Annotated in this window: 99 protein-coding genes, 3 rRNA genes and 1 pseudogene (1 of these 103 only partly in view); 45 read left to right on the forward strand and 58 right to left on the reverse strand. The window is 74.2% G+C overall.

The window, feature by feature from the left end:
- Window positions 1–141: 141 nt before the first annotated feature.
- Window positions 142–800: pseudogene (locus FHX36_RS23170) on the forward strand (GMC family oxidoreductase); the annotation flags it as partial.
- 85 nt (window positions 801–885) lie between these two features.
- A complete protein-coding gene (locus FHX36_RS24065) occupies window positions 886–1,749 on the forward strand; it encodes a GMC family oxidoreductase (protein WP_343056688.1) in 864 nt (287 codons plus the stop codon).
- Window positions 1,750–1,831: 82 nt separating this feature from the next.
- On the opposite strand, the gene FHX36_RS20055 is transcribed toward FHX36_RS24065, so the two are convergent.
- Complete coding sequence (locus FHX36_RS20055; RefSeq protein WP_110552631.1) at window positions 1,832–3,151, reverse strand: MFS transporter; 1,320 nt, start codon at window positions 3,149–3,151, stop codon at window positions 1,832–1,834.
- 72 nt (window positions 3,152–3,223) lie between these two features.
- Between FHX36_RS20055 and FHX36_RS20060 the strand changes: the two genes are divergently transcribed.
- From FHX36_RS20060 to FHX36_RS20075, 4 genes are all read left to right on the forward strand, one after another.
- Window positions 3,224–4,225, forward strand: coding sequence for a GlxA family transcriptional regulator (locus FHX36_RS20060; RefSeq protein WP_246405367.1), 1,002 nt, complete (start codon window positions 3,224–3,226; stop codon window positions 4,223–4,225).
- Window positions 4,226–4,456: 231 nt separating this feature from the next.
- Window positions 4,457–6,160, forward strand: coding sequence for a DEAD/DEAH box helicase (locus FHX36_RS20065; RefSeq protein ID WP_343056531.1), 1,704 nt, complete (start codon window positions 4,457–4,459; stop codon window positions 6,158–6,160).
- A 190-nt stretch (window positions 6,161–6,350) separates the two neighbouring features.
- The gene (locus tag FHX36_RS20070; protein WP_110554194.1) at window positions 6,351–6,623 is read left to right on the forward strand and encodes a hypothetical protein; all 273 of its coding nucleotides are present in this window, start codon (window positions 6,351–6,353) and stop codon (window positions 6,621–6,623) included.
- Window positions 6,624–6,765: 142 nt separating this feature from the next.
- Complete coding sequence (locus FHX36_RS20075; protein WP_110554193.1) at window positions 6,766–7,245, forward strand: hypothetical protein; 480 nt, start codon at window positions 6,766–6,768, stop codon at window positions 7,243–7,245.
- A gap of 12 nt (window positions 7,246–7,257) precedes the next feature.
- On the opposite strand, the gene FHX36_RS20080 is transcribed toward FHX36_RS20075, so the two are convergent.
- The gene (locus tag FHX36_RS20080; protein ID WP_181428952.1) at window positions 7,258–7,938 is read right to left on the reverse strand and encodes an alpha/beta fold hydrolase; all 681 of its coding nucleotides are present in this window, start codon (window positions 7,936–7,938) and stop codon (window positions 7,258–7,260) included.
- A gap of 83 nt (window positions 7,939–8,021) precedes the next feature.
- On the opposite strand from FHX36_RS20080, the gene FHX36_RS20085 reads away from it, so the two are divergent.
- Complete coding sequence (locus FHX36_RS20085) at window positions 8,022–9,425, forward strand: NAD(P)/FAD-dependent oxidoreductase (protein WP_110554191.1); 1,404 nt, start codon at window positions 8,022–8,024, stop codon at window positions 9,423–9,425.
- A 66-nt stretch (window positions 9,426–9,491) separates the two neighbouring features.
- On the opposite strand, the gene FHX36_RS20090 is transcribed toward FHX36_RS20085, so the two are convergent.
- Entirely contained in the window at window positions 9,492–10,952 is a 1,461-nt protein-coding gene (locus FHX36_RS20090; protein ID WP_110552432.1) for a benzaldehyde dehydrogenase, read from the reverse strand.
- Window positions 10,953–11,167: 215 nt separating this feature from the next.
- Between FHX36_RS20090 and FHX36_RS20095 the strand changes: the two genes are divergently transcribed.
- Window positions 11,168–12,118 carry a GGDEF domain-containing protein gene (locus FHX36_RS20095; RefSeq protein ID WP_110552431.1) on the forward strand — a complete coding sequence of 317 codons (951 nt, stop codon included), beginning with the start codon at window positions 11,168–11,170 and terminating at the stop codon, window positions 12,116–12,118.
- A 4-nt stretch (window positions 12,119–12,122) separates the two neighbouring features.
- Here FHX36_RS20095 and FHX36_RS20100 read toward each other — a convergent pair whose 3' ends face one another.
- Window positions 12,123–13,040: a hypothetical protein gene (locus FHX36_RS20100; protein ID WP_110552430.1), complete on the reverse strand. Its 918-nt coding sequence runs from the start codon at window positions 13,038–13,040 to the stop codon at window positions 12,123–12,125.
- 141 nt (window positions 13,041–13,181) lie between these two features.
- Here FHX36_RS20100 and FHX36_RS20105 point away from each other — a divergent pair, with 141 nt between their 5' ends.
- From FHX36_RS20105 to FHX36_RS20130, 6 genes are all read left to right on the forward strand, one after another.
- The gene (locus FHX36_RS20105) at window positions 13,182–16,517 is read left to right on the forward strand and encodes a serine hydrolase (RefSeq protein WP_110552435.1); all 3,336 of its coding nucleotides are present in this window, start codon (window positions 13,182–13,184) and stop codon (window positions 16,515–16,517) included.
- Complete coding sequence (locus FHX36_RS20110) at window positions 16,514–17,710, forward strand: M20/M25/M40 family metallo-hydrolase (protein ID WP_221204021.1); 1,197 nt, start codon at window positions 16,514–16,516, stop codon at window positions 17,708–17,710. Before FHX36_RS20105 ends, FHX36_RS20110 begins: the two co-directional genes overlap by 4 nt.
- Window positions 17,711–17,750: 40 nt before the next feature.
- Entirely contained in the window at window positions 17,751–18,698 is a 948-nt protein-coding gene (locus tag FHX36_RS20115) for a GNAT family N-acetyltransferase (protein ID WP_110552429.1), read from the forward strand.
- A complete protein-coding gene (gene menC, locus FHX36_RS20120) occupies window positions 18,695–19,801 on the forward strand; it encodes an o-succinylbenzoate synthase (protein WP_110552428.1) in 1,107 nt (368 codons plus the stop codon). The genes FHX36_RS20115 and menC overlap by 4 nt, the downstream gene beginning before the upstream one ends.
- A gap of 90 nt (window positions 19,802–19,891) precedes the next feature.
- On the forward strand, window positions 19,892–21,589 hold the full coding sequence (locus tag FHX36_RS20125; RefSeq protein ID WP_220035949.1) for a PucR family transcriptional regulator: 1,698 nt from the start codon (window positions 19,892–19,894) through the stop codon (window positions 21,587–21,589).
- Window positions 21,590–21,631: 42 nt separating this feature from the next.
- The gene (locus tag FHX36_RS20130; RefSeq protein ID WP_183514273.1) at window positions 21,632–22,960 is read left to right on the forward strand and encodes an MFS transporter; all 1,329 of its coding nucleotides are present in this window, start codon (window positions 21,632–21,634) and stop codon (window positions 22,958–22,960) included.
- On the opposite strand, the gene FHX36_RS20135 is transcribed toward FHX36_RS20130, so the two are convergent.
- Window positions 22,943–23,938, reverse strand: coding sequence for a helix-turn-helix transcriptional regulator (locus FHX36_RS20135; RefSeq protein WP_110551302.1), 996 nt, complete (start codon window positions 23,936–23,938; stop codon window positions 22,943–22,945). The genes FHX36_RS20130 and FHX36_RS20135 overlap by 18 nt on opposite strands.
- A gap of 95 nt (window positions 23,939–24,033) precedes the next feature.
- Between FHX36_RS20135 and FHX36_RS20140 the strand changes: the two genes are divergently transcribed.
- Window positions 24,034–24,549: a DinB family protein gene (locus FHX36_RS20140; protein WP_110551301.1), complete on the forward strand. Its 516-nt coding sequence runs from the start codon at window positions 24,034–24,036 to the stop codon at window positions 24,547–24,549.
- A gap of 137 nt (window positions 24,550–24,686) precedes the next feature.
- A complete protein-coding gene (locus FHX36_RS20145) occupies window positions 24,687–25,637 on the forward strand; it encodes a S1C family serine protease (protein WP_110551300.1) in 951 nt (316 codons plus the stop codon).
- Between the two features lie 4 nt (window positions 25,638–25,641).
- Here the strand turns inward: FHX36_RS20145 and FHX36_RS20150 are convergent, their stop codons facing one another.
- The 6 genes from FHX36_RS20150 to FHX36_RS20175 all read right to left on the reverse strand — a co-directional run bounded on the left by FHX36_RS20150 (window position 25,642) and on the right by FHX36_RS20175 (window position 33,622).
- Window positions 25,642–26,358 carry a hypothetical protein gene (locus FHX36_RS20150; RefSeq protein ID WP_110551299.1) on the reverse strand — a complete coding sequence of 239 codons (717 nt, stop codon included), beginning with the start codon at window positions 26,356–26,358 and terminating at the stop codon, window positions 25,642–25,644.
- A gap of 114 nt (window positions 26,359–26,472) precedes the next feature.
- Entirely contained in the window at window positions 26,473–27,453 is a 981-nt protein-coding gene (locus FHX36_RS20155; RefSeq protein ID WP_110551298.1) for an ABC transporter ATP-binding protein, read from the reverse strand.
- The gene (locus FHX36_RS20160) at window positions 27,450–29,468 is read right to left on the reverse strand and encodes a dipeptide/oligopeptide/nickel ABC transporter permease/ATP-binding protein (protein ID WP_220035848.1); all 2,019 of its coding nucleotides are present in this window, start codon (window positions 29,466–29,468) and stop codon (window positions 27,450–27,452) included. Before FHX36_RS20160 ends, FHX36_RS20155 begins: the two co-directional genes overlap by 4 nt.
- 3 nt (window positions 29,469–29,471) lie before the next feature.
- On the reverse strand, window positions 29,472–30,482 hold the full coding sequence (locus FHX36_RS20165) for an ABC transporter permease (RefSeq protein ID WP_181428676.1): 1,011 nt from the start codon (window positions 30,480–30,482) through the stop codon (window positions 29,472–29,474).
- Window positions 30,483–30,528: 46 nt separating this feature from the next.
- The gene (locus FHX36_RS20170; RefSeq protein ID WP_110551296.1) at window positions 30,529–32,115 is read right to left on the reverse strand and encodes an ABC transporter substrate-binding protein; all 1,587 of its coding nucleotides are present in this window, start codon (window positions 32,113–32,115) and stop codon (window positions 30,529–30,531) included.
- 118 nt (window positions 32,116–32,233) lie between these two features.
- Entirely contained in the window at window positions 32,234–33,622 is a 1,389-nt protein-coding gene (locus FHX36_RS20175) for a serine hydrolase domain-containing protein (RefSeq protein ID WP_110551295.1), read from the reverse strand.
- Window positions 33,623–33,782: 160 nt separating this feature from the next.
- Here FHX36_RS20175 and FHX36_RS20180 point away from each other — a divergent pair, with 160 nt between their 5' ends.
- Both FHX36_RS20180 and FHX36_RS20185 read left to right on the forward strand, forming a co-directional pair.
- Window positions 33,783–35,189, forward strand: coding sequence for a serine hydrolase domain-containing protein (locus tag FHX36_RS20180; protein ID WP_110551303.1), 1,407 nt, complete (start codon window positions 33,783–33,785; stop codon window positions 35,187–35,189).
- On the forward strand, window positions 35,189–36,685 hold the full coding sequence (locus FHX36_RS20185; protein ID WP_110551294.1) for an amidohydrolase family protein: 1,497 nt from the start codon (window positions 35,189–35,191) through the stop codon (window positions 36,683–36,685). Before FHX36_RS20180 ends, FHX36_RS20185 begins: the two co-directional genes overlap by 1 nt.
- Window positions 36,686–36,700: 15 nt before the next feature.
- Here the strand turns inward: FHX36_RS20185 and FHX36_RS20190 are convergent, their stop codons facing one another.
- On the reverse strand, window positions 36,701–37,291 hold the full coding sequence (locus tag FHX36_RS20190) for a hypothetical protein (protein ID WP_110551293.1): 591 nt from the start codon (window positions 37,289–37,291) through the stop codon (window positions 36,701–36,703).
- A 73-nt stretch (window positions 37,292–37,364) separates the two neighbouring features.
- Between FHX36_RS20190 and FHX36_RS20195 the strand changes: the two genes are divergently transcribed.
- Together FHX36_RS20195 and FHX36_RS20200 are read left to right on the forward strand one after the other, a co-directional pair.
- Window positions 37,365–37,754, forward strand: a complete 390-nt coding sequence (locus FHX36_RS20195; protein ID WP_110551292.1) for a VOC family protein — start codon at window positions 37,365–37,367, stop codon at window positions 37,752–37,754.
- 19 nt (window positions 37,755–37,773) lie between these two features.
- Window positions 37,774–38,766 (forward strand): SMP-30/gluconolactonase/LRE family protein, encoded by a 993-nt coding sequence (locus FHX36_RS20200; protein WP_110551291.1) that lies wholly within the window; start codon window positions 37,774–37,776, stop codon window positions 38,764–38,766.
- 7 nt (window positions 38,767–38,773) lie between these two features.
- Here FHX36_RS20200 and FHX36_RS20205 read toward each other — a convergent pair whose 3' ends face one another.
- Genes FHX36_RS20205 through FHX36_RS20215 form a run of 3 tightly spaced genes read right to left on the reverse strand, consistent with a single transcriptional unit; the run spans window position 38,774 to window position 41,099 of the window.
- Window positions 38,774–39,607: a DUF817 domain-containing protein gene (locus FHX36_RS20205; protein ID WP_110551290.1), complete on the reverse strand. Its 834-nt coding sequence runs from the start codon at window positions 39,605–39,607 to the stop codon at window positions 38,774–38,776.
- A gap of 53 nt (window positions 39,608–39,660) precedes the next feature.
- The gene (locus FHX36_RS20210) at window positions 39,661–40,524 is read right to left on the reverse strand and encodes an RNA polymerase sigma-70 factor (protein WP_110551289.1); all 864 of its coding nucleotides are present in this window, start codon (window positions 40,522–40,524) and stop codon (window positions 39,661–39,663) included.
- Window positions 40,521–41,099: a carboxymuconolactone decarboxylase family protein gene (locus FHX36_RS20215; protein ID WP_110551288.1), complete on the reverse strand. Its 579-nt coding sequence runs from the start codon at window positions 41,097–41,099 to the stop codon at window positions 40,521–40,523. Before FHX36_RS20215 ends, FHX36_RS20210 begins: the two co-directional genes overlap by 4 nt.
- Before the next feature lie 107 nt (window positions 41,100–41,206).
- Here FHX36_RS20215 and FHX36_RS20220 point away from each other — a divergent pair, with 107 nt between their 5' ends.
- Complete coding sequence (locus tag FHX36_RS20220; protein ID WP_110551287.1) at window positions 41,207–41,578, forward strand: hypothetical protein; 372 nt, start codon at window positions 41,207–41,209, stop codon at window positions 41,576–41,578.
- A gap of 96 nt (window positions 41,579–41,674) precedes the next feature.
- Here FHX36_RS20220 and FHX36_RS20225 read toward each other — a convergent pair whose 3' ends face one another.
- The 3 genes from FHX36_RS20225 to FHX36_RS20235 form a co-directional block, all read right to left on the reverse strand.
- Window positions 41,675–44,563: a vitamin B12-dependent ribonucleotide reductase gene (locus FHX36_RS20225; protein ID WP_110551286.1), complete on the reverse strand. Its 2,889-nt coding sequence runs from the start codon at window positions 44,561–44,563 to the stop codon at window positions 41,675–41,677.
- A 111-nt stretch (window positions 44,564–44,674) separates the two neighbouring features.
- The gene (gene nrdR, locus FHX36_RS20230; RefSeq protein WP_110551285.1) at window positions 44,675–45,178 is read right to left on the reverse strand and encodes a transcriptional regulator NrdR; all 504 of its coding nucleotides are present in this window, start codon (window positions 45,176–45,178) and stop codon (window positions 44,675–44,677) included.
- Between the two features lie 270 nt (window positions 45,179–45,448).
- Window positions 45,449–45,976, reverse strand: a complete 528-nt coding sequence (locus tag FHX36_RS20235; protein ID WP_221204022.1) for a LysM peptidoglycan-binding domain-containing protein — start codon at window positions 45,974–45,976, stop codon at window positions 45,449–45,451.
- 307 nt (window positions 45,977–46,283) lie between these two features.
- Here FHX36_RS20235 and lexA point away from each other — a divergent pair, with 307 nt between their 5' ends.
- On the forward strand, window positions 46,284–47,096 hold the full coding sequence (gene lexA / locus FHX36_RS20240; RefSeq protein ID WP_220036000.1) for a transcriptional repressor LexA: 813 nt from the start codon (window positions 46,284–46,286) through the stop codon (window positions 47,094–47,096).
- 56 nt (window positions 47,097–47,152) lie between these two features.
- On the opposite strand, the gene FHX36_RS20245 is transcribed toward lexA, so the two are convergent.
- From FHX36_RS20245 to FHX36_RS20260, 5 genes are all read right to left on the reverse strand, one after another.
- Complete coding sequence (locus FHX36_RS20245) at window positions 47,153–48,232, reverse strand: hypothetical protein (protein WP_258372856.1); 1,080 nt, start codon at window positions 48,230–48,232, stop codon at window positions 47,153–47,155.
- A complete protein-coding gene (locus FHX36_RS20250) occupies window positions 48,204–48,944 on the reverse strand; it encodes a phosphatase PAP2 family protein (protein WP_258372855.1) in 741 nt (246 codons plus the stop codon). Before FHX36_RS20250 ends, FHX36_RS20245 begins: the two co-directional genes overlap by 29 nt.
- Window positions 48,945–49,025: 81 nt before the next feature.
- Window positions 49,026–49,991 (reverse strand): GTPase HflX, encoded by a 966-nt coding sequence (gene hflX, locus FHX36_RS23180; RefSeq protein ID WP_246407276.1) that lies wholly within the window; start codon window positions 49,989–49,991, stop codon window positions 49,026–49,028.
- Window positions 49,883–50,524, reverse strand: coding sequence for an HflX-like GTP-binding protein (locus FHX36_RS23185; protein ID WP_246407229.1), 642 nt, complete (start codon window positions 50,522–50,524; stop codon window positions 49,883–49,885). Before FHX36_RS23185 ends, hflX begins: the two co-directional genes overlap by 109 nt.
- 79 nt (window positions 50,525–50,603) lie before the next feature.
- Window positions 50,604–51,143, reverse strand: a complete 540-nt coding sequence (locus tag FHX36_RS20260) for an ArsR/SmtB family transcription factor (RefSeq protein WP_258372854.1) — start codon at window positions 51,141–51,143, stop codon at window positions 50,604–50,606.
- Window positions 51,144–51,213: 70 nt separating this feature from the next.
- On the opposite strand from FHX36_RS20260, the gene FHX36_RS20265 reads away from it, so the two are divergent.
- Window positions 51,214–52,494, forward strand: coding sequence for an MFS transporter (locus FHX36_RS20265; RefSeq protein WP_110552987.1), 1,281 nt, complete (start codon window positions 51,214–51,216; stop codon window positions 52,492–52,494).
- A gap of 36 nt (window positions 52,495–52,530) precedes the next feature.
- Entirely contained in the window at window positions 52,531–52,719 is a 189-nt protein-coding gene (locus FHX36_RS20270; RefSeq protein ID WP_110552986.1) for a hypothetical protein, read from the forward strand.
- Window positions 52,720–52,736: 17 nt separating this feature from the next.
- On the opposite strand, the gene dapF is transcribed toward FHX36_RS20270, so the two are convergent.
- Genes dapF through FHX36_RS20285 form a run of 3 tightly spaced genes read right to left on the reverse strand, consistent with a single transcriptional unit; the run spans window position 52,737 to window position 55,245 of the window.
- Window positions 52,737–53,636 (reverse strand): diaminopimelate epimerase, encoded by a 900-nt coding sequence (gene dapF, locus FHX36_RS20275; protein ID WP_110552985.1) that lies wholly within the window; start codon window positions 53,634–53,636, stop codon window positions 52,737–52,739.
- Window positions 53,633–54,556, reverse strand: coding sequence for a tRNA (adenosine(37)-N6)-dimethylallyltransferase MiaA (gene miaA, locus FHX36_RS20280; RefSeq protein WP_110552984.1), 924 nt, complete (start codon window positions 54,554–54,556; stop codon window positions 53,633–53,635). The genes dapF and miaA overlap by 4 nt, the downstream gene beginning before the upstream one ends.
- Complete coding sequence (locus FHX36_RS20285) at window positions 54,553–55,245, reverse strand: class III extradiol ring-cleavage dioxygenase family protein (protein ID WP_183514277.1); 693 nt, start codon at window positions 55,243–55,245, stop codon at window positions 54,553–54,555. Before FHX36_RS20285 ends, miaA begins: the two co-directional genes overlap by 4 nt.
- A gap of 40 nt (window positions 55,246–55,285) precedes the next feature.
- Here FHX36_RS20285 and FHX36_RS20290 point away from each other — a divergent pair, with 40 nt between their 5' ends.
- On the forward strand, window positions 55,286–57,259 hold the full coding sequence (locus FHX36_RS20290; RefSeq protein ID WP_183514279.1) for a DUF349 domain-containing protein: 1,974 nt from the start codon (window positions 55,286–55,288) through the stop codon (window positions 57,257–57,259).
- Window positions 57,260–57,313: 54 nt separating this feature from the next.
- Here FHX36_RS20290 and FHX36_RS20295 read toward each other — a convergent pair whose 3' ends face one another.
- Together FHX36_RS20295 and miaB are read right to left on the reverse strand one after the other, a co-directional pair.
- Entirely contained in the window at window positions 57,314–57,661 is a 348-nt protein-coding gene (locus tag FHX36_RS20295; RefSeq protein WP_110551561.1) for a hypothetical protein, read from the reverse strand.
- A gap of 11 nt (window positions 57,662–57,672) precedes the next feature.
- Window positions 57,673–59,133: a tRNA (N6-isopentenyl adenosine(37)-C2)-methylthiotransferase MiaB gene (gene miaB, locus FHX36_RS20300; protein WP_110551573.1), complete on the reverse strand. Its 1,461-nt coding sequence runs from the start codon at window positions 59,131–59,133 to the stop codon at window positions 57,673–57,675.
- Window positions 59,134–59,293: 160 nt separating this feature from the next.
- Here miaB and FHX36_RS20305 point away from each other — a divergent pair, with 160 nt between their 5' ends.
- From FHX36_RS20305 to FHX36_RS20325, 5 genes are all read left to right on the forward strand, one after another.
- Complete coding sequence (locus tag FHX36_RS20305; protein ID WP_110551562.1) at window positions 59,294–60,037, forward strand: amino acid ABC transporter ATP-binding protein; 744 nt, start codon at window positions 59,294–59,296, stop codon at window positions 60,035–60,037.
- Between the two features lie 29 nt (window positions 60,038–60,066).
- The gene (locus tag FHX36_RS20310) at window positions 60,067–60,954 is read left to right on the forward strand and encodes a glutamate ABC transporter substrate-binding protein (RefSeq protein ID WP_110551563.1); all 888 of its coding nucleotides are present in this window, start codon (window positions 60,067–60,069) and stop codon (window positions 60,952–60,954) included.
- Between the two features lie 111 nt (window positions 60,955–61,065).
- Entirely contained in the window at window positions 61,066–61,716 is a 651-nt protein-coding gene (locus tag FHX36_RS20315; RefSeq protein ID WP_110551564.1) for an amino acid ABC transporter permease, read from the forward strand.
- Window positions 61,713–62,621, forward strand: a complete 909-nt coding sequence (locus FHX36_RS20320; RefSeq protein ID WP_110551565.1) for an amino acid ABC transporter permease — start codon at window positions 61,713–61,715, stop codon at window positions 62,619–62,621. Before FHX36_RS20315 ends, FHX36_RS20320 begins: the two co-directional genes overlap by 4 nt.
- A gap of 244 nt (window positions 62,622–62,865) precedes the next feature.
- Complete coding sequence (locus FHX36_RS20325) at window positions 62,866–63,276, forward strand: hypothetical protein (protein WP_110551566.1); 411 nt, start codon at window positions 62,866–62,868, stop codon at window positions 63,274–63,276.
- Between the two features lie 244 nt (window positions 63,277–63,520).
- On the opposite strand, the gene FHX36_RS20330 is transcribed toward FHX36_RS20325, so the two are convergent.
- From FHX36_RS20330 to FHX36_RS20340, 3 genes are all read right to left on the reverse strand, one after another.
- Window positions 63,521–64,450: a regulatory protein RecX gene (locus tag FHX36_RS20330; protein ID WP_258372641.1), complete on the reverse strand. Its 930-nt coding sequence runs from the start codon at window positions 64,448–64,450 to the stop codon at window positions 63,521–63,523.
- A gap of 8 nt (window positions 64,451–64,458) precedes the next feature.
- Window positions 64,459–65,493: a recombinase RecA gene (recA, locus tag FHX36_RS20335; RefSeq protein ID WP_110551575.1), complete on the reverse strand. Its 1,035-nt coding sequence runs from the start codon at window positions 65,491–65,493 to the stop codon at window positions 64,459–64,461.
- A 172-nt stretch (window positions 65,494–65,665) separates the two neighbouring features.
- Window positions 65,666–66,076: a winged helix-turn-helix transcriptional regulator gene (locus FHX36_RS20340; protein ID WP_110551567.1), complete on the reverse strand. Its 411-nt coding sequence runs from the start codon at window positions 66,074–66,076 to the stop codon at window positions 65,666–65,668.
- A 109-nt stretch (window positions 66,077–66,185) separates the two neighbouring features.
- Between FHX36_RS20340 and FHX36_RS20345 the strand changes: the two genes are divergently transcribed.
- A complete protein-coding gene (locus FHX36_RS20345) occupies window positions 66,186–67,055 on the forward strand; it encodes an SDR family oxidoreductase (protein WP_110551568.1) in 870 nt (289 codons plus the stop codon).
- A 24-nt stretch (window positions 67,056–67,079) separates the two neighbouring features.
- Here FHX36_RS20345 and FHX36_RS20350 read toward each other — a convergent pair whose 3' ends face one another.
- Window positions 67,080–67,274: a DUF3046 domain-containing protein gene (locus FHX36_RS20350; RefSeq protein ID WP_110551576.1), complete on the reverse strand. Its 195-nt coding sequence runs from the start codon at window positions 67,272–67,274 to the stop codon at window positions 67,080–67,082.
- A 44-nt stretch (window positions 67,275–67,318) separates the two neighbouring features.
- A complete protein-coding gene (locus tag FHX36_RS20355) occupies window positions 67,319–68,602 on the reverse strand; it encodes an MFS transporter (RefSeq protein WP_110551569.1) in 1,284 nt (427 codons plus the stop codon).
- A gap of 61 nt (window positions 68,603–68,663) precedes the next feature.
- Here FHX36_RS20355 and FHX36_RS20360 point away from each other — a divergent pair, with 61 nt between their 5' ends.
- The gene (locus FHX36_RS20360) at window positions 68,664–69,818 is read left to right on the forward strand and encodes a glycoside hydrolase family 3 N-terminal domain-containing protein (RefSeq protein ID WP_110551570.1); all 1,155 of its coding nucleotides are present in this window, start codon (window positions 68,664–68,666) and stop codon (window positions 69,816–69,818) included.
- Here FHX36_RS20360 and FHX36_RS20365 read toward each other — a convergent pair.
- Complete coding sequence (locus FHX36_RS20365; RefSeq protein WP_110551571.1) at window positions 69,815–70,960, reverse strand: acyl-CoA dehydrogenase family protein; 1,146 nt, start codon at window positions 70,958–70,960, stop codon at window positions 69,815–69,817. The genes FHX36_RS20360 and FHX36_RS20365 overlap by 4 nt on opposite strands.
- Window positions 70,961–71,022: 62 nt before the next feature.
- Here FHX36_RS20365 and FHX36_RS20370 point away from each other — a divergent pair, with 62 nt between their 5' ends.
- On the forward strand, window positions 71,023–72,963 hold the full coding sequence (locus FHX36_RS20370; RefSeq protein WP_258372642.1) for a S9 family peptidase: 1,941 nt from the start codon (window positions 71,023–71,025) through the stop codon (window positions 72,961–72,963).
- A gap of 13 nt (window positions 72,964–72,976) precedes the next feature.
- On the opposite strand, the gene FHX36_RS20375 is transcribed toward FHX36_RS20370, so the two are convergent.
- Window positions 72,977–73,201 carry a KTSC domain-containing protein gene (locus FHX36_RS20375; RefSeq protein ID WP_110551572.1) on the reverse strand — a complete coding sequence of 75 codons (225 nt, stop codon included), beginning with the start codon at window positions 73,199–73,201 and terminating at the stop codon, window positions 72,977–72,979.
- A gap of 124 nt (window positions 73,202–73,325) precedes the next feature.
- Here FHX36_RS20375 and FHX36_RS20380 point away from each other — a divergent pair, with 124 nt between their 5' ends.
- Window positions 73,326–77,921, forward strand: coding sequence for an ATP-dependent helicase (locus FHX36_RS20380; RefSeq protein ID WP_183514281.1), 4,596 nt, complete (start codon window positions 73,326–73,328; stop codon window positions 77,919–77,921).
- Between the two features lie 48 nt (window positions 77,922–77,969).
- Here the strand turns inward: FHX36_RS20380 and FHX36_RS20385 are convergent, their stop codons facing one another.
- Window positions 77,970–78,548 carry an antibiotic biosynthesis monooxygenase gene (locus tag FHX36_RS20385; protein WP_110554196.1) on the reverse strand — a complete coding sequence of 193 codons (579 nt, stop codon included), beginning with the start codon at window positions 78,546–78,548 and terminating at the stop codon, window positions 77,970–77,972.
- 211 nt (window positions 78,549–78,759) lie between these two features.
- Here FHX36_RS20385 and FHX36_RS20390 point away from each other — a divergent pair, with 211 nt between their 5' ends.
- Both FHX36_RS20390 and FHX36_RS20395 read left to right on the forward strand, forming a co-directional pair.
- Window positions 78,760–79,611 carry a DNA-formamidopyrimidine glycosylase family protein gene (locus tag FHX36_RS20390; protein WP_183514282.1) on the forward strand — a complete coding sequence of 284 codons (852 nt, stop codon included), beginning with the start codon at window positions 78,760–78,762 and terminating at the stop codon, window positions 79,609–79,611.
- Window positions 79,612–79,672: 61 nt separating this feature from the next.
- Window positions 79,673–80,524 carry a DNA-formamidopyrimidine glycosylase family protein gene (locus FHX36_RS20395; protein WP_110552845.1) on the forward strand — a complete coding sequence of 284 codons (852 nt, stop codon included), beginning with the start codon at window positions 79,673–79,675 and terminating at the stop codon, window positions 80,522–80,524.
- Between the two features lie 101 nt (window positions 80,525–80,625).
- Here FHX36_RS20395 and FHX36_RS20400 read toward each other — a convergent pair whose 3' ends face one another.
- The 13 genes from FHX36_RS20400 to FHX36_RS20460 all read right to left on the reverse strand — a co-directional run bounded on the left by FHX36_RS20400 (window position 80,626) and on the right by FHX36_RS20460 (window position 96,229).
- A complete protein-coding gene (locus FHX36_RS20400) occupies window positions 80,626–81,468 on the reverse strand; it encodes a PspA/IM30 family protein (RefSeq protein WP_110552844.1) in 843 nt (280 codons plus the stop codon).
- 130 nt (window positions 81,469–81,598) lie between these two features.
- Window positions 81,599–83,227, reverse strand: a complete 1,629-nt coding sequence (pgi, locus tag FHX36_RS20405) for a glucose-6-phosphate isomerase (RefSeq protein WP_110552843.1) — start codon at window positions 83,225–83,227, stop codon at window positions 81,599–81,601.
- Window positions 83,228–83,352: 125 nt separating this feature from the next.
- Entirely contained in the window at window positions 83,353–84,639 is a 1,287-nt protein-coding gene (locus FHX36_RS20410) for an ABC transporter ATP-binding protein (protein WP_110552842.1), read from the reverse strand.
- Window positions 84,640–84,681: 42 nt separating this feature from the next.
- Window positions 84,682–85,515: a carbohydrate ABC transporter permease gene (locus tag FHX36_RS20415; RefSeq protein ID WP_110552841.1), complete on the reverse strand. Its 834-nt coding sequence runs from the start codon at window positions 85,513–85,515 to the stop codon at window positions 84,682–84,684.
- Entirely contained in the window at window positions 85,515–86,477 is a 963-nt protein-coding gene (locus FHX36_RS20420; protein ID WP_110552840.1) for a carbohydrate ABC transporter permease, read from the reverse strand. The genes FHX36_RS20415 and FHX36_RS20420 overlap by 1 nt, the downstream gene beginning before the upstream one ends.
- A 73-nt stretch (window positions 86,478–86,550) precedes the next feature.
- Window positions 86,551–87,789: an extracellular solute-binding protein gene (locus FHX36_RS20425; protein ID WP_110552839.1), complete on the reverse strand. Its 1,239-nt coding sequence runs from the start codon at window positions 87,787–87,789 to the stop codon at window positions 86,551–86,553.
- 214 nt (window positions 87,790–88,003) lie between these two features.
- The gene (locus tag FHX36_RS20430) at window positions 88,004–89,233 is read right to left on the reverse strand and encodes a DUF4032 domain-containing protein (protein ID WP_110552838.1); all 1,230 of its coding nucleotides are present in this window, start codon (window positions 89,231–89,233) and stop codon (window positions 88,004–88,006) included.
- Between the two features lie 150 nt (window positions 89,234–89,383).
- Window positions 89,384–90,172 (reverse strand): TetR/AcrR family transcriptional regulator, encoded by a 789-nt coding sequence (locus FHX36_RS23190; RefSeq protein WP_246407233.1) that lies wholly within the window; start codon window positions 90,170–90,172, stop codon window positions 89,384–89,386.
- A gap of 178 nt (window positions 90,173–90,350) precedes the next feature.
- Entirely contained in the window at window positions 90,351–90,824 is a 474-nt protein-coding gene (locus tag FHX36_RS24175) for a helix-turn-helix domain-containing protein (RefSeq protein ID WP_183514284.1), read from the reverse strand.
- A gap of 103 nt (window positions 90,825–90,927) precedes the next feature.
- The gene (locus FHX36_RS20445) at window positions 90,928–91,500 is read right to left on the reverse strand and encodes a CinA family protein (protein ID WP_110552992.1); all 573 of its coding nucleotides are present in this window, start codon (window positions 91,498–91,500) and stop codon (window positions 90,928–90,930) included.
- Window positions 91,497–92,186 (reverse strand): CDP-diacylglycerol--glycerol-3-phosphate 3-phosphatidyltransferase, encoded by a 690-nt coding sequence (pgsA, locus tag FHX36_RS20450; RefSeq protein ID WP_110552993.1) that lies wholly within the window; start codon window positions 92,184–92,186, stop codon window positions 91,497–91,499. Before pgsA ends, FHX36_RS20445 begins: the two co-directional genes overlap by 4 nt.
- Window positions 92,187–92,190: 4 nt before the next feature.
- The gene (gene rimO / locus FHX36_RS20455; protein ID WP_258372859.1) at window positions 92,191–93,600 is read right to left on the reverse strand and encodes a 30S ribosomal protein S12 methylthiotransferase RimO; all 1,410 of its coding nucleotides are present in this window, start codon (window positions 93,598–93,600) and stop codon (window positions 92,191–92,193) included.
- A gap of 115 nt (window positions 93,601–93,715) precedes the next feature.
- Window positions 93,716–96,229 carry an FtsK/SpoIIIE family DNA translocase gene (locus tag FHX36_RS20460; protein WP_110552995.1) on the reverse strand — a complete coding sequence of 838 codons (2,514 nt, stop codon included), beginning with the start codon at window positions 96,227–96,229 and terminating at the stop codon, window positions 93,716–93,718.
- 101 nt (window positions 96,230–96,330) lie between these two features.
- On the opposite strand from FHX36_RS20460, the gene FHX36_RS20465 reads away from it, so the two are divergent.
- From FHX36_RS20465 to FHX36_RS24075, 5 genes are all read left to right on the forward strand, one after another.
- Window positions 96,331–98,274 (forward strand): S9 family peptidase, encoded by a 1,944-nt coding sequence (locus tag FHX36_RS20465; protein WP_110552996.1) that lies wholly within the window; start codon window positions 96,331–96,333, stop codon window positions 98,272–98,274.
- A gap of 87 nt (window positions 98,275–98,361) precedes the next feature.
- On the forward strand, window positions 98,362–98,898 hold the full coding sequence (locus tag FHX36_RS20470) for a sigma-70 family RNA polymerase sigma factor (RefSeq protein ID WP_110552997.1): 537 nt from the start codon (window positions 98,362–98,364) through the stop codon (window positions 98,896–98,898).
- Window positions 98,895–99,578 carry a zf-HC2 domain-containing protein gene (locus FHX36_RS20475; RefSeq protein WP_183514286.1) on the forward strand — a complete coding sequence of 228 codons (684 nt, stop codon included), beginning with the start codon at window positions 98,895–98,897 and terminating at the stop codon, window positions 99,576–99,578. The genes FHX36_RS20470 and FHX36_RS20475 overlap by 4 nt, the downstream gene beginning before the upstream one ends.
- Before the next feature lie 72 nt (window positions 99,579–99,650).
- Complete coding sequence (locus FHX36_RS20480; RefSeq protein ID WP_220036070.1) at window positions 99,651–100,358, forward strand: CHRD domain-containing protein; 708 nt, start codon at window positions 99,651–99,653, stop codon at window positions 100,356–100,358.
- Window positions 100,359–100,360: 2 nt separating this feature from the next.
- On the forward strand, window positions 100,361–101,023 hold the full coding sequence (locus FHX36_RS24075) for a class F sortase (RefSeq protein WP_220036069.1): 663 nt from the start codon (window positions 100,361–100,363) through the stop codon (window positions 101,021–101,023).
- Between the two features lie 34 nt (window positions 101,024–101,057).
- Here FHX36_RS24075 and FHX36_RS20490 read toward each other — a convergent pair whose 3' ends face one another.
- From FHX36_RS20490 to thyX, 5 genes are read right to left on the reverse strand one after another with little or no spacing between them, the layout of a single operon-like run.
- Entirely contained in the window at window positions 101,058–102,761 is a 1,704-nt protein-coding gene (locus FHX36_RS20490; protein WP_110553954.1) for a ribonuclease J, read from the reverse strand.
- Window positions 102,758–103,654, reverse strand: a complete 897-nt coding sequence (gene dapA / locus FHX36_RS20495) for a 4-hydroxy-tetrahydrodipicolinate synthase (RefSeq protein WP_110553953.1) — start codon at window positions 103,652–103,654, stop codon at window positions 102,758–102,760. Before dapA ends, FHX36_RS20490 begins: the two co-directional genes overlap by 4 nt.
- Before the next feature lie 10 nt (window positions 103,655–103,664).
- A complete protein-coding gene (locus FHX36_RS20500; protein WP_183514288.1) occupies window positions 103,665–104,237 on the reverse strand; it encodes a dihydrofolate reductase in 573 nt (190 codons plus the stop codon).
- Between the two features lie 35 nt (window positions 104,238–104,272).
- Window positions 104,273–105,121: a thymidylate synthase gene (locus FHX36_RS20505; protein WP_110550350.1), complete on the reverse strand. Its 849-nt coding sequence runs from the start codon at window positions 105,119–105,121 to the stop codon at window positions 104,273–104,275.
- 49 nt (window positions 105,122–105,170) lie between these two features.
- Window positions 105,171–105,923 carry an FAD-dependent thymidylate synthase gene (thyX, locus tag FHX36_RS20510; protein WP_110550348.1) on the reverse strand — a complete coding sequence of 251 codons (753 nt, stop codon included), beginning with the start codon at window positions 105,921–105,923 and terminating at the stop codon, window positions 105,171–105,173.
- A 368-nt stretch (window positions 105,924–106,291) separates the two neighbouring features.
- Between thyX and FHX36_RS20515 the strand changes: the two genes are divergently transcribed.
- Window positions 106,292–106,786, forward strand: coding sequence for a toxin-antitoxin system HicB family antitoxin (locus FHX36_RS20515; RefSeq protein WP_110550346.1), 495 nt, complete (start codon window positions 106,292–106,294; stop codon window positions 106,784–106,786).
- A 22-nt stretch (window positions 106,787–106,808) separates the two neighbouring features.
- Window positions 106,809–107,723: a DUF4097 family beta strand repeat-containing protein gene (locus tag FHX36_RS20520; protein WP_110550344.1), complete on the forward strand. Its 915-nt coding sequence runs from the start codon at window positions 106,809–106,811 to the stop codon at window positions 107,721–107,723.
- A 15-nt stretch (window positions 107,724–107,738) separates the two neighbouring features.
- On the opposite strand, the gene FHX36_RS20525 is transcribed toward FHX36_RS20520, so the two are convergent.
- Window positions 107,739–108,974 carry a winged helix-turn-helix domain-containing protein gene (locus FHX36_RS20525; RefSeq protein ID WP_110550342.1) on the reverse strand — a complete coding sequence of 412 codons (1,236 nt, stop codon included), beginning with the start codon at window positions 108,972–108,974 and terminating at the stop codon, window positions 107,739–107,741.
- Window positions 108,975–109,037: 63 nt separating this feature from the next.
- On the opposite strand from FHX36_RS20525, the gene FHX36_RS23200 reads away from it, so the two are divergent.
- Window positions 109,038–109,628: a GNAT family N-acetyltransferase gene (locus FHX36_RS23200; protein WP_110550339.1), complete on the forward strand. Its 591-nt coding sequence runs from the start codon at window positions 109,038–109,040 to the stop codon at window positions 109,626–109,628.
- On the forward strand, window positions 109,625–110,290 hold the full coding sequence (locus tag FHX36_RS20535) for a DUF2461 domain-containing protein (RefSeq protein ID WP_110550338.1): 666 nt from the start codon (window positions 109,625–109,627) through the stop codon (window positions 110,288–110,290). Before FHX36_RS23200 ends, FHX36_RS20535 begins: the two co-directional genes overlap by 4 nt.
- A 333-nt stretch (window positions 110,291–110,623) precedes the next feature.
- On the opposite strand, the gene rrf is transcribed toward FHX36_RS20535, so the two are convergent.
- From rrf to FHX36_RS20550, 3 genes are all read right to left on the reverse strand, one after another.
- Window positions 110,624–110,740 (reverse strand): 5S ribosomal RNA (gene rrf / locus FHX36_RS20540).
- 134 nt (window positions 110,741–110,874) lie between these two features.
- Window positions 110,875–113,996: ribosomal RNA gene (locus FHX36_RS20545) — 23S ribosomal RNA — on the reverse strand.
- 547 nt (window positions 113,997–114,543) lie between these two features.
- Window positions 114,544–114,813 (reverse strand): 16S ribosomal RNA (locus FHX36_RS20550) (it continues 1,251 nt past the right edge of the window).
- Together the 16S, 23S and 5S rRNA genes form the textbook arrangement of a ribosomal RNA operon.

The raw sequence follows: 114,813 nt of genomic DNA on the forward strand, positions 1-114,813 counted from the left end.
CGGCCTGCGCGAGTTCTCCCGGGCCAAGGCCATCACCCGCCAGCGCTTCCCGCTGCCGGTCGACCTGCTCAGCTTCAGCCGCCCCGCCGCCGCCTTCGACGCGCTGGCCCGGGTCACCGGCCTGCTGCACGGCCGGCACCGGTGAGCGACGAGTTCGACGTCGTCGTCGTCGGCGCGGGCTCGGCCGGCTGCACGCTGGCCGGCCGGCTGACCGAGGACCCCGCGCTGCGGGTGCTGGTGCTGGAGGCCGGCGGCAGCGACGACGTCCTGGAGGTTACGCAGGTCCCGGCGGCGCTGTACAAGGTTGGCGCACCGGCGGGACTGGAACTACGCCACCGACCCGCAGCCGGGGCTGGGCGGCCGGGAGCTGTTCTGGCCGCGGGGCAAGCTGCTGGCGGCTCGTCGTCGATCAACGCGATGATCTACGTCCGCGGTGCGGCAGCCGACTACGACGAGTGGGCCGAGCTCACCGGCGACCCCGCGTGGTCCTACGCCGAGGTGCTGCCGCTGTTCCGCCGCGGCGAGGACAACTCCCGCGGCGCCGACGAGTTCCACGGCACCGGTGGCCCGCTGCGGGTGGAGGACCTGCGCTCCCCGCACCGCTGGACGACCGCCGTCGTCGACTCCGCCGTGGCCGCCGGCCACCCCGCAACCGCGACTTCAACGGGGCACGGCAGGAGGGCGTGGGCACCTACCAGGTCACCCAGAAGCGGGGACGCCGCTGGTCGGCCGCCGACGCCTACCTGAAGCCCGTGCTGGACCGGCCGAACCTCACCGTGCGCACCGGCGCCCAGGTCACCCGGGTGCTGGTCGAGGCCGGCCGGGCGACCGGCGTGGAGTACCTGCACGGCGGACGGCGGCGGACCGCGCACGCCGGCGCCGAGGGTGGTGCTGGCCAGCGGGGCGATCAACTCCCCGCAGCTGCTGATGCTCTCGGGCATCGGGCCGGCCGACCACCTGCGCTCGGTGGGCGTCGACGTCGTCCACGACCTGCCCGGGGTCGGCGGCGGGCTGCAGGACCACCCGCTGGTGCCCACCATCTGGCACGTCCGGTCGGGGCGGTCGCTGTTCCGGGCAGAGTCGCCGTCGGGGTACGCGCAGTGGTTCGGCGCCCGCCGCGGGCCGCTGACCTCCAACCTCGCCGAGGCCGGGCTGTTCACCCGCAGCGACGCCTCGCTCGCCGAGCCCGACCTGCAGCACCACTTCCTGCCGGTCAAGTTCTGGCGGCAGGCGGAGGTCGACCCCGACGTCGACGCGTTCACCGCCGCGACCGTGCTGGTGCACGTGCACTCCCGCGGCTCGGTGCGGCTGCGCTCGGCCGACCCGACCTGGGCGCCGTCCATCGACGCCGGCTACCTCACCGACCCCCGCGACCTCGAGGCGCTGGTGACCGGGATGGAGCGCGCCCGGGACATCGCCTCGGTCGGCCCGCTGGCCCGGGTGCTCGCCGACGAGTGGTCACCGGGCGGCACCGTGCGCGGCCGCGCAGCGCTGGGGGCGAAGGCCCGGGAGACGCTGGAGTCGCTGTACCACCCGGTCGGCTCCTGCCGGATGGGCACCGACGACCAGGCGGTCGTCGACCCGCAGCTCCGGGTGCACGGCATCGCAGGGCTGCGGGTCGTCGACGCCTCGGTGATGCCGACGTTGGTGCGGGGCAACACGAACGCCCCGACGATCATGATCGCCGAGCGCGCGTCCGACCTGGTCAAGGCCGAGCTCGGCGCCCGGACCACCACCGTCCCGGCCTAGCGCGCTCCACCTCCCGCGGCCCTGCGCGGTTTCGCGCGTCCAAGCACGCGTACTTGTTCGCGCGAAACCGCAGGAGGGGCCGTCAGCCGTGGGCCTGGTCGGCGGCGGCGGGGACGGGCTCGACCGGCAACGTGGTCCCGGTGACCGACGCCGGGGCGCGGCGGATGGAGATGGACAGCGCCGCCGCCACCAGGCACAGCGCCGCGGCGGCGTACCAGGCGCCGTCGTAGGAGCCGGTGACGTCGCGGACCACGCCGGCGCCGAACGCGGCGATCGCGGCGCCGACCTGGTGCGCGGCGAACACCCAGCCGAAGACCACCGGCGCCCGCGAGCCGAAGTACTGCCGGCACAGCGCCAGCGTGGGCGGCACGGTCGCCACCCAGTCCAGGCCGTAGAAGACGATGAACGCGATCATCGACGCCTGCACGTCGGTGCCGAACAGCTGCGGCAGCAGGAACAGCGACATCCCGCGCAGCCCGTAGTAGGCCAGCAGCAGCAGCCGGGGGTCGACCCGGTCGGTGAGCCAGCCGGAGAAGATCGTGCCGGCGACGTCGAAGACGCCGACCACGGCGAGCAGCCCAGCGGCGGTGGTCACCGGCATGCCGTGGTCGTGCGCGGCGGGGATGAAGTGCGGCTGCACCAGCCCGTTGGTCGAGGCCCCGCAGATCAGGAACCCGCCGGCCAGCAGCCAGAACGGCCGGGTCCGCACCGCGTCGGCCAGCCCGCGCAGCGCCGTCCGCGCAGGGTTCCCGCCGACCGGGTCGACGTCGTCGGCCGCCGTCCCGCCGTAGGGCGCGACCCCGAGGTCGCGCGGCCGGTCGCGGAGCAGCCACACCACGAAGGGCACGACGGCGAGCGCCGCCGCCGCGGTGCCCAGCGCCGCCGGGCGCCAGCCCCAGCGCTCGTCCACCACCGCCACGACCGGGAGGAACACCAGCTGACCGGTGGCCCCCGCCGCGGTGAGCACGCCGGAGACCAGCCCGCGCCGCTCGACGAACCAGCGGCCGGTCACCGTCGCGACCAGCGAGAGGGCCATCGAGCCGGTGCCCAGGCCGACCAGCACGCCCCAGCAGAGGATGAGCTGCCAGCTCGCCGTCATGAACACCGTCGCCCCGCTGCCGGCCGCGACGACCAGCAGCGCTGTCACCACCACGCGGCGGATGCCGAACCGGTCCATCAGCGCCGCGGCGAACGGCGCGGTGAGCCCGTAGAGGGCCAGGTTGATCGCGACGGCGGCGGAGATGGTCGACAGCGACCAGCCGAACTCCTCGTGCAGCGGGTCGATGAGCACCCCGGGCACGGCGCGGAAGGCAGCGGCACCGATCAGCGCCACGAAGGTCACCCCGGCGACCCACCAGGCGGGGTGCACCCGGTGGGTGCGGGGCGGCAGGACGGTGGTCACGGCAGGAGATGCTCCCGGCCGGACGACGGCCGAGCCAGTGGCCCGACGGCCAGCATGTGCAAGGATCCGGCCATGCCCGCGCCGACGCCGCACGAGGTCGCCGTCCTCGCCCTGGAGACCACCGTCGCCTTCGAGCTGGGCCTGCCGCACGCCTTCCTCGGCGGCGCGGTCGACGCCGACGGGCACCCCCTGTACCGGGTCCGCGTCGCCTCCGAGGACGGCGCCCCGGTGCGCACGAGCGCCGGCTACCTGGTGCAGCCCGACCACGACCTCCGCCTGCTCGAGACGGCGGACACCGTCGTCGTCCCCGGGATCTACGGCGGGCCGCAGTACGACGGCCGCGGCCTCTCCCCCACCCTCGGCGACGCGCTGACCCGGGCCGCCGGGCACGCCCGGATGGTCTCCATCTGCACCGGCGCGTTCGTGCTGGCCGCCGCCGGGCTGCTCGACGGCCGGCCGGCGACCACCCACTGGATGCACGCCGCCGCCTTCACCGGCTTCTTCCCCCAGGTCGACCTGGACGCCGACGTGCTGTTCGTCGACGACGGCGACGTGCTCACCTCGGCCGGCAACGCCGCGGGAATCGACCTGCTGCTGCACCTGGTGCGGCGCGACCACGGCAGCGACGTGGCCAACAGCGTCGCCCGCCGCCGGGTGGTCTCGCCGTGGCGGGAGGGCGGCCAGTCGCAGTTCATCGAGCGGCCGCTGCCCGACCCCGCCGACACCGGGACGGCGGACACCCGGGCCTGGGCGCTCACCCGCCTCGGCGAGCCGCTGACCCTGGCCGAGCTCGCCGGGCACGCGCGGATGAGCGTGCGCACCTTCACCCGCCGGTTCCGCCAGGAGACCGGGCTCAGCCCGCAGCGGTGGCTGACCCAGCAGCGGGTGGCGCTGGCCCGACGGTTGCTCGAGTCGACCGACACCCCGGTCGAGCGGGTCGCCACCGAGGCCGGGTTCGGCACCACCGCCTCGCTGCGCCAGCACCTGCACGCGGCCATCGGGGTGGCCCCGCTGACCTACCGGCGCACCTTCCGCGGCTCCGCCCCGGCCAGCGGGGCGCCCACCCCCATGTGACGAGGGACTCCTCCGCCTCCCCGCGCAGCGGTACCCCGTCTGGCAGAGTGGACATCACCGGCGCCGCCCCCTGCTCATCCGAGAGCGGGTGGACTCGACGTCGGCGCGAGGCTGCGCCACCGAGGCGCGCCGGCGACCCGACGTCCATCCCGGACGAGCGATGCGGCCCCACCGTGGCGGCCCCGCACCCGGTGGGCCGACGGTGGCCACCGGACTGTTGAGGAACCGACCGTGACCAGCTCGACCACCCCTGCCCAGAACGACAGCGCTGACCGCCCGCGCCGTCGCGCCACCCGCCCGGCCGCCGCCCCCACGGGCAGCGCCGGCTCCCCCGCCTTCCGCAGCACGCCCACCGCCGCCACCCCCTCCGGTGACGGCGACGCCAACCGCCGCCGTCGCGGTGGCCGCGGCCGCGGCACCGGCCCCCGCCCCGAGGGCCAGCAGTCCGCCCCGCGCACCGACGAGCGCGTGCCGGTCGCCCCGGTCGTGCCCGTCGGCGACGTCGCCACCGTGCTGCCCACCGACACCACGTTCGAGGCGCTCGGCGTCCCGGCGCCGCTGGTCGAGGTGCTCACCGCCAGCGGCATCACCGCCCCGTTCCCGATCCAGGTCGCGACCCTGCCCGACACCCTGGCCGGCCGTGACGTGCTCGGCCGCGGCCGCACCGGCTCGGGCAAGACGCTGGCCTTCAGCATCCCGCTGGTCGCCCGGCTCGCCACCTCTCCCAGCAAGCGGCAGCCCAAGCGGCCGCGCGCGCTGATCCTGGTGCCGACCCGCGAGCTGGCCAACCAGGTCGCCGCGGTCGTCGACCCGCTGGCCCGCGCGCTGGGCATGCGGACCGCCGTCGTCTTCGGCGGCGTCGGCCAGAACCCGCAGGTGCAGGCGCTCGCCGGCGGCATCGACGTGCTCATCGCCTGCCCCGGCCGGCTCGAGGACCTCATCCAGCAGGGCCACGCCGACCTGGGCGCCGTCGAGATCACCATCCTCGACGAGGCCGACCACATGGCCGACCTGGGCTTCCTGCCCGGCGTGAAGCGGCTGCTCGACCGCACCCCGAAGGTCGGCCAGCGGCTGTTGTTCTCCGCCACCCTGGACAACGGCGTCGACGTGCTGGTCAAGCGCTACCTCGACCGGCCCACCACGCACTCGGTCGACCCGGCCGTCGCGCCGGTCTCGACGATGACCCACCACGTGTTCCGGGTCGACGCGGCCGACAAGGGCCAGATCGTCAAGGAGCTCGCCTCCGGGCTGGGCCGCACGGTGATGTTCACCCGCACCAAGCACCAGGCCAAGAAGCTGGCCAAGCAGCTCACCGCCGCCGGGGTGCCGGCCGTCGACCTGCACGGCAACCTCAGCCAGAACGCCCGCGAGCGCAACCTCGAGGCGTTCAGCAACGGCGAGACCCGGGTGCTGTGCGCGACCGACATCGCCGCCCGCGGCATCCACGTGGACGACGTCGCGATCGTCGTGCACGTCGACCCGCCGGCCGAGCACAAGGCGTACCTGCACCGCTCCGGCCGGACGGCGCGCGCCGGTGCCGGCGGCATCGTGGTCACCATCGCCACGCCCGACCAGGCCGCCGAGGTCCGCACGCTGGCCCGCCAGGCCGGCATCACCCCGGAGGTCTCGGCGATCAAGCCGGGTGCCCGGGAGATCGTCGCGCTGACCGGCCCGGTCGCCCCCTACGTCGAGCCCGCCCCGGTCGCGGCCCCGCAGCCGCAGGGTGCCGGAGGTGGCGCCAACGGCGGCCGCCGTCGTCGCAGCGGTAGCGGTGGCGGCGCATCGTCCGGCTCGTCGGGCCAGGCGTCGTCCGGCGGTTCCGGCCGCGGCTCGGGTCGTCCGGCCGGTCCGGCGCGCACCCGCGCCGAGCTCGCCGCGCGGGCCGGCCAGGCGCCGAGCGGGGCCGGCCGGGGCCGCGGCCGCTCCGGCCGCTGACCGCTCGCTGATCACCACGCGCTGGTGGTCGTCACCCGCATCGGGGGACGACCACCAGCGCGTTCTCGTCGGGCGGGCTCCCGGTCGGGGCCGGGCACTGCACTCGGAGGCGGTGGCCGACGGACCGCAGGCAGTACCCTCCCGGTCCAGCCGGGGCCCGGCCACCAGGAGGACCGGCGGAGGTCGAGGGATGAGCGAGCAGCGGACGATCGCCTGCGGTGAGCACGGCGCGAGCCCACCGGCGTTCCTCTGCGGCCACCTGTTCGACTCCGTCTCGCCCGTCGGCGTGGTGACGAGCACGGACGCGGTCGAGCCGGGCGACCGGCCGGGGGCCTGGTGCGAGTCCTGCGATGCGGCGCTGGTGCAGCAGGGCGAGTGGAACGACGAGTCGGAGCGCGACCTCGATCTGCGCGCCGTGTGCGTCCGGTGCTGGGACGACATCGTGGCCCGCAACCAGCGGTGACCACATCCGCCGGCGTCCAGGGCCGCTCCGGCGGGGCCACCCGGCCGGCGGGGAGCCGGCGACCCGACCTCGCGCCCTGGACGGCGACGGACGAGGATGGTCATTGAGCACTGCACCATCCCCGTCGCCAGTGAGGTACCCCATGCGCCTGCCCATCACCCCCAGCGAGATCGCCCCGCGGATCGCCACCGGTGCGTTCATCCTGAACTCCGGTCTCGGCAAGCGCGCCGCCGACGAGGGCACCGCGGCCGGTCTGCACGGCTTCGCCGCCGGCACCTACCCGTTCCTCAAGAACGTCCCGCCGACCACCTTCGCCAAGGCGCTGTCGACCGCCGAGATCACCATCGGCTCGCTGCTGCTCACCCCGTTCGTGCCCACCGCCGTCGCCGGCGCGGCGCTCACCGGGTTCTCCGGCGGGCTGCTCGGCCTGTACCTGCGCACCCCGGGCATGACCAAGCCCGGCAAGAGCGTCGCCCCGACCCAGGACGGGCTGCCGATCGCCAAGGACGTGTGGATGCTCGGCATCGGCATCGGCCTGCTCACCCAGGCGCTCGTCGGCCGCCAGGAGCGGGCCGCGAAGTCCAGCCGGAAGAGCCGCAAGGCCAAGGCACTGCTCGGCTGACGGCGCGGCCCGCTACGACAGGGCCGCCAGCACCTCGCGGACCAGCCGGGCGACGTCGTCCGGCCTGGTCTGCGGGGTCATGTGCGCCGCGCGGGGCAGCTCGACCAGCCGTCCGCGCGGCGCGCAGCCGGCCAGGTGCGCGGCCCAGTCGTGCGGGCACAGCGCGTCCCGGTCCCCGCGGACGACGACGACCGGCACCGGCACCCGGCGCAGCCGCTCGTCGACCCGGTCACCGGCGACCTGCCGCCACAGCGCCGTCATCGCCCGCGGCCCGGTGCGCAGCCACTGCGCCAGCACCAGCGGCGCCTGCCACCACGGCTCCCAGACCGCGGTGCGCACCCAGCGGGCCGCGAGCACCCGGAGCCGGCGCATCCGCGGGTCGGTGGTCGGGCCGAGCAGCACGACGCCGACGACCCGCGGGTCCCGCTCGGCCGCCGCGACGACGACCTGGCAGCTCTGCGAGTGCCCCACCAGCACCACGGGGTGTGACGGGAGCGCCGCGAGCAGCTGCGCGGTGAGCTCGTCCAGCGTGCCGACCGGGCGGCGCAGCCCCATCCCGGGCAGAATGGCCACCGCCCCGCCGATGCGCTGACGCAGCCGCGCGGAGGACCGCTCGTCCAGGCCCAGCCCGGGGACGAGCACGATCCCGGGAACAGCCGCGGCCCGCTCAGCGCTGTCCTGGGTGGAGCTCACCAGCACCTCCGGGGTGGGGTGAGCGCAAGGACCCACAGTGCGGTGGGATGATGAGTCATCATGACGACATATCAGGAGGCACCGTGACCACCGCGACCCAGCCCACCGGACAGCGACCGAGGGTCGTCATCGTCGGGTCGGGGTTCGGCGGTCTCTTCGCCGCCCAGCGGCTGAAGAAGGCCCCTGTCGACATCACGCTCATCGGCAAGACCACGCACCACCTCTTCCAGCCGCTGCTCTACCAGGTCGCCACGGGCATCCTCTCCGAGGGCGAGATCGCCCCGGCCACCCGGGAGATCCTCGCCAAGCAGGACAACGCCCGCGTGGTGCTCGGTGAGGTCACCGACATCGACCTGGTGGCGCGCACCGTCACCTCCGTCGTCCTCGGCCGCACCACGGTGCACGAGTACGACGAGCTGATCGTCGCCGCCGGCGCCGGCCAGTCGTACTTCGGCAACGACCAGTTCGCCGAGTTCGCCCCGGGCATGAAGAGCATCGACGACGCCCTCGAGCTGCGCGGCCGGATCTTCGGCGCCTTCGAGCTGGCCGAGCTGGCCACCGACCCGGCCGAGATCGACCGGCTGCTCACCTTCGTCGTCGTCGGTGCCGGCCCGACCGGTGTCGAGATGGCCGGCCAGATCGCCGAGCTGGCGCGCCGCACCCTCAAGCGCGACTTCCGCACGATCGACCCGACCAGCGCCCGGGTGATCCTGCTCGACGCCGCCCCCAAGGTGCTGCCGCCCTTCGCCGACTCCCTCGGGCAGAACGCGCACAAGCGGCTCAACGAGATCGGCGTCGAGGTCCAGCTCGGCGCGATGGTCACGAACGTCGACGCCGACGGGATCGTGGTCAAGGACGGCGACGGCCACGAGCGCCGGATCCACTCCGCCACCAAGATCTGGGCCGCCGGTGTGCAGGCCAGCCCGCTCGGCAAGATGCTGGGCGAGCAGTCCGGTGCCGCCGTCGACCGTGCCGGCCGGGTCTCGGTCGAGCCCGACCTGACGCTGCCCGGCCACCCCGAGGTGCACGTGGTCGGCGACATGATCTCGCTCAACCGCCTGCCGGGTGTCGCCCAGGTCGCGATCCAGGGTGGCCGCTTCGCCGCCGACGCCGTCAAGGCGCGCGTCGCCGGCCGGCCCACCAAGCCCGAGTTCCACTACCACGACAAGGGCAGCATGGCGACGGTCGCCCGTTTCTCCGCCGTCGCCGACCTGGGCAAGCTGAAGTTCACCGGCTTCATCGCCTGGGTGATGTGGCTGGTCGTGCACATCTTCTACGTGGTCGGCTTCAAGAGCCGCTTCACCACCGCCCTGGGCTGGGCGGTGAGCTTCCTGGGCCGCGGCCGGGGGCAGCGCACGGCGACCCAGCAGCAGGTGTACGGCCGGCTGGCCCTGGAGGAGCTGGGGTCGGCGTTCGAGGTCTCCAAGACCGGCGGCCCGAAGGACGACCTGGTGTCGGTGGACGCCACCGGGCGCAAGTCCGCCTGACGCCCCTGGCGACGACGACGGCCCGGCCCCCGCAGCTGCGGGGGCCGGGCCGTCGTCGTCGTGGGGTCAGAACGGGTAGGCCGGCAGGTCACCCCGCAGCGTCACCCACTGCGTCTCGGTGAAGGCCTCGATGTTGGCCTGCGGGCCACCGTGCCGGGAGCCGGTGCCCGAGGCGCCGACGCCGCCGAACGGGGCGACCGCCTCGTCGTTCACCGTCTGGTCGTTGATGTGCACCAGGCCGGCCGGGATGCGCTCGGCCAGCTGCAGCCCGGCGTAGACGTCGCGGGTCAGGATCCCCAGCGAGAGCCCGTACTCGGTGCCCGCGGCCAGCGCGGCGACCTCGTCGACCGAGGAGAACGGGGTCACCGGGGCGACCGGGCCGAAGATCTCCTGCTGGTAGGCCGGGGCGTGCACCGGGACGTCGCCCAGCACGGTCGGCCGGTAGAACAGCCCCTCGTAGGTGCCGCCGGTGCGCACCGTGGCGCCGGCCTCCACGCTGGAGGTGACCAGGCCGTGCACCCGGTCGCGCTGCCCGGCGTCGATGATCGGGCCGAGCGCCGCCTGGTCCCGGAACGGGTCGCCCACCGGGAGGTCCTTCACCTTGTCGGCGAGCACCTGGGTGTACTCCTCGGCGATCGAGGCGTGCACCAGGTGCCGGCTGGTCGCCATGCAGATCTGCCCGGAGTGGGCGAAGGTGCCCCACGCGCCGACCGAGGCGGCCGCGGTGACGTCGACGTCGCCCATCACGATGAGCGCGGAGTTGCCGCCCAGTTCCAGGTGCGCCCGCTTGAGGTGCTGCCCCGCCAGCGCGCCGACCGCGCGGCCGGCCTTCGTCGAGCCGGTGAAGGCGATGACCCGGACGGTGGGGTCGACGACGAGCGCCTCCCCGACGTCGGCGCCACCGGGGAGCACCTGGAACACCCCGGCCGGGACGCCGGCCTCGGCGAACACCCGGGCGAACACCGCGCCACCGGAGATCGCCGTGCGCGGGTCCGGCTTCAGGATCACCGCGTTCCCCAGCGCCAGCGCCGGGGCGATCGCCCGGATGGCCAGGATGGTGGGCACGTTGAACGGGGCGATGACACCGACGACGCCGGCCGGCACCCGGCGGGCGAAGGACAGCCGGGGCGATCCGGAGCGCAGCAGCTCACCGTAGGGGTGCGACGGCAGCGCGGAGGCCTCGTAGCACTCCTGCGCCGAGGTGTGCACCTGGAAGTCGCCGAAGGGCTGGATCGCCCCGGACTCCCGGGCCAGCCAGCCCTTGATCTCCTCGGCGTTCGCGGTCAGCAGGTCACCGGCCCGGCGGAGCACCGCCGCCCGCTGCTCGAAGGGCAGCGCCGCCCACTCGCGCTGGGCCTGGACCGCCCGGGCGCCGGCCTTCTCCACGTCGGCCGGGGTGGCCTGACCGACCTCGCCCAGCTGCTCGCCGGTGGCCGGCTCCACCGCGGGGTAGGTGCCGCCGCTGCCGTCCGTCCACGCGCCGGTCCAGACCTTGCCCCGCCACGCGCCGTCCTCGAGCAGTGCCATGGATCTCCCTCGTCTCGTCGATGAGCAGTACTCCCCGATCGTGCCCCGGCGGGCGCCGGCAGCAGCGGCGCTTCCACTCGCAGGAAGCGGGGCGACGAGACGTCACCGAGCGCTCACGCGCCGCTCTGACCAGGGCCGTCACCTCACCCCGACGGGTCGCTGTGATCCACTCTGCGGTGCTGTTCGGCGCTGCACCGGCCGATGCTCGCGGGGACATGGACGAGGTGACGATGGGCGGCAGGCTGCCGGCGCGCGTGGCGCTGCTCGCGTTGCTGTGCGGCACCGGCGGGGGCTTCTGCCTCGTCGGCGCCCTCTGGCCGACCAGCCCCGACGCCCCGGTCGTGCTGGCCGCCACCCTCGGCGTCGTCGGCCTCGGGATGACCGCCGCACTGGTGGTGGCCGGCGACCGGGTGCCCCCGCGGGTCGACCACGGCGTGCTGGCGCTGCTGTCGCTGCTGGTCGCCCTGCTCGCGGCCCGCTCGGCGACCGCGGCCGGTGTCGTCGGACTCGGGCCGGTGCTCATCAGCATCGGGCTCTACGCCGCCCACTTCCTGTCGCTGCCCGCCGCCCGCGCCCACGCGCTGCTGGCCGTCACCGCCGCCAGCGCCGGCGCCCTGGCCGCGGCGCCGGGCCACTTCCTCGTCCCGTGGCTCATCGCCGTCGTCACGACCGTGGTGCTCACCGAGGCGCACGGCCGGCTCAACGGCCGGCTGCGCACCCAGGCCTCGACCGACCCGCTGACCGGCGTCGCCAACCGGCGGGCCTGGGAGGTCGAGGCGGGCCGCAGCCTGGCCCGGTCGGCGCGCACCGGTGAGCCGCTGACGGTCGCGATCCTCGACCTCGACGACTTCAAGGAGGTCAACGACCGGGACGGGCACGTCGCCGGCGACCGGCTGCTGCGCCAGGTGGCCACCCACTGGCGCGGCCGGCTGCGCGCCTCGGACCTGCTCGGCCGGCACGGCGGCGACGAGTTCGTGCTGTGCCTGCCCGGCACCGACGGTGCCGCGGCGCGCGAGGTCCTGCAGCGCCTGGAGGGCGGGCTGCCGATCGGCTGGTCGGTGGGGACGGCGACCGCCCGGGACGGCGAGTCGCTGGCCGCCCTGCTGCTGCGCGCGGACGCCGAGCTCTACGCGGGCAAGCGCTCCCGGCGCGACGCCGGCCGCTGACCGGTCAGCCGCCGGACGCCGCCAGCTCCTCGACCCGCGCGGCGGAGCGGTCCCGGATCGCCGCGGCGGTCGCCGCCCGGCGGGCGGCGGCGTCCCGGCGCTTCTCGGCCTCGTGCACCGCGCCCACCGCCTCCTTCGCCTCGCGCTCCACCCGGCGCAGCTCCTTCTCCAGCTGCTCGGCCCGCTCGTGCAGCTGGTCCCGCCGCTCCCCCGCCTCGGTCAGCTCCTGCTCGGCCGCCTGCGCCGACGCCGCCGCGTCGCGAGCCACCGCGGCGGCCTCCTCGGCGTCCCGGCGGGCCTGCTCCAGCTCCTGCCGGCGGCGTTCCTCGGCCTCCTGGCGCCGCAGCTCGGCGGCGTCCGGGCCCTGCGGGGCCGGCGTCGCCGCCTTCGCCCGCGGTGCGGCCCCCGAGCGGACCGGCGTCGCCACCGCACCGCTGAGGTCGACCGGACCCAGCCCGCTGTAGGACAGCGCCGTGGTCAGCCGCCCGCCGGCCAGCGCCTCGCCCGCGTCCGGGTCGACCACCGCCGCGCGCAGCGTGCTCTCCACCTGCTCGGCCACCGCGCTGCTGACGTCGTGCCCCTCGGCGTGCGCGAGGCCGCGCGCCTGGCGGGCCAGCGCGGCGACCACCTGGTTGCGCTGCCGGCCGAGCTGGCGCAGCTCGTCACCGGACAGGCCGACCTGCGCCCGGCGGAGCATCTCGCCGATCTCCCGCAGCTGGGCCACCTCGTCGGGCTGCCGGCGGACCAGCAGGTTGCACACCCACGCCGCCGTGGTCGGCTTGGGCAGCGCGGCGACGGCCTTGGCCAGCTCCTTGTCCGTGGCCTTCGCCCGGTCGCGGGCGGCGGTGCGCGCCTCGACGAACTCCTCGGGCGGCACGCCGTAGAGCTCCTCGGCGATCTCGTCCAGCTCGTCGTCGTCCACCCGTGCATCGTGCCGGGCGGGCCGCCGCGGTGGCAGGGGCGGTGGCCGGCAGCCACCCGTTGTGTGCGCGGCCAGTCGGCGGTGGGTCCGTTCGTCGCCGTGCACGATGACCGCCCCGGGGCGGCCCAGCAGGCTCGCGCCATGGGACGACCGCTGGACCTCGAGGACATCAGTGCCCTGCAGCTGCCGAGCGACCCGGCGATCGCACCGGACGGACGGCGGGTGGTCTACGTCCTGCGCACCACCGACACCGGGGCCGACGCCGACCGGACGGCGCTGTGGTCGGTCACCGCGACCGACGACGGCTGGGCCGAGCCGGTCCAGCTGACCCGGGGCACCGCGGACAGCTCGCCCGCCTTCTCCCCCACCGGAGACCGGGTCGCCTTCCTCCGCGGCGGCGACGGCCCACCGCAGCTGCACCTGCTCGCCGTCTCCGGCGGCGAGGCCGAGCGGGTGACCGACCTGCCCGCCGGCGCCGGAGCCCCGGTGTGGAGCCCGGCCGGTGACCGGATCGCGTTCACCGCCGCCGTGCGCGACGCCGACGAGGACGAGCACGCGCCGATCAGCACCAGCCGGCTCGGCTACAAGGCCGACGGAGCGGGGCTGCTGCGCAGCACCCGGCAGCACGTGCACGTGCTCGACCTGGCCACCGGCGAGGTCCGGCAGCTGACCTCCGGCGACTGGCACGCCGGCCGGCCGGCCTGGTCTCCCGACGGCGAGCAGCTCGCCCTCGCAGCCGGGCCCGAGCCGGACGCGGACACCACCTGGCGCACCCCGGCCCACCTGGTGCCCGCCGCCGGCGGACCGCTCCGCCGGGTCGCCGGTCAGCTGGACGTCGCCGGACCGATCACCTGGACCGCCGACGGCGCCGCGCTGCTGGTCGCCGGGCAGCAGCGGCTGGCGGTCGGCCACGCCGGGCTCTTCGTCCAGCCGGTCGAGGGCGGGGGCGACCCGGTCGACCTCGCCGCCCCGCTGGACCGGAACGTGATGCCCGGCGGGCCGGGCTACCCCGGCGGGCTGCCGCAGCTCACCGCCGACGGCGGCACGGTCGTGTTCTGCGTCCGGGACCGCGGCTGCTCGCACGTCTACGCCACCGCGGTCGACGGCTCGTCGTCCCCCCGCCCGGTGCTCACCGGGGACGACCTGGTCGTCTCCGGGCTGTCCGTGGCCGCCGACGCCGACCGCGCCGCCGTGGTGCTCGCCGACCCGGGCACCTACGGCGAGGTCGCGGTGGTCGACCTGACCGACGGGACGACGACCCGGGTCACCCGGCACACCGCCGCCGGCCTCCCGGACGTCGACCTGCTCGTCCCCGAGCCGCGCACCTTCACCGTGCACGACGGCACCGAGGTGCACGGCTGGCTGCTGCGCGACCCGGCCGCCCCGGCGCCCGGCCCGCTGCTGGTCGACGTGCACGGCGGGCCGCACAACGCCTGGGCACCGGCGGCCGACGCCGCGCACCCCTACCACCAGGCGCTGGCCGCCGCGGGCTGGTCGGTGCTGCTGGTCAACCCGCGCGGCAGCGACGGCTACGGGCTGGAGTTCTTCACCGGCGCGGCCGGGCGCTGGGGCACCGCCGACGAGCGGGACTTCCTCGACCCGGTCGACCAGCTGGTGGCCGAGGGGGTGGCCGACCCGGACCGGCTCGCGCTCACCGGCTACAGCTACGGCGGCTACCTGACCTGCTGGCTCACCGGCCGCACCGACCGGTTCGCCGCGGCGATCGCCGGCGGGGTGGTCAGCGACCTGACCAGCATGCTCGGCACCAGCGACGCCGGGTACGCGCTGGGCGGGATGGAGTGGCCCGACCCCTGGACGGCGCCCGCCGAGCTGGCCGAGCTCTCCCCGATCAGCCGGGTGCACCAGGTGCGCACGCCGACGCTCGTGCTGCAGGGGCAGGCCGACGAGCGCTGCCCGGTGGGCCAGGCCGAGCAGTGGTTCGCCGCGCTGCGCACCCGCGGCGTGCCCACCGAGCTGGTGCTCTACCCCGGCGGCTCGCACCTGTTCATCCTCAGCGGCCGCCCCAGCCACCGGGTCGACTACAGCCGCCGGCTGGTCCGCTGGGCGCAGCAGCACGTGCCCACGCCGCGCCCGGCCATCGACGCGGCGCACTGGCAGCAGCGCCTCGACGTCCTCGCCGCCCGGCACTCCGTGCCCGGGGCTGCCCTCGCCGTCCGGCGGGTCGGTGCCGGGCCCGACGAGCTCGTCGAGCTGGCCACCGGCGTCCTCAACCGGTCGACCGGGGTCGCGACGACGACCGACTCGGTCTTCCAGATCGGCTCGATCACCAAGGTCTGGACGACGACGCTGGTGATGCAGCTGGTCGACGAGGGCCGGCTGGACCTGGACGCGCCGCTGGCGGAGGTGCTGCCCGAGCTGCAGCTCGGCGACCCCGACGTCGCCAAGCGGGTGACGATGCGGCACCTGCTCACCCACACCAGCGGCATCGCCGGCGACGTCTTCACCGACACCGGCCGCGGCGACGACTGCGTCGAGCGCTACGTGGCAGCGCTGGCCGACACGCCGCAGAACCACCCGCTGGGCGCCACCTTCTCCTACTGCAACTCCGGCTTCACGCTCGCCGGCCGGGTGGTCGAGGTGCTCACCGGGCAGACCTGGGACGCCGCCCTGCGCGAGCGGGTCATCGAACCGCTGGGGCTCGCGCACACCTCGACGCTGCCCGAGGAGGCGGTCCTGCACCGCGCCGCCGTCGGCCACATCGCCCCCGAGCCCGGCGCCGACCCCGCGCCGGTGCCGGTCTGGGTGCTGCCCCGCTCGCTCGGCCCGGCCGGGCTGGTCAACGCCACCGCCGCCGACGTCACCGCCTTCGGCGCCCTGCACCTGCGCGGCGGCGTGACGGCGGACGGGACCCGGGTGCTCTCGGCGGCGTCGACCGAGGCGATGCAGAGCCGGCAGGCCGAGCTGCCGGACCGGTACTCGCTCGGCGACTCGTGGGGCCTGGGCTGGATCCGGCACGTCTGGGACGGCGAGCTGCTGGTCGGCCACGACGGCGGCACGTACGGGCAGGGCGCGTTCCTGCGGGTGCTGCCCGAGCACGGGCTGGTCATCGCGCTGCTCACCAACGGCGGGAAGATGAAGGACCTCTACACCGACGTGATGGGCGAGCTGGTCGGCGAGCTGGCCGGGCTGCAGCTGCCCGCGCCGCTGGAGCCCCCGGAGCAGGCACCGCAGGTCGAGCTCGCCCGGTACGCCGGCAGCTACGAGCGCAGCTCCGTGGCGACCGAGGTGTTCGAGCGGGACGGCGGGCTGGTCATGCGGGAGACGATGTCCGGTGCGGTGGCCGAGGCGGTCGGCCAGCCGGTGCAGGAGCACCCCCTGGTGCCGGTCGCCGAGGGACTGTTCGCCGTGCGCGCACCGGGTACGGACGGCTGGTCGGCGGTGACGTTCCACTCGCTGCCCGACGGCACCGAGTACCTGCACACCGGAGGCCGCGCCAACCCCAGGAAGAGCCGATGACCGCAGTGACGCTCCCCATCGACGGCTTCGCCGACACCCTCCCGGCGATGCTGGCCGACCTGGCGGCGCTGGTGACCTGCGAGTCGCCGTCGGCCGACCTGGCCGCGGTCGCCGCCGGCGCCGAGCAGGTCGCCCGGCTGGGCACCCGGTCGCTGGGGACCGAGCCCGAGGTGCTGGTGCTGGCGGGCTGCACCCACCTGCGGTGGCGGCTGGGCACCGGCCCGCGCCGGCTGCTGCTGCTCTGCCACCAGGACACGGTCTGGCCGCTGGGCACCCTGGCGACCATCCCCTGGTCGGTCACCGACGGCGTGGTGCGCGGCCCGGGGTGCTTCGACATGAAGGCCGGCATCGTGCTGGCGTTCACCGTGCTGTCCCGGCTGCAGGCGGCCGGCACCGACCTGGACGGCGTGACCGTGCTGGTCACCGGCGACGAGGAGATCGGCTCCCCCACCTCCGCCGACCTGATCCGCGCCGAGGCGACCGGCTGCCGCGCGGTGCTCGTGCTGGAGGCCAGCGCCGACGGCGGTGCGCTGAAGACCGGCCGCAAGGGCGCCTCGCTGTACGAGCTGGCGGTCACCGGCCGCGCCGCGCACGCCGGGCTGGAGCCGGAGAAGGGCGTGAGCAGCACCATCGAGCTGGCCCACCAGGTCCTCGCGGTCGCCGCGCTCGCCGACCCGGCCCACGGGACGACGGTCACCCCCACGGTGCTGACCTCCGGGACGACGACCAACACCGTGCCGGCCGCCGGCACGCTGGGCGTCGACGTCCGGGCGCTGACCGCCGCCGAGCAGCAGCGGGTCGACGCCGGCATGCGGGCGCTCACCCCGGTGCTGCCCGGTGCCCGGCTCGAGCTGCGCGGTGGCATCAACCGCCCGCCGCTGGAGGAGGCGTCCTCGGCGGCCCTGTTCGCGCTGGCCGGGACGGTGTCGGCCGGGCTCGGGCTGCCCGCCCCGGTGGGCGTGACCGTCGGCGGCGCCTCGGACGGCAACTTCACCGCCGGCATCGGGGTGCCCACCCTCGACGGCCTGGGCGCGGTCGGCGGTGGTGCGCACGCCGCCGGCGAGCACGTCCTCGCCGCCGAGCTGCCCGGCCGCGCCGCGCTGCTGGCCGGGCTGGTCACCGCGGTGCTGGCCGACGGGGACGGTGCGGGCGTCGGCGTCGGCGTCCCGGACGAAGAGCCCGACGGTGAATGAGGGTGGCGCACCAAGCCCGGCGGGGTCTCCCCGCCCGACGATGGTCCGCGTGACCGACCTCATCGCCGAGACGGCGGCCGTCGCTGCCCGGCCCCCGTCGACCGCGGCAGCCGCGGCCTGGCTCGCGGCCACCGCGGCCGCCGCCGAGTCGGGGGTGCGCATCGTCGAGCTGGGCGACCTGCACGACCTGCGCGACGTCCAGGCGCTCTTCGACTCGATCTGGAACCCGGCGCCGGACAACCGGCCGGTCACCATCGAGCTGATGCGGGCGCTGACCAAGGCCGGCAACCCGCTGACCGGCGCCTACGAGGGCACCCGGCTGGTCGGGGCCTGCGTGGGGTTCTTCGGTGCGCCCGGCGGCACCTCGCTGCACAGCCACGTCACCGGGGTGGCGCGGACCGCGCAGCGGCGCAGCATCGGCCGGGCGCTCAAGCTGCACCAGCGCGCCTGGGCGCTGGACCGCGGGATCACCCGGATCACCTGGACCTTCGACCCGCTGGTGCGCCGCAACGCGTGGTTCAACCTGAGCCGGCTGGGCGCCACACCGCTGGAGTACCTGCCCGACTTCTACGGCCGGATGGACGACACCATCAACGCCGACGACCAGTCCGACCGGCTGCTCACCGCCTGGGCGCTGGACAGCGACCCGGTGGTGCGGGCCGTCGCCGGCGAGCCGGTGCAGGTCGACCTGGCCGGCCTGCTGGCCGCCGGTGCGGTCGCCGTCGTCGCCCCCGGGCCCGACGGCGCCCCGGTGGTCTCGCCCGGCGCCACCGGCCACCCCTGGCTGGTGGCGGTGCCGCCGGACGTGGAGACGCTCCGCGCGCGGGCACCGCAGCTGGCAGCGCAGTGGCGGCTGGCGGTGCGCGAGGCGCTCGGCGGTGCGCTGGACGCCGGCGCCCGGGTGCACGGGTTCGCCCGCGAGGGCTGGTACGTCGTCGACGGCGTGGCCCCGGCCGGCGCCCCGGAGCCTGGGAGGGCCACCCCGTGAAGCTCGAGTCCGTCGAACTGCGGCGCATCGCGATGCCGCTGGTGGCGCCGTTCCGCACCTCCTTCGGCACCCAGACCGCCCGCGACATCCTGCTGGTGCGGGTGCGCACCGACGTCGGCGAGGGCTGGGGCGAGTGCGCGGCGCTGGCCGACCCGCGCTACTCCGCCGAGTACGTCGACGGTGCGGCCGACGTGCTGCGCCGCTTCCTGGTGCCCGCCGTCGCCACCGCCGACGACCTCGACGCGTACGCCGTCGGCCGGGTGCTCGAGCCCTTCAGCGGCCACTGGATGGCCAAGGCCGCGCTGGAGACCGCCGTCCTGGACGCCGAGCTGCGCGCCGCCGGCCGCTCCTTCGGCTCGTTCCTGGGCGCGGCGACCGACCGGGTGCCCTGCGGGGTCTCGGTCGGGATCATGGACTCCGTCGACGCCCTGCTCGACGCCGTCGGCGGGTACGTCGACGCCGGCTACCTGCGGATCAAGCTGAAGATCGAGCCAGGCTGGGACCTCGAGCCGGTGCGCGCCGTGCGCGAGCGGTTCGGCGACATCGCCCTGCAGGTCGACGCCAACACCGCCTACACGGTCTCCGACGCCCGGCACCTGGCGAAGCTGGACCCCTTCGAGCTGCTGCTCATCGAGCAGCCGCTGCCCGAGGACGACGTGCTCGGCCACGCGCAGCTGGCCCGGTCGGTGCGCACCCCGATCTGCCTGGACGAGTCGATCACCTCGGCGCGGACCGCCGCGGCCGCGATCACCCTGAGCGCCTGCTCGATCGTCAACGTCAAGCCGGCCCGGGTCGGTGGCTACCTGGAGGCCCGCCGGATCCACGACATGTGCGCGGCGCACGGCGTCCCGGTCTGGTGCGGCGGGATGCTGGAGACCGGGCTGGGGCGGGCGGCGAACGTCGCGCTGGCCGCGCTGCCGAACTTCACGCTGCCCGGCGACACCTCCGCCTCCGACCGCTACTACGCCACCGACATCACCCCGCCGTTCGTGCTCGAGGACGGGCACCTGCGGGTGCCGACCGGCCCCGGCCTGGGTGTGGAGCCCGACCCGGTGCTGCTCGACGAGGTGACCACCACGGTCGAGGAGCTCTCCCTGCGCTGACCGCCGTTCGTCCGTCGGCACCAGAGGGCAGCGGTCCAGTGGTGCGACCGGACCACCTGAAGGCCGGGCGGCGGCCCTAGGGTCGGCGTCGTGAGCCTGTCTGCGATCACCGCCCCGGGCCTGTCCGCGCTGACCCAGCCGCGGGCGGTGCCCCCGCGCGCCAGCCTCGGCCACCTGCTCGACCACCTCGGGACGACGCTGCTCGAGGTCGCCGCCGGCGAGCCGACGCTGCCGCTGGCCGAGCAGGGCGTCGGTGGCGTGGTCATCCACGACCCGGTCGACGCCCCGGTGCTGCCCTCCCGCGCGCTGGTGCTCGGCGTCGGCGTGCACGAGCCCGACGACGTCCTGGCCCTGCTGGAGCAGACCGCCGCCGCCGGCGGGGCCGGGCTGGTCGTGCGGGCCCCGGCCCCGGCCGACCCGCGGATCACCGCCGTCGCCGAGCGCACCGGCACCGTGCTGCTGGCGCTCACCCGCGGCGCCAGCTGGAACCAGCTGGCCACCCTGGTCCGCTCGCTGCTGGGCGAGGGCCAGGTCGGGACGGCGGAGCCGGAGTCGCTGGGCGGGGTGCCGGCCGGCGACCTGTTCGCGCTGGCCAACGCGATCGGCTCGCTGCTGGACGCGCCGGTGACCATCGAGGACCGCAGCTCCCGGATCCTGGCCTTCTCCGGCCGGCAGGACGAGGCCGACGAGTCCCGGATCCAGACGATCCTCGGCCGCCAGGTGCCCGACCGGTTCACCCGCGGGCTGGAGGCGCACGGGGTGTTCCGGCAGCTGTACGGCAGCGACCGGCCGGTGTGGATGCCGCCGGACGTGCTGTCGATGCCGGAGGTGACGGTCTCCCGGGTGGCGATCGCGGTGCGCGCCGGCGACGAGATCCTCGGGACGATCTGGGCGGCCGTCGACGCCCCGCTGGACGCCGCCCGCGAGCAGAGCCTGGTCGACTCCGCGAAGCTCGTCGCCCTGCACCTGCTGCGGATGCGGGCCGGCGCGGACGTCGAGCGCCGGCTGGCCAGCGAGCTGGTCGCCACCGCGCTGGAGGGCGGGCCGGGCACGGTCGACGCGCTGAGCCGGCTGGGGCTGGCCGGCCGCCCGCTGGTCGTGCTGGCCATGGGGCTCACCGAGGCCGACGCCGAGCCGGGCACGCTGAGCCTGGCCCGGCGGGAGGCCGAGCGGCAGCGCTCCGCCGACGCCCTCGCCGTCCACCTGTCCGCGCTGCACCCGGGCTCCGTCGTCGCCGTGGTGGGCGGGGTCTGCTACGCCGTCCTGCCGGTGACCGTCGACCCGATCGGCGCCGCCGACGAGCGGGCCGCGGCGGTGGCGGCGGAGTTCCTGCAGCGCACCGGGGGCCGGGTGCCCGGCATGATCGGCGTCGGCGTGGTCGCCCCCGACGTCTCCGCGCTCACCCGTTCCCGGGACAGCGCCGACCGCGCGCTGCGGGTGCTGCGCTCGGGCACCTCCTCGCGGCGGGTCGCCCGGGCCTCCGACGTGCACATCGAGTCGCTGATGCTGCAGCTGGCCGACCTGGCCGCCGCCGAGGGCCACCAGACGTCCGGCCCGGTGGCCCGGCTGGCCGCCTACGACGCCGCGCACCGCACCCAGCTGGTCGAGACCCTGCGCGCCTGGCTGGACTCCTTCGGCGACGCCATCGCGGCCAGCGGCCGGGTGCACGTGCACCCCAACACCTTCCGCTACCGGCTGCGCCGGATCGGCGAGGTGGGCGGCATCGACCTGGACGACGCCGACTCCCGGTTCGCCGCGATGCTGGAGCTGCGCCTGCTCCGCTGGTGAGCCGCCGCCGGGCTGTCGGTGGTGCTGGCTACGGTGCCCCGCGTGCACCGCGGCATGGTCGTCCTGGTCCTCTGCGCGGTGCAGTTCGTCGACGTGCTGGGCGTGACCAGCACGACGACCGCCATCCCGGCGGTGCTCGACGGCCTGGACGCCCCCGGTTCTGCGGCCGGGCCGCTGGCGGTCGCCTACCCGATGTTCTTCGGCGGGCTGCTGGTCCTCGGCGCCCGGCTGGGTGACCGGTACGGCTCCCGGCGGGTGCTGGCCGGCGGGGTCGTCGTCTTCACCGTCGCGGCAGCCGCGGGTGGCGTCGCGCAGGACGTCGGCCAGCTGCTCGTCGTCCGGGCGGTGCAGGGCGGCGCGGCCGCCGTCTGCGTGCCCTGCGCGCTGCGGCTGCTGCTGGTCGCCGCCGGCTCCGGCCGCGACCGGGCCGGCGCGCTGGCGCTGTGGAGCGCCTCGGGAGCGGTGGCCGGCGCCGCCGGGTTCCTGGTCGGCGGCCTGCTCACCGACGTCTGGGGCTGGCGCTCGGTCTTCTGGGTCAACGTGCCGATCGGGGTGCTGCTGCTCGCCGCGCTGCTCCGGGCGGTCCCGGCACCGCCGCCGGAGGCGCCCGGCGCGCACCTGGACCTGCCGGGTGCCGGACTGCTGATCGGTGCGGTGATGGCCGTCGTCGCCGGCGCCTCGCTGGTCGAGTCACCGGCGTCCCGGCCGGCGGGGGTGGCGCTCGCCGTCGCCGGCGCGGGCATCGGGCTGCTCTTCGTCCGCCAGCAGCGGCGCAGCCGCGGGCCGCTCCTGCCCGCCGGGGCGGTGCGCTCGCCGCAGCTGCGCGCCGGCACTGTCGTCTCCTTCGTCAACACCGCGACGACGAGCTCGGCGGCGGTGCTGGCGACGCTCGTGCTGCAGGACCGGCTGGGCGCCTCACCGCTGCAGGCCGGGCTCGCGCTGCTGCCGATCAGCGTCGCCGCGGTGGTCGGCTCGGCGGCGACCCGGCCGCTGACCGCCCGCCTGCCGATGCGGGTCGTCGGAGGTGCCGGGCTGCTGGGCATCTGCGCCGGCAACGTGCTGCTGGCCGCCACCTTCGGCACCGCCTGGGGCGTGGTGGCCGGGGGCGCGGTGATCGGGCTCGGGCTCGGGGCGGCCTCGGTGGCCGGCAACTCGATCGGCACCGAGGTGGCCCCGGAGCTGGAGGGCAGCGCGTCCGGCGTGCTCAACACCGGCGCCCAGCTGGGCACCGCGCTGGGCGTGGCCGCGCTGGTGCTGGTGGCGGCCGGCGACCTCGGCCCGCTGCCGGGCACCGCGCTGGCCTGGGCGGTGGCGGCGCTGGCGGCGGCGGGCTGCGCGGCGTGGCTGGTGCGGTCACCCGCCCTGCGCTGACCCGCCCTGCACCGACCCGCCCTCGGCCGACCGCTGGAACCTGGCCGCCCACTCGGCCAGCCGCTCGCGCAGCTCGGCCGGGGCGACCACGGTGAACTCCGCGCGCACCGCGCCCAGGACCAGCGCTGCCCAGTCGAGCACGTCGGTCTCCAGGTGCACCCGGCAGCGGTCCGCGCCGTCGTCCTCGACCCGCACCCACTGGCCGACCCGGTCCCGGACGACGGCCCCCGGGGCCTCGACCACGGCCTCCACGACGTGGGCGGAGCGGAACTGGTCGATGCCGGCCCGGACGAACGCCGCCGCGTCGTCGGCCGGCAGCGGGCGAGGCGCGAACCGGGCGCCGGTACCGCGCACCGCCGTCATCCGGTCCAGCCGGAAGCTGCGCCAGCCGCCGCGCTCCGGGTCGTAGGCGACCAGGTACCACCGCCGGCCGAGCGGGACGAGGCGGTGCGGCTCGACCAGCCGCTCGGCGGGCTCGCCCCCGGCCGGGCTGTACCGGAAGCCGAGCCGGCCGGTGTCCCGGCAGGCCTGCGCGACCTCCACCAGCACCTGCGGGTCGACCGCCGGGCCGCCGTCGGACCAGGCCGGGGCGGGCACGGTCATCGCCCGCAGCGCGTCGACCCGGCGGCGCAGCCGGGCGGGCAGCACCGGCACGACCTTGGCCAGCGCGCGCACCGACGGCTCGGCCATCCCGGCCACCGCGCTGGACGCCGCAGTCTGCAGCCCGACGGTGAGCGCGACCGCCTCGTCGTCGTCCAGCACCAGGGGCGGCAGCGACGCCCCGGCGGCCAGCCGGTAGCCGCCGTCGACGCCGGGCTGGGCCTCCACCGGGTAGCCCAGCTCCCGCAACCGGTCGACGTCCCGCCGGAGCGTGCGCACCGAGACGCCGAGCCGGTCGGCGAGGTCGGCGCCCGCCCAGTCGCGGCGGCCCTGCAGCAGGGTCAGCAGCCGCAGCGCCCGGTGCGTGGGGTCGGTCATGTCCTCAGCTTCCCATCAATTGCGGACAGGATCTGGCACCGATCGGCCCTAGCGTCGTCCGTGACCGTAGGACACCAGGGCGAAGGGGCACTCCGATGACCACCAGCACGCTGACCAGCGAGCGGGCCGACCTGCTCGAGGCGCTGGCCACCCACCGCTTCCACCTCACCCACACGGTGCAGGACCTCACCGACGACCAGGCCCGGCTGCGCCCCACGGTCAGCCAGCTGTCGCTGGGGGGGCTGGTCAAGCACGTCGCCGCCACCGAGCGGGGCTGGATCGACTTCGTGCTGCGGGGTGCGAGCGCCTTCCCCGCGCCCGACGAGGAGCTGTGGGCCGCCCGCGAGCTGGAGTTCACGCTGCTGCCCGACGAGACCCTGGAGGGCGTGCTGGCGGTCTACGCCGAGGTGGCGGCGCGCACCGACGAGCTGGTCAGGACCCTGCCGAGCCTGGACGTCGCGCACCCGCTGCCCGAGGCGCCGTGGTTCGCGCCGGGCGCCTCGTGGTCGGCCCGGCGGGTGCTGGTGCACGTCGTCGCCGAGACCGCCCAGCACGCCGGCCACGCCGACATCCTGCGGGAGACGATCGACGGCCAGAAGTCCATGGGCTGACCCGCTGACCCCGAAGATGGCCATCTTCGGGGACGGGGGTGAGCAGGGGTCCGCCGAGGGCGTAACGGGGGCGCGCCCACGGACGGCGGATCGGGCGTTCACTGATTACTCGTAAGCGAGCGATCAGGGAGGACCCCATGAGCCTGGCGGACGAGCACGACACCGAGCCGGCGCTGGACGCCTACTCGCGGGTGGTCACCACGGTGGCCGCGGAGATGGCGCCGCACGTCGCCGCCCTGGAGGTCAGCGGTCCCGGCGGCCGCGGCGGGGCCGGGTCCGGCGTGGTGGTCAGCGACGACGGGCTGCTGCTCACCAACGCGCACGTGGTCGCCCGCTCGACCGGCGGCCGCGCGGTGTTCAGCGACGGGTCCGAGGCGCCGGTCGAGGTGGTCGGCGCCGACCCGCTGTCCGACCTCGCCGTCGTCCGGGCCCGCGGTGCCACCCCACCGCCGGCGGTGCTGGGCGACGCCGCCACGCTGCAGGTCGGCCAGCTGGTGGTCGCCGTCGGCAACCCGTTCGGCCTGGCCGGGTCGGTGACCGCCGGGGTGGTCAGCGCGCTGGGCCGGTCGCTGCCCACCCGGGACGGGCGGACGGCGCGGGTGGTCGAGGACGTCATCCAGACCGACGCCGCGCTCAACCCGGGCAACTCAGGCGGCGCGCTGGCCGACGCCCGGAGCCGGGTGGTCGGCATCAACACCGCCGTCGCCGGGTGGGGGCTCGGGCTGGCCGTGCCGATCAACGACACCACCCGCCGGATCGTGGAGACGCTGCTGCGCGACGGGCGGGTGCGCCGGGCCTACCTCGGGCTGGTGAGCAGCCCGGTCCCGCTGCCGGCCGACCTCGCCGCGCGCACCGGCCAGCGGCGCGGGCTGCAGGTGCTCGACGTGATCGCCGGGTCGCCCGCCGACCGCGCCGGGCTCAAGGCCGGCGACCTGGTGCTCGAGGCGGGCCGGGCGCCGGTGGCGTCGGCGCAGAGCCTGCAGCGGTTGCTGTTCGCCGAGGCGATCGGCGAGCCGCTGCCGGTCACCGTCGTCCGCCGCGGCGCGATGGTCGACGTGGTCACCGTGCCCAGCGAGCTCACCGGCTGAGCGCTCAGCCCAGCGGCACGCAGAACGCGCCCTCGTCGTCCGGGCAGACCACACCGACGGACGGCGGACCGAGGGTCAGCGGCGTCTCCTCGCCGTCGTCGTCGCGCAGCCGCAGGTCCGAGACCTGCGCCTGCAGGGTGGCGAACACCTCGGTGCGGCCCTGCGGGGTGGCCGGCCCGACGGCGTCGTCGAGCACCACGTAGCCGGTGACGCTCGTCGTGCCGCGCGCCCAGAAGGTGTCCGTGTCGGGCAGCCGCGGGCCGTCCGTGCAGTACTCGTCGTTGCCGTAGGACGGCTCGAAGAAGACCCCGACCTCGCCGATGTCGGCCGGCGTCGACGGCCCGGGCGCCACGGTGAGGTGGCCGGCGAGGCCACCCTCGGCCTGCAGGGTGAACGAGAAGCCGACGGCGACGTACTGCATCGACGGGCCCTCGACCGGGCAGTCCTCGTCGAACTCCGGGAACGGCAGCACCAGACCGGTCTGCACCGCCCCGGTGGCCACCCGCAGGGTGCCGATGGACCGGCCGTCGGCGATCAGCGCCGCCTGCGCGACGACGCCGGGCTCGAACGCCGGAGCCGGCGGAGCCAGCGGCGGCGGGCTGCTCGGCGACGTCGTCGGCGCGCTGGTGGCAGCGGGCTCCCGGGCCTCAGGATCGGCCAGGTCGTCGAGGAAGCCGCAGCCGGACGACGTCAGCAGCACCCCACCCAGGACGGCGACCACTGCGACCCTGCACCGTGCCACGCCGGCCCCCGTCCTTCGTTGCGGACCGGCAGCGTCCCATTTCGCGCGACACAGCGGAAGACGCCCCGCCGGGCCGCTGACCAGGCCGGACGGTCAGTCGGCGACGCGCAGCAGGGTCCGTCCGGCCGGGGCGAAGTGGCAGGCCGCCGCGTGCCGGTGGTCCGCCGTCGGCTCGGTGGTGCGGCAGACCTCGCGGTCGGCGTGCACCAGCGGGCCGATCGGGCAACGCGGATGGTAGCGGCAGCCCGGCGGCGGGGCGTGCGGGTCGGCCGGGTCGGCGGCGGCCACCGCAGCCTGCGCCGGGTCGGCGGCCACCGGGGCGGACCGGACGGCGTGCGCCGAGTCGGGCACCGCCGCCAGCAGGTCGCGGGTGTAGGGGTGCTGCGGGTCGGCGAGCACCTGCGCCGTCGGCCCGTGCTCGACGACCCGGCCCAGGTACATGACCGCGATCTCGCTGGCCACGTACCGGACGACGGCGAGGTTGTGCGAGATGAACAGCATCGAGGTGCCCAGCTCCTGCTGCAGCCGGCGCACCAGGTTGAGCACCGTGCCCTGGATCGACACGTCGAGCGCGGAGGTGATCTCGTCGGCGATGACGACCGCCGGGCGCGCGGCCAACGCCCGGGCCAGCGCGACCCGCTGCCGCTGGCCCCCGGACAGCTGGCCCGGGTAGGCACCGGCCCGGCCGGGATCGAGCTCGACCAGCTCGAGCAGCCGCGCGACCTCGCTGCGGCGCTCGGCCGACCGGGTGCCGCGCGGGACGGCCTCGGCGATGCTGTCGCCGATGGTCATCCGCGGGTCGAGGGACGAGTAGGGGTCCTGGAAGACCATCTGCACCGGCCGGGGGCCCGAGCCGTGCCGCACCGGCCGGCCGTCGAGCAGGATCTGGCCGGCCGACAGCGGGGTCAGCCCCACCGCGGCCCGGGCCAGCGTCGACTTGCCCGACCCGGACTCCCCCACCAGCCCGACGACGGCGCCGTCCGGCACGGTGAGGTCCACCCCGTCGACCGCGGTCATCCCGCGCCGGCGGGTGCCGTACCGGACGCTCACGCCCTCGAACCGCAGCTCGCTCATGCCCGCTCCCCGATCGTCAGGACCCCAGCGCCCCGCCCGGTCTCCCCCGGCGCCAGCTCGCCGGCGTGCCAGCAGGCCACCCGCCGGCCGGAGCCGTCGTCGGCCAGCGCCGGGTCCTCCTCGGTGCAGCGCGCCGACGCCAGCGGGCAGCGCGCGGCGTAGGCGCAGCCCGGGGGCTGGTGCGCGGGGTCGACCGGCCGGCCGGGGATCACCGGCAGCGGCTGGTCGAGGTCGACGTGCATGTCCGGGACGGCGGCGACCAGCGCCCGGGTGTACGGGTGGCGGGCGTGCGTGCTCAGCTCGGCGGCGGGCAGGTCCTCCACCACCCGGCCGGCGTACATCACCAGCACCCGGTCGCACACCTGGCCGACGACGGCGACGTCGTGGCTGATCAGCAGCAGCGCGACGTCGTCGGCGGCCCGGACCGACGCCAGCAGGTCGAGCACCTGCCGCTGCACGGTGACGTCCAGGGCGGTGGTCGGCTCGTCGGCGACGATCAGCGCCGGCTCGCCCATCAGGCCCATCCCGATCATCGCCCGCTGCCGCATGCCGCCGGAGAACTCGTGCGGGTACTGGTGCGCGCGGCGCTCGGCGCCGGGCACCCGCACCGCGCGCAGCCGGTCGACGGCGCGGGCCAGCGCCTGCCGGCGGTTCATCCCCTGGTGCTGCTCGGCGACCTCGGCGAGCTGCCGGCCGATCCGGCGGGTCGGGTTGAACGAGGTCATCGGGTCCTGGAAGACCATCGCGAAGGCGGTGCCCAGCAGCCGCCGGTGCGTGCGGTCGCTGCCACCCAGCACGTCGGTGCCGAGGAACTCCAGCCGCTCGGCGCTCACTTCGCCCGGCCGCTCCACCAGCCGGGCGATCGCCAGCGCGGTCAGCGACTTGCCCGACCCCGACTCGCCCACGACGCCGACCGCCTCGCCCCGGCCGATCCGGAAGCTCACCCCGCGCACCGGCCGGACCGGGCCGGTGGGACCGGGGAAGGTGACCGAGAGGTCCTGCACGTCGAGCACCGGCCGGTCCGCCGCCGGGCCCGGGTCGGTGGCCGGCACACCGTCGTCGGTCACCGCCGCGGGCACCGTCTCGGCACGGTCGGTGCGGCCCACCGGGTACGCCCCGCCCATGGCGGTGGTCAGCCCGATGCCCTTGGCGACCGCCTCACCGAAGAGGTTGAACGCCAGCCCGGCCACGACGATCGCCACGCCGGGCGCCAGCGCTGCCTCCGGGTGGATGTAGATGCCGCTCAGCCCGTCCTGCAGCAGCCGGCCCCAGTCGTAGCTGGGCGCCTGCACGCCGAGGCCGAGGAAGGACAGGCCGGCGAAGGCCAGCAGCGCACCGCCGGCGCCGATGGTCGCGTTCACCACCAGCGGCTCGCCGATGTTGGGCAGCACGTGGCGCACCAGCAGCCGCAGCCGGCCGACCCCGGCGATCCGGGCGGCGGCCACGTAGTCGCGGTCGGTGATGCCGGCGGCCAGCGTGTGGGTGAGCCGGGCGAAGGCGGGTGCGCCGGCGAAGCCGATGGCCAGCACCGCCCCGGTCATCCCGACGCCGAACACGACGGCGAAGAACAGCGCGAGCAGCAGGCCGGGGAACGCGACGGCGATGTCGACCGCCGCGCTGACCAGCCGGCCGGCCCGGCGGCCCAGCAGCAGCGGCGCGGTGCCCAGCACCAGGCCGACGACGACGGCGATCAGCGTGGCCAGCAGCGCCAGCCCGATCGACAGCCGGGTGGCCACCAGCACGCGGAAGAAGAGGTCGCGACCCAGGTTGTCGGTGCCGACCCAGTGGTCGGCGGACGCCCCCTCGAGCACCGACGTGATGTCGACGGTGTCGGCGTCGTCGGACCACAGCAGCGGCGCGAGCACGGCCAGCACCAGCACCAGCGCGAGCAGCAGGCCGGCGCCGGCGCCCACCGGGGTGCGCAGCACGGCGAGCCAGCGGCCGCGGACCGCCGACCGCCGTGACGGCGGGGCCGCGGCGACCAGCGGTGAGGAGCCCATCGGGGACGTCGTCATCGGTCAGCTTTCCCGGATCGCCGAGCGCGGGTCGAGCAGGGCCAGCGTCACGTCGACGGCCAGGTTCACCAGCAGCACCCCGGCGCCGTAGACCAGCACGATGCCCTGCACCACCGGGTAGTCCTTGCCCAGGATCGAGGAGACGATCGTGGTGCCCAGGCCCGGCCAGGCGAAGACGTTCTCGACCAGCACGGTGCCGGCGACCAGCGCGCTGAGCAGCAGCCCGCCCAGGGTGATGGTCGAGGTGAGCGCGTTGGGCAGCGCGTGCCGCAGGTAGACCCGCCGCGCCGGCAGCCGCTTGGCGCGGGCGGTGCGCACGTAGTCGGCCTGCAGCACCGACAGCATCTCCACCCGCATGATCCGGGCGAGCGCCGCGGCCGGGCCGACGGCCAGCGAGAGCACCGGCAGCACGTAGGAGCTCGGCCCGTCCTGGCCGGCGACCGGGAACCAGCCCAGCTGGACGCCGAACACGTAGACCAGGCCGACGCCGAGCAGAAACTCCGGGATGGCCCCGACGACGACGCTGCCGGTGGAGAAGGCGAGCTCCCCGCGCCGGCGCCGGCCGCCCCGGGTGAGCACGCCCATCAGCACGCCGAGCGGCACTGCCAGGGCCAGCGCGGTGACGAAGGCGAGCAGCGCCAGCTGCACGGTGGCCGGCAGCCGCTGGCCGATGGTCTGGGAGACCGGCAGCTGGGTGGCCAGCGAGTTCCCGAGGTCACCGCTGAGCAGGCCGCGCAGGTAGTCCCAGTACTGCACCACCAGCGGGTCGTTCAGCCCGAGCGACTCCCGGCGGGCGGCGACGAGCGCCGCCGGGGCCGTGGGCCCCAGCGACGCCCGCACGGGGTCACCCGGGATCAGGTGGATCATCAGGAACGACGCGGTGACCAGCACCCACAGCGAGACCACCAGCCGGCCGCCCCGCCGTGCGGCGAACCGCAGCCAGGGGCTGTCCAGCACCCCGGCCGCTGCGCCGCCGCTGCTCGTCGTGCCGGGTGCCGCCGTCGTGCTGGTCACCGTCGCCGTCCCCTCGCCGTCGTCCGGACCGTCCGCGGGTGCAGGGTCAGCCGATCATCCGGATGCTGGTCGGCTGCAGGACGTCGATCACCTCGAACTCCGCCCCGCTGCCGAAGAAGCTGACGTCCTGGTTGGCGAACGGGATCACGTCGGCGTCGCGGACCAGGGCCGACTCCGCCTCCAGCCAGGTGTCGCAGCCCTCGGTGCCGAGCATCGTCATCGCCTCGGCGACGCCGCTGTTGTAGTCGGCGTTGTCGATGGAGGCGAAGTTGTTGCCGTCGGGCACGGCCGGGCCGGAGAGGAACGGCACCAGCTGGTCGGGGCTGCTGACGTTCACCGGCACCCAGGCGTAGTCCCAGTCGCCGCCGCTGAAGATGGTCTCGACCAGCGCCGTCTCGTCCTGCGGGGTGGTGGTGACGTCGACCCCGAGGTCGGTCCAGGCCGCGGCGACCAGCTCGGCCGCCGCGGAGCCCGGCGAGCCCAGCCCGGTGTCGTAGAGGAAGGTCAGGGCCAGCGGCGTGCCGTCCTTGCTGCGGACGCCGCCGGAGCCCTCGGTCCAGCCCGCGTCGTCGAGCGCGGCCGCCGCGGCGTCGACGTCGAACTCCGGCAGCGCGCCGGAGACCGAGTCACCGGGGCAGGCCGCCGCACCCGAGGCGGCGAAGGAGGTGCCGGGGCCGCCTCGGCCGGAGGCGAGCACCGTCGCGAGCTGGTCCAGGTCCAGGCCCTGGGTGAGCGCCTTGCGGACCGCCGGGTCCTCGGCGGGCCGGCCGGCGGCCTGGTTGAACCACGCCTGGCCGAGCACCGCGGTGACCACGTAGGAGAAGAGCCCCTCCTCCTCGAGCCGCTGCGCGTCCGGCCCGAGGATCTGCGAGGCGTTCAGGTCGCCCGACAGCAGCAGGTTCGCCGCGGTCGTCTCGTTGCTGATGACCTGCACGACGATCTCGTCGGGCATGCCCTTCTCGTCGGTGCTCGCACCGTCGGGGCCCCAGGTGTAGCCCTCGCGCTTGGTGTACGTGTAGTGGTCGCTGGGGACGGCCTCGGTCAGCTCGTACGGTCCGGTGCCCAGCGTCGACGAGGTGAGGGCGGTGCGGTCAGCCAGGCCGCTGGCGCAGACGATCGGCACGCCGACCAGCCCCTCGAGCACGAAGGGCGCCGGAGCAGCCAGCGTCATGGTCACCGTGCGGGTCGCGTCGTCACCGGTGGCCTGCACGCCCACCGGCAGGAACACCCCGAGGAACGGGCTCTGGTTCTCCGGGTCGGCGACGTAGTTGAGGTTGTCCGCGGCGTCGGTGGCGGTGAACGGCGAGCCGTCGGAGCAGGTGATGCCGTCCTTGAGCGTCAGCGTCACGGTGGTGCCGTCGACCGACCAGTCCTCGGCCAGCCCGGAGACGACCTTGCCCTGGTCGTCGGAGAACAGCAGCGAGTCGTAGGCGAAGTGGCTCTGCTGGAAGAGGCCGCTGGCCGCCGAGGCCTGCGGGTCCAGGTTCCCCGGGTCGGCCGTGGTCGCCATGGTGAAGGTGCCGCCCTCGACGACCTCCCCTCCTCCGCCACCCCCGCCGTCGTCGCCCCCGCCGCACCCGGCGAGGAGGGTCGCAGCGGCGCAGACGCCGGCGACGGTGCGGATCGACCTCATGGTGTGTCCTCTCCCTGGTACGCGAATGCGAGAAGGCTGCCCGCGGACGGGCCCGGGATCTTCGTGCAGCACGACGAGGCGGCCTGGCCGGCCTCGTCGGCGCTGACGAGCACGGTGGTCACCCGACGGCCCGCGGCACGGCCCGGCCGACGTGCACGAACCGCGCGCGGCCCGCGCCGTCGTCACCGAGGAAGGCCAGCGGCACGTGCAGGCCCGACTGCGGCTGCACCGGGATGAGGGTGTCCGGCGCGAAGTCGACGAGCTCGCTGCGCTCGGGCGTCTCCCCGATCTCCAGGGCCAGGCCCTTGGGCCGCATCTCCAGCCAGATCCGGCCGTCGCCGTCCTGGCTGACGACCAGGTCGGCCACCTGGCTGCTGTAGGTGCCGGCGTACCGGCTGGCGTCGACCGGCTGCGGGTCCGCCGGCGGCACCGGCAGCGGCCGCAGCTCGACGCCGGCCAGCTCGCGCAGCACGTGGCCGACGACGTCGCGGTACAGCCCGTAGGGGTCGCCGCCGTTGGTGAGCAGCACGACCGCGACGCCGTGCTCGGGCAGCACCCGCAGGAAGGACGCCTGGCCGATCGTGTTGCCGTCGTGCCCGACCACCGGAGTGCCCATCGTGTCGAACAGCTCCCAGCCCAGGCCCCAGGAGTCGCCCATCACCCGGATGTCGGGCAGCTGCACCTGCGGCTGCTGCATCGCCGCGACGGTCTCGGCGGCCAGCACCCGGGTGCCGTCGGACGCCGTGCCGCCGTCCAGGTGCGCCCGGGCGAAGGTCAGCAGGTCACGCGGGCGCATCGCCAGCATCGACCCGGCCGGGGCGTTGGACGGCGCCATCGCCCACATCGGCGCGGGCACCTGGCCGCCGTCCGGCTCGGGGCTCAGGTGGCCCACCGCCGTCCGGAAGAGGATCGCCTCGTAGGGGCTGGCGGCGGCGTGGGTGAGGCCCAGCGGGGCGAACAGGTGCTCGGCCAGGCACTCGTCGAACGGCCGGCCGCGCAGCACCTCGACCAGCCGGCCGAGCACGCAGTAGCCGGCGTTGTTGTAGGAGAACTGCTCGCCGGGCGGGAAGAGCTGGGGCAGGTCGGCCAGGCCGTCGACGTAGCGCTCCAGGCGGTCGTCGCCCCGGCCGGTGTCGGTGAAGACGTCGCCCTCGAAGCCGGCGGTGTGCGACAGCAGCTGGCGCACCGTCATGGTCGCGGCCGCGGACCCGTCGGCCAGCCGGAACCCGGGGAGGTGCTGCTGCAGCCGGTCGTCCAGCCCGACCAGGCCCTCGTCGACCAGCTGCAGCACCAGGGTGGCGGTCCACACCTTGGTGATCGAGCCGATCTGGAACAGCGAGTCCGGCGTCGCCTCGACCCCGGTCGCGGTGCTGAGCAGCCCGGCGGCGGCGTCGACGACCTCACCGCCGGCGAGCACCGCCACCCCGGCCGCGGGCACGTCGTGCTCGGCGAGCAGGGCCGGCAGGTGGTCGGCCAGCCATGTCGCGACCTCGTCCAGCTTCGTCATGCGGGCACCGTAGGAGCGCAGGCCAGCCCGTTGTTCGTGGTCGCGGCCAGCCCTGCCGGGGCCCGTTCGTCGCCGCCGACGAAGATGCGGCCCACCCGCAGCGGCAGGCTGCGCCCGTGGGTCGGACCGGCCCCGGGTGCCCGACCGGACGGAGCAGCAGATGACCACGACCGCACGACCTGCGATCGACCAGGCCCACTGGCAGCAGCGGCTGGACGAGCTCGCCCGGGCCCACCAGGTGCCCGGCGCGACCCTCGCCGTCCTGCGGCTCGGGGTGGACGGCACCGAGGACGAGCTGGTCGAGGCCGCCACCGGGGTGCTGAACACGGCGACCGGGGTGGAGGCGACCACCGACTCGGTGTTCCAGATCGGCTCGATCAGCAAGGTCTGGACGGCGACCCTGGTGATGCAGCTGGTCGACGAGGGGAAGCTGCAGCTCGACGCACCGCTGGCGGAGGTGCTGCCCGACCTGCAGCTCGGCGACGCCGACGTGGCGGCGAAGGTGACGATGCGGCACCTGCTCACCCACACCAGCGGCATCGACGGCGACATCTTCACCGACACCGGGCGGGGGGACGACGTGCTGGAGAAGTACGTCGCGGCGCTGGCCGACGCCCCGCAGAACCACCCGCTGGGCGCGACCTTCTCCTACTGCAACTCCGGGTACTCCCTGGCCGGCCGGGTGGTCGAGGTGCTCACCGGGCAGAGCTGGGACGCCACCCTGCGCGAGCGGGTGATCGAGCCGCTCGGGCTGACGCACACCTCCACGCTGCCCGAGGAGGCGATCCTGCACCGCGCCGCCGTCGGGCACGTGAAGGCCGGCCCGGACGAGGAGCTGCAGCCCACGACCACCTGGCTGCTCCCCCGCTCGCTCGGCCCGGCCGGCCTGATCAACGCCACCGCCCGGGACGTCACCGCCTTCGCCCGGATGCACCTGCGCGACGGCCTCGGCCCGGACGACGGCGTGGTGCTCTCGGCGGCCTCGACGGCGCAGATGCAGCAGCTGCAGACCGAGCTGCCGGACACGTACTCCCTCGGCGACTCGTGGGGGCTGGGCTGGATCCGCTTCGACTGGCACGGGGAGCGGCTCTACGGCCACGACGGGACGACGATCGGGCAGAACGCCTTCCTGCGGGTGCTGCCCGCGCAGGGGCTCGCGGTGGCGCTGCTGACCAACGGCGGGCACCCGCGCGACCTGTTCAGCGACCTGTACGGCGAGGTCTTCGCCGAGCTCGCCGGGGTGACCGTCGCCGAGCAGCTCGAGCCGCCGGCCCCCGCACCCGACGTCGACATCGCCCGCTACGTGGGCACCTACGAGCGCAGCTCGATCACCACCGAGGTGTTCGAGCGCGACGGCCGCCTGGTCATGCGGGTGATCCCGACCGGGTCGATCGCGGAGTCCACCGGCGCGACCGTGCAGGAGCTGGAGCTGCACCCGGTCGAGCAGGGGCTGTTCGCCACCCGGGCGCCGGGTGAGGAGACCTGGATGGCGGCGGTCTTCTACTCCCTGCCGGACGGCGCCGAGTACCTGCACTACGGCGTCCGCGCGCAGCCCCGGAAGGCCTGATGCCGGCGCCGGTGGCCGACCTCGTGCTGTCCGGCGCCCGGGTCGTCGACCCGGAGACCGGGCTGGACGGGGTGCGCACGGTGGGGATCACCGGCGGCACGATCACCTCGATCACCCCCGCGGCCGAGGCGGCGCCGCCGGCCCGGGAGGTCTGGGACGTCGCCGGGCAGGTGCTTGCGCCGGGGTTCATCGACCTGCACAGCCACGCGCAGAGCCTCACCGGGCTGCGGCTGCAGGCGCTGGACGGCGTCACCACCGCGCTGGAGCTGGAGGCCGGGGTGCTGCCGGTCTCCGGCGCCTACGCCCGGGCGGAGGCCGAGGGCCGACCGGTGAACTTCGGGTTCTCGGCGTCCTGGACCGACGCGCGGATGCACGTGCTGGACGGCGTCGCGCTGGACCGGGACGCCTCGCTCGACCTGTTCGCCACCCACCAGGCGCTGCCGAACTGGCGCGGCCCGGCGGGCGACCGCGACGTCGCCCGGGTGCTGGACCTGCTGGAGACGGCGGTCGGCGAGGGGGCGCTGGGCATCGGCGTGCTGGTCGGCTACGCACCCGACAGCGGCCGGGCCGAGTACTTCCGGCTGGCCGGGCTCGCCGCCCGGCTGGGCGTGCCGACCTTCACCCACACCCGGTACATCTCCACCGAGGAGCCGGGCACCTCGCTGGAGGGGGCGCTGGAGGTCATCGCCGCGGCCGCCGGCACCGGCGCGGCCATGCACATGTGCCACGTCAACAGCACCTCGAACCGGATGATCGACGAGGTCGCCGGTGCCGTGGACGCGGCGCGGGGCACCGGTGTGCGGGTGACCACGGAGGCCTACCCCTACGGCGCGGGGGCCACGGTCATCGGGGCCTCGTTCCTGGCGCCGGAGGTGCTGCACCGGATGGGCATCGGGCCGCAGCGGCTCACCTACCTGCCCACCGGCGAGCGGGTCGCCGACCTCGGCCGGCTGGCCGAGCTGCGGGCGTCGGACCCCGGGGCGGAGGTGGTCGTGCACTTCCTCGACGAGGACGACCCGGCCGACCTCGCGGTGCTGGAGCGGTCGTTCACCCTCGCCGACACCGCGATCGCCACCGACGCCATGCCCCTGGTGGCGCCCGGTGGCGGGCCCGCACCCGACGCCTGGCCGCCGGCCCCGGGGCTGGTCACCCACCCGCGGTCGGCCGGCTCCTACGCGCGCACGCTGCGCTGGCTGGTGCGCGAGCGCGGGCTGCTGACCCTGACCGAGGCGCTGCGGCGGTCCTCGCTGCTGCCGGCGCAGGTGCTCGAGGAGGCGGTGCCGGCGATGCGGCGCAAGGGCCGGGTGCAGGTGGGCGCCGACGCCGACCTGGTGGTGTTCGACCCGGAGACCGTCACCGACCGCGCCACCTACACCCAGGTCGCGCCGTCCACCGGCTTCCGGCACGTGCTCGTCGGCGGCACCCCGGTGGTGCGGGACGGCGAGCTGCTCACCTCCGCGCTGCCCGGCCGCGCGGTGCGCTCCGGCGCCCGCTGACCCCTCGGCCGCCGCTCAGCTGCCCAGCGCCGCCTGCGCGACCTCGGGCCGGAGCAGGGTGAACCGCCAGGCCAGCGGCGGGCGCAGCCCGTGCAGCACCACCCGGCAGGCGCCGAGGTCGCCGACCGCGGCGAAGCCCTCCGGGCGCTGGTGCAGCCAGAGCAGGAACGGGTGCCCGTCGACGTCCATCGTGGTGCGCGTCCAGGTGCCGGTGTCGTCGAGCCGGGCGGCCACCGCCCGGCCGGTGGCGCCGGCCTGCTCGGTGCAGCGCAGCGTCTCGGCGGCGGGCAGCCCGTAGGGCACGAGCTTGAGCAGCATGCTGGTCACCGCGGTCTCGGCGACGCCGCGCAGGCTGCCGTCGACGGTCCACCCGCCGTCGCCCCCGGGGCGGCAGCCGCGCCGGGCGATGGTGCGCACCGACCACGGCGTCGCGGCGTGCGGGTCGGCGCCCGGCCGCGAGCCCGGGCCGATGCTGACGTCCTCCCAGTAGGTGAGGGTGGTGCCGGCGACGTTGCCCAGCCCGGTGGCGAGCACGCGCAGGGAGCGGGTCGGCACCCCCGCCGGCACGAGCACCGGCATGTCCAGGCCGGCCAGCGAGATCGTCATCGGGAGTGATGTACACCGGCGCGGGGTCCTGAGTCGACACCTCTGCGCACGGCATCTGGTTACGGTCGCCGCCATGGGACCGCTGGCGCTGCACGAGCTGACCCTGGACTGCCCCGAGCCGCGCGCGCTCGCCGAGTTCTACCGGCAGGCGCTGGGCTGGGCGTACGCGCCGGGGCACGAGACCACCGACCCGGACGGCGACGAGTGGCTGGTGCTGCTGCCGCCCGCCGGCGGCACCCGGCTGGCGTTCCAGCGCTCGCCGGCCGCCGTGCCGCCGTGGCCGCAGGGCGCCCGGGTGCACCTGGACGTCGCCGTCCCCGACCTGGCCGCCGCGCACGAGCACCTGCTCGGCTGCGGTGCCCGGCCGCTGACCGGCTCCCCCGCCGAGGAGGGCCACGCCGAGGACCTCTTCCGGGTGTACGCCGACCCGGTCGGGCACCCCTTCTGCGCGACCCAGCTCTGAGCACCGCCATGCTGCTGCGATGACCCGTCGCCTGCTCTCCCCGCGCCGCTGGGCACCGCCGCCCGCCCGGCCCGACACCGGCGGCACCGGCGAGCTGGTGATCAGTCGCCGGCTGCCCACCGGCGGGCACGGCCCCGAGGACGTCGTCTTCGACGCCGACGGGTCGGTCGTCACCGGCACCCAGGACGGGCGGCTGCTGCGGCTGGACCCGGCCACCGGGGAGACCACGGTCGTCGGCCGCACCGGCGGGCGGCCGCTCGGCGTGCAGCCGTGCGACGACGGCAGCGTGCTGGTGTGCGACCACGACCGCGGGCTGCTGCGCGTGCGGCCCGACGGCGGCGTCGAGGTGCTCGTCGACACGGTGGACGGCGAGCCCCTGACCTTCGCCAGCAACGTGGTCGCCGAGCCCGACGGCACCATCTGGTTCACCACCTCGACCAGCCGCTGGGACGTCGACGACCACCTCGGCGACCTGTTCGAGCACTCCTGCACCGGCCGGCTGGTGCGCCGCGACCCGGACGGCTCGGTGCGCACGGTGCTGCGCGGGCTGAAGTTCGCCAACGGCCTGGTGCTGGCGCCGGACGGCTCGCACCTGCTGCTCGCCGAGACCAGCGGCTACCGGATCTGGCGCTACTGGCTGGCCGGCGCCCGCGCCGGGACGGCGGAGCTGCTGGTGGAGGACCTGCCCGGCTTCCCGGACAACATGAGCCTGGGCAGCGACGGCCTGCTCTGGGTGGCGGTCGCCGCACCCCGCAACGCGCTGCTGGACCGGCTGCTCCCGCTGCCCGGCGTGCTGCGGCAGCTGGTGTGGCTGCTCCCGGAGGCGCTGAAGCCGGCCGCGGTCCCGGTCGCCTGGGTGCTGGCGTTCGAGCTCGACGGGAGGCTGGTGCACGACCTGCGGCTGGCCGACGGCTCCTACGGCTTCGTCACCGCGGTCGCCGAGCGCGACGGCGTGCTGGTGCTCAGCAGCCTGCACGAGACCGACGTCGTCGTGGTCCAGCCGCCCGGCTGAGGCCCGGTCAGCGCGCGGGGACCGTCTCCCGCTGGGCCAGCAGCTCCGGCGGCGGGTCGTACCCGCGCAGCACGGTCAGGTCGGCTGCGCTGCCGTACAGCCGGCCCTCGCGGGCCTTGACCGCGGTGACCAGCACGATGCTGACCACGACCAGCAGCGACCACGACCCGAGCTTGGCCGCGTGCACCAGCGTCCACACCGACTCCTGCGAGGGGTACTGCCAGGCCCGCAGCAGCGTGGCGGCGTTCTCGGCGACCCAGAGGAAGAAGCCGATGAGGACGAAGGAGAGCGCCAGCGGCATCGCGTAGCGGCGCCGGCCGACCGTGTAGTGCACCCAGGTGCGCCGGGTGACGACCAGCAGCGCCAGCGCCAGCGGCAGCCGCACGTCCCAGGTGACGTGCGAGGTGAAGAAGTTGAGGTAGACGAGGAAGGCGACGGCCGCCGTCCGGCGCGCCCGGTAGCCGGTGATCCGCAGGTCGAACCGGCGCCAGGCCTGGCAGACGTAGCTGCCGACGGCGGCGTACATGAACCCGCTGTACAGCGGCACCCCGCCGATCGTGGCCAGGCCGGTGTCCGGGTAGGACCACGAGCCCTGCCAGACCTTGAACAGCTCGAGCACCAGGCCGACCAGGTGGAACCCGAATATCACCGCGACCTCGCGGCCGGTCTCCCAGCGGACCAGCCACAGCACCAGGGTCACGGCCAGGCACCACAGCAGCAGCGCGTCGGCGGGGTCGCCCGGCAGCGGCACGACCCGGACCAGCCCGAGACCGAGGAAGAACAGGACGGCGAACAGGCAGCACTGTGCCTCGGTCCAGGCGAACCGCAGCAGCTGCCTCACGTCCCCGAGGCTAGGTCAGCTCCTCGCGCGTGCCCGGTGCCGCGCCGGGCGGGTCACCGGCGCAGCTCCGCCTCCTTCTCCAGCCAGCCCAGCTTCTCCGGGTTCCGGATGGCGTAGAGCGCGGTGATCCGGCCGTCCTCGACCACCATGCTGACCGCGGTGGCCTCGCCGGCGACGTCGACCCGGATGCCCGGCGTCCCGTTGAACGAGGCCAGGGTGGCGACCATCCCGGGCAGCTGCACGGCGTGGGACAGGAACGCCGCCACCTTGCGGGCGCCCACGATCGGCCGCAGGGCCGCCCGGGCCAGGCCGCCGCCGTCGGCGGTCAGCACGACGTCGGGGGCGAGCACCGCGAGCAGGGCCGGCACGTCGCCGGTGGAGACGGCGGCCATGAACCGTTCGACGACCGTCCGCTGCTCGGCCGGGTCGACCCGCACCCGCGGCCGACGCGCGGCCACGTGCTCGCGGGCGCGGTGGGCGATCTGCCGCACCGCGGCCGGCGTCTTGCCGACCGCCGCGGCGACCTCGTCGTAGGGCACCTCGAACACCTCGTGCAGCACGAACACCGCCCGCTCGGCCGGGCCGAGGGTCTCCAGCACGGTGAGCATCGCGATCGAGACGCTCTCGGCCAGCTCGACGTCCTCGGCCAGGTCGGGGCCGGTGGCCAGCGGCTCGGGCAGCCACTCCCCCACGTAGTCCTCCCGGCGGCGGGCCACCGAGCGGAGCCGGTTGAGCGCCTGCCGGGTCACCACCCGCACCAGGTAGGCCCGCGGCTCCCGGACCCCGGCCTGGTCGACCCCGGCCCACCGCAGCCAGGTCTCCTGCACGACGTCCTCGGCGTCGGCGGCGGAGCCGAGCAGCTCGTAGGCGACGGTGAAGAGCAGGCTGCGGTGGGTCAGGAACGGGTCGTCGGTCATCGCGGTGACGGCGCTGCCAGCGGCTCGAGGTCGCACGACGCGGCGAAGCCCTGCGACTCGATGCCGAGTGCGGCGTTGTTGCGGGTGTAGAAGTTGGCCAGCGCGACGAACGCGGTCAGCTCCACCATCGCCGGCGCGCCCAGCTGGTCGAGCAGCCGCGCGGCCATCTCGTCGGTGACCGTCGGCGGGGTGGCGGTCATCGCCTCGGCGTACCCCATGACCTCGCGCTCCAGCGGTGTGAAGACGTCGGACTCCCGCCAGCGTGGCACCTCGCGGGCCTTGGTGAGGTCCAGACCCTCGTTGGCCGCCTGGAAGTAGCCGAGGTCCAGGCACCAGCTGCAGCCGACCAGGCTGGCCACCGCCATGTGCGCGAAGGACTTCAGGCTCTCGTCGCACCGGTGCCACTTCTGGCTCTGCCGCCCGATGGTGAAGCTCGAGGTGAGCACTGCGCGGTTGTGCCAGGCGACCTCCGCCGGCTCGGCCACCGCGCCGAGCATCCGGCGGCTCATCCGCGTCACCACCGCGCCGTAGACGCCGGTCAGCTGTGCCTTCGGGACCCTCGTGCTGCTGCTCATGGCTGCTCCTCCTGCTCCGGGTACGTGCTGTCGGGCATGCAGACACCGGCCGCGCCCGGGATGTGACAGCGGTGGACCGGAGTTGCGGCGGTCGTGCTGCTGGCCGGGTGCGGCAGCGCCGCGGTGGAGGGCCCGACCGCCGCGGCGTCGTCCACCGCGTCGAGCGGTCTCCCCGCCGGGACGCCTTCTGCGCCGGCCACCTGGACCGGACCGACGGCGACGGCAGCAGACCCCGGCTGCTGGAGGCGGCCACCCTTCTCGCGCTGTCCCCGGACCAGCCGACGGGGGCGCGTCCCACCGAGACGACGTGCTCGGGGACCCGGGCGGTGGTCGGCGTCACCGGTCCGGGTCAGGCGCAGGACGTCCTGCTCTTCGGGTACGTCGACGGGCAGTGGCAGCCGGTGGACGAGGCCGAGGCGTGCGCCGCCGGGGACAGCCTCCCGGCCGCCGTCGTCCAGTCCGTCTGCGACGCGGGGTGAGGGCGCCCCGCCGCGGCTGAGTCGTTCCCCGGAAAGGGCACCGGCCCGGTCCTGCTGAGCAGGACCGGGCCGGGTGTCATCGGAGCTGGCTGGTGATCAGCTGCAGCCGCTGGTCGAGCCGCAGCCCTCGCAGACGTAGCAGCTGCCGGCCGGACGCATCTTCGTGCCGCAGGTCATGCACAGCGGCGCGTCGGTGGCGGTACCGGTGACCAGCTCGAGCAGCTCGGCCGAGGAGTGGGCCTCCTTGACCGACTTCGGACCGGCGGGGGTGACCTTCTCCTCCACCTTGGCGGTCTCGATCGGCGCGGAGCCGCGCAGCTGCTCCAGGTCGACGTCCTCCTCCTCGACGACCGCGGGGGTCGAGGCGGAGGAACCGTAGCCACCGGCCACCTGCGCCGCGCGCTCCTCGGCGGTGAAGATGCCCAGGCCCGCCCGCTGGTCGACAGACAGGTGGTCCAGCGCCAGGCGACGGAAGATGTAGTCCATCACCGACTGGGCGATCCGGATGTCCGGGTCGTCGGTCATGCCGGCCGGCTCGAAGCGCATGTTGGTGAACTTCTGGATGTAGGTCTCCAGCGGCACCCCGTGCTGCAGGGCCAGGGAGATCCCGATCGAGAAGGCGTCCATCACGCCGGCCAGGGTCGAGCCCTGCTTGCCCAGCTTCAGGAAGACCTCGCCGAGGCTGCCGTCCTCGTACATGCCAGCGGTCATGTAGCCCTCGGCGCCGGCGACGCTGAAGGACGTGGTGACGCTGGTGCGCTTCTTCGGCAGCCGCTTGCGGACCGGGTGCGCCAGCGCGGTGGCCGGCGCGGCCTCGACGACCTCGGCCTCGGCCTTGGTGCCGTCGTTCTTGCCCTTGCCACCGGACAGCGGCTGGCCGACCTTGCAGTTGTCGCGGTAGATCGCCAGGGCCTTGATGCCCATCTTCCAGCCCTGGAAGTAGATGTCCGCGACCTCCTCGACGGTGGCCGACTCCGGCATGTTGACCGTCTTGCTGATCGCGCCGGAGATGAACGGCTGCACCGCGGCCATCATCCGGACGTGGCCCATCGGGGAGATGGACCGCTCGCCCATGGCGCAGTCGAAGACCGAGTAGTGCTCGGGGCGCAGGGTCGGGGCGTCGACGACGTGGCCGTGCTCGGCGATGTACTCGACGATGGCCTCGATCTGCTCCTCCTGGTAGCCCAGGCTGCGCAGCGCCCGCGGCACCGTCTGGTTGACGATCTGCATCGAGCCGCCGCCGACCAGCTTCTTGAACTTGACCAGCGAGAAGTCCGGCTCGATGCCGGTCGTGTCGCAGTCCATCATGAAGCCGATGGTGCCGGTGGGCGCCAGCACGGAGGCCTGCGCGTTGCGCCAGCCGTTCTCCGTGCCGAGGGCCAGGCACTCCTGCCACTGGGCGGTGGCGGCCTTGAGCACGTCGGCGTCGTCGGCGCCGACCGGGCGGATCGCGTCGTTGGCCGCGGCGTGCTTGCGCATGACCCGGGCGTGGGCGTCGGCGTTGCGGGCGTAGCCCTCGTAGGCACCCACGACGCCGGCCAGCTCGGCCGAGCGGCGGTAGGCGGTGCCGGTCATCAGCGAGGTGATCGCCGCCGCCAGCGTCTGGCCACCGCGGGAGTCGTAGGCGTGGCCGGTGGCCATCAGCATCGCGCCGAGGTTGGCGTAGCCGATGCCCAGCTGGCGGTAGGCGCGGGTGGTCTCACCGATCGGCGCCGTCGGGAAGTCGGCGAAGCAGATCGAGATGTCCATCGCGGTGATGATCAGCTCGACGGCCTTGACGAAGTTCTTCGAGTCGAAGGTGCCGTCGTCCTTGAGGAACTTCATGAGGTTCAGCGACGCCAGGTTGCACGAGCTGTTGTCCAGGCTCATGTACTCCGAGCACGGGTTCGAGGCGTTGATCCGGCCCGTCTCCGGGTTGGTGTGCCAGTCGTTGATCGTGTCGTCGTACTGGATGCCCGGGTCGGCGCACTCCCAGGCCGCCTTGGTGACCTTGCCGAACAGCTCGCGGGCGTCGACGGTCTCGATGACCGAGCCGTCGGAGCGGGCCCGCAGGCCGAACTCGGTGCCGTTCTCGACCGCGCGCATGAACTCGTCGTTCACCCGGACCGAGTTGTTGGCGTTCTGGTACTGGACGCTGGTGATGTCCTTGCCGCCCAGGTCCATGTCGTACCCGGCGTCCCGCAGCGCGCGGATCTTGTCCTCCTCGCGCGCCTTGGTCTCGATGAACTCCTCGATGTCGGGGTGGTCGATGTCCAGGACGACCATCTTCGCCGCGCGGCGGGTGGCGCCACCGGACTTGATGGTGCCCGCGGAGGCGTCGGCACCGCGCATGAAGGAGACCGGGCCGGAGGCGGTGCCACCGGAGGAGAGCAGCTCCTTGGAGGAGCGGATGCGGGAGAGGTTCAGCCCGGCACCCGAGCCGCCCTTGAAGATCAGGCCCTCTTCCCGGTACCAGTTCAGGATCGAGTCCATCGTGTCGTCGACGGCCAGGATGAAGCAGGCGCTGACCTGCTGCGGCGAGGCGGTGCCGACGTTGAACCACACGGGCGAGTTGAAGCTGAAGTACTGGTGCAGCAGCATCCAGGTCAGCTCGTGCTCGAAGACCTCGGCGTCGGCCTCGCTGGCGAAGTAGTCGTGCTCGCGGCCGGCCGCGCCGTAGGTCAGCACAACCCGGTCGATCAGCTGGCGCAGGCTCGTCTCGCGCTGCGGGGAGCCCACCGCACCACGGAAGTACTTCGTGGTGACGATGTTGGTGGCGTTGATGCTCCACTCGGCGGGGAACTCGACGCCGCGCTGCTCGAAGTTGATCGAGCCGTCCCGCCAGTTGGTCATGACGACGTCACGACGCTCCCAGACGACCTCGTCGTAGGGGTGGACGCCGGCGGTCGTGAAGACGCGCTTGACCTTCAGGCCCTTCCCGCGGACGGGGGCCTTCGCCGTGCGGCGGTTCCGGCTGGGAGAGAGGCGGTCGGCTGTCTCGGTCAAAGCGTGCTCCCGTGGTGAGGGGTCTGCGGGTGTGCAGGGCGGTGGCTGGGGAAGGTCGGCGGACGCCGAGAGCCGGGGTGCCGGGCGGCCCGGGGTCGGGCGCGGGGCGGACTAGCGGGGTGGGGCAGTGCCGGCGTCGTCGCCGGGGGGACCTGCGTCGGCGGGGTCGGGGCGCAGCCGCTTGAGCTCGGCGATCTCCTTCTCGAAGTCGGCTGCGGAGGAGAAGGAGCGGTACACGCTGGCGAACCGCAGGTAGGCGACCTCGTCGAGGTAGCGCAGCGGGCCGAGGATCGCCAGGCCCACCTCGTTGCTGGGGACCTCGGCGGACCCGGTGGCCCGGACGGCGTCCTCCACCTTGGCGGCGAGGACGGCGAGCTGGGCCTCGTCGACCGGGCGGCCCTGGCACGCCCGGCGGACGCCCGCGATGACCTTGTTGCGGTCGAAGGGCTCGCTGACGCCGCTGCGCTTGACGACGGCGAGCACGGGCTCCTCGACCGTCGTGAACCGGCGACCGCACACGGGGCACGAGCGACGGCGCCGGGTGGTGGCGCCCTCGTCGGTCTCCCGGGAGTCGATGACCCGGCTGTCAGGGCTGTGGCAGAACGGGCAACGCACCGGGGGCACCTCCTCGATCGGCCGCTCGGAGCGGCTGCCGCGGCGCTTCCTGTGGACCCGCCGGGGGACATCCGGTGGATGCCCTGGGGGTGACCTGGGGAAGCGCCTGTGGACGGAACTACATCTCTGTCACTACAAGATGTAGGGGTGAGGTTAGCCCCGTACCCCTACAGATACGCAACCCCAACCGGGCGTGTCGTGTTCCTCCGTCGCGCAGGCCCCGCCCGCACCACCCGTGGGCCCCGTGGGCAGCGGCCCGGCGGGGCGTCGTCACGGCAGCTGCAGGACCTGGCCGGGCACCAGCTCGACCGCGTCGAGGTCGTTGGCGTCGACCAGGGCGTCGACGACGGCGCGCCGGTCCTCCTCGGGGGCGACCTCGCCGGCGATCGACCACAGGGTGTCGCCGGGCTGCACGACGACCGTCGACGAGCCGGCCAGCTCCAGGCCCCCGTCGGCCTGGCCCAGCTCCACCGCGACGGTGGCCACCGCGATGGAGAGGCCGATCGCGATGGACAGCCCGGACAGGGCCCGGCGGCCCCGGCGGGTCAACCGCAGCGGGCCGGGGGCAGCTGCGCGGGGGTGGGCGGCCGGGCGCGGGAGGGCCGCCGGCTCGACCGCGCAGCCGCCGCGCACCGACCGGCCACCCCCCAGCCCGTCGAACCGGGCCGGCCGCGCGCCGGGGCGGACCGCGTCGCGCCGCACGGGCGGGGCCACCGACTGCGGCCCACGGCCGGCCGGCGCGACACCCCGCGCGGGGACGGGAGAGGAGGCGGGGACGCTGCGCTGGGGGCTGGCCATCGGGGGACGCTCCTGGGTGTGACGGTGCCGGGCGGGACGACGGGCGGCCGACCAGGCATCGAGCACCGTGCTCGAACGCCTGTTCGATTCGAACGCCTGTGCGATGTCTACCGCACGGGTCCGACAAGTTCACCCCCGACACGGCACTTCTTCGAACACCTGTTTGAACTACACGGGTGTGACCCGCTACCGTGCTCCTGCGATCGAGACCCGGTCCGCCCGTCCCCGGCCCCGCCGGGGCCGCGGCGGGGCACCGGTGACCGACGCACCGGGAACGCTGCCCCTGGCAGCCGGACGAGGAGGACACATGGCGGCCGACGGCCCGACGGCAGGCAGCGGCAAGGCCCCCTCCCGGCGCAGCCGCGCCGGTGCGGACACCGCGGAGGGCGCCGGCACGGGAGCGGCGATCCGCGAGTTCCCCGACCGCGGTGAGGCCGGCGACGGGCTGACCCAGCGCCAGCGCCGGGTCCTGGAGGTCATCCGCGACTCCATCGAGCGCCGCGGGTACCCGCCGTCGGTCCGCGAGATCGGCGAGGCGGTCGGGCTCTCCTCCGCCTCCTCCGTGGCCCACCAGCTCTCGGTGCTGCAGCGCAAGGGCTGGCTCCGGCGCGACCCCAACCGCCCGCGCGCCCTCGACGTGCGCCTCCCCGGTGAGGCCGCCGCGGCCGCGGCGAGCGCCGAGGCCTCCGCCGAGGCGCTGGCCGCCGCGGGTGGCGCCAGCGGCGTCGACGAGGCGTCCGCCCCGCGTCCCACCTACGTGCCGCTCGTCGGCCGGATCGCCGCCGGTGGCCCGGTGCTGGCCGAGCAGGCCGTCGAGGACGTCTTCCCGCTCCCCCGCGAGCTGGTCGGCGAGGGCACGCTGTTCATGCTCAAGGTGGCCGGTGACTCGATGGTCGACGCGGCCATCTGCGACGGCGACTGGGTCGTCGTCCGCCAGCAGCCGACCGCGGAGAACGGCGAGATCGTCGCGGCGATGATCGACGGCGAGGCGACGGTGAAGACCTACAAGCGCCGCGACGGGCACGTCTGGCTGATGCCGCACAACGAGGCGTACGAGCCGATCCCCGGCGACGACGCCACGGTGCTGGGCCGGGTCGTCACCGTCCTGCGCCGGGTGTGAGGACGCCCCCTCCCGGACGGGGAGGGGGCGACACCCGCCCATCGGGTGGGCAGTGGTCAGCCGGCGCTGCGGCGACGGCGCAGCTTGCCGCCGATCCACACCAGCCCGGTGGCCACCAGTGCGGCGATCAGCCCGGCGGTCAGCGGCGTGACCTCGTGGGTCAGCGTGGCCGCCGCGGACTCCTCGTCCGCCGGTCCGGTGGACGCTGCCGGCGCCAGCTCGCCAGCCGCCGGCAGGAGCGTCACCACGGCGGGGAGCCCCTCACCCGACACCAGCAGGTCGCGGTCGTTGGCCGCGAAGGCGATCGCCTCCCCCTGCGGTGACTCGGGCAGGGGCACCCGCACCGGCGGCAGCGCCAGTGCACCGGCGACGTCGGAACCGCTGAGCGGCCAGACGTAGGCGTCGGTGTAGGTGCGCAGCGCGATCCGCTGGCCGTCGGCGGAGACCGCGCCGCCGGTCACCATCAGCTCGCCGGCCCGCCCGACCGGGCCACCGGGGGTGCCGGTGAGGGTGAAGCCGAGCTCGAGCACCCGCGACATGGGCACGGTGGCCCCGTCGGCCAGCGGTGCGTCGGGGCGGTAGACCGAGCTGGCCCCGAGCACCTCCTTGGTGACCAGGTACGGCGTGCCGTCGGGTGCCAGCAGGAGCGCCTCGGCGTCGTGCGCCCCGTCGGGGTAGGTCAGCCGGGTGAGCGTGCTGCTGCCGTCGGCCCGCAGGCCGATGAGCGCCACGGTCTCCCGGGTCTGGGTGTTGTCCCCGGTGTCGGCCAGCCAGATGGTGCCGTCGACGCCGAGCGCCATGTCCTCGGGGTCGTAGGGGTCGACGTCGGCCGAGCGCACGTCGCCGACGGCGCACGAGCCGTCGAGCACGTAGACCTCGGCACGGTCGCCGCCGTCGTTCAGGGCGAGCATGGCGTCCCCCGCGCTGACCAGACCGGAGAGCTCCGGCAGTCGCGGGTCGGCGATCTCGCAGCGGGTGGCGGCGGTCCCGAAGGCAGCGGGCTCGGCGCCCTCGGCGGCGGCGGGGCCGGCCGTCAGCACGGTCAGCAGCAGCCCCAGGGGTGCGCAGAGGGCCGCGCCCCCCGCCCAGGTGCGGCGGCCGGCGCGGTCAGGCGTGCGATCGGCCCGCTCTGGCACGGACCCAGCGTGACACCAGCAGCGTGTCCAGTGCATGAACCACGCCCAACAACAGCAGGCCCACGGCCAGCCCGACCACGGCATCGGTGACCCAGTGGAAGTCCAGCGCCACCATGGCCACACCCGTTGACAGCGGCCCCAGCACGCTGAGCAGCCAGGCGGTGCGCTGCGCCCACGCGGGCAGCCCGAACTCGACGGCCTGCCAGCGGGCGACACCCCACATCAGCACGGCGTTCGCAACGTGGCCCGAGGGGTAGCTGGCGCCGTCGCGGTGGAAGTAGGACCCCGGGTAGGCCGGAGCGGTGCGGCCGGCGCCGTACTTGAACGCGTAGACCACCGCGGTCAGCAGCGCCAGGGCCACCACCACCCGGATGAGCGGTACGAGCGTGCGCTGCCGGACGGCGAGCCACCCCACCAGCCCGGCCAGCACGATGAGGATGAAGCCCCGGCCACCGGCCTGGGTGAACACCCAGACGAACCAGTACGCGCCCGAGTCGCGGAGACCCCAGCCCTTGACGACGTCGGAGACCTCGACGTCCAGCTTCTCCAGCCAGCCGCCGCTGAGCAGGTCGACGGTCACCCCGAGAGTCACCAGCACCGACAGTGCGAGCACCCACCACGGCGGCCGGCCGACGCCGATGACGCCGCCCGGTCGGCCGGCGGGCGAGCCACCGGCGGAGCCCGCCGACGGCTGCACGTGGCTCCTGGTCACCGCGTCACGGTACCGGGGCCGTGACCTCCCCGTGACCCTCCCGGTGGTGGGCCGGGCGCGGCGCACCACCGGGAGCAGGGTCTAGACGCCCGCGACGGGGACGGCGTAGTCCACGAGCAGCGCCGCGAGGTCGGGCTCGACCCGGGCGGTGAGCCGCGTGCCGGTGGCCTCGTGCCGCTCCTCGACGACCTCGCCGTCGCGGTGCACCCGGGCCACCAGGTCACCCCGGTCGTAGGGCACCAGGACGTCCACGTCGACGTGCGGGTGCGGCAGCCGCGCGGCGATGACGTCGCGCAGCGCCTCGATGCCCTCGCCGGTGCGGGCGGAGACCCACGCGGCACCGGGCAGCGCCTGGCGCAGCGCCAGCACGTCGTCCTGCGACATCGCGTCGACCTTGTTGACCACGATGAGCTCGGGGACCTTGGTCGCGTCGATCTCGTTGAGGACGACCCGCACCGCGTCGATCTGGCCCAGCGGGTCGGGGTCGGCGCCGTCGACCACGTGCACCAGCAGGTCGGCGGCCGCCACCTCCTCCAGGGTCGACCGGAAGGCGTCGACCAGCTGGTGGGGCAGGTGGCGCACGAAGCCGACGGTGTCGGTCATCGTGAACTCGCGGCCGTCGGGGGTCTGCGCGCGGCGGACCGTGGGGTCCAGCGTGGCGAAGAGCTGGTCCTGCACCAGCACCCCGGCGTCGGTGAGCCGGTTGAGCAGGCTGGACTTCCCGGCGTTGGTGTACCCGGCGATCGCCACGCTGGGCGTGGAGTTGCGGTCGCGGGAGTTGCGCTGCGTGGTGCGGGCGGTCGCCATGCCGGCGATCTCCTTGCGCAGCTTGCTCACCCGGGCGCGGATCCGGCGACGGTCGGTCTCGATCTTCGTCTCACCCGGGCCGCGGGTACCGATGCCGCCACCACCGGCGACCCGGCCACCGGCCTGCCGGCTCAGCGACTCACCCCAGCCGCGCAGCCGCGGCAGCATGTACTGCATCTGGGCGAGCTCGACCTGGGCCTTGCCCTCCCGGCTGGTGGCGTGCTGGGCGAAGATGTCCAGGTCAGCGCGGTCCGGTCGACCACCTTGACCTTGAGGATCTTCTCCAGCTGGTTGAGCTGGCCCGGCGCCAGCTCCCCGTCGCAGATCACGGTGTCGGCGCCGCTGGCGGCGACCACGTCGCGCAGCTCGGCGGCCTTGCCCGAGCCGACGTAGGTGGCCGGGTCGGGCTTGTCGCGGCGCTGCATCAGCGCGTCGAGGACCTGGGAACCGGCGGTCTCGGCGAGGGCGGCGAGCTCGGCCAGCGAGCGCTGGGCGTCGGCCGCGGTGCCCTCGGTCCAGACGCCGACGAGGACGACGCGCTCCAGGCGGAGCTGCCGGTACTCGACCTCGGTGACGTCGGTGAGCTCGGTGGAGAGCCCGGCGACCCGGCGCAGGGCGCCGCGCTCCTCCTTGATGTAGGAGCCGGTGGTGTCGTCGGGGGCGTCCCACTGGTCGGCCGGGGCGGGCCGGGCACCGGCGGCGCGGGCACGCGCGGCCTTGTCGACCCGGGCCTCGGCCTCGTCGAGGATCGCGCGGTTCTGGGCTGTCGTCATCGGCTCCAGCGTGGCACGCCCTGGCGTGGAGGGCGACTGACTTGTGGTTCGAGCTGTTGTCATCGCCGGGTACAACACCTCAGACCTCCGGGTGCATCCCGAGGTAGACCGACCACTTCTCGCCGTCCGGGTCGGCCGGCCGGCGGGCGAACTCGTCGAGCACCTCGTGCAGCCGCCGGCCCAGCTCGGCCTTCTCCGCGGCGGACAGCCGCAGCCCCAGCCGGTTGCTCTCCAGCCGGTGCTCCCCCACCGCGGCGACCTCCTCGAGGAACGCCGCCAGCGAGGGGTCACGGCCGGCCGCCGGCCCGCCTGCGCCGTCCATCAGCCAGCTCTTGCCGGTCGCCCGGTAGGGCACCTCCCGGGCGCCGCGGGCGCCCCGGCGGGCCTCCTCGGCGACCAGGAAGCCGGTCTCGACCAGGGTGCGCACGTGGTGCAGCACCGTCGCGGGGTTGCGCCCCAGCCGCGCGGCCAGCTCCTTGTTGGTCAGCGGCTCGTCCAGGCAGAGCCGCAGGATCCGCAGCCGGACGGCGGAGGCCAGCGCGCGGGCCTCGGCGTCGGTGGCCGGGCGGCGCTCCCCGACGACCCGTGGCACCCCGCGCGCCCTGCCCGGCTCGGTCACGACGGCAGCCTAGATCGACACGCCCGCGAAGTGATTGACACTCCCCAATCACTGAGCCCAGGCTGCACCGGTGACCGCGGACCGCAGCCTGCTCCGACACCGCGACTTCCGGCACCTGTGGGCGGCGGAGACGGTGAGCCAGGTCGGCACCCAGGTGACCATGCTGGCGCTGCCGGTCGTCGCCGTGACGCTGCTGGACGCGACCCCGTGGCAGATGGGCGTCCTCACCGCCCTGGAGACGGCCGCCTTCCTGCTCATCGGGCTGCCGGCCGGGGCGTGGGTGGACCGCTGGCGGCGCAAGCGCGTCCTGGTGGTCGCCGACCTGGTGCGCGCGGTCGTGCTGGGCACGCTGCCGCTGGCCTACCTGCTCGACGTGCTGACCCTCGGCCAGCTCTTCGTCGTCGCCGCGGTGACCGGCACCGCGACGGTCTTCTTCGACGTCGCGTACCAGAGCTACCTGCCCGCGCTGGTCGACCGCGACCAGCTCGTCGACGGCAACGGCAAGCTCGAGGCCAGCCGGGCGGTCGCCCAGGTGGCCGGCCCCGGGCTGACCGGTGTGCTGCTGCGGCTGGTGGGCGCGCCGGTGCTGGTGCTCGTCGACGCGGCGTCCTTCCTGCTCTCCGCGCTCTTCCTGGGCAGCATCCGGCAGCCGGACACCGTCCCGGACCGCGCCGACCGCCGCCCGCTGCGCACCGAGATCGGTGAGGGGCTGTCCTTCGTCGTCCGGCACCCGCTGCTGCGCCGCATCGTGGCCTGCACCGGGACGGCGAACCTGTTCGGCTCGATGACCAACGCCCTGCTGGTGCTCTACGTGATCCGCGAGCTGGGGTTGTCCGAGGCGACGCTGGGGCTGGTCTTCTCCGTCGGGGCGGTCGGCGGGCTGCTGGGCGCCGGTACGGCGGCCTGGTACACCCGCCGGGTCGGCGAGGGCCGGGCGATCCCGCTGTCCGCGGTGGTCTTCGCCGCCGCGGGCACGTCCCTGCCCCTGGCGGCGGTGGGCGCACCGGTGGTCTGGCTGGTCACCGGCTGGTTCGTGCTCAGCTGGTCGACCGTCGTCTACAACGTCACGCAGGTGAGCTTCCGGCAGCGGCTGTGCCCGCCGCGGCTGCTCGGCCGGATGAACGCCTCGGTGCGGTTCATCGTCTACGGCTCGATGCCGCTCGGCGGCCTCGCCGGCGGCGTCCTGGGCGAGTGGCTCGGCGTCGTCCCGGCGCTCTGGGTCGCCGCCGCCGGCGGCTTCGCGGCCTGCCTGCCGGTGGTGCTCAGCCCGCTGCTGACCATGGGCGACCTGCCCGACGAGCTCGACGCCACCACCGGGCCCGCGCCGGTTGCGCCGGCGGACGCCGGGTAGGGCGACGGGGACGCACCCACCGCAGGGAGGACGACGATGACCAGCCCGACCACGAACTCCGACGGCGAGCTCGACGACCCGGGCCGCGACCCGGTCGGCCTCGAGGTGCCGCGCAACCCGCTCGGCGGCGCCGACCAGGACACCGGCCGGGGCACGCCACGGGGCGACGACGGTGACGCCCCCGGGGACCACGACGCGGCAGCGGGCGGACCGGCCCAGCCCTGAGCCTCAGGCGCTGAGGTTCAGACCCCGAGCCACTCCGGGGTGAGGACGCCGGAGGCGACGACGACCGCAGGGCCGGACAGCACCGTCGTCGTCCCGTCGAACTCCACCGACAGCCGGCCGCCCGGGACGTCCACCGCGACGGTCCCGGCGGACCGGCCGCCGGCCTCGAGCGCCGCGTACGCCGCGGCGCAGGCGCCGGTGCCGCAGGACCGGGTCTCCCCCACCCCGCGCTCGAACACCCGCAGCCGGACGTGCGCCGAGACGCCGTCGGCCGCGTCCTCCGCGGCGAGCACGTTGACCACCTCGACGTTGACGCCGTCGGGAAACATCGCCGGGTCGACGCCGGGCAGCACCGAGAGGTCCAGCGTGTCGACCTCCACGTCGGTGAGGCAGGCCAGGTGCGGGTTGCCCATCGAGACGCCGAGACCGGGGTACGCGACGCCGGAGATGCGGGCCTCCCCCCGGCCCAGCGGCACGGCCGGGCCCATGTCGACCCAGTAGCCGCCGTCCGGGCGCGCACCGACGCGACGCGGGCCGCCCCGGGTGCCGACCAGGACGCCGGCCTCGGCCGCCGACCGGTCCAGCAGCCCCTCGGCCAGCAGCACGTGCAGGTAGAGCCGGATGCCGTTGCCGCACATCTCCGCGAAGGAGCCGTCGGCGTTGCGGTGGTCCATGAACCACTCGCACTGCGGCAGCGCCGCACCGAGGACGGCGGCCGCGTCGGGGACGTGCCGGCTGCGGACGACGCGGAGCACGCCGTCGCCGCCCAGCCCACCCCGGCGGTCGCAGAGCCGGCGGACCAGGTCGGCGTCCAGCCGGGTCTCCGGCCACACCTCCCCGTCGGGGTCGGGCAGGACGACGAAGTCGTTCTCCGTGCCGTGGCCCAGGAGCACCCGCGGGCTCGCGCTGTCGATCACCGCCCGATCGTACGGTCGGCGATCTCGGCGAGGACGGCGTCGGCCAGGTCGGCGCGGCCGGCGTCGAACCAGCTGGTGGCGGCGTCCCGGCGGAACCAGGACCGCTGGCGGCGGACGAACCGCCGGGTGGTGGCGACCGTGCGCTCGCGGGCCTCGGCCGGGGTCAGCGTGCCGTCGAACTGCTGCAGCACCTGCGCGTAGCCCAACGCGCGCGAGGCGGTCGGGCCCTCGCGCAGCCCCGCGGCCTCCAGCGCCGCGACCTCGTCGACGAAGCCGGCGGCCCACATCGCGTCGACCCGCCGGGCGACCCGCTCGTCGAGCTCCTCGGCCGCCCGGTCCAGGCCGATGGTGACCGCCGGGTAGTGCGCCCGGGGCTCGGGCAGCCGGGCGGTGAACGGCCGGCCGGTGAGCTCGATGACCTCCAGCGCCCGCACCACCCGGCGCCCGTTGCTGGGCAGGATCGCCGCGGCGGCCGCCGGGTCCAGCGCGGCCAGCCGGTCGTGCAGGGCGGCTGGGCCTGCGGTGTCCAGCTCTGCGGTCAGCCGGGCGCGGACCTCGGCGTCGGTGCCCGGGAAGTCCAGCTCGTCCAGGACGGCGCGCACGTACAGCCCGGAGCCGCCGACCAGCAGCGGGACGACGCCGTCCGCGCGCAGCCGGTCCACCTCCGCGCGGGCCTGCTGCCGGTACTCGGCCACCGAGGCGGGCTCCCGGACGTCCCACAGGTCGAGCAGGTGGTGCGGCACGCCGTCCTGCTCGGCCGCGGTGGGCTTGGCGGTGCCGATGTCCATGCCGCGGTAGAGCTGCATCGAGTCGGCGTTGACGACCTGGCCCCCGGTGCGGTGGGCCAGCGCGACGGCCAGCGCGGTCTTGCCGGTGGCGGTGGGGCCCACCACGGCCACGACCGGCGGCAGCGCGGTCACCGGGTCCGCCAGGTGCCGACGAGGTAGCCGACGCCGAAGGGCGCGTCGTCGGCGAGCAGCCGCGCCTCGACCGGCCGACCGGCGAGGGCGGCACCCACCGCCCGCCACACCGGCACGCCGGCGGCCAGCAGCCGCGCCCCCTCGCCCGGGTCCAGCGCGGCCAGCGCCCCGGCGTCGCCGGCGGCCAGGGCGCGGGCGACCTCGGCGTCGAAGGGCCCGGCAGCGGGGTCGAGCGCACCGGGGGCCTTCTCGCTGCGCCGCGCCGAACCGTCGCCCATCGCGAGCACGCCGACCGGCCCGGGGACGTCGGTCAGGGCGCTCGCCAGGTCCTCAGGGCCCACGCCGAGCCGGGTCCCGATGTGCCCCGCGTGGTCCAGCAGCCAGGCGCCGACCAGGTGCGGGAGGGGCACCCGCCGCCCACCCGGGCGCACCCGGCCGGCGAACGGCAGCTCCAGGTCCACCCCGTATCCACGCAGGTCACCGGCGTCCCCGGGGCCGAACCGGACGCCGTCCGCGCCGTCGCCGACCACCACGACCACCTCGGGCCGGTCCTCCAGGACGGTCTGCACCGCGGCGTCGACCGCGGCCCACACCAGCGACAGGGCGGTGCTGGGCACCCCGGCCACCGCGGGCAGCAGGAGGGGCGGCTGCGGGCAGAAGGCCACCGTGACCGGCCGGGGAGGTCTCACGCGGGGCAGTGTCGCCGATGGCGCGTGGGAGACTGCTGGCGTGTCGAGCACGGAGAACACCGGAGACCGGACGCAGCAGGCCGCCACCACCCCCGAGGAGGACCAGCCGCAGGGGGTGACCAGCGGTGCTCCGACGGCGGAGGGCGGGGACGCGACGACGTCGGACGCCACCGCGGGAACGGGGTCGGCGCCGCCAGCCACGCCCCAGGAGGCCGCCGCGCTGGCGGCCGCCGCGGCGTCGGGCGACTTCTCCGGCCTGACGTCCGGCGACGCCACGACCGCGGCGGCGGCGGCATCCGGCGACGTGCCGACCGAGGACGCACCGACGCCTCCCGACGCGACCGGCGACACCACCACCGACACCACCACCGAGGCCACCACCGAGGCCGCGCCGAGCGAGGTCGTCACCGACCCGACCACGGACGCGGCGACCGTCGTCGACACCGGGGTGCTGGCCGCCGAGTCGGCCACCGCCCCGACCACCGAGACCACCCCCGAGGCCACCCCCGAGGCCACCCTCGAGGCGGCTCCCGAGGCCACGCCGAGCGAGGTCGTCACCGACCCGACCACGGACGCGGCGACCGTCGTCGACACCGGGGTGCTGGCCGCCGAGTCGGCCACCGCCCCGGCGCAGGACGACCCGACGCCCGCGGCGCTGACCGACACGGTCCCCGAGTCCGTCGGCGAGCTCACCGCGGTCCCGACCCCGCGCCCCCGCCCGTCGAAGCCGCGCAAGGCCCCGGCAGCTCCGGCCGTCCCGGCCGACCCGCAGCCGGGCGCGACCGACGCCGTCCCGGTCGTGCCGGCCTCCGACCCCACCGCCTGGGGCCGGGTCGACGACGAGGGCACCGTCTACGTCCGCACCGCCGCCGGCGAGCGCCCGGTCGGGTCGTGGCAGGCCGGCGAGCCCGCCGAGGGGCTGGCCCACTACGGTCGCCGCTTCGACGACCTCGCCACCGAGGTCGCGCTGCTCGAGGCACGGCTGGCCGCGCACACCGGCAACCCGGGCGAGATCAAGACCAAGGCCGAGGAGCTCGCCGAGCAGATCCTCACCGCGTCGGCGGTCGGCGACCTCGACCACCTGGCGCTGCGCGCCCGCGCGATGGTCAGCATGGCCGAGACCGCGGTCGCCGCGAACCGGGCGGAGAAGGCCAAGGCCCGGGCCGCGCAGGTCGCCCGCAAGGAGGCGCTCGCCGCCGAGGCCGAGCAGATCGCCGCCGACTCCACGCAGTGGAAGGCCGCCGGCGACCGGCTCAAGGCGATCGTCGAGGAGTGGAAGACGATCAAGGGCATCGACCGAAAGACCGACGAGGCGCTCTGGCAGCGCTTCGCCGCCGCCCGGGACGCCTTCGGCCGCCGTCGCGGCGCGCACTTCGCCGAGCTGGACAAGCAGCGCTCGGAGGCCCGCGCGGCCAAGAGCGAGCTGATCGCCGAGGCCGAGCGGCTGTCCTCCTCCACGGAGTGGGGCCCGACCAGTGCCGCGATGCGGACGCTGATGGACCGCTGGAAGGCCGTGCCGCGGGTCGGCCGAGACACCGACGACGACCTGTGGAAGAAGTTCCGCGCCGCGCAGGACGTCTTCTTCGCCGCCCGCACCGCCTCCGACCAGGCGCGCAGCAGCGACGAGCTGGCCAACCAGAAGGCCAAGGAGGAGCTGCTGGCCGAGGCCGAGAAGCTCGACCCGGCCAACAAGGGCCACCAGGGCCAGCTGCGCAAGCTCCAGGAGCGCTACGACGCCATCGGGCACGTGCCCCGCGGCGCCATGCGCGACCTGGAGGACCGGATGCGCGCCGTCGAGGAGAAGTTCCGCGGCGCCGCCGAGTCCTCCCGCCCGCGGGTGCAGGCGGAGAACCCGCTGCTCACCTCCATGCGGGCCGCGGTGACCAAGGCCGAGGAGCAGCTGGCCAAGGCCCAGGCCGCCGGCAACGCCAAGCGGATCAGTGAGGCCGAGGCCAACCTGGCCACCCGCAAGGAGTGGCTGGCCGAGGCGGAGAAGTCCTCCTCCCGCCGCTGAGCTGACCGACGAGGGCCCCGACCGCTGCGGTCGGGGCCCTCGTCGTCCGGTGGGTCAGCGCAGCACCCGGTCCGCCGGTGGCATCGGCAGCGGTTCGTCACCGAACCCGTACACCTCCAGGCCGGTCAGCCGGCCGCCCGCCACGAACAGCAGCAGCCCGCCGACGACCCGGCCGTCCTGGTCGACCACGGTCGCCTCCACCGGGTCGCGTTCCGCCGTTGCGGCCAGCGGCGCGACTGGGTCCACGGCCAGGTCGATCGTCCCGCAGCCGCAGGAGCAGCCGCGAGTGGCCAGCACCGTGCTCGCCTGCACCCGCAGCGTCGCGACGTCCGGGACGTCGTCAGCGAGCAGGGCGTCCAGGACGGCGCGCTCGTCGCGGGTCAGCGGCCGGCCGACGCTCATCGCGCGCCGGGTCAGGCGCAGGCGGGGGCGGGCGCCAGCGGCGCGGGGACGCCGATCTGCGGCATGCCCAGCGAGACGCCCGGGGTGGTCGGCCGGGTGCCGGCCTCGGCGGCGTCGCCGGCCCGGGTCCGCCGGTGGGAGACCAGCTCGCCGTCGGCGACCAGGAAGTGCGGCTTCGCCGCCGTCACGATCGTCTCGACCACGTCGCCGGCCCGGACGCCGTCCGCCGCGGTGAAGTGCACCAGCCGGCCGTCGCGGGCCCGGCCGGAGAGCCGCCCGCGGGCGGCGTCCTTGCTGCCCTCCCCCGCCGCGACGAGCAGCTCGACCCGGTGGCCGACCAGCGCGGTGTTCTCCGCCCAGCTGATCTCGTCCTGCAGCGCGGTCAGCCGCAGGTACCGCTCCTGCACGACCTCCTTGGGCAGCTGGCCGTCCATCTCGGCGGCCGGCGTGCCGGGGCGCTTGGAGTACTGGAAGGTGAAGGCGCTGGAGAACCGGGCCTGCCGGACGACGTCGAGGGTGTCCTCGAAGTCCGCCTCGGTCTCGCCGGGGAAGCCCACGATGATGTCCGTGGTGATCGCGGCGTCGGGCATCGCGGCCCGGACCCGGTCGATGATCCCCAGGTAGCGGTCCCGGCGGTACCCGCGCCGCATCCGGCGCAGCACGTCGTCCGACCCCGACTGCAGCGGCATGTGCAGCTGGTGGCAGACCGCCGGGGTCTCGGCCATCGCGTCGATGACGTCGTCGGTGAACTCCCGCGGGTGCGGGCTGGTGAACCGGATGCGCTCCAGGCCGTCGATGCGGCCCGCGGCGCGCAGCAGGTCGGCGAAGGCGCCGCGCTCGCGGAACTCGACGCCGTAGGCGTTCACGTTCTGCCCGAGCAGGGTCACCTCGAGCACGCCCTGGTCGACCAGCGCCTGCACCTCGGCCAGGATCTCGCCGGGGCGGCGGTCCTTCTCCTTGCCGCGCAGCGCCGGGACGATGCAGAACGTGCAGGTGTTGTTGCACCCGACGCTGATGGAGACCCAGCCGGAGTGCGCGGAGTCTCGCTTGGCCGGCAGCGTGGAGGGGAAGACCTCCAGCGACTCGACGATCTCCACCTGGGCCTCGGCGTTGTGCCGCGCCCGCTCCAGCAGCACCGGCAGCGAGCCGACGTTGTGGGTGCCGAAGACGACGTCGACCCACGGCGCGCGCTTCACGATCTCGCCGCGGTCCTTCTGCGCCAGGCAGCCACCGACCGCGATCTGCATGCCGGGGTGGGCGTCCTTGACCGGGCGCAGGTGACCCAGGTTGCCGTAGAGCCGGTTGTCGGCGTTCTCCCGGACGGCGCAGGTGTTGAGCACGACGACGTCGGCGTCGGTGCCCTCGGGGGCGGCCGTGTAGCCGGCGGACTCCAGCAGCCCGGAGAGGCGCTCGGAGTCGTGGACGTTCATCTGGCAGCCGTACGTGCGCACGAGGTAGGTCTTGCCGTTCACCACCGCATCGTACGGACCCGACCGACGACGCCGGACCGGTCGCCCACCGCGAGGTGATCGTGACCCGATCGACACGCGCACCAGGAACCCACAGCGTCGTTACAGCTTCGTGATCGCAGAGTGATCGGTCGGTGCGGTACGCCCTCTAGGGTCACCCGCTGTGACCGGAGAGCCTCTCGTCCGCCTCAGCGGCGTCAACAAGTGGTTCGGCGAACTGCACGTGCTGCAGGACATCGACCTGTCGATCGACCGCGGGGAGGTGGTCGTCGTCATCGGGCCCTCGGGGTCGGGCAAGTCCACGCTGTGCCGCACGATCAACCGCCTGGAGTCCATCGAGCAGGGCGAGATCACCATCGACGGCCAGCGCCTGCCCGACGAGGGGAAGGAGCTCGCCCGGCTGCGCAGCGACGTCGGCATGGTGTTCCAGAGCTTCAACCTCTTCGCGCACAAGACCGTGCTGGAGAACGTGATGCTCGGGCCGATCAAGGTGCGCAAGCAGTCGCGGGCGGACGCCGAGAAGCGCGCCCGCGAGCTGCTGGAGCGGGTCGGGGTCAGCGCCCAGGCCGACAAGGTGCCCGCGCAGCTCTCCGGCGGTCAGCAGCAGCGCGTGGCGATCGCCCGGGCGCTCGCCATGGACCCCAAGGTGATGCTCTTCGACGAGCCCACCTCGGCGCTGGACCCCGAGATGATCAACGAGGTCCTCGACGTGATGACCACGCTGGCCCGTGAGGGCATGACGATGGTCGTGGTCACGCACGAGATGGGCTTCGCCCGCCGGGCCGCCAACCGGGTCGTCTTCATGGACGGCGGCCGGATCGTCGAGTCCGCCGAGCCCGAGACCTTCTTCACCGACCCGAGCTCGGACCGGGCCAAGGACTTCCTCTCCAAGATCTTGAACCACTGACCCACCGCACACCCACGAGAGGACCCCTCATGCGCATCACCCGATACGCCGCCGCCCTCGCGGCCGCCGGCGTCGTGCTGGCCGGCTGCTCCAGCGACGCCGGCGAGACGGCCGAGGAGGCCGACACCACCGCCGCGGTCGAGACCGACGTCGAGTTCGAGCCGGGCAGCACGATGGCCGCCATCGTCGAGGCCGGCGAGCTGCGCGTCGGCACCAAGATCGACCAGCCCGGCTTCGGCCTGGCCAACACCGCCGGTGACCCCGAGGGCTTCGACGTGGAGATGGCCAAGCTGGTCGCCGCCAAGATGGGGCTGACCGAGGACCAGATCACCTTCACCGAGACGGTGTCGGCGAACCGCGAGCCCTTCCTGCAGAACGGCCAGGTCGACATGGTGGTGGCCACGTACACCATCAACGACAAGCGCAAGGAGGTCATCGACTTCGCCGGGCCGTACTACGAGGCCGGGCAGGACATCATGGTCGCCGCCGGCAACCCCGAGGACATCCAGGGGCCGGACGACCTGGCCGGCAAGACCGTCTGCTCGGTCGAGGGCTCGACGCCCGCGGAGAACATCCGCACCAACTACCCCGAGGCCAGCCTGGTCCTCTACGACGTGTACTCCAAGTGCGCCGACGACCTGCGCAACGGCAACGTCCAGGCGGTGACCACCGACAACGTGATCCTCACCGGTCTGGTCGCCGGCTCGCCCGAGGAGCTCGAGCTGGTGGGCAACCCGTTCACCGAGGAGCCCTACGGCATCGGCGTCCCCAAGGGCCAGGACGACTTCCGCGACTTCATCAACGACGTCCTCGAGGAGTCGTTCGAGGACGGCAGCTGGGCCGAGGCCTGGGACCGCACGGCCGGTGCCATCACCGGCACCGAGGCCCCCGAGCCGCCGGCGGTCGACCGCTACTGACCCGCACGTCTCCCCCGCCGGCGCCCGTCCCCGGGCGCCGGCGGGTGGCGTGAGCTGACCCCGGCACCACTCCCGGCCCCACCCCGACCCGACCTCACGAGAGGAGGCCCGATGTCGTTCCTGGCCGACAACTTCGACCTGCTGCGCGACGCCTTCCTGACCACGCTCAGCCTGGCCGTCGTCAGCGGCATCGTCGCGCTGGTGCTCGGCACCGTGCTCGCCGCGATGCGGGTGAGCCCCATCCCGGCCCTGCGCGCGCTGGCCACCTTCTACGTCGAGACCTTCCGCAACACCCCGCTGACGGTGGTCTTCTTCTTCCTGGCGTTCGGGATCGTCTACATCGACCTGCAGTTCCCGACCCGGTTCCTCACCGCCGTCGCCGCCCTGTCGCTGTACACCGCCGCCTTCGTCTGCGAGGCGGTGCGCTCGGGCATCAACGCCGTCCCGTCGGGGCAGGCGGAGGCGGCCCGGGCACTGGGCCTGGACTTCCGGCAGTCGCTGTCGACGGTGGTCCTCCCCCAGGCCTTCCGCACCGTCGTCCCGCCGCTGGGCAACGTGTGGATCGCGCTGGCGAAGAACACCTCGATCGCCGCAGGGTTCGCCGTCACCGACCTGACCGCCGTGCTGCAGCGCCTGGCGAACGCCAACGCCGACCAGCTGGCCATGGTCTTCGCCGCCGTGGTGCTGGCCTACCTGGTGATCACGCTGTCCTCGGCGTGGGTCATCGGCATCCTCGAGCGACGTCTGGCGATAACCCGATGACCGGGCCCCGGGTCCTCTTCGACCTCCCCGGCCCCCGCGCCCGCCGCCGCCAGCGGATCGGGAGCGCACTGGGCATCGTCCTGGTGCTGCTGCTGGTCGGCCTGGCCCTGTGGCGGCTGGGCGCCAACGGGCAGCTCGAGGGCGAGCGGTGGGCGATCCTCTTCGACCCCGCCACCAACGTCCCCCAGCGGCTGCTCGAGGCGCTGGTGAACACCCTCCAGGTCGCCGCCGTCGGCATGGTGGCAGCGACCGTGCTGGGGGCGCTGCTGGCCGTCGGCCGGCTCTCCGAGCACGCCTGGCTGCGCATCCCGGTCGTCGCGGTCGTGGAGTTCTTCCGCGCCGTGCCGCTGCTGGTGCTGATCCTGTTCTGCTTCCTCTTCCTGCCCCAGGTCGGTCTCTCGCTCAGCGCGTTCGGTGCGCTGGCGCTCGGGCTGACGCTCTACAACATGGCCGTGCTCGCCGAGATCATCCGGGCCGGCATCCTGTCGGTCGACCGGGGGCAGAGCGAGTCGGCCTACGCGCTGGGCATGCGCAAGTGGCAGGTCATGAGCTTCGTGCTCGTGCCGCAGGCCGTGCGCCGGATGCTGCCGGTGCTGGTGGCCCAGCTGGTCGTGCTGCTCAAGGACAGCTCGCTGGGCTTCATCGTCGGCTACATGGAGCTGCTGCGGACCTCCCGGAGCCTGGTGGAGACGCTGAACTTCAGCTTCGGGCCGCGGTACACCTTCCAGCTCTACGTCGCGGCCGGGCTGATCTACATCCTGGTCAACGTGCTGCTGTCCCAGCTGGCGAAGTACATCGAGCGTCGGACCAGCCAGAACGCCAAGACGGCGGGCACCCACGGAGTGGCGGTGGCGGCCGACATCCCGCTCGCCACCGGTGAGGCCGTCGGCCAGGCCCGGGTCTGACCGGTCCCGCACGACGAGGCCCCGGCGTCCGACGGACGCCGGGGCCTCGCTGCGTCCGGACCCGTACGCGCGGCCATCGTGACGCGGCTCACCGCCGCCGCGCGTGACGGGTGAGGTCCACCCTGTCCCGGTCGTCACACCCGGCTCAGCGTCACCGGTCGGCGAGCGGACTGCCCGAGTCCACCCTCGGGCTTGGCACATTGCGCCGGTGACCAGACCGGGCGTCCCTGCCGAGAGTGGAGGCGTGACCTCGACTGCCGCCGCGCCGCGCCACATGCACCTGGACCTCGACGACGACAACGACCTGGAGACGACGACCCAGATCTTCGTCGGCAAGCTGCGGGCCAGCGCCCGCCGCTTCGCCACCGCCGCCGGCGCCGACTCGGCGATCGTGCGGGAGGCCGTGCCGCCGGCCCGCCACCGCCGCGCCCGCTGTCGCGTGGTGCTGCTGTACCCGAACGGCCAGGAGGCCGACGTGACCTTCCTCGGCCCGGCCAGCTCGATCGCCGGCAAGGAGATCACCATGTCGCAGTTCGACACGGCCATCGAGCTGTGGCTGGGCGCCGGCCAGGAGCGCAGCCGCCGCTGGCTCACCCCGGACGAGGAGGCCGCCGGGGGCGTGGCCATCGACGTCACCGCCTGGCTCAACCGCTGAGCCCTCGCGAGGCCGCCCCACCCTGCTGACGCCGAGGTCACCGACCGCCGGCACACCGGCGGCACACCGGCACCGAGCACGACCGGCACCGAGCTCGACCAGCAGCCCGCACCCCGGACGGCCGTGCCGCCGCCCCGACGGGGCGGCGGCGCAGTCACCCCTGAACGCGGTCAGCCGATGCGACGACCGTCGCATCGGCTGATCTGCTCTCCGGGGGCTGGTGGGTGCCCACCCCGGCGCGGGGCTAGGGCAGGTCGTCGACCCAGACGTGCGGCGGGGCCTGCCGCCCGCCGCCGATCGGCCGTGCCCGACCCTCGCCCACCTCGACGGCCACCCCGGCGTCGTCGACCTCGTCGGCAGCGGCCGCGGTGGACCGGGCGGCTGCACGGGCCGCGGAACGCGCGGCGGTCCACACCGGTGCGTCCTCGGGCGGGCCGGCGTCGAGCGTCGCGTCGTCGGCCTCGTCGGCGGCGTCCTCGGCGTGGGCGAGGCCGTCGAGGGCCTCCCGGACGACGTAGCCGGCCAGCCCACCGCCGTAGCCCTTGCGGGCGAGCATGCCCATCAGGCGGCGCTCGGCGGTGACCCGGTCCAGCCGCTGCATCGACGGCATCTTGCGCTCGATCAGCCGCCGGGCGGAGTCCCACTCGTCCTGCGGGTCGACCTCGGCCACGGCGGCCGCGGCCACCTCGCCGTCGACGCCCTTGGCCCGCAGCTCGGACGCGAGCGCCCGGCGGGCCAGCCCGCGCCCGGACTGCCGGGTGGAGACCCAGGCGGCGGCGAACGCGGCGTCGTCGATCAGGCCGACCTCGGTGAACCGGTCGAGCACGGCGTTCGCCGCCTCGTCCGGCACGTCCTTCTTGGCCAGCAGCTCGGCCAGCTGCTTGCGGGTCTTGGCCGTCCCGGTGAGCGCGCGCAGGCAGATGCCCTTGGCGACGGTCTCCGGGTCCTCCATCTCCTCGGCCGGGGCGTCGGCGTCGGCCGACCGGGAGCTCCACTGCGGACCACTCGCCCGACCACCGCGACGGCGGCCCCCGCCGTCGCCCAGCCCGCCGGCGCCACCGCGCTGGGCGCCCCCGCGACCGCGGCGACCGGACCGACGACCTGTGTCGTCGGCCGGCGCCGCGTCCTCGCCGGAGCCCCCGCCCGGACCGCCGTCGAACAGCGTGTCGGACACCGGGTCGATCAGAAGTCGGCCGGCTCGGCAGCCGGCTGCTCGGCCTTGGCGACGCCGATGCCGAGCTTCTCCTTGATCTTCTTCTCGATCTCGTCGGCCAGGTCGGGGTTGTCCCGCAGGAAGTTGCGGGCGTTCTCCTTGCCCTGGCCGAGCTGGTCGCCGTCGTAGGTGTACCAAGCGCCGGACTTCCGGACGAAGCCCTGCTCCACACCGATGTCGATGAGGCCGCCCTCGCGGCTGAACCCGGTGCCCCAGATGAGGTCGAGCTCGGCCTGCTTGAACGGCGCGGCCACCTTGTTCTTCACGACCTTGATCCGCACCCGGCTGCCGACCGCGTCGGTGCCCTGCTTGAGGGTCTCGATGCGGCGCACGTCGAGCCGGACCGACGAGTAGAACTTCAGCGCCCGGCCACCGGTGGTCACCTCGGGCGAGCCGTAGACGACGCCGACCTTCTCGCGCAGCTGGTTGATGAAGATGCAGGTCGTGCCGGAGTTGCTCAGCGCACCGGTGATCTTGCGGAGCGCCTGGCTCATCAGCCGGGCCTGCAGACCGACGTGGCTGTCACCCATCTCGCCCTCGATCTCGGCGCGGGGCACCAGGGCGGCCACCGAGTCGATGACGATCAGGTCGAGGGCGCCGGAGCGGATCAGCATGTCCGCGATCTCCAGCGCCTGCTCACCGGTGTCGGGCTGGCTGATCAGCAGGGCGTCGGTGTCGACGCCGATCGCCCGGGCGTAGTCGGGGTCGAGCGCGTGCTCGGCGTCGACGAAGGCCACGATGCCGCCGGCGGCCTGGGCGTTGGCCACCGCGTGCAGGGCGACCGTCGTCTTGCCCGAGGCCTCGGGGCCGTAGACCTCCACGACCCGGCCGCGCGGCAGGCCGCCGACACCGAGGGCGATGTCGAGGGCGATGGAGCCGGTGGGGATGACCTTCATCGCGACCTCGGGCGAGTCGCCCAGGCGCATGACGGAGCCCTTGCCGAACTGCTTGTCGATCTGGGCGAGGGCCATGTCGAGGGCCTTGTCGCGGTCGAGCGTTGCCATGGTGGCCACCTTCGGATGTCGCTGTAGCGGGTCGTCGCCGACGCTAGGGCGGGGGTCTGACACTTTCGCCGGACCGGGCCCGTCTGTGGACGGACACCGGGCCTGTGGACACGGTATGCCGAACACCTGTTCGATTCCGGCGACACGCCGTGGCCGTCCCGGCCACGCCCGCTCAGCGGGCCGGAGCGGTCCCGCCGGCCGGGGAGCGCGCCTCGTCGGCCGCCGACCGGGCGGCGCGGACGCCGGGCATCCGGTCCTCGACGAAGCCGATCAGGGCCAGCAGGTGCGGCACCAGCTCGGCACCGGCCCCGGTGAGCCGGTACTCGACGTGCGGGGGGATCGAGGACCGCACCTCGCGGTGCACCCAGCCGTCCCGCTCGAGGGTCTGCAGGCTCTGCGCCAGCATCTTCTCGCTGACGCCCTCGATGCGGCGGCGCAGCTCGCCGAACCGGCGCGGGCTCTCGGCCAGCGCCGACAGCGCGAGCAGCGACCACTTGCCGGTGACGTGCTCCAGCGCCTCGCGGGAGGTGCAGGCGCGGCTGAAGACGTCGGCCACGAGCTCCTCGACCGTCTGCTCCGCCACCGGGCACCCTCCTCGTCAGCACTCTGTCGGGTACGAGTGTACGTTCCATTCGACTGGTACTTACCAATCGTTAGTGCCATACGGACAGAGAGCACTCGGAGGAGTCACCATGATCGCCGTCACCGGAGCCACCGGCCACCTCGGCCACCTCGTCGTCACCGGCCTGCTGGAGGCCGGCGTGCCGGCCGCCGAGGTCGTCGCGATCGTCCGCAGCCCCGCCAAGGCGGCCGACCTCGCCGAGCGGGGCGTGCAGGTGCGCCAGGCCGACTACTCCGACGAGGCGGCGCTGGTCACCGCCCTGCAGGGCGTCGACCGGCTGCTGCTGGTCTCCGGCAGCGAGGTGGGCCAGCGCGTCGCCCAGCACGGCAACGTGCTGCAGGCGGCGAAGACCGCCGGTGTCGAGCTGGTCGTCTACACCAGCGCGCCGAAGGCCGATGACACCCCGCTGCCGCTGGCCCCCGAGCACATCGCCACCGAGCGGCTGATCGCCGACTTCGGCATCCCGGCCGTCGTGCTGCGCAACAACTGGTACCTGGAGAACTACGACCAGCCGATCCGCCAGGCCGCCGAGACCGGCGAGCTCACCGGCAGCTCGGGCGAGGGCCGCATCGCCGCCGCCACCCGCGCCGACTTCGCCGCCGCCGCCGTCGCGGTGCTGACCGCCGAGCAGCCGCCGGTGGGCGTGCACGAGCTCGGCGGCGACCAGGCCTTCAGCTTCGCCGAGCTGGCCGCCGCGGTGTCGGCCGAGGCCGGCCGGGAGGTCACCTACCGCGCCCTCACCGCGGAGGAGCACCTGAGCAGCCTGCTGGCCGCCGGCCTGCCCGAGGGGACGGCGCAGTTCGTCGTCGGGCTCGACCAGTCGATCGCCCAGGGTGCCCTCGACACCGGGAGCACGGCCCTGTCGCAGCTCACCGGCCGGCCCACCACGACGCTGGCCGAGCACGTCCGCGCGGTGCTCGGCGCGGGTACCGCCGCCTGACCCGGGCGTCCCGCCGGAGGACGCTCAGCGCTCCTTCGGCGGGACGTCGTACTCCTTGCAGATCTCCAGCCACACGGTGCGCACCGCGACGCCGGCCTCGATGGCCTCGGCCGCGGTCCGGCCGCCCAGCGAGCCGAAGACGTGGTCGCGGACGACGGTCTGCGACCGGACCGCGCCGAACTGACGCTCCATCCGGGACCAGAACTCCTGCAGCCGCACGCCGACGACCGTACCCACCCGCCGCGGGTGACCGGCCCGGCGGATCAGCCGCGCAGCCCGGCCGGCGCCCGCCGGGCACCGGCCCAGACCAGCCCCAGCGGGACGACGAACACCGCGGAGACCACGGCCACCAGGCCGAACCCGCCGAAGGCGAGCAGCGGCCCGCCCACCGCTCCGGCGACCGCCGCGCCCAGCCCCATCAGCAGGTCGGTCGCCCCCTGGGCCGTGGGCCGCAGCGACGCCGGCACCGACTCGGTCACCAGGGTCGAGCCGGCCACCAGACCGCAGGACCAGCCCAGCCCGAGCAGGAACAGCCCGGTGCCGAGCTGCAGGGCCGCGCCGGCCGGTGCCGTGCCGGCGACCACGCTGGCCAGCAGGAGCAGCACGCCGCCCAGCGCGACGGTCGTGCCGCGCCCGGCCCGGTCGGCCAGCCACCCCACCACCGGGGAGAACAGGTACATCCCCGCGACGTGCACGCTGATCACCAGGCCGATCACCCGCAGGGTCGTCCCGTCGGCCGAGCCGTGCCCGCCGCCCATGTGCACCGGCGTCATGACCATCAGCCCGACCATCACCGCGTGCGAGACGACGACGGCGGTGATCCCCAGCCGGCCCCCGGGTGAGGCCCACACCGCCCGCAGCGCCGCGCCGGCCCCGGTGCGCGGCGGCGGGCCGGCCGGCCCGGAGCCCACGGCCAGGCGGCGGGCGAGCCGCAGCGGGTCGGGGCGGAGCAGCAGCAGCACCCCGAGGACGACGACGGCGAACGCGGCGATCGACAGCACGAACGCCCCGCCCAGCTCCGGCAGGCCCAGCGCGCTGCCCAGCGCCCCGCCCGGCTCGGCGAGGTTGGGCCCCAGCACCGAGCCGATCGTCGTCGCCCACACCACCAGCGACAGCGCCCGGCCGCGGTGCTCCGGCTCGGCCAGGTCGGCCGCCGCGTACCGCGCCTGCAGCCCGCTGCTGGTCGAGGCGCCGAACAGGAAGAGCCCGGCCAGCAGCAGCGGGAGCGAGGAGAGCGCGGCGGCCCCCACGACGATCCCCGCGCCGAGCACCGCGACCCCGTAGCCCAGCGACAGGCCGGCCCGCCGCCCCCACCGGTCGCTGGCCCGGGCCAGCGGGACGGCGACCAGCGCGGCACCCAGCACGCTCGCGGTCTGCCCCAGGCCGGCGGCGGCGTCGCTGCCGGCCACCTCGCGGGCCAGCAGCCCGCCCACGGTGATCCCGACCGTGACGCCCAGCCCGCCGAGGGCCACCGCCGCGGACAGCACCACCAGGGTGCGACGCTGGACGGCCGCCAGGTCGGGCGCCGTCGGCGCGGGTCCGGTCACCGGGCGAGTCTGCCCGACCCGGCTGCCCCGTGGGCCCGCCCGGACGGGTAGACAGGGCGGGATGAGCAGGACGGCGGGACGACGGAGCGCGCTGGCGGCCACCGTGCTGCTGGCGCTGGCCGGCTGCGACGCCGTGGGCGCCGACTCGCGGACGCTGCCCACGACGACGGCGCCGCGCACCCCGGCGTTCCCCAGTTGCGCGGAGCAGACGCTGGCGCGGCTCGACCTCGGCCAGCAGGTCGGCCAGCTGCTGATGATCGGCGTGCCGGTGCAGGACCCGGTCGCCGGCTACGCCGCGCTGTCCGACGTCCCGGTCGGTGGCCTGTTCCTGTACGGGCGCAGCTCGGCGAGCGTCGAGGAGGTCACCGCCCAGGTGGCCCAGCTGCAGGCGGCGGCGCCGCTGCCGCTGGAGGTCGCCGTCGACCAGGAGGGCGGGGCGGTGCAGACCCTGCGCGGGCCGGGCTTCGGCAGCGTCCCGAGCGCGCTGGAGCAGGCCCGGCTGCCGCTGCCCGAGCTGGCCGCGGCGACCAGCGAGTGGGCCGGCTGGCTCCGCACCGCCGGGATCACCATGGACCTCGGACCCGTGGCCGACACGGTGCCCGCCGGCAGGGAGGCGGACAACCCGCCGATCGGGGCGTTCGACCGGCAGTACGGCAGCGACCCGGAGCAGGTCGCGGCGGCCGTCGGCACGGTCGTGACGGCGATGCAGGACGTCGGTGTCGCCGCCACGGTCAAGCACTTCCCGGGGCTGGGCCGGGTCGAGGTGAACACCGACACCGACGTCGGCGCGACCGATCCCGAGACGAGCGCCGACGACCCGTACCTCGCGCCGTTCGCCGCCGCGGTCGACCAGCGGGTCGCAGCAGTGATGGTCAGCTCGGCCACCTACCCGCAGCTCGACCCCGACCGGCTCGCGCTCTTCTCCCCCGCGGTCATCGGCCTGCTGCGCGACCAGCTGGGCTTCGACGGGGTGGTGATCAGCGACGACGTCGGGCCGGCCGTCGCCCTGTCGGGCACGCCGGTCGGCGAGCGGGCCGTCGACGCCGTGGCCGCCGGGGTCGACGTCGTGCTGGACAAGGACGCCACGCACGCCGCACCGATGGCCCAGGCGCTCGCCGACCGCGCGGGCGCCGACCCCGCCTTCGCCGACCGGGTGCGGGAGTCGGCCGGCCGGGTGCTGGCGCTCAAGGAGCGGTTCGGGCTGCTGACCTGCTAGAGGCCCATCGAGCGGCCGACGATCTCCTTCATGATCTCGTTGGTGCCGCCGTAGATGGACTGCACCCGCGAGTCGCGCCAGGCCTTGGAGACCCGGTACTCGCTCATGTAGCCGTAGCCGCCGTGCAGCTGCAGGCACCGGTCGGCGACCTTGTGCTGCAGGTCCGTCGTCCACCACTTCGCCATCGCCGCGTCGGTGGCGGTGAGCTCGCCGGAGTCCAGCTGCCGGACGCACTCGTCGACGAACGTGCGGGCGATGGTGACCTCGGTCTGCAGCTCGGCGAGCACGAAGCGCGAGTGCTGGAACGACCCGACCGGCCGGCCGAACGCCGTCCGGCCGGTGACGTACTCGACGGTGAGCGCGAGCACGGTCTCGGCGCTGGCGACCGCGGAGACGGCGATGTGCAGCCGCTCCTGGGGCAGGTTCTGCATCAGGTGGGCGAAGCCGGCGTCGCGGGTGCCGAGCAGGTTGGCACCGGGCACCCGGACGTCGTCGAAGAACAGCTCGGCGGTGTCCTGGGCCTTGAGCCCGACCTTGTCCAGGTTGCGGCCGCGGGTGAACCCCGGCATGCCGCGCTCGACGACGAGCAGGGTCAGCCCGCGGGACGCCGGGACGTCGGGTGACGTGCGGGCCACCACGACGACCAGGTCGGCGTTGATCCCGTTGGTGATGAAGGTCTTCGACCCGTTGAGCACCCAGTCCTCGCCGTCCGGGCGGGCGGTGGTCGCGATGCCCTGCAGGTCGCTGCCGGCCGCGGGCTCGGTCATCGCGATCGCGGTGATCAGCTCGCCGGAGCAGAACCGCGGCAGCCAGCGCTGCTGCTGCTCCTCGGTGGCCAGGTCGCGCAGGTAGGGGCCGACGACGTCGTTGTGCAGCCCGAAGCCGACCCCGCTGGCGCCGATCCGGGTCAGCTCCTCGCTGAGCACGCACGACCAGCGGAAGTCGCGCACCCCGCCGCCGCCGTACCGCTCGGCCATCTCGATCCCGAGGAGGCCCTGCGCGCCGGCCGCGGTCCACAGCTCGCGCGGCACGATGCCGTCGGTCTCCCACTGGTCGTGGAAGGGGGCCACGTGCTCCTCGAGGAAGGCCCGGACGCTCTTCCGGAAGTCCTCGTGCTCGACCTCGTACAGGGAGTGCCGCATGCTCCGCAGTGTGGCCCATGCCACCCCGGCGGCGGCGGACGGCGTGCTGCCAGGATCGTCCGGTGACGACGGACCGGCAGCCCGTGCTCCCCGACGACCTCGACCGGTTCGCCGACGTCGGCGAGGTCGTGCTGTCCCGGGACGGCGCGCGGGTCGCCGCGGCCGTGTCCCGGCCCGACGTCAGGACGAACCGCTACCACCGCGATGTCGTGACCGGTCCGGTGGACGGCGACGCACCGCTCGCACCCCTGGACCCGGGGGGCTCGGTGCGGCTGCCGCGCTGGTCGCCCGCCGACGACCGGCTCGCCGTCGTGGTCGACGGGCCGGCCGGCTGCGAGGTGCGCGTGGTGGCCCCGGACGGGTCTATGACCACCGTCGTCGCCGGCTGGCCGGACCCCGTCGAGGAGCTGGCCTGGTCCCCCGACGGGCGACGCCTGCTCTTCGTCGCCCGGGAGCCGCTCGACCGCGGGTGGTACGAGCTCCCCGAGGACCGCCGCCCGCCGCGGCGGCTGACCACGCTGGGGTACCGCGAGGACGGCATCGGCTGGACGGTGGACCGGCCGCGGCAGGCCCACCTCGTCGACGCCGACGGGACGGCGGCGCCCGCGCGGCTGTCCACCGGCGGGTTCGACGACGCCGAGTTCGCCTGGCACCCCGACGGGCGGTCGGTGTACTTCGTCGGCAAGCGGCACCCCGGCGCCGACCGCAGCATCGCCAACGACGTCTTCGTCCAGCCGTTGGACGGGGAGCCGCGCCGGCTCACCCGCAGCGACCTCCTGCACAGCTCGCCGGTCCCGTCACCGGACGGTTCGCTGGTGGCGCTGACCGTCACCGACGTCGCCGGGTTCCCCGCGGCGCAGCACCTGGCGGTGCTCGACCCGGCCACCGGCACGCTGACGGACCTGGCGGCCGGGTTCGACCGCGACTGCGCCGGCGGCTCGATCGGGTGGACCGACGAGGGAGGCGTCGCGGTGGTCGTCGAGGACGCCGGCGCGATCGCGGTGCACCGGTTCTCCACCACCGAGCCGGGCGCGCACCAGGTGCTGGTCGGCGGGCAGCGCCGGGTCACCGCGTTCGACGTCCGTGGCGGGCGGACCGCCGTCGTCACCTCCGGGCCGGTGGACCCGCCCGCGGTGAGCGTCATCGGGGCGGACGGCGCCGAGCGGGTCCGGCACGCGCCGTCGGCGGCGACCCGGCGCTCGCTCGTCGCCCCCCGGTACGAGGCGGTGCCGGTCGCGCCCGGCGTGACGGTCGACTCCTGGCTCGTCCGGCCCGACCGACCCGGCCCCCTCCCCGTGGTGGTGTGGCTGCAGGGCGGCGGCACCCAGTACGGCTGGCAGTTCTCCCACGAGCTGCAGGTGCTGGTCTCCGCCGGGTACGCCGTCCTCTACCTGAACCCCCGCGGCTCAGCGGGCTACGGGACGGCGTGGATGCGCACGGTCTCCGGCCCCCGTGCCGCCGTGCCCGGCAGCGGGTGGGGCGTCACCGACGTGGCCGACGTGGTGGCCGTCGTCCGCGCCACCCTGGACTCCTCCCCCGACCTCGACCCGGCCCGGGTCGGCGTCATGGGCGGCTCCTACGGCGGCCTGCTGACCGCGCACCTGCTCGCGCAGACCGACCTGTTCCGGGCCGGGTGGGCCGAGCGCGGCCCGTACGACCTGTACAGCGACGCCGGGACCAAGGACGAGGCGCCGTGGTTCTTCGAGGCCTACCTGGGTGCCTCGCACCTGGACGACGCCGCCTCCTACTGGCAGGCCTCACCGATCCGGCTGGTCCGGGACATCACCGCGCCGCTGGCGATCGTGCACTCGGAGGAGGACCGGCGCTGCTCGATCGGGCAGGCCGAGGAGCTGTTCATGGCGCTGAAGCTGCTCGACCGCGAGGTGGAGCTCATCCGGTTCCCCGGCGAGGGCCACGAGCTCACCCGCAGCGGCAGCCCGGTGCACCGCCTGCAGCGGCTGGAGATCCTGCTGGAGTGGTTCGGCCGCTGGCTCCGGCCCTGACCCGTCGGACGGGTCAGCCCCAGCGGCGGCCGACGGCCCGGTACTCGTAGGCCGGCTTGATCTCGGCGTTGAAGAAGCGGCCCTTGCTCTCGGCCCGGAGCAGCGACAGCACGCGCTCCGGCGGCACCTCGAGGAAGTGGTAGACGCGACCGTCCCGGAAGACGATCTCCATCACCCGCTGCTCCTCGTCGTAGCCGACCGTGGCGATGTTCGAGGACTGGACCTGGGTGCGCAGCATCGGATCCCCCTGCCGGACGACGCCCGAATGACACCAGTGTCATTCGCTTCGGGCGTCATGTCGACAGGTCGACCCCGCGGCTGCTCCCCGGCGAACTGTCGTACCCGCGTGGACACTGGACGGCGTGTCGGCCCTCGAGCGGTTCTCCGCGCCCACCCAGGCGTGGTTCACCGGCGCCTTCGAGCAGCCGACCCCGGCCCAGGACGGCGCCTGGTCGGCGATCAGCAGCGGTGAGCACGCGCTGGTCGTCGCCCCCACCGGATCGGGCAAGACGCTGGCAGCCTTCCTCTGGTCGCTGGACCGGCTGGCCGCCACCCCGCCGCCGGAGGACCCGCTGGCCCGCTGCCGGGTCCTCTACGTCTCCCCGCTCAAGGCGCTGGCCGTCGACGTCGAGCGCAACCTCCGGGCGCCGCTGACCGGCATCGGCCAGGCCGCGGCCCGGCTCGGCCTCCCCCGCCCGGAGATCACCGTCGGGGTCCGGTCCGGCGACACCCCCGCCGACGAGCGCCGGCTGTTCGCCCGCCGACCGCCGGACATCCTGATCACCACGCCGGAGTCGCTGTTCCTGCTGCTCACCAGCCAGGCGCGCGAGGCGCTGCGCGGGGTCGAGACGGTCATCCTCGACGAGGTGCACGCGGTGTGCGGCACCAAGCGCGGCGCCCACCTGGCCGTGTCGCTGGACCGGCTCGACGAGCTGCTGGAGCGCCCGGCGCAGCGGGTCGGGCTGTCGGCCACGGTGCGCCCGCTCGAGGAGGTCTCGACCTTCCTGGCCGGTGGCCGCCCGGTGCAGGTGGTCGCCCCGCCGTCGGTCAAGCAGTGGGACCTGTCGGTCGTCGTCCCGGTCGAGGACATGAGCCAGCTCGGCCAGCCGACCGGTGAGCTGGAGGGGTCGGCGGCGGGCAACCAGCCGCGGACGTCGATCTGGCCGGCGGTCGAGGAGCGGGTGCTCGACCTCATCGAGTCCCACCGCAGCACCATCGTGTTCGCCAACTCCCGCCGGCTGGCCGAGCGGCTCACCAGCCGGCTCAACGAGCTCGCCTACGAGCGGGCCACCGGCGAGCCGATGCCGCACGGGGCGAACCCGGCCGAGCTGATGGCCCAGGCCGGCTCCGGCGGCGGGCTGCCCCCGGAGGTCAAGCCGGTCGCCTCCGCCCACCACGGCTCGGTGTCCCGGGAGCAGCGGGCGGTGGTCGAGGAGGCGCTCAAGTCCGGCCAGCTGCCCGCCGTCGTCGCCACCTCATCGCTGGAGCTGGGCATCGACATGGGCGCGGTCGACCTGGTGGTCCAGGTCGAGTCGCCGCCGAACGTCGCCGCCGGGCTCCAGCGCGTCGGCCGGGCCGGCCACCAGGTCGGCGCGGTCAGCGAGGGCGTGATCTTCCCGAAGTTCCGCGGCGACCTGGTGCAGAGCGCCGTGGTCGCCGAGCGGATGCGGGCCGGGGCGATCGAGTCCACCCGCTACCTGCGCAACCCGCTCGACGTGCTGGCCCAGCAGATCGTCGCGATGGTCTCCGAGCGGCCGCGCACGGTCGACGACGTCGCCGCGGTGCTCCGCCGCTCCGCCGCGTTCGCCGGGCTGCCCGACTCCGCGCTGCACGCCGTGCTCGACATGCTGGCCGGCCGGTACCCCTCCGACGCGTTCGCCGAGCTGCGCCCCCGGCTCACCTGGGACCGCGTCACCGACACCCTCACCGCCCGCGCCGGTGCCCAGCGGCTGGCGGTCACCAGCGGCGGCACCATCCCCGACCGCGGGCTGTTCGGCGTCTTCCTCGTCTCCGGCGCCGGGGAGAACGGCGGTCGCCGGGTCGGCGAGCTGGACGAGGAGATGGTCTACGAGTCGCGGGTGGGCGACGTCTTCCTGCTCGGGTCGTCGTCCTGGCGGATCGAGGAGATCACCCACGACCGGGTGCTGGTCAGCCCTGCACCCGGGCGCCCCGGCAAGATGCCGTTCTGGCACGGCGACACCCTGGGCCGCCCGCTCGAGCTGGGCCGGGCGCTGGGCGCCTTCCTCCGCGAGGTGGGCTCGGCCACCCCGGAGGCCGGCACCGAGCGGGCCCGTGCCGCCGGGCTGGACGAGTGGGGCGCGGCCAACCTCTTCGCCTACCTGGCCGAGCAGAAGGCGGCCACCGGCCACCTCCCCGACGACCGCACGCTGCTGGTCGAGCGGTTCCGCGACGAGCTCGGCGACTGGCGGCTGGTCGTCCACTCCCCCTTCGGCGCCCAGGTCAACGCCCCCTGGGCGCTGGTCCTCGCGGCCCGGCTGCGCGAGCGCTACGGCGTCGACGTCGCCTCGATGCACTCCGACGACGGCATCGTGCTGCGGCTGCCCGACACCACCGGCGAGGCACCCGAGGCCGACCTGGCCGTGCTCGACCCGGACGACGTCGAGCGCGAGGTCACCGCCGAGGTCGGCAACTCCGCGCTGTTCGCCAGCCGGTTCCGCGAGTGCGCGGCCCGCGCGCTGCTGCTCCCCCGCCGCGACCCGCGCCGCCGCACCCCGCTGTGGCAGCAGCGGCAGCGCGCCGCGCAGCTGCTCTCGGTCGCCAGCGAGTTCTCCTCCTTCCCGATCACCCTCGAGGCGGTCCGGGAGGTGCTGCAGGACGTCTACGACGTGCCCGGGCTGGTCGAGCTGATGAGCGACGTGCGCGCCCGCCGGGTGCGGGTGGTCGACGTGCAGACCCAGACCGCCTCGCCGTTCGCCCAGTCGCTGCTGTTCGGCTACGTCGGGCAGTTCATCTACGAGGGCGACGCCCCGCTGGCCGAGCGTCGGGCACAGGCGCTGGCCCTCGACACCGGCCTGCTGGCCGAGCTGCTGGGCCGCTCGGAGCTGCGCGAGCTGCTCGACGCCGACGCGATGGCCGAGGTCGAGGCCGAGCTGCAGCGGCTGCCCGAGCAGCGGCACCCGCGCGACGTCGACGGCGCCAGCGACCTGCTCCGCGGCATCGGCGACCTCACCGTGGCCGAGGCCGCGGCCCGCGGGGTGCCGGCCGCCTGGCTGGAGGAGCTGGTCGTCTCCCGCCGGGCGCTGGTGGTCCGGATCGCCGGCGAGCAGCGGTACGTCGCCATCGAGGACGCCGGCCGGCTCCGCGACGCGCTGGGCACCGCGCTGCCGGTCGGGGTGCCGGAGGTCTTCACCGAGCCGGTGGCCGACCCGCTGGGCGACCTGATCGGCCGGTTCGCCCGCACCCACGGGCCCTTCGCCCCGCCCGAGGTCGCCGCCCGGCTGGGCCTGGGCGTCGCCGTGGTCACCGCCACCGTGCAGCGGCTGGTGGGCACCGGTCGGCTGGTCACCGGCGAGTTCCGCCCCGGCGGCATCGGCCAGGAGTGGTGCGACGCGGAGGTGCTGCGCTCCGTCCGGCGGCGCTCGCTGGCCAAGCTGCGGCAGGAGGTCGAGCCGGTCCCGATCGACACCCTCGCCCGGTTCACCCCGAGCTGGCAGTCGGTCGGTGGGCGGATGCGCGGCGTCGACGGCGTGCTCGCGGTCGTCGAGCAGCTGGCCGGTGCGCTGGTGCCGGCATCCGCGCTGGAGTCGCTGGTGCTGCCGTCGCGGGTGCATGGCTACTCCCCCGCCATGCTCGACGAGCTGACCAGCGCCGGTGAGGTGCTGTGGGCCGGCGCCGGCGGGCTCTCCGGCGGCGACGGCTGGGTGACGCTCGTCCCCGCCGACCTGGCCCCGCTGCTGCTCCCCGAGCCGCCCGGCGCCGCGCAGGTCGAGGGCGGGTACGGCGCCGCGCTGCTCGACGAGCTCTCCGGCGGGCAGGCGATGTTCTTCCGCTCGCTCTCCGACCGGGTGGGCGCGACCGACGACACCGCGCTGGCCGAGGAGATCTGGGACCTCGTGTGGGCCGGCGCGCTGACCAACGACACCCTGGCCCCGCTGCGGGTCCGGTTGTCCGGCGGCGGCACCCACAAGCGCCAGCCCGCCGCTCCGCGCGCCCGGCTGGACCGCACCCGCTACGGCCGCACCCGGCTGGGCCGGCCGGCGATGCCCAGCCGCACCGGGCCGCCGGCGATGGCCGGGCGCTGGTCGCGGCTGCCCGAGCTGGAGGGCAACGCGACCAAGCGCACCACCGCCCGGGCCGAGGCGCTGCTCGAGCGGCACGGGGTGCTCACCCGCGGCGCGGTGCAGGCCGAGCAGGTCACCGGTGGCTTCTCCGCGGTCTACCCGGTGCTGCGGGCGTTCGAGGAGAACGGCCGGGCCCGCCGCGGCTACTTCGTCGAGACGCTGGGCGCCGCGCAGTTCGGCACCCCGGGCTCGATCGACCGGCTGCGGACGTTCGCCAACCCGGACCGGGTTCCTGCCGGCCCGGTCGTCCTGGCCGCCACCGACCCGGCCAACGTGTACGGCGCCGCGCTGCCGTGGCCGGAGCGCCCGGTCGCCTCCGCCGACGGGGAGGCCGTCGACTTGGGCGAGGGCACCGGCAGCCGCAAGACCGGCCACCGGGCCGGGCGCAAGGCCGGGGCGCTGGTCGTGCTGGTCGACGGGCAGCTGGTCCTCTACGTCGAGCGCGGCGGCAAGACGCTGCTGTCCTGGACGGAGGAGGAGACCGCGCTCAAGGAGGCGGCGACGGCGTTGTCCAGCGCGGTCGCCTCCGGCGCGCTCGGCCGGATGACGGTGCAGAAGGCCGACGGCGCCTCGGTGCACGAGTCCGGTCCGCTGACCGCGGCCCTGCAGGCGGCGGGGTTCTCCACCACCCCGCGCGGCCTGCGGCTGCGCGGCTGACCCGGTCGGGGAGCGGGCTCAGCGGCGCCGGGCTCAGCGGCGCCGAGCTCAGCGGCGGCGTGAGCCCTGCAGCCAGGGGCCGAGCCGCCGGCTCAGCCGCGGCATCAGGAAGCGCAGCGCGGACACCACGAAGACCGCCGACACCAGCAGCCGGGCGCCCCACGGCCACCCGCCCACGAACGGCACCGCGACCAGCTGGAAGGTCGACGTCAGGGCGAGCACCACGGCGACGGTGAGCAGCCAGCTGCGCCAGGCCGGGCCGGGCTTCGCCGGCACCGCGAAGAACGTCTCCAGGCCGACGGCGCGGGCGAACCGCTCCCGCTCGGTGAACGGGTGCACGCGCTCCAGCGCCTGCCGCCGCTCCGCCGAGCGCTCCCACCGGTTCAGCGCCTCGTCGTCGGTGAACCGGTAGACGAAGTGGTACTCGTTGCTGCCGGGGCCCGGGCGCAGCAGCGACGTGCCGAGGTTGCCCGGGAAGGTCGCCACGAGCTCCTGCACCTCGGCGGCCCAGCGCTCGTACGCCGCCTGCTGCTCGGCCGGTACGACCCGCGCCACCGTCACCGTGACCGGCTCGGCCGCCGGTTCCGGGGCCGGGGCGCTGGTGAGGCTGCGCAGTCGCGTCGACATGGTCACGGGCACGTCAGCGCCGACGGATCCCAGGCTGTTCCCGGATGTCGGCACGCTCACCATCGGTCACCCGCCCGGGGCGCCCCGCCATCGTCGGAGCGCACGGCGCAGCGCTCGTGCTCTGCTCCCCCCGGGTGAGCAGAGCACAACGGCCCACGGAAGTGGTTCGGCCGAGCGGCGGCGGACCCGGACGCCGGGGACCATGGACGGCGTGCCCGAGGGAGACACCGTCTGGCTGGCCGCCCAGCGGATGAACACCGCGCTGGCCGGCGCCACGCTGCGCCGGGGTGAGCTGCGCGTGCCGCAACTGGCCGCCGTCGACCTCACCGGCGCGACGGTCACCGAGGTCGTCCCCCGCGGCAAGCACATGCTCACCCGGTTGGCCGACGGCCGGACGCTGCGCACCCACTACCGGATGGACGGCAGCTGGCACATCTACCGGCCGGGCAGCCGGTGGCGCGGCGGGCCCGGGCACGACGTCCGCGCGGTGCTGGCCACCGACGAGTACGAGTGCGTCGGCTACCGGCTGCACGACATGCGGATCGTCCCGACCAGTGCCGAGGACGAGCTCGTCGGCCACCTCGGCCCCGACGTGCTGGGGTCCGACTGGGACCTCGACGAGGCGCTCCGCCGGCTCCGTGCCCACCCCGACGAGCAGATCGGCGTCGCTGTCCTGGACCAGCGCAACCTGGCCGGCATCGGCAACCTCTACAAGGTCGAGTCGCTCTTCCTCACCGGCGTGAACCCGTGGGCGCGGGTCGCCGACGTCCCGGACCTGCGCGCGCTGGTCGAGCGGGCGCGCACGCTGATGCTGGCCAACCGCCACCGCCCCGCGCAGAGCACCACCGGCGAGACCCGCCGGGGTCAGGACCACTGGGTCGCCGGCCGCACGGGCCGCCCGTGCCGCCGCTGCCGGACGCCGATCCTGCTCGGCGACCAGGGCCCCGACCTGCAGGAGCGGGTCACCTGGTGGTGCCCGACCTGCCAGGCCACGCCGGTGCCCGTCGACCCGCGGGCGCGCACCGGGGAGGCCGGCACCGAGCCGCGCCGCGCCCGCTGGTGAGCGGGCGGGCCCGACCGGCACCGGTCCGGCGCCGGCGCGCGCGAGCGGGGATCATGGCGGGATGCCCGAAGGAGACACCGTCTGGCTGGCCGCCAACCGGATGAACACCGCGCTGGCCGGCGCCACGCTCACCAAGGGCGAGCTGCGGGTGCCGCAGCTGGCGACCGTCGACCTCGCCGGGGCGACCGTGACCGAGGTCGTCCCCCGCGGCAAGCACATGCTCACCCGCTTCGCCGACGGTCGGACGCTGCGCACCCACTACCGGATGGACGGCAGCTGGCACATCTACCGGAAGGGCACCCCGTGGAAGGGCGGGCCCGGGCACAGCATCCGGGCCGTCCTGGCCACCGACGAGTGGGACTGCGTCGGCTACCGGCTGCACGACATCCGGATCGTCCCGACCAGCGCCGAGGACGAGCTGGTCGGCCACCTCGGCCCCGACGTGCTGGGCCCGGACTGGGACCTCGACGAGGCGCTGCGCCGGCTGCGCGCCCACCCCGACGAGCAGATCGGCGTGGCGATCCTCGACCAGCGGAACCTGGCGGGCATCGGCAACCTCTACAAGGTCGAGACGCTGTTCATGACCCGCACCCACCCGTGGACCCGGGTCGCCGACGTGCCGGACCTCCCGGGGCTGGTGGACCGGGCCCGCACGCTGATGCTGGCCAACCGCGACCGCCCCGAGCAGAGCACCACCGGCTCGACCCGGCGCGGCGAGGACCACTGGGTCTTCGGCCGCAAGGGCCGCCCGTGCCGCCGCTGCCGCACCACCATCCTGCTCGGCGACCAGGGCCCGGACACCCAGGAGCGGGTGACCTACTGGTGCCCCTCGTGCCAGGCCGCACGCAGCCCGATCGACCCGCTCGCGCGCACCGGCGAACCCGGCCACCCCGCGTCGATCGCCGCAACATGAGAAAGGACCCCGGTGCCCCCCGCCGCTCGCGAGCTCGCGGCGGGCCCCTGCACCGGGGCCGGACCGACGGCCGGCCCGCGTAGGTCGGCCGTCGGTCTCGTTCAGGCGGGGTCGGGCCGCTCGGCCGGCTGGGCGGCCGGGGTCTCGGCGCCGAGCCCGGTCACCGGCGGGGTGCCCTGCTCGATGGCGCCGGCGGCCTGGGTGCCGCTGATCGCCTGCGTGCCGCCGCCCATCGAGGCGCGGATCTCCGCCAGCCGCGAGGCGCCGGCGACGTCGATCGTCGCCTTCTGCACCTCGAGCATGCGGCCCTCGACGGAGTTCTGCGCCAGCTCGGCCTGGCCCAGCGCGTTGGCGTAGCGAGCCTCGATCTTGTCGCGGACCTCGCCGAGCGACGGGGTGTTGCCCGGCGCGGAGAGCTCGTTGACCTGGCGCAGCGACGCGGAGACCTGCTCCTGCATCTTGGCCTGCTCCAGCTGCGACATGAGCTTGGTCCGCTCGGCCAGCGTCGACTGCAGCCGCATCCGGCTCGTCTCCACCGCGCCCTTGGCCTGCTCGGCGGCCTGGAGCGCCTCGTCGTGGCTGCGCTTGAGGTCCTCCACCGCCTGCTCGGCGCTGACCAGCTGGGTGGCGAAGGCCTGCGCGGCCTGCTCGTACTCCGACGCCTTCGCCGCGTCACCGGCCGCCCGGGTCTGGTCGGCCAGGTTCAGCGCCTGGCGCGCCGAGGACTGCAGCTTCTCGACCTCACCCAGCTGGCGGTTGAGCCGCATCTCCAGCTGGCGCTGGTTGCCCAGGACGGCGGCGGCCTGGTTGGCCAGCGCCTGGTGCCGCTGCTGCTCCGCCTCGATCGCCTGCTGGATCTGGATCTTGGGATCGGCTCGCTCGTCGATCTGTGCGTTGGCCGAGGCCGTCAGGTACTTCCACAGCTTCACGAACGGGTTCGGCATGGCTCCTCCTGGTCCGGTGCAGCCACCCGCCGGGCGGCGGGTGGGTGCGACACGGGCGACGCTGTCTCGATCATCGTCCCAGGCAGGTACCCGGTGCAGCCACCGCGCACCGTCCCCGGGAGCGCCGGGCTCAGACGGCCCGGCCGCGCAGCTTCCGGTAGTGCTGCACCAGGGCGACCGTCGAGGCGTCCTGGTCCATCTCCGGCGCCGCCTCGCTGGTCAGCGCCGGCCCGAGCTGGCGGGCCATCACCTTGCCCAGCTCCACACCCCACTGGTCGAAGGAGTCGATCTGCCAGACCGCCCCCTCGGTGAAGACGGTGTGCTCGTAGAAGGCGATCAGCTGGCCCAGCGTGGACGGCGTCAGCTCCGGTGCCAGCACGGTCGTCGACGGCCGGTTGCCCGGCATGACCTTGTGCGGGACGACGTCGGCCGGGGTGCCGTCGGCCTCGACCTCCTCGGCGGTGCGGCCGAAGGCGAGCACGGCGCTCTGCGCGAAGAGGTTGGCCATCAGCAGGTCGTGCATCTCGCCGATGTCGTGGTTGGGCTCGCCGAACCCGATGAAGTCCGCCGGGATGATCGACGTGCCCTGGTGCAGCAGCTGGTGGAAGGCGTGCTGGCCGTTGGTGCCGGGCTCGCCCCAGTAGACCTCGCCGGTCGCCGTCGTCACCGGCTGGCCGTCCCAGCGCACCGACTTGCCGTTGCTCTCCATCGTCAGCTGCTGCAGGTAGGCCGGCAGCCGGGACAGGTACTGGCTGTAGGGCAGGACGGCGTGGGTCTGCGAGCCGAAGAAGTTCGTGTACCAGACGTTGAGCAGGCCCTGCAGCAGCGGCAGGTTCTCCGCCGGGGGCGCGGTGCGGAAGTGCTCGTCGACGGCGTGGAAGCCGGCCAGCATGTCGTCGTAGCCGTCCGGCCCGATCGCGACCATCAGCGAGAGCCCGATGGCCGAGGTGAACGAGTACCGGCCACCGACCCAGTCCCAGAACCCGAACATGTTCTCGGTGTCGATGCCGAACTCGGCCACCGCGTCGGCGTTGGTGGAGACCGCCACGAAGTGCTTGGCCACCGCGGAGTCGTCGCCCAGTGCGGCCAGCAGCCAGTCGCGGGCCACGGTGGCGTTGGTCAGCGTCTCCAGGGTGGTGAAGGTCTTCGAGCAGACGATGAACAGCGTCGTCGCCGGGTCGAGGTCCCGGGTCTTCTCGTAGAAGTCGGTCGGGTCGATGTTCGACACGAACCGGAAGGTGATGTCCCGCGCGCTGTGGTCCTGCAGCGCGGTGTAGGCCATCGCCGGGCCGAGGTCCGAGCCGCCGATGCCGATGTTGACGACCGCGGTGATCCGCTCGCCCGTGTGGCCCTTCCACTCCCCCGACCGCACCCGGTCGGCGAACCCGCGCATCTTCGCGAGCACCGCGTGCACGTCGGCGGTGACGTCCTGCCCGTCGACGGTGAGCGCGACCTGCTCCGGTGCCCGCAGCGCCACGTGCAGCACGGCGCGGTCCTCGGTGGCGTTGATGTGCTCGCCGCGGAACATCGCCTCGATCCGCTGCGGCACGCCGGCCTTCTCGGCCAGCGCGACCAGCAGCCGCACCGTCTCGTCGGTGACCCGGTGCTTGGACCAGTCGACGTACAGGTCGCCGGCGGTGCCGGTCAGCCGGTGCGCGCGCTCGGGGTCCTCGGCGAACAGCTCACGCAACGTCCGGGGGGCCAGCTCGCGGTGGTGGTCGACCAGTGCGGCCCACTCGTCGGTCGCGGTGATGTCCATGCTGCCTCCAGGATCGGGCCCCGCACTGCGAGGGACTGCTTCCAGGGGACAGGTGCGCAGCTCGACCGCGGCACAAACCCCCGGGCGTGATCATGCCGGTCACGCCCGGGGGTCCTGCAGGCAGCTCAGGCAGCGCCCGCCGCGTGCGCGCCGGTCGACGGTGCCGACCGGCCGGCCGGCCCGCCGGTGGACTCCGCGATCTGCTCCTCGCGGTCCTCGGTCGCCATCCGGGTCAGCTCGGCGCCGGCCTCGGCGTCCCGGGTGAGGTTCTCGCCCGACTGGGGGTCGAAGACGTGCACCTTGCGGCTGTCCAGCCAGAACTCCGCCTCGCGCCCCTCCCGGATCCGGCTGCTGGCGTCGATCGAGACGATCGCCTGGGTGCGCAGCTCCTCGGAGTCCAGCTCCCGGGACAGCTCGCGCAGCTGGGTGGTGATCTCCTCCGGCGCCTCGTAGGGGATGTAGGCGTACTGCTGGTCGCCCAGCCACTCGGTGACGTCGACCCGCGCCCGGAAGATCGAGCCCACCGGCCGCTTGACGTCGTCGACCAGGGACGCGTCCTCGAAGTACTCCGGCCGGATGCCGACCAGCAGCAGGTCGCGCCCGGCCACGGCCTTCGCCCGGCGCTCGTCCAGCTCGATCGCGCCGAACGGGGTCGTCAGGCTCCGGCCCTCCAGCCGCGCGGGCAAGAAGTTCATCGGCGGCGAGCCGATGAACCCGGCCACGAAGAGGTTGACCGGCTGCTCGTACAGCTCGCGCGGTGAGGCGACCTGCTGGATCTTGCCCTTCCGCAGCACGCAGACCCGGTCGCCGAGGGTCATCGCCTCGGTCTGGTCGTGGGTGACGTAGACCGTGGTGATGCCCAGCCGGCGCTGCAGCCGGGCGATCTCGGTGCGCATCTGGCCGCGCAGCTTGGCGTCGAGGTTGGACAGCGGCTCGTCGAAGAGGAACGCCTCGGCCTGCCGCACGATCGCCCGCCCCATCGCGACCCGCTGCCGCTGGCCACCGGAGAGGTTGGCCGGCTTGCGCTCCAGGTGCTCGTGCAGCTCGAGGACGTCGGCCGCCTCGTTGACCCGGCGGCGCACCTCGGCGTCGTCCATCTTGGACAACCGCAGCGGGAAGGCGATGTTCTCGAACACCGTCAGGTGCGGGTAGAGCGCGTAGTTCTGGAAGACCATCGACAGGTTGCGCTCGCGGGGCGCCTGGTCGTTGACCCGCTTGCCGCCGATGACCATGTCGCCGCTGGTGATGTCCTCCAGCCCGACGATCATCCGCAGCAGGGTCGACTTACCGCAGCCGGAGGGGCCGACCAGGATCATGAACTCGCCGTCGGCGATGTCCAGGCTGACGTCGTTCACCGCCGGGAAGCCGTCGCCGTACTGCTTGACGATGTGCTTCATCTCGATCTCGGCCATCAGTTCTTCCCCCTCGGGAGGTCGGTTCGGGTGCGCACGGGGTCAGCCCTTCACAGCGCCGTTGGTGAGGCCGGCGACGATGCGCCGCTGGAACAGCAGGACCAGGGCGACGACCGGGATCGTCACGATCACCGCGGCTGCGGCGATCGCCCCGGTCGGGTCCTCGAACTGCGAGGCGCCGGAGAACAGGCCCAGCGCGGCCGGCACCGGGCGGGCGGCGCTGGTGGAGGTCAGCGAGATGCCGTAGACGAAGTCGTTCCAGGCGATGAAGAACGCGATGATCGCCGTGGTGAAGACACCCGGGGCGGCCAGCGGGACGATCACCTTGCGGAACGCCTGCCACGTCGTCGCGCCGTCGACCTGGGCGGCCTGCTCCATCTCCCAGGGGATCTCGCGGAAGAACGCCGACATGGTCCAGATCGAGATCGGCAGGGTCAGCGACAGGTACGGGATGATCAGCCCCGGCCAGGTGTCGTAGAGGCCGATGTTGCGCCACAGGTTGAACAGCGGCGTGACGATCGAGATGACGGGGAAGATCGCCACGCCCAGCGCGGTGCCGAGGATGAACTTCTTGCCGGGGAAGTCCAGCCGGGCGATCGCGTAGGCGGCGAACATCGCCAGCACGCAGGAGATGAACGTCGCGATCAGGCAGATCCCGAACGAGTTCCGCAGCGCCGGCAGGAAGAGGTCACCGCCTCCCCCGGTGAAGATCCCCTTGTAGTTCTCCGAGGTGGCGTCGGTGGGCAGGAACTGGCCGTTGGCCAGGTCACCGGGTGCCTTGAACGACAGCGACACGATCCAGGCGACCGGGAAGAGCGCGTAGACGACGATCAGGACCCCGGCGACGATCCACCAGTTCTTCTCCTTGCGGGACATCAGCGCTCACCCCTCGCCTGGGCCAGGTCGACCTTGAAGCCCTTGATGAACAACGCGGCGATCCCCACCACGACGAGGAAGAGCAGCACGCTGACCGCCGACCCCAGCCCGATCTCCAGCCGGGAGATGGTCTGGCGGTAGGCCAGGAACGACACCGTCTCGGTGTTGTTGGCCCCCGCCGTCATCACGAAGATGCTGTCGAACACCCGGAAGGCGTCCAGGGTGCGGAACAGCAGCGCGACCATGATCGCGGCCTTCATGTTCGGCAGCGTCACCTTGCGCAGCCGCTGCCACCAGGTGGCGCCGTCGACCTTCGCCGCCTCCTGCAGCACCTCGGGCACCTGGGCCAGACCGGCCAGCAGGAGCAGCGAGATGAACGGCGTGGTCTTCCAGATCTCGGCCACGCAGACGACGAACAGCGCCGACCACTGACCGCCGAACCAGTCGGTGTCGGCCCCGATGCCGGGCAGCCAGCCGAACCAGGAGTTCACGAACCCGGTGTCGATGGCGAAGGCGAACCGCCAGGCGAACGCCGAGACCACGGTGATGACGGCGTACGGGATGAGGATCGCCGCCCGCAGCACCGGCCGGATCGCCGCCAGCGCCTTGGCCATCACGAACGCCAGCGCGAAGCCGAGCACCAGCTCTACCGCGACGGTGACGACGGTGATGAACACCGTGACGCCGATCGAGATCCACCAGGTGGAGTCGGTGAGGATGACCCCGTAGTTCGACAGCCCGGTGAACGACCGGTTCTCCGGGTCGGTGAGCCGGTAGTCGAACAGCGAGTCGTACACCGCCTGCAGGATCGGGTAGGCGGTCACCAGCAGCATGACCACCAGGGCCGGCCCGGCCAGCAGCCAGCCGAGCTTGCGCTCGCTGCGGGCCCGGTCGCTCGTGGTGCCCGCCGGTGCGGAGACCGGCGCCGCCTTCTGGGTCGGTGGGAGCGTCGTGGTGCTCACTTCAACTCCTCGCTGGCGCTCGTCGTCCGCGTTCGCGGAGCTGCTGTGCCCATCGGTCCGCTCGCGAGCTCGCTCACAGCAACTGCTCCTTCCGGAGGACCGCGGTGATGAAGTCGGTGGCCGACTCCGGAGTCGACTCCGGGTCCACCGAACCGGTGGGGTGGTACTCGCGCTGCAGCCCGCCGGAGACCTCGCTGTAGTACGGCGTCTGCGGCCGTGGGGCGGCCTGCTCCAGCGACTGCTGGATCACCGGGGCCATCGGGAACTCCTCGAGCACCGCCGGGTCGTCGTAGACCGCGGTGTCCGAGGCCGGGTTGCCGTTGGTCACGAAGTAGTACGCCTGGTTCTCCGTCGAGGTGATGCACTCGGTGGCCTCGAAGGCGAAGTCGACGTTCTCGCTGAAGGCGCCGACGCCGAGGTTGATCCCGCCGTACGGCGGGGCGCTCTCGGTGCCCTCGTCGACCTGCGGGTAGACCGCCCAGCCGTAGTCGTCGACGGTCGCCTGCTCCATCGACCCCTCCTCGACCTTGCCGAGGGCGCGGGGGTAGACGAACGGGTAGTTGACCATGAAGCCGCCGTCCTCCCCCTCGAAGCCGGTGGCGGTGGAGTCCTCGTTCGCGGTCGACAGCGCGGGGCCGGTCTGGCCGCTGTCGGAGATCGCCCGCATCACCTCGGTGGCCCGCACCCCGGCCTCGGAGGTGAGCCCCAGCTGGATCTGCTCGGGGTCGGTGGAGTTCTCCGCGATGATCGAGCCACCGGCGGACTCGATGAGCGCGTTGAACCAGACGGTGAGCGCCTCGGCGCGGATGCCCTGCACCCCGATGAGCGCGTCCTGGTCCTGGGCCGCGGCGATGATCTCGTCCCAGGTGACCGGCTGGCTCATGTCCAGCCCGGCGGCCTCGGCGACCGACTCGCGGTACCAGAGGATCTGGGTGTTGGCCCAGAACGGGACGGCGACCAGCTCGTCGTCCCAGGTGGAGCCCTCGATGGCGCTCTCGACGACGTCCTCGGTGACCCGCTCGGCGACGTCCTCGGGCACCGGGGCCAGGAAGCCGGCCTGGGCGAACTCCGGGATGAAGGGCGGGTCCAGGCTCATGATGTCGATCGAGGCGTCGTTGGCCGCGAGCCGGCGGATCAGCTGCTCGCGCTGGCCGGTCGCCTCGCGCGGCAGCGTCGCCGTGGCGATCCGGTAGCGGCCCTCCGCCGCCTCGGTGCACCGGCTGGCGATCTCGGCCTGCCCGCCCGCGTCGGGGTTGATGTACCAGGTGAGCGTCGGGACACCACCCTCGTCGCTCCCGCACGCTGCGAGCATCGAGCTGAGGACCGCGACCGCGGCGGCGCCGGCCAGGCCTCGCCGCCGTCTCCGCCGTGGTCCGAGTGGTCCGGGACTGCTCGCCTTCGGCACGCCGACCGCCTCCGTTGCCGAGCAGCGACACCGTCGTCGCCGCGGACCTCGGAGAGTGGCCCAGCCCACAGGTAGTGTCAAACGGAGCGTGATCTTGCGTTGACCTGCCCGTAGGAACCGCTCAGGAGCGGTCGGCGATCACCGACGGGGTGGTCAGCTCCGACGGCGTCCGGGGCAGCTCGTGCTGGACGTAGGAGCGTGCCGCCGTCCAGGTGCCGACGTCGAAACCGGCCTGCTCGGACAGGAACCAGCGGTGCTCGAGCACCTCGTGGAACACCTCGGCGGGCTCCAGCCGGCCGGCCAGCTCGGCCGGGACGGTGGCCACCACCGGCTGGTAGACCTCGCTCAGCCAGCGCCGCCCCGCCACCTCCTCGGCCACCGGTCCGCCGCTGCGCTGCTCCAGGTAGGCCCGGTAGGACCGCAGGTCGTTGAGCAGCCGCTGGGCCTGCTTCTCCTGCACCTCCAGGCCGGTCAGCCGGAACAGCTCGTGCCGGTGCTGCCCGGGTTCGGCGACCCGGGTCTCCACCCGCAGGCGCGCGCCGTCGGCGGAGGTGACCAGCTCGATCTCGCCGACGTCGAAGCCCAGGTCGTTGATCCGCTGCAGCCGCTCGGCGACCTTCCGCGCCTGCTCGTCGAGGCGGAAGACCTCCTCGCGGGTCACCTCGTCCCACAGCGCCTCGTAGCGGCCGGCCAGGCTGTCGGCGACCTCGATCGGGTCGATGTCCGGCGGCAGCAGCTCACCGGCCTGCAGGTCCATCAGCTCGGCACCGACCCGCTCCCGGGCGAGGTCGACGTCGTAGGCCCGCAGCCGGGGCGAGAGCGCGGGGTGCCGCTCGGCGGTCTCGGCGTCGACGAGGTAGGCGGTGAACGTGCCCGCGCTGGGCCGGAAGAGGGTGTTGGACAGCGAGCAGTCGCCCCAGTAGACGCCGGCCAGGTGCAGCCGGACCAGCAGCTGGACGAGGGTGTCCAGCAGCCGGTCAGGCGAGTGGGTGGCCCGCGGCCCGGAGAACACGTAGCGGTAGGACATCGAGTACTCGAGGTACCGGGTCACCAGGATGGCGTCCTGGTCGCCGGGCCGGTCCACGCAGATGCCCAGCACCGACACCGACGGCAGCCCCTCGCCCTCGAACTCCGCGAGCAGCGCGTACTCGTGCCGGGCCAGCGGCTCGGCGATCTCCTTGAGGGCGTAGACCCGGCCCTCGGAGACGGTGAACCGGACGACGTGCCGCGAGATGCCGCGCTGGGGCACCTCGAGCAGCAGCTCCGGGTCCCACTCCTCCAGCGGCTGGTCCCAGGGCAGCGAGAGCAGCCCGGCGGCCTCGGCGGCCGGTGGTCGGAAGAGGTACCGCATCAAGGGCTCCGGAGGTCGGTCCGCCCGGGTCCGTCGACGCGGACCGGGCGTGCGGTCACGATGTCACGTCGCCCGGTCGCACGGGACCCGGACGCGGAACGGCCGCCCGGCCCACCGAGGTGGTCCGGGCGGCCGCCGGGACTGCGCTGCTCAGCCGACGAGCTGCCCGGTGACGACGGCGGCCTGTGCCGCCCGCTCCGGCGCGGTGCCCGGCTGCAGCACCAGGCCGAGCAGCCAGCGGCAGACGAGCTCGGCCTCGGGCCGGCTGATCCGCAGCGCGGAGCCCAGGGTCAGCACGACGTCGCCCCAGCGGTCGGCGTCCAGGCCCATCATCTGCACCAGGACCTCGGGCTCGGTCTCGGCCAGCCGGCGCAGCACCGGGTGCGCGCCGACCTCCTCGGCCAGCGCCGGCACCGCGACGGTCAGCGGCAGCTCGGCGGCCAGGGCGGCCAGCCGGTCCAGCTCGAAGGCGATGAGCGCGGTGGCGACGTCGTCCTTGGTGCGGAAGTGGTTGTACAGCGTGGCCTTGGCGACCCCGGCCGCGGCGGCGACGTGCTGCATGGTGGTCTTCTTCAGCCCGCGCTCGGCGAAGGCGGTGCGGGCGCCGGCGAGCAGGCCGCGGCGGGTGCGGCTCATGGCCACCCCGGGGCGGGCCAGCGGGCGGCGCGGGTCGCGCGGCGCGGCGGCGGTGGGCCGCGGCGCCGGGACGGCGACGTTCAACGACGGCACCGGGGCCGTCACGTGCAGGCCCGGCGCCGGCGGCTGGAACGCCCCGGTCGGGACCGGGGTGGTGAGGTGCTGGCCCGACGCCGCGGCTGCCTCGGCAGCGGCCTTCTCGGCTGCGTCGGCCTCCAGGACGGTGACCCCACCCCGCCCGGCGGTCGGCACCGGCAGCGAGGGGTGCGGCGTCAGCGAGGAGCGGGATCCGGGGGAAGACATGGACACTTTGTGCCCTCCCGGTCGCACCGGGTCAAGGAGGTGGACACCGAGCGCACGTCGTGTCGCGCCACCAGGCCCGGGCGCAGCACCCGTCCCACCCCCGGTGACGTGCTGGAACGGCCCCGCTGCAGGGTCCCGCGCCGAGCTCGCGAGGCGTGGGGGGCAGCGGGGTCCTTCTTCAGGCGGCGAGGGAGACGGCCGGTCGTGCGCCGGCCCGCGCGGGCTGGCCACCGCCGACCAGGGCCAGTGCCGGCTCGGCCACGGGCGCCTCAGCGGCCGCGGAGGCGGTCTCGGTGGCGTCGTCGGCGGCAGCTGCGGCCGGGTCGTCGTCCGGGCTGCCCGGACGGGAGCCGACCCCGGCGCCCACCCCGGCTCCGACACCGGCGAGGGCCACCGGGCGCACCGGACGGCGGCCGGGCTCGGCGAGCCGCATCTCCAGGCTCACCTCGGCCAGCAGGTCGGCGAGCTCGACGTCGAGGGCGTCGCAGATGGAGGCGAGCAGCTCGGAGGAGGCCTCCTTCTGGCCGCGCTCGACCTCGGAGAGGTACCCGAGGCTGACCCGGGCAGCGCCCGAGACGTCGCGCAGCGTGCGCCGCTGCCGCAGCCGGTGACCCCGCAGGGTGTTCCCCAGCTGGGTGCGCAGCAGCGTCATGGCCGTCTCCTGTCCACTCTGACGAGCAGGTCTCGAGAGCTCGGACGCCGACCGGGCGGGCCGGAGGACGCCGTGTGCTCACCGTACGCGGCCATGACCCTGGTCACCGTCCCGGTGGAGGCACGTCCGCTGATGGCGTAACACCCCGGGAGGCCGTGGAGTTCCCGGCGTCCTCGCCCGGCAGGGGGTGCTCGGCCAGCCGGTCCAGCAGCCGCTGCAGCGCCGCCTCGACCGCGCCCGCGCGCACCTGCGCCCGGTCGCCGGGCAGGTCCAGCTCGTGCACGACGGTGAGCAGGCCGTCGCTCAGCCCGAGGTAGACCCGGCCGGGGGCGTGCCCGTCGACCGGACCGGGCCCGGCCACCCCGGTGAGCCCCACGCCCCAGGTGGCCGAGCAGCGGGTGCGGATGCCCTCGGCGAGGGCCGCCGCGGTCTGCTCGCTGACCGGCCCGGCGGCGGCCAGCAGGTCGGCCGGGACGCCGGCCAGCGTCGTCTTCAGGTCGGTGGCGTAGACGACGGCGCCGCCGCGCAGCGTGGCGCTCGCGCCCGGCACGGTGGCGAGGGTGGCGCAGAACAGCCCCGCGGTCAGCGACTCGGCGGCCGCGACGGTCTCCCCGCGGGCGCGCAGCGCCTCGTGCAGCCGCTGCGCCGCGGCGGGGGCGGGCCCGGGCGGGCTCACGCCGCGGTGTCCCTGCGGGTCTCGCCGGGTGCGTTGTCACCGCCGGCGGCCGCGCGGCGGGCCTCGGCGGCCAGCATCGCCCGTGCGCTGGTGCGGCGGAGGGTCAGCGCCCGGTAGACGTAGTCGATGCCGGTGATCACGGTCAGCACCAGCGCGGCGGCCATCACCCACCAGCGGCCCGAGGCGAGCACCCCGCTCAGCGGCAGGATGTACAGCCCGATGGCCAGCGCCTGCAGCACGGTCTTGGCCTTGCCGCCCCGGCTGGCGGCGATGACGCCGTGCCGGATGACCCAGAACCGCAGGACGGTGACCCCGACCTCGCGGAACAGGATCACCACCGTCACCCACCACGGCAGCAGCCCCAGGATCGACAACCCCAGCAGCGCGGTGCCGGTGAGCGCCTTGTCCGCGATCGGGTCGGCGAGCTTGCCGAACTCGGTGACCTGGTTCGTGCGGCGGGCGATCATGCCGTCGTAGCGGTCGGTGATGATCGCGCCGGCGAAGAACAGCGTGGCCCACAGCCGGCGCTCGTCGTCCATGCCGCCGTCGGAGAGCAGCAGCACGGCGAACAGCGGCACCACGGCGAGCCGGAACAGGGTGAGCGCGTTCGGCAGGTTCAGCAGGCGCACCGACTGCGGCGGGGTCGCCGCCGGGTCCGCCGAACCCTCGGGGACGACCGCGCTCATCGGCTCAGGCCCCGGCCGGTGCGGCGAGCGCCGGGACCAGCGCGCGGGCGAGCAGGTCGACGCCCTCGGTGTCGACGACGGTGGCCGGCACGACCTCGCCGGGCACCGCGCCGGCGGGTACCCCGGTGATCGTCGTCGTGCCGTCGGCGTCGGGGTCCTGGTGCGCGGCGTGGCCGGCCCAGGTGCCCGCGCCCTCGGCCTCGGAGAGGTCCTCGGTCAGCAGCACCTCGACGGTCGTGCCGATCCGCTCCTCCGCCCGCTGGGCGGTGAGCTCCTCGACCAGGTCGGTGATCCGGCGGACCCGCGCGTCGATCTCGTGCTGGGCCAGCTTGCCCGGCAGCCCGACCGCCTCGGTGCCCTCCTCGTCGGAGTAGCCGAAGACGCCGACGGCGTCCAGCCGGCCCTCGACCAGGAAGCGCTCCAGCTCGGCGACGTCCTCCTCGGTCTCGCCCGGGAACCCGAGGATGACGTTGGTGCGGAAGCCCGCGCCCGGCGCGAGGGCGCGGGCGCGCTCGATGATGCCGAGGAAGTCGTCGGTGCCGCCGAAGCGGCGCATCCGGCGGAGCAGCGTCGGCGAGGAGTGCTGGAAGGACAGGTCGAAGTACGGCGCGATGCCCGGGGTGGCGGCGATGACCTCCAGCAGCCCGGGCCGCAGCTCGGCGGGCTGCAGGTAGGCGACGCGCACCCGGACGATCCCCGGGGTCGCGGCGAGCTGGGGCAGCAGCTTCTCCAGCGAGCGCAGGTCGCCGGTGTCCTTGCCGTAGGAGGTCGAGTTCTCGCTCACCAGCACGATCTCGGTGACGCCCTGGGCGGCCAGCCACTGCGCCTCGCCGAGCACCTCGCCCGCCGGGCGGGACACGAACGCGCCGCGGAAGGCCGGGATGGCGCAGAACGAGCAGCGCCGGTCGCAGCCGGAGGCGATCTTCAGCGCCGCCGAGGGCCCGGCGGCCAGCCGCTTGCGCTTGAGCCAGTCGTGGCCGGGGATGGCGACCGCGTCGGGGGCCTGGACCGCCGCGGTGCGCTGCACCGGGCTGATCGGCAGCAGCGTGCGCCGGTCCTTGGGGGTGTGCGGCACCAGGGGGCGGCCGGCCAGGACGTCGTCCAGCCGGTCGCCGATGGCGGTGTAGTCGTCGAACCCGAGCACGGTGGCCTCGGGCAGCGCGCCGGCGAGCTCGGCGCCGTAGCGCTCGGCCATGCAGCCCACGGCGATCACCTCGGCGCCGGAGTCGGTGGCGGCCAGGATCGCGTCGACCGAGTCCTTCTTGGCGCTCTCGATGAAGCCGCAGGTGTTGACCAGGATCGCGTCGGCGGCCTCGCCGTCCTCGACCAGCACGTAGCCGTCGCCGGCCAGCCGGCCGGCGAGCTCCTCCGAGTCGACCTCGTTGCGGGCGCAGCCGAGGGTCACCACCGACACGCGGCGGGGCGCGCTGACGGGGGGCTGCCCTTGGGGGGATGTCATGGGACTGGGCAGAGCTGGCACCAGACCATCCTAGGCGCCGTCCGGGGTCGGACCGGGCGCCACCGGAGGATCAGCCCAGCGTCCCCCCGCGCAGGGTGAACATGACCGACTCCAGCTCGTCGGGCTTGACCAGCACGTCGCGCGCCTTGGAGCCCTCGGAGGGGCCGACGATGCCGCGGCTCTCCATCAGGTCCATCAGCCGCCCGGCCTTGGCGAAGCCCACCCGCAGCTTGCGCTGCAGCATCGAGGTCGACCCGAACTGGCTGGTGACGACCAGCTCGACCGCCTGGACCAGCAGCTCGAGGTCGCTGCCGATGTCCTCGTCGATCTCCTTCTTCTCCCCCGCCGCGGCGGTGAAGACCTCCTCGCGGTACTCGGGCTCGCCCTGCCGCTTGACGAACTCGACGACCGCCTCGATCTCGGTGTCGGAGACGTAGGCGCCCTGCACGCGGATCGGCTTGCCCGCGCCGATCGGCAGGAACAGGGCGTCGCCCATGCCGATCAGCTTCTCCGCGCCCGGCTGGTCGAGGATGACCCGGCTGTCGGTGAGGCTGGAGGTGGAGAACGCCAGCCGCGAGGGCACGTTGGCCTTGATCAGGCCGGTGACGACGTCGACCGAGGGCCGCTGGGTGGCCAGCACCAGGTGGATGCCGGCCGCGCGGGCCTTCTGGGTGATCCGGACGATCGACTCCTCGACGTCCCGCGGGGCGACCATCATCAGGTCGGCGAGCTCGTCGACGATCGTGAGGATGTAGGGGTAGGGCTGGTACACCCGCTCGCTGCCGGGCGGGGCGGTGATCTCGCCGCGCTCGACCTTGCGGTTGAAGTCGTCGATGTGCCGGACCCCGGTGGCCCGCATGTCCTGGTAGCGCTGCTCCATCTCCTCCACCAGCCAGGCCAGCGCGGTGGCGGCCTTCTTGGGGTCGGTGATGATCGGCGTGATCAGGTGCGGGATGCCGTCGTAGGGCGTGAGCTCGACCATCTTCGGGTCGACCAGGATCATCCGCAGCTGGTCCGGGGTGGCCCGCAGCAGCAGCGAGGTCAGCAGCGAGTTGATGCAGCTGGACTTGCCGGCACCGGTGGCACCGGCCACCAGCAGGTGCGGCATCTTCGCCAGGTTCGCGCAGACGAACCCGCCCTCGATGTCCTTGCCCAGGCCGACCAGCATCGGGTGCGGGTCCTGCTTGGCCACCTGCGAGCGCATGACGTCGCCCAGGCTGACCGTCTCGCGGTCGGTGTTGGGCACCTCGACGCCGACCGCCGACTTGCCCGGGATCGGCGCAAGGATCCGGATGTTGTCGTTGGCGACCGCGTAGGCGAGGTTCTTGGTCAGCGCGGTGATCTTCTCGACCTTGACCGCGTTGCCCAGCTCGATCTCGTAGCGGGTCACCGTCGGGCCGCGGGTGAAGCTGGTGACGGCGGCGTCGATGTTGAACTGCTCGAGCACGCCGGTGATCGCCTCGATGGCGACGTCGTTGGCCTTGGACTTCGCCCGCGGCGGGGTGCCCGGGCGCAGCACGCTCAGCGAGGGCAGCGTGTAGGTGCCCTCGACCGGCTGGATCCGGAGCTGCTCGGGCTCCTCGATCGGCGGCAGGTCCTCCGGCGGCGCGGTGCGGTCGATGATCGGGCGGCGCACCGGCACCGGCTCGGGGGCCGGCTCGTGGACGACGGCCTCGGGCGCCTCGTCGAGCGCGCCGGTGTCGACGACCCCGGTGTCCAGGGTGTCCTGGACGGCGGCCGCCGCGGCCTTGCGGCCCCGCCGCGTCTTCGGCGCGGGCTCGGTCTCCTCGTCGTCGTAGAGCTCGTCGTACTCGTCGTCGTCGTACTCGCCGTCGCGGCCCAGCTGCCGGTCGGCCCACTCGCGCAGCCGCTCGGGCACCTGGTGGACCGGGGTCGCGGTGACGACCAGCAGCCCGAAGAAGGCCAGCAGCACCAGCAGCAGCACGGTGACGATCGGGCCCATGCCCGCGGTCAGCGGGGTGCCGACCGCCCAGCCGAGCAGGCCGCCGGCGCCGGTGCGGTCGGTGGCGGAGTCGTCGGGGCCGACGACGTGGGCCACACCGACCACCGCGGCGACGACGCTGACCCAGCCGATCATCAGCCGGCCGCGCGCCTCGGGGTGCGGCGGGTGCCGCAGCAGGCGCAGGGCCACCAGGAACAGCACGACCGGCAGCGCCACGGTGAGCGCACCGATCAGGACGCGCACCCCGTCGCTGAGGCCGGCGCCGACCGGGCCGATGCCGTCGGTCCAGGTGGCAGCGCCCAGCACGATGGCCAGCCCGAGGACGGCGAGGCCGACCCCGTCGCGGCGGTGCTCGGGGCCGAGCGGCTCGGCCTCCTCCGGCCGGGCGACCGAGCGGGCGAGCCCGCCGGCGCCGCGGGCGAACAGGCCCCAGGTGCTGGAGGCACCCCGCCAGAGGGTGCCGGCGAGGGTGCCCTGCTTCTTCTTGGCCGCGGGCCGGCGGGCGGCGGTGGAGCCGCGCTTGGCCGGTGGGCGCTTCTTGGCGGTGGAGCCGGTGCGCGGGCGCGTGGAGCCGCCACCGCGCGCCGGCGCCCGGTTCGACGTCGACGCGCGAGCAGGCATGCGTCAGACGGTAATCCGGCCGAGGGTGTCCGCGGCCCATTGCCGACCGCGTGTCCGGACTCAGCCGGGACCGGGCCGCCGGGGATCGCTACGTTCGACCCGTGACCGACTCCGTGCAGACCCTCCCCTACGGCAGCTGGCCGACGCCGATCACCTCGGAGCTCGTCGTGCGCGCCGCCGCCCGGCTCGGCGAGATCGTCGTCGACGGGGACGACGTCTGGTGGGCGGAGGGCCGGCCCAGCGAGGGCGGCCGCACCGTGCTGGTGCGCCGCGGCCCCGACGGCAGCACGACCGACCTGCTGCCGGCTCCGTGGAACGCCCGCACCCGGGTGCACGAGTACGGCGGCGGCGCCTGGACGGTGTCCGGCGGCACCGTCTGGTTCACCCACTACGCCGACCAGCGGCTCTACCGGGTGGCCCCGGGGAGCAGCGAGCCGGTCGCGGTGACGCCGGAGCCGGCCGTGCCCGCCGGCGTGCGGTTCGCCGACCTGTCCGCCGACGGTGACGGCGTGCTGGCGGTCCGGGAGACCCACACCGCGTCCGGGCTGGCCGCCGAGGTCGTCTCCGAGGTGGTCCGGGTGGCCGCCGACGGCACCACCGAGGTGCTGGTGAGCGGGCCGGACTTCGTCTCCGACCCGCGGCGGGCACCGGACGGCGTCACGCTCAGCTGGCTGCAGTGGCAGCACCCGGACATGCCCTGGGACTCGGCGCAGCTCGTCGTCCGCGCGGCCGACGGCAGCGAGCACGTGCTGGCCGGCGGGCCCGGCGAGTCCGTCGTCCAGCCGGTCTGGGGCGCGGACCTGTCGCTGTGGTGGCTCGGCGACCGCACCGACGTCTGGTCGCTGTACCGCCGCCGCCCGCACGGCGAGGTCGAGCTGGTGTTCGACGCGGGCAGCGACATCGCCGGGCCCCAGTGGGTGTTCGGGCAGAGCCGGTACGACCTGCTGGCCGACGGCCGGGTGGTGCTCGCCTACGGCCGCGACGGCGCCGACCGGCTCGCGGTGCTGGACACCGACGGCACCGCGCGGGAGTTCGACCTGCCGTACTCCGCCTTCGGCCAGCTCCGCGCGGCCGGCGACGGCGTGGTCTGCGTGGCCGGCGGCCCGGCGTCCGAGCCGGTGGTCCTCCGCGTCCACCTCGACGACACCAGCGAGGTGCTGCGCCCGGCCCGCGACCTGGGCCTGGACCCGGCCTGGTTCTCCCGGCCCGAGCACGTCACCTTCCCGACCGAGCACGAGCCGGGCGGCGTCGCCGAGGCCCACGCGCTGGTCTACCCGCCGACCAACCCGCAGGTCACCGGGGCCGACGACGAGCGGCCGCCGCTGCTGGTGCTGGTGCACGGCGGACCGACCGCCGCCGCCCGGTCGACGCTGGACCTCGGCATCCAGTACTGGACCTCGCGCGGGTTCGCCGTCGCCGACGTCGACTACCGCGGCTCCACCGGCTACGGCCGGCGCTACCGCGAGGCGCTGAAGGGGCAGTGGGGCGTCGCCGACCTCGACGACGTCGTCGCCTGCGCCCGCTGGCTGGCCGCCCGGGGCCGCGTCGACCCGGCCCGGCTGGCGATCCGCGGCGGCTCGGCCGGCGGGTACACGACGCTGGCCGCGCTCACCTTCCGCCCCGGGGTCTACGCCGCCGGGGCCAGCCACTACGGCGTCGCCGACCTCGCCGCGCTGGCCGCCGACACGCACAAGTTCGAGTCGCGCTACCTGGACGGGCTCATCGCGCCGTGGCCGGCCGGCGAGGCCGTGTACGCCGAGCGCTCACCGATCCACCACACCGACGCGCTGGACACCCCGCTGGCGGTCTTCCAGGGCGACGAGGACCGGGTGGTGCCGCCCGAGCAGGCGGAGATGATGGTCGCCGCGCTCCGGGCGAAGGGCGTGCCGCACGCGTACCTGCTGTTCGCCGGCGAGCAGCACGGCTTCCGCAAGGCCGAGAACATCCGCGCGGCGCTGGACGGCGAGCTGTCCTTCTACGCCCAGGTGCTCGGCTTCCCGCTCCCAGCCGCCGAGGGCATCACGCCGATCACCGTCGTCCGGTAGCCGGCGGCTGAACCGATCGGGCCGGAGCGACGTATGCCCCTCCGACGGCACCCGCCCCGGGCGCCCCGGCACTCGGCGAGGAGCGCGATGGCGCGCCAACGAGGCACGGCCCAGGCCGAGGTGCTCGACGTGCGGGCGGCCTACGCCGCGCACGGCCCGGAGCTGTACCGCTTCGCGCTCCGGCAGCTGGGTGACGGCGGGGCGGCGCAGGACGTCGTCCAGGAGGTGTTCCTGCGGGCCTGGCGCGCAGCGGACTCCTACGACCCGCAGCTGGCCAGCCTGCGCACCTGGTTGTTCGCCATCGCCCGCAACGTGGTCGTCGACGAGGCCCGCCGCTTCGCCGTCCGGCCGTGGCAGCGGGAGCTGACCGACGGCACCGACCTGCCGCCGCCCGCCGTCGCCGACCCGGACGAGCGGCTCGTCGACGCCTGGGTGGTGGAGGAGGCGCTGCGCCGGATCGGCGCGGAGCACCGCACCGCGATCGTGCAGACCCACCTGCGGGGCCGGCCGCACGCCGAGGTGGCCGCCGAGCTGGGGATCCCGGTGGGCACACTGCGCAGCCGGGTGTTCTACGGGCTCAAGGCACTGCGCCTGGCGATGGAGGAGATGGGAGTGGAGCCGTGAGCGATCTGCCGCGGGACGCCCACCGCGGGCTGCGCGAGCAGCTGGGCGTGTACGCACTGGGTCACGGCACCCCCGCCGAGCGGGCCGCCGTCCGGGCGCACCTGGACGGCTGCGCCGCCTGCCGCGCCGAGCTGCGCGAGCTGGCCCCGCTCGCGAGCCGGCTGGCCGACGTCGACCCGGCCCGGCTCGACGAGCTGCCCGGCCCACCGCCGGGGCTGGGTGACGCGGTGCTCGCCCGGATCGCCGCCGAGGGCGCCCGGCCGGCCGACCTGGCCGCGCGGCGGTCCCGGCGCACCCGGCTGGCCGCCGTCGCGGCGGCCGTCGCCATCGCCGCGGCCGCGTTCGGCGTCGGCTGGCTGTCCCGGCCCGTGCCGCCGGCACCGCCGCTGGAGCAGGTGGCCGTCGAGGTCGCCGCGCAGGGCGTGCGCGCGACGGCCGACGTCGTCCCGCACACCTGGGGCGTGGAGGTGAAGCTCTCCGGTGAGGGTTTCGCCGCCGGCGAGGTCTACCGGCTCTCGGTGCGCGACGAGGCCGGCAACGAGGTGCCGGCCGGCGAGTTCCTCGGCGTGGGCGCCCAGCAGCTGGACTGCAACCTGAACTCCTCGGTGCTGCGGGAGGACGCCGCGGGCTTCGAGGTGGTCGACGCCTCCGGCGCGGTGGTGCTCAGCTCGACGTTCTGACGCGGCGGGTGAACGCGGGGCAGGTGGGGGCCGTACACCCCGGCGACCACCCCCTGCACCCGAGGAGAGACCGTGACCGGACTCCGCTCGTCCCTGGCCCGCACCGCCGTCGTCGCCGGCGCCGTCGGCGCCGTCGTCCTGACCGGCGCGGGCACCGCCTCCGCCGAGACGGAGGTGGCCGAGCCGGCCACCTTCACCAGCGCGTTCACCGCGATGGCCACCCCCGACATGGTGATCAACGCCGAGGGGGCACCGACGCCCGGCCAGCCCGGCGCCACCGGCAGCTTCATGTACCGGATCAACTCCGACCTCGAGGTCATCTGCTACGACATCACCCTCACCGGGGTGACGCCGCCGTACCAGAGCCCGGCCAAGACGGCGACCCACATCCACCAGGGCGCGGCCGGCAAGGCCGGTCCGCCGCGGGTCGCGCTGCCCAACCCGGAGGACGACGGCCGCGGCCGGCTGGTGAGCAGCGGCTGCCTGCAGGGGCCGTTCACCACCGGCATCGTGGCCAACGGCGCCGACACCGGCGCCGGCTTCAGCCTGGCGCAGATCGAGGCCGACCCGGCCGCCTTCTTCACCGACAGCCACACCACCGCCTTCGCCGCGGGCGCCGTGCGCGGTCAGCTCACCCAGGTGCCGGTCGGCGGCGTCGAGACCGGCGCCGGCGGCACGGCCGAGGGGACGTCGTCGGTGCCGCCGCTGGCGGTGCTCGGCGGTTCCCTCGCGCTGGCCGGTGCCGCCGGCCTGGGGCTGCGTCGCGCGGCCCGGAGCTGACCGTGCGGCTCGGACGCGTGGCCCTGCTGACCGGCTGCGTGGTGCTCGCCCTCAGCGGGTGCGGCGGCGCCGCAGCGGAGCCCGCGTCCGGGCCGCCGGCCGCGGCGCCGTCCGCCTCGTCGTCCACCTCGTCGTCCACCTCGTCGCCCGCTGCCTCGTCCGCACCGGCCGGCACGACGGCGCCGGTGGCGGGCTCCTCCTCGGTCGTCGACCCGGCCGGCGTGCCGGAGCCGACGGCGGTGGCCATCCCGGCGCTGGGGGTGCGGTCGGACCTGCTGGACCTGGGTCTCACCGCCGACGGCAGCGCCGAGGTGCCCGAGGACTTCGACCTGGCCGGCTGGTTCACCGGCGGCGGCCGGCCGGGGTCACGGGGCCCGACCGTCCTGCTGGGGCACGTGGACTCGACGGCCGGACCGGCGGTCTTCTACGCGCTGCGCGACCTGCGCCCCGGGGACGCCGTGGAGGTGACCGTCGCCGACGGCTCGGTCGCCCGCTACGCGGTGACCGGCACCGAGCAGGTGCCCAAGGACCAGTTCCCCACCGCGGCGGTCTTCGGCGCGACACCTGCGGACGTGCTGCGGCTGGTCACCTGCACCGGCGAGTTCGACCGCGGCGCCCGGAGCTACCTGGACAACCTGGTCGTCACCGCCGAGCGCGTCGGCTGAGCGCGGTTCCCCGCCCACGGGGGGCGGGGAGCCGCTAGACCTCGAGGACCGTCGGGATGATCATCGGCCGGCGGCGGTAGGTGTCCGACACCCACTTGCCGACCGTCCGGCGGATCACCTGGGACAGCCGGTGCGCGTCGACCTGCTCGTCCTCCATCGCCCGCTTGAGCTCCTTCTCCACCAGCCCGAGCACCTCGTTGAAGGCGCCCGGGTCGTCGGAGAAGCCCCGGGTGGACAGGTGCACCGGGCGGACGATCGTGCGGGTCGAGGGCTCGATGACCACGGTCAGCGCGACGAAGCCCTCGTCGCCGAGGATCCGCCGCGCCTGCAGCGACTCCTCGCCGACGTCGCCGACGTTGAGCCCGTCGACGTAGACGTTGCCGATCGGCACGCTGCCCACGATCGAGGCCTTGCCGTCGACCAGGTCGACGACGACGCCGTCCTCGGCCAGCAGGATGCGGTCGGCGCTCATCCCGGTCTGCTCGGCCAGCGCCGCGTGCGCCCGGAGGTGCCGCCACTCGCCGTGCACCGGCATCAGGTAGCGCGGCTTGGCCACGTTGATCAGGGTGCGCAGCTCACCGGCCGGCGCGTGCCCGGAGACGTGCACCATCGCCGTCTCCTTGTGGATCACCGTGGCGCCCAGCCGGGCCAGCCCGTTGATCACCTTGTAGACGGCGGTCTCGTTCCCGGGCACCAGCGAGGACGCCAGGATGATCGTGTCGCCGGGCTCGATGGTGACCTGGTGGTGGTCGCCGCGGGCCATCCGGCCCAGCGCCGACAGCGGCTCGCCCTGCGAGCCGGTGCTGATCAGCACCACCTGCTCCGGCGGCATCGCCGTCGCCTCGTCGAGCTTGACCATCAGCCCAGGGGCGACCCGCAGGAGGCCGAGGTCCTGGGCGACGCCCATGTTGCGCACCATCGACCGGCCGACCAGCGCGACCTTCCTCTTGTGCTTCACCGCGCAGTCGAGGACCTGCTGGATGCGGTGCACGTGGCTGGCGAAGCTGGACACGATCAGCCGCTGGCCGGCCCGCTCGAAGACCGAGTCGAGCACCGGGCCGATGTTGCGCTCGGAGGTGACGAACCCGGGCACCTCGGCGTTGGTGGAGTCGCTGAGCAGCAGGTCGATGCCCTCGACACCGAGCCGGGCGAACGCGCCCAGGTCGGTGAGGACGCCGTCCAGCGGCAGCTGGTCCATCTTGAAGTCGCCGGTGTGCACCAGCGTGCCGGCCGGGGTGTGCACGGCGACCGCGAGCGCGTCGGGGATCGAGTGGTTGACGCTGATGAACTCGCAGTGGAACGGCCCGGCCAGGTGGTCGTCGCCGGCGGCGACCTCGACCAGCACCGGGTCGATCCGGTGCTCCCGCAGCTTGGCCTTGACCAGCGCGAGGGTGAACCGGGAGCCGACGAGCGGGATGTCCTTGCGCAGCCGCAGCAGGTACGGGATCGCGCCGATGTGGTCCTCGTGCCCGTGGGTGAGGACGACGGCGGTGATCTCGTGCAGCCGGTGCTCGATGACCCCGAAGTCGGGGAGGATCAGGTCGACGCCGGGCTGCTCGGCCTCGGGGAAGAGCACCCCGCAGTCGATGACCATCAGCTGCCCGTCGAACTCGAGCACGGCCATGTTCCGGCCGATCTCGCCGAGCCCGCCCAGCGCCATCACCCGCAGGCCGCCGCGGGGCAGCGGTGGGGGTGTCTTGAGGCCGAGGTGCGGCTGGAGGGTGGGGGCGGCGGTCACAGCGTGACGCCTCCGGCGGCGAGGTCCATGCGCAGTTGCTCCAGCTGTTCGTGGGTGGCGTCGACGAGCGGCGGGCGGACGGGGCCGGCAGGCAGCCCCAGTTCGCGCAGCGCCGCCTTGATCATGATCGTGCCCTGGGTGCGGAACACCCCGGTGTAGACGGGCAGCAGGCTCTCGTTGACCGCCCGCGCCTTGACCAGGTCGCCGGACTCCACGGCGGCGACGAGCTCGGCCAGCCGCGGGCCGACCAGGTGCCCGACCACGCTGACCACGCCGACGGCGCCGAGCGCCAGCAGCGGGAGGTTCAGCATGTCCTCGCCGGAGTAGTACGCCAGGTCGGTGCGCGCGAGGGTCCAGGCCACCGCGCCGAGGTCTCCCTTGGCGTCCTTGACCGCGACGATGTTGGGGTGCTCGGCGGCGCGGACCAGCGTCTCGACCTCGATCGGGACGACGGAGCGCGGCGGGATGTCGTAGAGCATCACCGGCAGGTCGGTGGAGTCGGCGACGGCGGTGAAGTGCCGCAGCAGCCCGGCCTGCGGGGGCTTGTTGTAGTACGGGGTGACGACCATCAGGCCGTGCACGCCCAGCCGGGCCGCGGACTGCGCCTTCTCGATCGAGTGCGCGGTGTCGTTGGTGCCGACGCCGGCCACGACGGTGGCGCGGTCGCCGACCGCGTCGAGCACGGCCTCGAGCACGGCGTGCTGCTCGCCGTCGCTGGTGGTGGGCGACTCCCCCGTCGTGCCGAAGACGACCAGGCCGTCGTGGGCCTGGCGGTCGACCAGGTGCGAGGCGAGCTCCTGCGCGCCGGCCAGGTGGATCGTGCCGTCCTCGGCGAGGGGCGTGACCATGGCCGTGAGCACGCGCCCGAACGGCCGCGCGGGGTCGGTGGTCATGCCCGGGAATCTACCGGCCCGCACCGACGCCGCTGCCGGACCGCCCGGCGCCGTCCCACCCGGCCAGCTGTTCGGCCAGGATCCCGGCCACCAGGCCGTCGTCCGTGGCCCCGCGGCGCCACTGCGCCACCCGGAACCGGAGCCCGCCGGAGGACTCCGCCCAGCCCGCCGCCGGCACCCGCGCGCCGGGCAGCCAGCCGGCGTCCAGCGGCGGGGCCCAGGTGTCCCCGGCCACGTCCGCGTCCACCTCGGTGACGACGACCTCGGTGGCGTGCGGCAGGAACGCCGCGTAGACCCCGCCCCCGCCGATCACCCAGAGGTCGCCGGTGAGCGCCAGCACGTCGGCCACCGACCGGGCGACCTGCACGCCGGCCTCGGCCGGGTCCAGCGTCGAGCTGAGGACGACGTTGCGCCGGCCCGGCAGCGGCCGGAAGCGCGGGGGCAGCGACTCCCAGGTGCGGCGGCCCATGACCACCGTGCCCCCGGTGGTGAGCGCCCGGAACAGGCGCAGGTCCTCGGGCAGGTGCCAGGGCAGCGCGCCGTCGGCACCGATGACGCCCTCGGCGGTCTGCGCCCAGACCATCCGCAGGGCGCGGTGCGGGGACGCCGGTACCGCGGTCAGACCGCCACCGCGCCGCGGATCGCCGGGTGCGGGTCGTAGCCGTGCACCGTGAAGTCGGCGTACTGGTGCTCGAACAGCGACGGCGCCGGCTCGATGGTCACCCGGGGGAAGGGCCGCACCTCGCGGCTGAGCTGCTCGCGCACCTGCGGGAGGTGGTTGGCGTAGATGTGGCAGTCGCCGCCGACCCAGATGAAGTCGCCGGGGGTGAGCCCGACCTGCTGGGCCACCATCTGGGTGAGCAGCGCGTAGCTGGCGATGTTGAACGGGACGCCGAGGAACAGGTCGGCGCTGCGCTGGTAGAGCTGGCAGGACAACCGGCCGTCGGCGACGTGGAACTGGAAGAGCGCGTGGCAGGGCGCCAGCGCCATCTCCGGCAGCGCGGCCACGTTCCAGGCCGAGACCACCATCCGCCGGGAGTCCGGGTCGGTCCGCAGCGTCTCCAGGACCTGGCTGATCTGGTCGATCGACCCGCCGTCGGGGGTGGGCCAGGAACGCCACTGGACGCCGTACACCGGCCCGAGGCTGCCGTCCTCGGCCGCCCACTCGTCCCAGATGGAGACGCCGTTCTCGGTCAGCCAGGCGGTGTTCCCCTCACCGCGGAGGAACCACAGCAGCTCGTAGGCCACCGACTTGACGTGCACCTTCTTCGTCGTCACCAGCGGGAAGGCGGTGGACAGGTCGTAGCGGAGCCGCTCGCCGAAGAGGCTGAGCGTGCCGGTCCCGGTGCGGTCGGACTTGGGGGTGCCGGTCTCCAGGACCCGGCGCAGCAGGTCCTCGTACTGGGTGTCGATCGGCGGCACCGCGTCCTGCTGGACGGCGTGCTCGTGGACGGCGACCTCGGCCATGTCGACTCCTCGTCGCGGTAGCGGGGTGGGGCGGTCGGGTGGTGCGGGCTCAGCCCTCGGCGACCAGCGGGCTCGCGGCGACCGCGGTCCCGTCGGCCAGCCGGCTGATCCGGAAGTCGTCGAAGACGTGCGGGGCGGCGCGCTGCAGCTCGAGCAGGCAGGCGACGGCGAGCTCGCGGATCTCGACGTCGGCGTGCTCGCTGGCGCGCATGGCGACGAAGTGCCGCCACGCCCGGTAGTTGCCGGTGACGACGATGCGCGTCTCGATCGCGTTCGGCAGCACCGAGCGGGCGGCCTGGCGGGCCTGCTTGCGGCGCAGCGTGGCGTTGGGGACGTCGGCGAACCGCTTCTCCAGGCCCTCGAGCAGCTCCTCGTAGGCGGCGAGCGCGGCGTCGGTCGCGGCGAGGAAGCGCTCGTGCAGCTCCGGGTCCTCGGCGATCACCGCCGGCTCGACCACGGCGGCGTCGGTCTCGGGCACGTAGCGCTGGGACAGCTGGGAGTAGGAGAAGTGCCGGTGCCGGATCAGCTCGTGGGTCAGCGAGCGGGAGACACCGGAGAGGTACATCGTCACGGTGCCGTGCTCGAGCACCGAGAGGTGGCCGACCTCGAGGATGTGCCGCAGGTAGCCCTCGTTGCTGGCGGTGGCCGGGTTCGGCTTGTCCCAGGACTGGTAGCAGGCCCGGCCGGCGAACTCGGCCAGCGCCTGCCCGCCCTCGGCGTCGGTCTCCCACGGCACGTCGGCCGGCGGGGTGAACTGTGTCTGCGCGACGACCTGCACCTTCAGCGGGGCGATGGCGGGCACGGGGTCGAGCCTACGTCGGGGCGGCCGCCGGCTCGACGGTCGCGTCGCACGCTCCCCAGCTGCCCCAGCCGTGCCGCGGTCCCTGATTGACATCACCGTGACGCTGGACATGACGTCATAGTGGTGCCATCGTGACGTCATGGACATGAGCACCCTGTGGCAACTGGAAGAACTGAAGGCCCGCCGCGTGGGGTCGGAGCCCCGCCCGGTCCCCCGGACGGTCCGCCGCCCGCGCCGCCGGCCCCGCTGGCTGGGTGGGGGCTCGCTGTGACCGCCCCGACCGCGGCGAACCGCCGCGCCCCCGCCGGTCCGGCACGCCGGGAACCCCCACCGCCGTGGATCCCGGGAGTGACGTCACGATGGCGTCCATGGACCTGAGCGACTACGTCGACGCGCTGCGCCGCCACCTGACCACCGCAGCGGCCGCCGGCACCGAGCAGACCAAGGAGACCGCCCGGCTGCTGGCCGACACCCTCGAGCCCGCCGTGCGCCTCGCGGTCACCGACGCCCTGTCGGCGATGGCGGCCGAGGTGACGGCCGCCTGGGACGGCGGCCTGGTCGACATCCGGCTGCGCGGCCGCGACCCCGAGGTCGTCGTCGTCCCCGCTCCGGAGCAGGAGCACGAGGAGCGGGCCGAGCCCACCGACGACGCCGAGGCCGGCGAGGACGACGGCTCGGTGGCCCGGATCAGCCTGCGCCTGCCCGAGTCCGTCAAGTCCCGCGCGGAGGCCGCCGCGGCCGCCGCCGGCATCTCCCTCAACGCCTGGCTGGTGCGCGCCGTCGCCGCCGGGCTCCGCGAGCCCACCGACCCGTCGCGCTCCGCGCGCGGCCCCCGCCGCTACTCCGGCTTCGCCCGGAGCTGACGCACACCCCGAGGAGTCCCTGGTGACCGTCCGCACGCACCGCGTCCCGCTGTCCGACGCGCCCCGTTCGCTGGAGGTGCAGAACCCGGCGGGCTCCACGACCGTCGAGGCCGACCCGGGCGCCGAGGAGGTCCGGATCGAGGTCCAGGCGATGAACAGCGCCGCCGACGAGCTGATCGACCGGATCGACCTGACCGTCACGCGGAGCTCGCTCCGGCTGTCGGTGCCCGAGCGGCGCCTGCTGCGCACCCCCGCGTTCGCCATCACCGTGACCACCCCCCCGGACGCCGACGTCCAGCTCACCGGCGCCTCCGCCGACGCGACCCTGCGCGGCCGGCTGGGCCGGGCGGTGCTGACCAGCTCCAGCGGTGACCTGTCCGCCGAGCACTGCACCGACCTGCAGGCCCGCACCGCCAGCGGCGACGTCCGGGCCGGCCGGGTCGACGGCGCGGCCGTGGTGGGCAGCGCCTCCGGGGACGTCCGGGTGGACGACGCCGGCGGGCCGGTGCAGGTGCGCACCGCCTCCGGTGACGTGCTCCTCGGCTCGGTGGCCACCGACGCCGTGGTCAAGAGCGCCTCCGGCGACGTGCAGGTGCTGCGGGCGGAGAGCGGTGACGTGCGGCTGACCACCGTCTCCGGCGACGCGGTCGTCGGCGTCGCCGCCGGCCTGCGGGTGTGGGTGGACGTGCAGACCGTCTCCGGCCGGATGCGCTCCGAGCTCGAGGACGACGGCCCGGTCGGCGGCGGTGCGCAGCTGTCCCTGCGGCTGCAGTCGGTCTCCGGCGACCTGACCCTGCGCCGGGCGGTGCCGCGGCCGCCGACACCGCCCACCCCACCGACGCCCCCGACCGCGCCGGTGCCACCGGAGGCGCCGCCGGTGCCACCCACTCTCCCGTCGCCGCCGGACGCCCCGACCGGCGCCTGGTCGCGCGGCTGAGCGGGGGCGGTCCGCTCAGCCGGCCGCGGCCGCCGTCCCGCGCACCGCCACGGCGACGGTGAGCTGCGGCGCGAGGTCACCCGCGCCGGTCACCGCCACCTCGTCGAGCTCCATCCAGTCGGCCATCAGCCGGAGCTCCGCCGCCAGCGCGGCGGCGACCTCACCGGTGTCGACGCCCGGCTCGGCATGGGCGGCCTGCACCCGCAGCACGCTGGCCTGCCGGTCGGCCTTGAGGTCGACCCGGCCCACCAGCCGGTCGCCCAGCAGGAACGGCAGCACGTAGTAGCCGTGCACCCGCTTGGCCGCGGGGGTGTAGATCTCCAGGCGGTACCGGAAGCCGAAGATCCGCTCGACCCGCGGGCGCTCCCACACCAGCGAGTCGAACGGGGTGAGCAGCGCGCGGGCGCGGACCCAGCGCGGGCGGCGCGCCTGCGGGTCCAGCCAGGCCGGGCGGCCCCAGCCGTCGACCTGCACCGGCTGCAGCTCACCGCCCTCCTCCAGCTCGGCGATCGCCGTCCGGGCCTCGGCCACCGGGAGCCGGAAGTAGTCGCGCAGGTCGGTCTCGGTCGCTGCTCCCAGCGCCCGCGCCGCGGTGCGGACCAGCTCGCGGACGGCGTCGGGCCGGTCGGGGGTGGGTGCCTGGAGCACCGCCGGCGGCAGCACCCGCTCGGTGAGATCGTAGACGCGCTCGAAGCCGGTGGTGCGGGCCCGGGCGGTGAGCGCGCCGGTGAAGAACAGCCACTCGAGGGCGATCTTGCCGGCGTGCCAGTTCCACATCTCGCCCGGGCGGTCGGGGCGCGGCTCGAGCAGCTGGCTGGCCTTGAGCGGGCCGCCCTCGCGCACCCGGTCCAGCACGTCGCTGACGTAGCCCGGCCGCTCCCGCTGCAGCTGGACCATGTTGCCCCAGGCGTGCTGCTCGGCCGCGGCCATCCGCCAGCGGAGGTGCGGGTGCAGCCGGACCGGGAGGAAGGAGGCCTCGTGCGCCCAGTACTCGAACAGGTCGTGCCGGCGGTTGGAGAGCGCGTCGAGCGCCTCGCGCGGGTACGGGCCGAGCCGGCTGAAGTGCGGCAGGTAGTGCGAGCGGGACAGCACGTTGACCGAGTCGATCTGCACCACCCCGAGCCGGTCGACGGTCCGCTTGAGCTGCCGGGTGCCGACCTGGCCGAGGGGGCGCGGGTCGGCGAAGCCCTGGGCGGCCAGCGCGATCCGTCGGGCCAGCCCGGCGGGCAACCGTTCTGCAGGCGTCGTCACGGGCGTGATCCTGCCGTGGGGGTACGACCGTCCGCTCGGATCGCCGGCACCTACGCTGCCCCGGTGACCTCCCCCGCCCGACCCGGGCTCCCCGGCCGGGCGGAGGTGTCGGTGCGGCCCGCCCGACCCGACGAGGCCGCGGCGATCGCCGCGGTGCAGCTGGTCACCTGGCGCACCGCCTACCGGGCCCTGCTCCCGGCCGCTGTGCTCGACGACTGGGACGAGGCGGCCGCGATCTCCACCTGGCGCACCGCCGTGCTCAGCCCACCGACCCCGGCGCACGGCGTCCTGGTGGCCCTCGACGGCGCGGTCGTCGCCGGTTTCGCCGCCTTCGGGCCGGCCGAGCTGGCCGCCGGTGAGGAGCCGCTGCCGGAGGGGGCGACCACCGAGCTGACCGCCCTGCTGGTCGAGCCCCGCTGGGGGCGCCGGGGGCACGGGAGCCGGCTGCTCGCCGCCGTCGTCGACCTCGGTGCCGACTCCGGCGTCGTCCGGCTGCAGATGTGGCTGCCCGAGGACGACACGGTCACCGCCCGCTTCCTGGAGGGTGCGGGCTGGGCCCCCGACGGCTGGGTGCGGACGCTGGACACCGGCAGCTCCACCTTCCGCCAGCTGCGCTGGCACACGCTGCTGGACGACGAACGAGGAGTGCAGTGACGTTCTCCGGCTTCCCCGACGAGGGGCTGGTCTTCTACGAGGGCCTCGAGGCGGACAACAGCAAGTCGTACTGGACCGAGCACCGGCACCTGTACGACCAGCACGTCCGCGGGCCGATGCAGGCGCTGGCCGACGAGCTCGCGCCGGAGTTCGGCACGCCCAAGCTGTTCCGCCCGTACCGGGACGTGCGGTTCTCCCACGACAAGACGCCGTACAAGACGCACCAGGGCGCCGTGCTCCACCCGGAGGGCCAGGGGGTCGGGTCGATGTACGTGCAGGTCTCCGCGGACGGGCTGCAGGTCTCCGGGGGTTGCTGGCGGCTGCAGCCCGACCAGGTCGAGCGGTACCGCCGCGCCGTGGACGACGACCTGCGGGGTCCGCGGCTGGCCGCCGAGGTCGAGCGTCTGCGTTCCGGCGGCTGGTCCATCGACGGCGACCGGCTGGTGCGGACGCCCCGCGGCTATGCCGCCGACCACCCGCGCCTTGCCCTGCTGCAGCACAAGTCGCTGTACGCGTCGCAGGCGTGGGAGCCGGCCGACTGGCTGCAGGAGCCGACCGTCCTCGAGCGGGTGCGGGACGCCTTCCGGCAGCTGACCGCGCTGAACCGGTGGCTGGCGGACAACGTCGGCGCCACGACCGCGCCACCCGACCGCCGCCGCTGATTCCGTCAGGTGTGATAACCGCCCTGACCCCTGAGCACCCCGGACGGGCAGGTACCTGATCGCGCGAAAGCCCGCGCGCCCCTGCTCGTACTGGCCACGACCACCTGCTCGCGCAGCCATGGGGCTGGCCGCGGCCACGGCGGCCCAGGACCAGCTCTCGGCGTCGGAAGCTGATCGGCGGCGCCGGCTTTCGGCGCGGAGAGCTGGTCGGCGGTGTTGGCTTTCGGCGCGGAAAGCTGGTCGGCGGTGCTGGCTTTCGGCGCGGGAAGTGAAAGCCCGGGAATGCAGAAACGGGGCCACAGCAGATGCTGTGACCCCGTTCCTGGGAGTTATGTCCGGCGGCGTCCTACTCTCCCACCCAGTCCCCCGGGCAGTACCATCGGCGCTGAAAGGCTTAGCTTCCGGGTTCGGAATGAGACCGGGCGTTTCCCTTTCGCCATGACCGCCGTAACACTGTGAACTTGTCCCCCACCCCCGCACCCGACACCACACAGACCATGGGTCTGGTGGTGATCGGAGGGGATGGGTTCCGTACGTTCAGAACCACACAGTGGACGCGAGACAAACACATAGCTGGATGATGTGTGGTCAAGCCCTCGGCCTATTAGTACCGGTCAGCTCCACGCATTGCTGCGCTTCCACCTCCGGCCTATCAACCCGCTGGTCTGGGCGGGGGCCTTACCCGGTTGACCCGGTGAGAGACCTCATCTTGAAGCGAGCTTCCCGCTTAGATGCTTTCAGCGGTTATCCCTGCCGAACGTAGCCAACCAGCAGTGCTCCTGGCGGAACAACTGGCACACCAGAGGTTCGTCCGTCCCGGTCCTCTCGTACTAGGGACAGCTCTTCTCAAGTCTCTTACGCGCGCGGCGGATAGGGACCGAACTGTCTCACGACGTTCTAAACCCAGCTCGCGTACCGCTTTAATGGGCGAACAGCCCAACCCTTGGGACCTACTCCAGCCCCAGGATGCGACGAGCCGACATCGAGGTGCCAAACCATCCCGTCGATATGGACTCTTGGGGAAGATCAGCCTGTTATCCCCGGGGTACCTTTTATCCGTTGAGCGACACCGCTTCCACATGCCGGTGCCGGGTCACTAGTCCCAGCTTTCGCTCCTGCTCGACCCGTCGGTCTCGCAGTCAAGCTCCCTTGTGCACTTGCACTCGACACCTGATTGCCAACCAGGCTGAGGGAACCTTTGGGCGCCTCCGTTACATTTTGGGAGGCAACCGCCCCAGTTAAACTACCCACCTGACACTGTCCCTGATCCGGATCACGGACCGAGGTTAGACATCCAATTCGACCAGAGTGGTATTTCAACGATGACTCCACGAACACTGGCGTGCCCGCTTCACAGTCTCCCACCTATCCTACACAAGCCGAACCGAACACCAATATCAAGCTATAGTGAAGGTCCCGGGGTCTTTCCGTCCTGCCGCGCGTAACGAGCATCTTTACTCGTAGTGCAATTTCGCCGAGCCTGTGGTTGAGACAGCTGAGAAGTCGTTACGCCATTCGTGCAGGTCGGAACTTACCCGACAAGGAATTTCGCTACCTTAGGATGGTTATAGTTACCACCGCCGTTTACTGGCGCTTGAGTTCTGAGCTTCGCCCCGAAGAGCTAACCCGTCCCCTTAACGTTCCAGCACCGGGCAGGCGTCAGTCCGTATACATCGTCTTTCGACTTCGCACGGACCTGTGTTTTTAGTAAACAGTCGCTTCTCACTGGTCTCTGCGGCCACCCACCGCTGCCCACCGCAAGGGTGTTGACAGTGAATGGCCCCCCTTCTCCCGAAGTTACGGGGGCATTTTGCCGAGTTCCTTAACCACAGTTCGCTCGATCGCCTTGGTATTCTCTACCTGACCACCTGAGTTGGTTTGGGGTACGGGCCGCTAAGAACTCGCTAGAGGCTTTTCTCGGCAGCATAGGATCATCCAATTCGCCTCATTCGGCTATGCGTCAGGCCTCACCCTCGTGTCCGACGGATTTACCTATCGGACGGGCCACACCCTTGCACCGGTACTACCACTCACCGGTAGGACTACCTTCCTGCGTCACCCCATCGCTTGCCTACTACCAGTCCAGGTCCCGCGCTCCCCCGGATCAGACCCGAAGGTCAGTCACCGGCTTTGGGCGGTTAGTATCGCTGGGTTCAGCATGGGCGTTCTTTCGCGGGTACGGGAATATCAACCCGTTGTCCATCGACTACGCCTGTCGGCCTCGCCTTAGGTCCCGACTCACCCTGGGCGGATTAGCCTGGCCCAGGAACCCTTGGTCATCCGGCGGGGGAGTTTCTCACTCCCCTTTCGCTACTCATGCCTGCATTCTCACTCGTGTGGCGTCCACGGCTGGATCACTCCGCCGCTTCAATCGCCACACGACGCTCCCCTACCCATCCACACACCTGGCCGCCACCCGAAGGCGACGACGGGTTCATGTGAATGCCACAGCTTCGGCGGTGTGCTTGAGCCCCGCTACATTGTCGGCGCGGAACCACTTGACCAGTGAGCTATTACGCACTCTTTCAAGGGTGGCTGCTTCTAAGCCAACCTCCTGGTTGTCACTGCGATCCCACATCCTTTTCCACTTAGCACACGCTTAGGGGCCTTAGCTGATGATCTGGGCTGTTTCCCTCTCGACTACGAACCTTATCGCCCGCAGTCTCACTGCCACGCTCTCACTTACCGGCATTCGGAGTTTGGTTGACTTCAGTAAGCTTGTGGGCCCCCTAGGCCATCCAGTGCTCTACCTCCGGCAAGAAACGCGTGACGCTGCACCTAAATGCATTTCGGGGAGAACCAGCTATCACCGAGTTTGATTGGCCTTTCACCCCTACCCACAGCTCATCCCCTCCATTTTCAACTGAAGTGGGTTCGGTCCTCCACGCGGTCTTACCCGCGCTTCAACCTGGCCATGGGTAGATCACTCGGCTTCGGGTCTAGAGCACGCGACTGTGCCGCCCTGTTCGGACTCGCTTTCGCTACGGCTACCCCACACGGGTTAACCTCGCCACGTACCGCTAACTCGCAGGCTCATTCTTCAAAAGGCACGCAATCACCCCCACGCACAAGTGCGCATAAGGCTCTCACGGCTTGTAGGCACACGGTTTCAGGTACTATTTCACTCCCCTCCCGGGGTACTTTTCACCTTTCCCTCACGGTACTTGTCCGCTATCGGTCACCAGGGAGTATTTAGGCTTAGCGGGTGGTCCCGCCAGATTCACACCGAATTTCACGGGCTCGGTGCTACTTGGGATACAACTCGGGAGGCCTTGTGTTTTCGTGTACGGGGCTCTCACCCTCTACGGCGACCCCTTCCAGAGGCCTTCCACTAACACAAGACTTTCTGACTCCCTGCACCCTCGGCAGAAGGCACTGAATCGTCCCACGACCCCGACCACACAACGCCTGCCGGCTTGACATGCGATCGGTTTAGCCTCATCCGCTTTCGCTCGCCACTACTCACGGAATCACGGTTGTTTTCTCTTCCTGTGGGTACTGAGATGTTTCACTTCCCCACGTTCCCTCCACACGCCCTATGTGTTCAGGCGCGGGTCACACCACATGACTGGTGCGGGGTTCCCCCATTCGGAAATCCTCGGATCAACGCTCGGTTGACAGCTCCCCGAGGCTTATCGCAGCCTCCTACGTCCTTCATCGGCTCCTGGTGCCCAGGCATCCACCGTGTGCCCTTAACAACTTGACCACACAAACACCCACGCCCACCCACAACACAACGAGCCCAACCACCACCCCCACAAGGAGAGCCAGATGACCGGACCCGGAGACGTTCATGGATCAGCGCAGATATCCAGATACATACCTACAAACTTGCTAGATGCTCGCGTCCACTGTGCAGTTCTCAAAGTACGGAAAGTCACTCCACATCCCCCACCGCCAGACCCCGATGACAACCCTTCCAGGCACACCGGGCGGTACGACGAGCATGAAGCCCTCCGAGAAGAAACACCCACTCCCACCACGCAAGCAGCGGAGGCGGCCCGTTCCCTCAGGACCCAACAGCGTGCCTACGACCAGCCCCCCACCACCACCGCGTTCCACACCCACCCCAGAAGGGCAGGCCGTACTAGCAGCGACACCAGGTCACCAGCCGAACTGGTCAGCGTTCCACCCTCGAGCTCCGTCACGAACACCCGCACCCACCCGAAATTGGGCGAGCATCACGGTCCGTGCACGGCTCTGGACCAACCACCACGAGGAACCCCGTGCAATGGCCGGCCAGTGCTCCTTAGAAAGGAGGTGATCCAGCCGCACCTTCCGGTACGGCTACCTTGTTACGACTTCGTCCCAATCGCCGATCCCGCCTTCGACGGCTCCCTCCACAAGGGTTGGGCCACCGGCTTCGGGCGTTACCGACTTTCGTGACGTGACGGGCGGTGTGTACAAGGCCCGGGAACGTATTCACCGCAGCGTTGCTGATCTGCGATTACTAGCGACTCCAACTTCATGGGGTCGAGTTGCAGACCCCAATCCGAACTGAGACCGGCTTTTTGGGATTCGCT

This window comes from Modestobacter versicolor, from assembly GCF_014195485.1.
In the GTDB taxonomy this organism is placed as follows: domain Bacteria; phylum Actinomycetota; class Actinomycetes; order Mycobacteriales; family Geodermatophilaceae; genus Modestobacter; species Modestobacter versicolor.

Excerpts from the sequence above, each read along its gene's own strand:
- FHX36_RS20515 (WP_110550346.1), top strand. The coding sequence starts at position 106,292 with ATGGACCTGAGCGACTACGTCGACGCGCTGCGCCGCCACCTGACCACC.
- FHX36_RS20170 (WP_110551296.1), bottom strand. The coding sequence starts at position 32,115 with ATGAGGTCGATCCGCACCGTCGCCGGCGTCTGCGCCGCTGCGACCCTC.
- FHX36_RS20400 (WP_110552844.1), bottom strand. The coding sequence starts at position 81,468 with ATGCCGAACCCGTTCGTGAAGCTGTGGAAGTACCTGACGGCCTCGGCC.
- FHX36_RS20395 (WP_110552845.1), top strand. The coding sequence starts at position 79,673 with ATGCCCGAAGGAGACACCGTCTGGCTGGCCGCCAACCGGATGAACACC.
- FHX36_RS20345 (WP_110551568.1), top strand. The coding sequence starts at position 66,186 with ATGATCGCCGTCACCGGAGCCACCGGCCACCTCGGCCACCTCGTCGTC.
- FHX36_RS20215 (WP_110551288.1), bottom strand. The coding sequence starts at position 41,099 with ATGAGCAGCAGCACGAGGGTCCCGAAGGCACAGCTGACCGGCGTCTAC.
- FHX36_RS24175 (WP_183514284.1), bottom strand. The coding sequence starts at position 90,824 with ATGACGCTGCTGCGCACCCAGCTGGGGAACACCCTGCGGGGTCACCGG.
- FHX36_RS20295 (WP_110551561.1), bottom strand. The coding sequence starts at position 57,661 with ATGAGCGTCGGCCGGCCGCTGACCCGCGACGAGCGCGCCGTCCTGGAC.
- FHX36_RS20095 (WP_110552431.1), top strand. The coding sequence starts at position 11,168 with ATGGACGAGGTGACGATGGGCGGCAGGCTGCCGGCGCGCGTGGCGCTG.
- FHX36_RS23185 (WP_246407229.1), bottom strand. The coding sequence starts at position 50,524 with ATGACGACAGCCCAGAACCGCGCGATCCTCGACGAGGCCGAGGCCCGG.
- lexA (WP_220036000.1), top strand. The coding sequence starts at position 46,284 with ATGGCGGCCGACGGCCCGACGGCAGGCAGCGGCAAGGCCCCCTCCCGG.
- pgsA (WP_110552993.1), bottom strand. The coding sequence starts at position 92,186 with ATGAGCGCGGTCGTCCCCGAGGGTTCGGCGGACCCGGCGGCGACCCCG.
- FHX36_RS20385 (WP_110554196.1), bottom strand. The coding sequence starts at position 78,548 with ATGTCGACGCGACTGCGCAGCCTCACCAGCGCCCCGGCCCCGGAACCG.
- FHX36_RS20195 (WP_110551292.1), top strand. The coding sequence starts at position 37,365 with ATGGGACCGCTGGCGCTGCACGAGCTGACCCTGGACTGCCCCGAGCCG.
- FHX36_RS20075 (WP_110554193.1), top strand. The coding sequence starts at position 6,766 with ATGCGCCTGCCCATCACCCCCAGCGAGATCGCCCCGCGGATCGCCACC.
- FHX36_RS20105 (WP_110552435.1), top strand. The coding sequence starts at position 13,182 with ATGGGACGACCGCTGGACCTCGAGGACATCAGTGCCCTGCAGCTGCCG.
- FHX36_RS20270 (WP_110552986.1), top strand. The coding sequence starts at position 52,531 with ATGACCAGCCCGACCACGAACTCCGACGGCGAGCTCGACGACCCGGGC.
- FHX36_RS20315 (WP_110551564.1), top strand. The coding sequence starts at position 61,066 with ATGTCGTTCCTGGCCGACAACTTCGACCTGCTGCGCGACGCCTTCCTG.
- FHX36_RS20310 (WP_110551563.1), top strand. The coding sequence starts at position 60,067 with ATGCGCATCACCCGATACGCCGCCGCCCTCGCGGCCGCCGGCGTCGTG.
- FHX36_RS20175 (WP_110551295.1), bottom strand. The coding sequence starts at position 33,622 with ATGACGAAGCTGGACGAGGTCGCGACATGGCTGGCCGACCACCTGCCG.
- FHX36_RS20235 (WP_221204022.1), bottom strand. The coding sequence starts at position 45,976 with ATGGCCAGCCCCCAGCGCAGCGTCCCCGCCTCCTCTCCCGTCCCCGCG.
- FHX36_RS20365 (WP_110551571.1), bottom strand. The coding sequence starts at position 70,960 with ATGCGGCACTCCCTGTACGAGGTCGAGCACGAGGACTTCCGGAAGAGC.
- FHX36_RS20505 (WP_110550350.1), bottom strand. The coding sequence starts at position 105,121 with ATGGCCGAGGTCGCCGTCCACGAGCACGCCGTCCAGCAGGACGCGGTG.
- pgi (WP_110552843.1), bottom strand. The coding sequence starts at position 83,227 with ATGGACATCACCGCGACCGACGAGTGGGCCGCACTGGTCGACCACCAC.
- FHX36_RS20470 (WP_110552997.1), top strand. The coding sequence starts at position 98,362 with ATGGCGCGCCAACGAGGCACGGCCCAGGCCGAGGTGCTCGACGTGCGG.
- FHX36_RS20145 (WP_110551300.1), top strand. The coding sequence starts at position 24,687 with ATGAGCCTGGCGGACGAGCACGACACCGAGCCGGCGCTGGACGCCTAC.
- FHX36_RS20410 (WP_110552842.1), bottom strand. The coding sequence starts at position 84,639 with ATGGCCGAGATCGAGATGAAGCACATCGTCAAGCAGTACGGCGACGGC.
- FHX36_RS20110 (WP_221204021.1), top strand. The coding sequence starts at position 16,514 with ATGACCGCAGTGACGCTCCCCATCGACGGCTTCGCCGACACCCTCCCG.
- recA (WP_110551575.1), bottom strand. The coding sequence starts at position 65,493 with ATGGCAACGCTCGACCGCGACAAGGCCCTCGACATGGCCCTCGCCCAG.
- FHX36_RS20210 (WP_110551289.1), bottom strand. The coding sequence starts at position 40,524 with ATGACCGACGACCCGTTCCTGACCCACCGCAGCCTGCTCTTCACCGTC.
- FHX36_RS20375 (WP_110551572.1), bottom strand. The coding sequence starts at position 73,201 with ATGCTGCGCACCCAGGTCCAGTCCTCGAACATCGCCACGGTCGGCTAC.
- FHX36_RS20090 (WP_110552432.1), bottom strand. The coding sequence starts at position 10,952 with ATGGCACTGCTCGAGGACGGCGCGTGGCGGGGCAAGGTCTGGACCGGC.
- FHX36_RS20425 (WP_110552839.1), bottom strand. The coding sequence starts at position 87,789 with ATGCTCGCAGCGTGCGGGAGCGACGAGGGTGGTGTCCCGACGCTCACC.
- FHX36_RS20160 (WP_220035848.1), bottom strand. The coding sequence starts at position 29,468 with ATGACGACGTCCCCGATGGGCTCCTCACCGCTGGTCGCCGCGGCCCCG.
- FHX36_RS20460 (WP_110552995.1), bottom strand. The coding sequence starts at position 96,229 with ATGCCTGCTCGCGCGTCGACGTCGAACCGGGCGCCGGCGCGCGGTGGC.
- FHX36_RS20430 (WP_110552838.1), bottom strand. The coding sequence starts at position 89,233 with ATGCGGTACCTCTTCCGACCACCGGCCGCCGAGGCCGCCGGGCTGCTC.
- FHX36_RS20200 (WP_110551291.1), top strand. The coding sequence starts at position 37,774 with ATGACCCGTCGCCTGCTCTCCCCGCGCCGCTGGGCACCGCCGCCCGCC.
- FHX36_RS20500 (WP_183514288.1), bottom strand. The coding sequence starts at position 104,237 with ATGGTCTGGGCGCAGACCGCCGAGGGCGTCATCGGTGCCGACGGCGCG.
- FHX36_RS20360 (WP_110551570.1), top strand. The coding sequence starts at position 68,664 with ATGAGCAGGACGGCGGGACGACGGAGCGCGCTGGCGGCCACCGTGCTG.
- FHX36_RS20320 (WP_110551565.1), top strand. The coding sequence starts at position 61,713 with ATGACCGGGCCCCGGGTCCTCTTCGACCTCCCCGGCCCCCGCGCCCGC.
- FHX36_RS20135 (WP_110551302.1), bottom strand. The coding sequence starts at position 23,938 with ATGACCGACCCCACGCACCGGGCGCTGCGGCTGCTGACCCTGCTGCAG.
- FHX36_RS20115 (WP_110552429.1), top strand. The coding sequence starts at position 17,751 with ATGGTCCGCGTGACCGACCTCATCGCCGAGACGGCGGCCGTCGCTGCC.
- FHX36_RS20070 (WP_110554194.1), top strand. The coding sequence starts at position 6,351 with ATGAGCGAGCAGCGGACGATCGCCTGCGGTGAGCACGGCGCGAGCCCA.
- FHX36_RS23190 (WP_246407233.1), bottom strand. The coding sequence starts at position 90,172 with ATGTCTTCCCCCGGATCCCGCTCCTCGCTGACGCCGCACCCCTCGCTG.
- FHX36_RS20415 (WP_110552841.1), bottom strand. The coding sequence starts at position 85,515 with ATGTCCCGCAAGGAGAAGAACTGGTGGATCGTCGCCGGGGTCCTGATC.
- dapA (WP_110553953.1), bottom strand. The coding sequence starts at position 103,654 with ATGACCACCGACCCCGCGCGGCCGTTCGGGCGCGTGCTCACGGCCATG.
- FHX36_RS20190 (WP_110551293.1), bottom strand. The coding sequence starts at position 37,291 with ATGACGATCTCGCTGGCCGGCCTGGACATGCCGGTGCTCGTGCCGGCG.
- FHX36_RS20155 (WP_110551298.1), bottom strand. The coding sequence starts at position 27,453 with ATGAGCGAGCTGCGGTTCGAGGGCGTGAGCGTCCGGTACGGCACCCGC.
- FHX36_RS20060 (WP_246405367.1), top strand. The coding sequence starts at position 3,224 with ATGCCCGCGCCGACGCCGCACGAGGTCGCCGTCCTCGCCCTGGAGACC.
- FHX36_RS20140 (WP_110551301.1), top strand. The coding sequence starts at position 24,034 with ATGACCACCAGCACGCTGACCAGCGAGCGGGCCGACCTGCTCGAGGCG.
- FHX36_RS20180 (WP_110551303.1), top strand. The coding sequence starts at position 33,783 with ATGACCACGACCGCACGACCTGCGATCGACCAGGCCCACTGGCAGCAG.
- FHX36_RS20185 (WP_110551294.1), top strand. The coding sequence starts at position 35,189 with ATGCCGGCGCCGGTGGCCGACCTCGTGCTGTCCGGCGCCCGGGTCGTC.